Source organism: Pseudomonas sp. PB103 (assembly GCF_009764635.1).
In the GTDB taxonomy this organism is placed as follows: Bacteria; Pseudomonadota; Gammaproteobacteria; order Pseudomonadales; family Pseudomonadaceae; genus Aquipseudomonas.
Window position 1 is genome coordinate 1 of the sequence record NZ_RWIL01000171.1, and the last position, 93,476, is coordinate 93,476.

At 61.5% G+C, this 93,476-nt stretch carries 51 protein-coding genes and 1 pseudogene; 23 read left to right on the forward strand and 29 right to left on the reverse strand.

The genetic code is table 11. From position 1 onward, the window contains the following. Nucleotides 1-203 (reverse strand): annotated as a pseudogene (locus tag EJA70_RS30960) (hypothetical protein); the annotation flags it as partial. Continuing rightward, entirely contained in the window at nt 196-684 is a 489-nt protein-coding gene (locus tag EJA70_RS29350) for an Lrp/AsnC family transcriptional regulator (protein ID WP_158836018.1), read from the reverse strand. The gene EJA70_RS29350 and the pseudogene EJA70_RS30960, both read right to left, overlap by 8 nt. A 125-nt stretch (nt 685-809) precedes the next feature. Here EJA70_RS29350 and EJA70_RS29355 point away from each other — a divergent pair, with 125 nt between their 5' ends. Then, nucleotides 810-2,270 carry an L-lactate permease gene (locus EJA70_RS29355; RefSeq protein ID WP_158836020.1) on the forward strand — a complete coding sequence of 487 codons (1,461 nt, stop codon included), beginning with the start codon at nt 810-812 and terminating at the stop codon, nt 2,268-2,270. A 15-nt stretch (nt 2,271-2,285) separates the two neighbouring features. Here EJA70_RS29355 and EJA70_RS29360 read toward each other — a convergent pair whose 3' ends face one another. Further along, complete coding sequence (locus tag EJA70_RS29360; RefSeq protein ID WP_158836022.1) at nt 2,286-3,065, reverse strand: helix-turn-helix transcriptional regulator; 780 nt, start codon at nt 3,063-3,065, stop codon at nt 2,286-2,288. Between the two features lie 97 nt (nt 3,066-3,162). On the opposite strand from EJA70_RS29360, the gene EJA70_RS29365 reads away from it, so the two are divergent. Next, nucleotides 3,163-4,617 carry an MFS transporter gene (locus tag EJA70_RS29365; RefSeq protein ID WP_158836024.1) on the forward strand — a complete coding sequence of 485 codons (1,455 nt, stop codon included), beginning with the start codon at nt 3,163-3,165 and terminating at the stop codon, nt 4,615-4,617. A gap of 165 nt (nt 4,618-4,782) precedes the next feature. Next, nucleotides 4,783-5,532, forward strand: a complete 750-nt coding sequence (locus EJA70_RS29370) for a helix-turn-helix transcriptional regulator (RefSeq protein WP_158836026.1) — start codon at nt 4,783-4,785, stop codon at nt 5,530-5,532. A 142-nt stretch (nt 5,533-5,674) separates the two neighbouring features. Here the strand turns inward: EJA70_RS29370 and EJA70_RS29375 are convergent, their stop codons facing one another. From EJA70_RS29375 to EJA70_RS29395, 5 genes are all read right to left on the reverse strand, one after another. Then, nucleotides 5,675-7,633, reverse strand: coding sequence for a MacB family efflux pump subunit (locus EJA70_RS29375; RefSeq protein ID WP_158836028.1), 1,959 nt, complete (start codon nt 7,631-7,633; stop codon nt 5,675-5,677). A gap of 2 nt (nt 7,634-7,635) precedes the next feature. Continuing rightward, nucleotides 7,636-8,784 carry a macrolide transporter subunit MacA gene (gene macA, locus EJA70_RS29380; RefSeq protein WP_158836030.1) on the reverse strand — a complete coding sequence of 383 codons (1,149 nt, stop codon included), beginning with the start codon at nt 8,782-8,784 and terminating at the stop codon, nt 7,636-7,638. 66 nt (nt 8,785-8,850) lie between these two features. After that, entirely contained in the window at nt 8,851-26,694 is a 17,844-nt protein-coding gene (locus EJA70_RS29385) for a non-ribosomal peptide synthase/polyketide synthase (RefSeq protein ID WP_158836032.1), read from the reverse strand. Continuing rightward, nucleotides 26,691-39,701, reverse strand: a complete 13,011-nt coding sequence (locus tag EJA70_RS29390) for a non-ribosomal peptide synthetase (RefSeq protein WP_158836034.1) — start codon at nt 39,699-39,701, stop codon at nt 26,691-26,693. Before EJA70_RS29390 ends, EJA70_RS29385 begins: the two co-directional genes overlap by 4 nt. A 266-nt stretch (nt 39,702-39,967) precedes the next feature. Continuing rightward, nucleotides 39,968-46,378, reverse strand: a complete 6,411-nt coding sequence (locus EJA70_RS29395) for a non-ribosomal peptide synthetase (protein WP_158836036.1) — start codon at nt 46,376-46,378, stop codon at nt 39,968-39,970. A gap of 486 nt (nt 46,379-46,864) precedes the next feature. Between EJA70_RS29395 and EJA70_RS29400 the strand changes: the two genes are divergently transcribed. The 6 genes from EJA70_RS29400 (at nt 46,865) to EJA70_RS29425 (ending at nt 51,189) form a co-directional block, all read left to right on the forward strand. Continuing rightward, complete coding sequence (locus EJA70_RS29400) at nt 46,865-47,659, forward strand: helix-turn-helix transcriptional regulator (protein ID WP_158836038.1); 795 nt, start codon at nt 46,865-46,867, stop codon at nt 47,657-47,659. A 186-nt stretch (nt 47,660-47,845) separates the two neighbouring features. Then, on the forward strand, nt 47,846-49,240 hold the full coding sequence (locus EJA70_RS29405) for an efflux transporter outer membrane subunit (protein ID WP_158836040.1): 1,395 nt from the start codon (nt 47,846-47,848) through the stop codon (nt 49,238-49,240). Between the two features lie 156 nt (nt 49,241-49,396). After that, the gene (locus EJA70_RS29410; RefSeq protein WP_008079652.1) at nt 49,397-50,002 is read left to right on the forward strand and encodes an SCO family protein; all 606 of its coding nucleotides are present in this window, start codon (nt 49,397-49,399) and stop codon (nt 50,000-50,002) included. Next, nucleotides 50,002-50,481: a copper chaperone PCu(A)C gene (locus EJA70_RS29415; RefSeq protein ID WP_158836042.1), complete on the forward strand. Its 480-nt coding sequence runs from the start codon at nt 50,002-50,004 to the stop codon at nt 50,479-50,481. Before EJA70_RS29410 ends, EJA70_RS29415 begins: the two co-directional genes overlap by 1 nt. Nucleotides 50,482-50,620: 139 nt before the next feature. Then, nucleotides 50,621-50,995: a hypothetical protein gene (locus EJA70_RS29420; protein ID WP_158836044.1), complete on the forward strand. Its 375-nt coding sequence runs from the start codon at nt 50,621-50,623 to the stop codon at nt 50,993-50,995. Then, entirely contained in the window at nt 50,992-51,189 is a 198-nt protein-coding gene (locus tag EJA70_RS29425; RefSeq protein WP_158836046.1) for a helix-turn-helix transcriptional regulator, read from the forward strand. The genes EJA70_RS29420 and EJA70_RS29425 overlap by 4 nt, the downstream gene beginning before the upstream one ends. Before the next feature lie 202 nt (nt 51,190-51,391). On the opposite strand, the gene EJA70_RS29430 is transcribed toward EJA70_RS29425, so the two are convergent. Then, nucleotides 51,392-52,408: an ABC transporter substrate-binding protein gene (locus tag EJA70_RS29430; protein WP_158836048.1), complete on the reverse strand. Its 1,017-nt coding sequence runs from the start codon at nt 52,406-52,408 to the stop codon at nt 51,392-51,394. Nucleotides 52,409-52,914: 506 nt separating this feature from the next. On the opposite strand from EJA70_RS29430, the gene EJA70_RS29435 reads away from it, so the two are divergent. Continuing rightward, nucleotides 52,915-55,125 carry an LTA synthase family protein gene (locus EJA70_RS29435; RefSeq protein WP_158836050.1) on the forward strand — a complete coding sequence of 737 codons (2,211 nt, stop codon included), beginning with the start codon at nt 52,915-52,917 and terminating at the stop codon, nt 55,123-55,125. Nucleotides 55,126-55,174: 49 nt separating this feature from the next. Here EJA70_RS29435 and EJA70_RS29440 read toward each other — a convergent pair whose 3' ends face one another. After that, complete coding sequence (locus tag EJA70_RS29440) at nt 55,175-55,546, reverse strand: hypothetical protein (protein WP_158836052.1); 372 nt, start codon at nt 55,544-55,546, stop codon at nt 55,175-55,177. Nucleotides 55,547-55,828: 282 nt separating this feature from the next. On the opposite strand from EJA70_RS29440, the gene katG reads away from it, so the two are divergent. Continuing rightward, entirely contained in the window at nt 55,829-58,102 is a 2,274-nt protein-coding gene (katG, locus tag EJA70_RS29445; RefSeq protein WP_158836054.1) for a catalase/peroxidase HPI, read from the forward strand. Nucleotides 58,103-58,339: 237 nt separating this feature from the next. Here katG and pepN read toward each other — a convergent pair whose 3' ends face one another. From pepN to EJA70_RS29485, 8 genes are all read right to left on the reverse strand, one after another. Further along, entirely contained in the window at nt 58,340-60,997 is a 2,658-nt protein-coding gene (gene pepN / locus EJA70_RS29450) for an aminopeptidase N (RefSeq protein WP_158836056.1), read from the reverse strand. A 10-nt stretch (nt 60,998-61,007) separates the two neighbouring features. Beyond that, a complete protein-coding gene (locus EJA70_RS29455; protein WP_158836058.1) occupies nt 61,008-61,838 on the reverse strand; it encodes a DUF2797 domain-containing protein in 831 nt (276 codons plus the stop codon). Continuing rightward, the gene (locus tag EJA70_RS29460; RefSeq protein WP_008079610.1) at nt 61,835-62,095 is read right to left on the reverse strand and encodes a YeaC family protein; all 261 of its coding nucleotides are present in this window, start codon (nt 62,093-62,095) and stop codon (nt 61,835-61,837) included. Before EJA70_RS29460 ends, EJA70_RS29455 begins: the two co-directional genes overlap by 4 nt. A gap of 107 nt (nt 62,096-62,202) precedes the next feature. Then, entirely contained in the window at nt 62,203-63,126 is a 924-nt protein-coding gene (locus EJA70_RS29465) for a lipopolysaccharide assembly protein LapB (RefSeq protein WP_158836060.1), read from the reverse strand. After that, a complete protein-coding gene (locus EJA70_RS29470) occupies nt 63,126-63,611 on the reverse strand; it encodes a hypothetical protein (protein WP_008079608.1) in 486 nt (161 codons plus the stop codon). Before EJA70_RS29470 ends, EJA70_RS29465 begins: the two co-directional genes overlap by 1 nt. Next, nucleotides 63,611-64,960 (reverse strand): ATP-binding protein, encoded by a 1,350-nt coding sequence (locus tag EJA70_RS29475; protein ID WP_158836062.1) that lies wholly within the window; start codon nt 64,958-64,960, stop codon nt 63,611-63,613. The genes EJA70_RS29470 and EJA70_RS29475 overlap by 1 nt, the downstream gene beginning before the upstream one ends. A gap of 57 nt (nt 64,961-65,017) precedes the next feature. After that, entirely contained in the window at nt 65,018-65,992 is a 975-nt protein-coding gene (locus tag EJA70_RS29480; protein ID WP_371924631.1) for a metallophosphoesterase, read from the reverse strand. Then, nucleotides 65,989-66,879: an NAD(+) kinase gene (locus EJA70_RS29485; protein ID WP_008079605.1), complete on the reverse strand. Its 891-nt coding sequence runs from the start codon at nt 66,877-66,879 to the stop codon at nt 65,989-65,991. Before EJA70_RS29485 ends, EJA70_RS29480 begins: the two co-directional genes overlap by 4 nt. A gap of 115 nt (nt 66,880-66,994) precedes the next feature. Here EJA70_RS29485 and EJA70_RS29490 point away from each other — a divergent pair, with 115 nt between their 5' ends. After that, a complete protein-coding gene (locus tag EJA70_RS29490) occupies nt 66,995-67,945 on the forward strand; it encodes a DUF1853 family protein (RefSeq protein WP_158836066.1) in 951 nt (316 codons plus the stop codon). Nucleotides 67,946-68,049: 104 nt separating this feature from the next. Here the strand turns inward: EJA70_RS29490 and EJA70_RS29495 are convergent, their stop codons facing one another. Together EJA70_RS29495 and EJA70_RS29500 are read right to left on the reverse strand one after the other, a co-directional pair. After that, a complete protein-coding gene (locus EJA70_RS29495; RefSeq protein WP_158836068.1) occupies nt 68,050-69,333 on the reverse strand; it encodes an arsenic transporter in 1,284 nt (427 codons plus the stop codon). A 191-nt stretch (nt 69,334-69,524) separates the two neighbouring features. After that, entirely contained in the window at nt 69,525-70,082 is a 558-nt protein-coding gene (locus EJA70_RS29500; protein ID WP_158836070.1) for an NADPH-dependent FMN reductase, read from the reverse strand. A 184-nt stretch (nt 70,083-70,266) separates the two neighbouring features. Here EJA70_RS29500 and EJA70_RS29505 point away from each other — a divergent pair, with 184 nt between their 5' ends. After that, nucleotides 70,267-70,497 carry a hypothetical protein gene (locus tag EJA70_RS29505; RefSeq protein ID WP_008079601.1) on the forward strand — a complete coding sequence of 77 codons (231 nt, stop codon included), beginning with the start codon at nt 70,267-70,269 and terminating at the stop codon, nt 70,495-70,497. A gap of 85 nt (nt 70,498-70,582) precedes the next feature. Continuing rightward, entirely contained in the window at nt 70,583-71,476 is an 894-nt protein-coding gene (locus EJA70_RS29510; RefSeq protein WP_158836072.1) for a LysR family transcriptional regulator, read from the forward strand. Here EJA70_RS29510 and EJA70_RS29515 read toward each other — a convergent pair. The 5 genes from EJA70_RS29515 to EJA70_RS29535 form a co-directional block, all read right to left on the reverse strand. Continuing rightward, nucleotides 71,442-72,056: a GNAT family N-acetyltransferase gene (locus EJA70_RS29515; RefSeq protein ID WP_008079598.1), complete on the reverse strand. Its 615-nt coding sequence runs from the start codon at nt 72,054-72,056 to the stop codon at nt 71,442-71,444. The genes EJA70_RS29510 and EJA70_RS29515 overlap by 35 nt on opposite strands. A gap of 14 nt (nt 72,057-72,070) precedes the next feature. Then, the gene (locus EJA70_RS29520; RefSeq protein ID WP_158836074.1) at nt 72,071-74,326 is read right to left on the reverse strand and encodes an Orn/Lys/Arg decarboxylase N-terminal domain-containing protein; all 2,256 of its coding nucleotides are present in this window, start codon (nt 74,324-74,326) and stop codon (nt 72,071-72,073) included. A 188-nt stretch (nt 74,327-74,514) separates the two neighbouring features. Next, on the reverse strand, nt 74,515-75,273 hold the full coding sequence (dnaQ, locus tag EJA70_RS29525) for a DNA polymerase III subunit epsilon (protein WP_008088528.1): 759 nt from the start codon (nt 75,271-75,273) through the stop codon (nt 74,515-74,517). Between the two features lie 201 nt (nt 75,274-75,474). After that, nucleotides 75,475-75,936, reverse strand: a complete 462-nt coding sequence (rnhA, locus tag EJA70_RS29530) for a ribonuclease HI (protein WP_123532078.1) — start codon at nt 75,934-75,936, stop codon at nt 75,475-75,477. 91 nt (nt 75,937-76,027) lie between these two features. Next, a complete protein-coding gene (locus EJA70_RS29535) occupies nt 76,028-76,786 on the reverse strand; it encodes a class I SAM-dependent methyltransferase (RefSeq protein WP_008088524.1) in 759 nt (252 codons plus the stop codon). Nucleotides 76,787-76,852: 66 nt separating this feature from the next. Between EJA70_RS29535 and gloB the strand changes: the two genes are divergently transcribed. From gloB to fabI, 8 genes are all read left to right on the forward strand, one after another. Continuing rightward, nucleotides 76,853-77,620, forward strand: coding sequence for a hydroxyacylglutathione hydrolase (gene gloB / locus EJA70_RS29540; RefSeq protein WP_158836076.1), 768 nt, complete (start codon nt 76,853-76,855; stop codon nt 77,618-77,620). A 99-nt stretch (nt 77,621-77,719) separates the two neighbouring features. Beyond that, entirely contained in the window at nt 77,720-79,183 is a 1,464-nt protein-coding gene (locus tag EJA70_RS29545; protein WP_158836078.1) for a LysM peptidoglycan-binding domain-containing protein, read from the forward strand. A 337-nt stretch (nt 79,184-79,520) separates the two neighbouring features. Next, nucleotides 79,521-81,353 carry an extracellular solute-binding protein gene (locus EJA70_RS29550; RefSeq protein ID WP_158836080.1) on the forward strand — a complete coding sequence of 611 codons (1,833 nt, stop codon included), beginning with the start codon at nt 79,521-79,523 and terminating at the stop codon, nt 81,351-81,353. Continuing rightward, on the forward strand, nt 81,350-83,191 hold the full coding sequence (locus EJA70_RS29555; protein WP_158836082.1) for an extracellular solute-binding protein: 1,842 nt from the start codon (nt 81,350-81,352) through the stop codon (nt 83,189-83,191). The genes EJA70_RS29550 and EJA70_RS29555 overlap by 4 nt, the downstream gene beginning before the upstream one ends. Nucleotides 83,192-83,195: 4 nt before the next feature. Then, nucleotides 83,196-84,269 (forward strand): microcin C ABC transporter permease YejB, encoded by a 1,074-nt coding sequence (locus EJA70_RS29560; protein ID WP_008088514.1) that lies wholly within the window; start codon nt 83,196-83,198, stop codon nt 84,267-84,269. Between the two features lies 1 nt (nt 84,270). Next, the gene (locus EJA70_RS29565; protein ID WP_008088512.1) at nt 84,271-85,290 is read left to right on the forward strand and encodes an ABC transporter permease; all 1,020 of its coding nucleotides are present in this window, start codon (nt 84,271-84,273) and stop codon (nt 85,288-85,290) included. 1 nt (nt 85,291) lies between these two features. Next, complete coding sequence (locus EJA70_RS29570; RefSeq protein ID WP_158836084.1) at nt 85,292-86,902, forward strand: ABC transporter ATP-binding protein; 1,611 nt, start codon at nt 85,292-85,294, stop codon at nt 86,900-86,902. A 19-nt stretch (nt 86,903-86,921) separates the two neighbouring features. Then, entirely contained in the window at nt 86,922-87,716 is a 795-nt protein-coding gene (gene fabI, locus EJA70_RS29575; RefSeq protein ID WP_007910591.1) for an enoyl-ACP reductase FabI, read from the forward strand. A 244-nt stretch (nt 87,717-87,960) separates the two neighbouring features. On the opposite strand, the gene EJA70_RS29580 is transcribed toward fabI, so the two are convergent. From EJA70_RS29580 to EJA70_RS29595, 4 genes are all read right to left on the reverse strand, one after another. Then, on the reverse strand, nt 87,961-88,926 hold the full coding sequence (locus EJA70_RS29580; RefSeq protein WP_158836086.1) for a diguanylate cyclase: 966 nt from the start codon (nt 88,924-88,926) through the stop codon (nt 87,961-87,963). A 62-nt stretch (nt 88,927-88,988) separates the two neighbouring features. Continuing rightward, on the reverse strand, nt 88,989-89,567 hold the full coding sequence (locus tag EJA70_RS29585; RefSeq protein ID WP_158836088.1) for a hypothetical protein: 579 nt from the start codon (nt 89,565-89,567) through the stop codon (nt 88,989-88,991). A 1-nt stretch (nt 89,568) separates the two neighbouring features. Beyond that, entirely contained in the window at nt 89,569-91,731 is a 2,163-nt protein-coding gene (locus tag EJA70_RS29590) for a xanthine dehydrogenase family protein molybdopterin-binding subunit (RefSeq protein ID WP_158836090.1), read from the reverse strand. Nucleotides 91,732-91,750: 19 nt separating this feature from the next. Then, a complete protein-coding gene (locus EJA70_RS29595; RefSeq protein WP_003224136.1) occupies nt 91,751-92,206 on the reverse strand; it encodes a (2Fe-2S)-binding protein in 456 nt (151 codons plus the stop codon). 262 nt (nt 92,207-92,468) lie between these two features. Here EJA70_RS29595 and EJA70_RS29600 point away from each other — a divergent pair, with 262 nt between their 5' ends. Next, on the forward strand, nt 92,469-93,299 hold the full coding sequence (locus EJA70_RS29600) for an alpha/beta fold hydrolase (protein ID WP_158836092.1): 831 nt from the start codon (nt 92,469-92,471) through the stop codon (nt 93,297-93,299). Nucleotides 93,300-93,476 lie beyond the last annotated feature (177 nt).

A 93,476-nucleotide genomic window follows, 5' to 3' on the forward strand; every position in this document is an offset into this window, starting at 1 on the left:
TCGACCAGCAGCACGATGGCGTCGTCTTTGTTCAGGCGGTTGTAGGTTGGAGTGGTCATGGTCTGCGTCCCTTTTCGATGTTGGAAGTTGTTGTTGCGTTCAAGTTGGGTACAGATTACTGACGCATCGAAGGGGGATAAATCGGCTGAAAAGCGTTTCACCGTCAACTTAAAGGCGACAATTAACAGCAGACCACTAGTCAACCATACTCGGCACCTCCAGCCCGACCTTGACCCGGTCCAGCGCCACAATGGTCTTGAACCAGGTCACATTGGCGTTTTCGGCAAACAGCTTGCGTGCCAACAGCTGGTATTCCTGCATGCTGGCCACCGTCAACACGAGGACGAAATCCACTTCGCCAGTGACGTAGTAGCACTGCTGGACTTCGGGGACGGCAAAGTGCGCCTTCATGGCTTCCAGTGCTTCAAGGCTGGTGCGTTCGGCCATCACTTCGACAATGATGGTGATCGGCCGCCCTACCGCCGTCGGGTCGACGATGGCGACGTTGCCGGTGATCACGCCAGCCTCTTCCATCCGTTTGATACGGCGCTGAACAGCGGCGGTGCTGAGATTCACTTGCTCGGCCATCAACCGAAGCGGCGTGGTGTTGTCGCGCTGGACAAGATCGAGGATGGCCCGATCGAACTTGTCCAGCGAGGCGGCGGCTGCGAGGTTTTTGGCCATGATCGATCCGTGAGAAATTTTCTCGAAAACTAGCAGAAAACCGCGACCCTTTATCTAGCCGTGAGAAATATTATCGAGTTCGCCGCCTGCCTTCGCAGTGCGAACTCACACAGGATTTCATTGGCATGGTCGCTCTGTTTCATCTTTCTCCGGTTTTTCTGGTCACCGCCATGCTCGTCGTGCTGCGCCGCCCGCCCGTACACGCGGCGATTGCCGGCACCTTGCTGGTGGTGGTGCTGTGGCTCGCCGGCGTCGCCGATGCGTGGCACCTGACGAGCATGATCGCTGCGGCTGAGGACACTGCCGTGCTGTTTACCAGCACCGCTTTCGTGATCGTACCGGGGTTGGCGTTCGTGATTGTCATCGAGCGGCTGGGGGTCAATCTGGCGCTGAGCCGCTGGGTCAGTTCGCTGGGGCTGGGACGCGGCGATCAACTGGTGTTCATCGTCCTCGGACTGGCGCCGTTACTGGAAGCCATGACCGGCTTCGGCGTGTCGTTGATCGCCACGGTGCCCTTGCTGTTGAGCCTGTTCGAACGCCGGGTGGCGCTGCGCATTGCCCTGACCGGCATGGCCATCATGCCGTGGGGAACGCTGGGCCTGGCCTCGGTGATCGGCGCCTCGCTGGCGCACCTCGACGCGCGAGCGCTGGCGGCGGCGTCAGCGCTGACCAGTGCACCGGTGTTTCTCGTCCTCAGTGCGCTGGCGTTGTTCCTGGCCGGCGTGCGTGAGGCGCGGGAATGGCGCGCGCTGGGTCTGTTCTGGTTGTTGTTTGTCGGCGTGCTCTACGCGGCGAGTCGCTGGCTGGGGCCGGAAGTTGCCGGTGTAGCGGCGGGACTGGTTACCGCCAGCGCCGTTCTGGCCAGTGGCTTGTGGCGTCTGCATCGCCGCCACAACGACCACGGTTCAGTGCACTGGCCACGTCAGGCCTGGCCGTACCTGGCGCTGATTGTCAGCATTGTTGCTTTGAAAACCTTGTGGGCGCTCACCGCCTGGCAGGATCTGTGGATCGTTCACGGTACTCAAGTCACCTGGAAACCACTGGCCTCGCCGGGTGTTGCCTTGCTGTTGGTGCTGCTCGGGCTGGTCATTCATGGGCGAAATACACCGCGCTCAGCGAATCCCGATGTCAGCCTGCCGGCCGCACTGGCGGCGCGGGCGAAGCGACCGTTGCTGACGATATTTTTCTTTCTGGCGATGTCGCAGATGATGGTCAAGGCCGGATTTCTCGCCGGTCTGATGCAACTGCTCGCCGGCCTCTCACCGACGATGGCGACCTCACTGGTGAGCCTGCTGGGCGCCTTGTCCGGCTACATGACCGGATCAAATGTCGGCGGCAACGCGATCTTCATGCCGGCCATCGCGATGCTGCCCGAGGCCTCGCGCCTGTTGCTGGCGGCGGCGCAAAACAGCGCGGCAGGCCATGCCGCTTTGGGTTCGTTGTCGATCGTCATGCTGATACTGGGACTCGCCAAGACCCAGGCCACGGAAGAAGGCGAACTGGTCAGGTTTGGCTTCGCGCTGGTGTGCCTCAACACAGCGCTGGTGGCGTTGGCCGCAGGCTTTTCGAGTCTCTGGATACGCTAGGCCAGCACGTGCCCATCACTGTCTGGCGTACACCACCAGACGCAAATGCCGGTCAGCATCGATGGTCAACGTGGTGTGTTCGAACGGCTCGACGATGCCGTCAATCAGCAATTGGCGTACACCGTTGCACGGCGCTTGTACGTCATGCTGACGCCACCAGAGACTGAAATCCGGCGAGGCTTTTTGCAGCTCGTCGACCAGTGCCTGAATGTCGGCCTCCTGCGAGGCGCGCGCATAGTCGCGCTGGAAACTGGCGAGCATTTGCGGTGCCTGTTGGTCCCAACGGGCGAAGCGTTCGCGCAGGGTCGGATCGGTAAACAGCATCCACAGCAGATTGCGCCGCGCCGGGGCCTGCCGGTCGAAACCGAACAGATCCTCTGCCGCAGCGTTGAACGCCAGCACATCCCAGCGCAGGTTGAGCACGTATGCGGCGTGCGGCAGGTCGTGCATCAAGCGCAATACCAGCGGTGGCACCACGCACCAGGTCTTGCCCGGTTCTGCCGGCGGGCGGTCGTGCGCCAGCAAAAACAGATGCCGCCGCTCGGGGGCATCCAGTTTCAGCACCCGCGCCAGGTTATCCAGAAAGGCGGCCGACACGCCGATGTCGCGCCCCTGTTCCAGCCAGGTGTACCAGGTCAGTCCGACCCCGGCGAGCGCCGCGACTTCCTCACGGCGCAGCCCGGGTGTGCGCCGCCGCCCTCCACTGGGCAGGCCGACGTCGGCCGGTGACAGCCGTTCACGCCGCGCGCGCAAGAAGGCCGCCAGATCGTTGCGAGTTCGTTCCATGGTTCGCATCGTTTACCTCATTACTTTCAGTAACAGCATAAAGGGTTAAATTGTAAGTGCGTAAGAACGCTTTGAGAATGCGCGCTCACTGACTCGGATACTCAAGATGAGCGCACCTTTATCCTCTTCCGCCGTGCCCGTCCGCACGGCTGCCAGCGCTCCATGGCTGGGCCTTTGCGTCCTGTTGATCGCAGCTTTCGTGACGATCTTCGATCTGTTTGTGGTCAACGTCGCCATCCCCGACATGCAGTCAGGGCTGGGTGCAAGTTTCTCGCAAATCGGCTTTATCGTGGCCGGCTATGAATTGGCCTTTGGCGTATTGCTGATTACCGGCGGACGCCTGGGTGATCTGTACGGACGACGTCGTCTATTCGTGATCGGCATGGCTGGTTTCACCTTGGCGTCGGCATTATGCGGGATGGCGCCCGACGCCGGTTTTCTGATTGGCGCGCGGGTGCTGCAAGGCTTGGCGGCGGCGTTGTTGTTTCCGCAAGTCTATGCGTCGATTCGCGTGAGTTTCGAGGGCGACGACAGCCGTCGCGCCTTTGGCCTGCTCGGCATGACACTGGGCCTGGCCGCCATCGCCGGTCAGGTGCTCGGTGGGTGGCTGGTGCAGGCCGATCTGTTCGGGCTGGGCTGGCGCGCGGTGTTTTTGATCAACGTTCCCGTCGGCCTGTGCGCGATCGCAGCGGCGCGGCACATCCCGGAAACCCGCGCACCTCAGCGTCCGACGCTGGACTGGACGGGCGTGGCACTGGTCAGTGCCGGGCTGGCCTTGCTGCTGGTGCCCTTGATCGAGGGGCCGGGGCAAGGCTGGCCGGCCTGGAGCACGTTGTCATTGCTGGCGGCGCTGGCCCTGCTGCTGGGCTTCTATCGCCAACAGCAACGGCGACGTGTCACGTGTGAGATGCCCCTGGTGGACATGCGTTTGCTTGGCCAACCACGGTTTGCCTTGGGCACGTTATTGGTGCTGCTGGTCTACTCCACGTCCAGTTCGTTCTTCTTGTGTTTTGCCTTGTTGATGCAGACCGGGCTGGGGCTCGAGCCCTTCCTGGCCGGCAGCATTTTCGCACCTTGCAGCGTAGGTTTTGTGCTGGCGTCACTGACCGCGCCTCGGCTGGTGGCTCGCTGGGGAACACGCGCGATCTTCGCCGGGGCGCTGGTGTACAGCGCGTCGATCGGACTGCTGATCACGCAAGTCCAACTGGCCGGCGCAGACTTGCAGCCCACGCGCCTGATTCTCGTGCTGATCGTGGTCGGCGCGGGCCAGGGGCTGATCATGACGCCACTGCTCAACCTGGTACTGGGTTTCATCGATGAGGCCCGGGCGGGCATGGCGTCGGGAATTATTTCCACCGTCCAGCAAATCGGCGCGGCGCTGGGCGTCGCCGTGGTCGGCATGCTGTTCAGCGCGACGCTTGCCAACGGCGCTGAAACCTCGACGCAAGCCGGCCAGTACGCATCGGCCTTCGTCAACGCGATGATTTACAACCTTGGGGCGGCCGTGCTGGTCTGCGTGCTGTTGCTGCTGTTGGCGAAAACGCAACGGCCCTTGACCTGATCAAAAACGGTGCGCGGTTATGAGCTAATAACGCCTTCATTAAACGGTCGTCGAAACGTTGTACTAGGATAGGATCGTCTTCTGGAAACGTTTTTACCGGCCATGGAGCTTCACGCCGGTATTCCAGGGACGCGAGTACCCCATTGCAACTCATGGACGAACAATATGAACTCACACCTGTTCCCGCATATCGGCAAGGTCATCGCCAGCACTGGCAGCCGGCATTTTCCGCGCATGCTGCATGACCTGATCCTCACCCAACTGGCCGTCGATGCCACCCATATTCGGCAGATGCGTGTCGAGCCGGTGGGCCGTGCCACCCGCCGTAATGAACCCGAACCGTTGAAAGACGCCGCGTTGCTCGCCGAAACGCTGTTTTCCGAGCACAGCTCAGCGGTGGCCCATGACCTGCCGCCCGCTGATCCGTCGACGGCCACCGATGCCTCGCAACTGCATCTGACCCGGCGCAAGGACGGCTACCGCTACGTGATTTCGGTGTACCGCAACGGTCAGTCGCAACGTTTTTCCGCGCAGGAGCGCAGCCGCCTGCATGATATTTCGCCGCTGCTGCTGCCGATGGTGGAAAAACACATCAGTGCCCTGCAACCGGACGATGCTGACTGCGAACGCCCGGCCGAGGCCACCGAAGGCTCGGGCATCGAGACCCTGCGCCTGCGCTTCAATGAGCGTTTGCAGCAATTGGGGTTGAGCCTGTCGAACCGTGAAAGCGAAGTGTGCATCGGCCTGCTCACCGGGCGCACGGCACCGGAGCTGGCCGAACAGTTGCAGCTCAAGGTCAACACCGTGGAAAGCTACCTCAAGCGCGCCGCGATCAAGCTCGGCATCAGCGGGCGACATTCATTGATGCGCTGGATGTATTCGCCACTGGACACCTCAACCTCCACCGCCGCCTGATCTGTAGGAGCTGCCGCAGGCTGCGATCTTGATCGTTCCCACGCTCGGCGTGGGAATGCCTCTAGGGACGCTCTGCGTCCAGTGACGCGGAGCGTCCCGCGCTGCATTCCCACGCCGAGCGTAGGAACGATCAATGGTTTCATCAATCGCGTGCCAACGCTTCGATCGGGTCGAGGCGTGAGGCATTGCGGGCCGGGACGAAGCCGAAGACGATGCCGATCAGCGTCGAGCAGATCACCGCCGTGAGCACCGAGGTCAGCGAGAAGACCATCTCCCATTCCTTGATAAACAGCGAAAACAAATGCCCGATGGCATACGACAGCGAAATCCCGATTGCTCCGCCCAACAGACAGACCATCACCGCCTCCACCAGAAACTGCTGACGAATATCCGACTGCCGCGCGCCCACCGCCATGCGAATGCCGATCTCCCGCGTGCGCTCAGTCACCGAGACCAGCATGATGTTCATCACGCCAATCCCCCCCACCACCAGCGAAATCACCGCGATCAACGACAGCAGCAGCGCCAGCGAGCGGCTGGTTTTCTGCACCGTCTGCAACACACTGTCGAGGTTGTTGGTAAAGAAATCCTTGCTGCCATGACGTTGCAGCAACAGCTGCGTGACGTGCTCTTCCACCACTTTGCTCGGCTGACCTTCCTTCATGCGCACGCTGATGCTGTCCAGATAACGCTGGCCCAACACCCGTCCGGCTGCCGTTTCGTAAGGTACCCAGACGTTGAGGGTCTTGCCCGAGGCAAACAGGCTTTTATCCTGTGCGGCGACGCCGATCACCGTGCACGGCAGGTTACCGATCAGGATCACCTGGCCCAACGGATCGACATCCTGCCCGAACAAACGCTGACGGGTGTTGTGATCAATGACCACCACCTGTGCCTGGCGCCGCGCATCGCTTTCGCTGAACGCGATGCCCGCCGCCATCTTGATGCCGCGCACTTTGAAGTACTGATCGCTGACGCCGTTGACCTGCGCATCCAGATCGATATTGCGATAACGCAGCAACAGGCTGCGGCCGATCATCGGCGTGGCGCTGTCGACGTAATACAGCTGATTCAGCGCCGTGACATCCGCCGGGGTCAGGGTTTCGATGGCCGCCGCACGTTTGTCGCCGTAACTGCTGCCGGGATAGACATCGATGGTGTTGCTGCCGATGGCCGCGATGTCCTTGAGCACGTAGTTCTTGGCGCCCTCGCCGACCGCCGAAATCGACACCACCGAGGTGATGCCGATGACGATCCCGAGCATGGTCAGCAAGGTGCGCATGCGGTGCGAGATCAATGCGACCCAGGCCATGCTGAACGCTTCCTTGAACAGGCCGAGGCTGGCCACCAGACGCCGCGAAGCGGTGGCTCTCGGCGCCACTGGCTCATCGCTGAGCAGGTGCGTGGTGTCGCGTTCGTTGGCGCGGTCGCTGAGGATTTCACCGTCGCTGACTTCGATGATGCGTTCGGCGTTGGCCGCGACTTTCGGGTCGTGGGTCACCAGAATCACCGTGTGCCCGGCGGCGTGCAGCTCCAGCAGAATGCGCATCACCTCTTTGCCGCTGGCCGTGTCGAGCGCGCCGGTCGGTTCATCGGCGAGGATCACTTCGCCGCCGTTCATCAACGCCCGGGCGATACTCACCCGCTGCTGTTGGCCGCCAGACAACTGGCTCGGCCGATGCGTCAGGTGACCTTCGAGGCCCAGTCGCGCCAACAGCTCTCTGGCGCGGGCATGGCGTTGCAGCTGGGGGGTACCGGCATAAATCGCCGGCATCTCGACGTTGTGCATCGCACTCAGATGCGGCAGCAAATGGTAGCGCTGGAAGATGAAGCCGAAGTAGTCGCGGCGCAGTTCGGCCAGCGCCTGATTGTCCAGATCACGGGTTTCCTGGCCGTTGATTTTGTAGCTGCCGGCGGTGGCGTAATCGAGGCAACCGAGGATGTTCATCAGCGTTGATTTACCGGAACCCGAGGCGCCGATGATCGCGACCATTTCCCCGGCATGGATCGTCAGGTTGATGTTTTTCAACGCAAGAAATTCGCGATCGCCAGCGGTGAAACTGCGGGTGATGCCGGTCAGCTGTAACAGTGGCTCGGTCATGCTCAGGCCCCCGCCACATTGGTCAGCGGATCACCGATGACCACGCGATCACCTTCAGCCAGACCATCATTGATCTGCACTTTGACGTTGTTGTTGATCCCGGTCTGCACATTGCGCGACTGCGCGTGGCCCTTGGCGTCGAGCACGCGCACCGGAAAGCTGCCGTCGGCATTGCGCGGGCCGAGCGCCGCCACCGGTACGGTCAGCACAGCCTTGGCGGTGTCGAGCACAATGCGCACCTGCGCGGTCATCGAAATGCGCAGGCGATGGTCGGGGTTGGGCACTTCAAACAAAGCGTTGTAGAACACCGCGCTGCTTTGCTTCGGCGTGCCGGCGGGCGGGGTTTCGAGAAAGTTCTGCGGCGCCGGATCGGTGCCGCGCAGTTTCGCGTAGTAGCGTTTGTCCTCGCCAAGAATGGTGAAATACACCTCTTGCCCGGGCGCAATGTGAATCACATCGGCCTCGGACACTTGTGCCTTGACCGTCATGGTGTCCAGGTCTGCCAGTTTCAACAGGACCGGCGCCAGTTGGCTGGCGATCACCGTCTGGCCTTCCTGAGTGACCACGCCGACCACGTCGCCATCGATCGGCGCGACAATCCGCGTGTACGCCAGGTTGACCTTGGCAGTGTCAATCTGGATGTGCGCACTTTTGATTTGCGCATCCAGCGACATCAGATTGGCCTGCTGCACCTGATAATTGGATTCCGCAGTTTCGAAATCCTGGCGCGAGATCGACGCATCCTCCTGCAAGTTCTGATAGCGCTCGTAAATCGCCTTGGTCTGTTTCAGTTGGGCCTGCGTGGCGCGCTTTTGCGCTTGCAGGTTTTCCTCATCGACCTGAGCCTGGCGCAAGGTGTTCTGCAGCACCAGCGGATCGATTTCCGCCAGCCACTGGCCTTTTTTCACCTTGTCGCCGACCTTGACCTTCAGCGATTTCAACTGGCCGGAGACCTGCGCACCAACATCAACCTGCTTGATCCCTTCGAGCACGCCGGTGGCCAGCACCGCGTTCTCGATGTCATCGCGTTCGACCGTCGCGGTCAGATACTGCGGCGCCTCCGCCGGTGCCTGCACCGTGTAGAACACCAACCCCGCCGCCACCGCCAAGGCCAAACCCATACCGACTTTGCGCCACTTCGACTTTTCCATAAATGCCCACAAGTCCGTTCAGGATCGAGCCCGGCGCAACGCCGGGCTCTGCTAGATAAACAACAATCAGGACAATATTTCGCCCGCCGGCACTTTCCGGCCGTCATGCCACCACGCCGCGAAACTGAAGACGTTGGGCGCCTTGAGAATCGTGAAATGGTTGCCCGGCCCGTACCAGACCGCCAGGTCCGCGACCTGCCGTTGCCAGCCTTCGACCATCGCCGCTTGCTCGCGCTGATTGCCCCACGCATCCAGCGTCGGGTCATCGACCAGCGCCAGCCGCACGGGGCCGGTGTAGGCCAGTTGCGGTTGATAGACCGTGCGCAGTGCCGTGGCAAAAGTGCGGACCGGGCCGTGCATCGCCTGCTCCGATGAGCGCGCCGACAACACGCCGGCGCGGACCATGCCTTGGTGCAACAGGCGCATTTGCACAGTCTCGTCAGCCTCGGCAAAGGCTTGCGGATCGATGCCCAAAGACTTGCCGCTGGACAGCTGCAAGGTCTCGATCAACCGCTCCAGCGCGGCGGTCGTCGTATACGGTTTGCCCGCCGTGCCGTTACCACCGGGGGCTTCGCTGTCGATCAGGGTCAAGGACGCCACTTCACGCCCGGCAGCCTGCAATTGCACGGCCATGGCATGCACGACCCAGCCGCCGAACGAATGGCCGATCAGGTGCACCGGGCCTTGCGGATACAGCTGTTCGACGGCTTGCAGATAACACTTCGCCGCCGCTTCGACCTGACTGTGCGGTACGCCGCTGCCATCGAGCCCGCGCGGTTGCAGACCAAAAATCGGCCATTCCGGGCCAAGTGCTTCGGTCAGGTGAATAAACCCGGTGACGCTGTCGCCCGCCCCCGGCACGCAAAAGATCGGCGCATGCCCGACGTGGCCGCTCTGGATGGTCAACAACGGCTGGTAGGCCTGTGGCTGCGGGACCTGCGCCGTGGCCATGGCCAGACTCAAGGCCTGGCCGAGCGCCTGGATATCCGGGGTTTTCATCATGCTGCGGTGGTCACCCGGCACATCGATGCAACGCAGCAATCCAGTGGCGACCTTGGTCTGCCAACCACGGGTCGGACTCGGCTGTGCCTGCCCCGGCATCAGTGCCTGAGCGCGGAACAAATGCACCGGCTGACTGGCCGGGCTGACCCGGTAGTGCGCCAGCGCCAGGCCATGAGCGGCCTCGCGATCAAAGTAACTCCAGGCGTCCGCTGCGCTCAGTGCAGCCAATTCCGGGTCAGGTAATTGCTGTTCGCAGCAGCGCAGGAACAGTTCGTCGAAGCCGATGAGTTCGACTTCAGCCTCAAGCCTTTCGACATCAGCCAACGCCTGCAGCCCTTGTTCACCAAGCATTTGCGAACGCGCCCGACAATGTTCGAGCAATTGACGCTTGTCGCGATGCTCGCCGCTCCAGCGGGTTTTATCCTGACTGGCCGGGTGCGGTGCATAAGTATCGAGCAGGCCGACAAACGCCACGGCCTCATCGAGACCGAGCAATTGCTGCGCGACTTCATAGGCCAGCAAGCCACCAAACGACCACCCGGCCAGACGGTAAGGGCCGTGCGGCTGCACCGAACGGATGATCCCGACCATCCGCGCAGCCATGCATTCAAGGGTGCGCAGTTGCGGTTGCCCCAGAGGCACACCCGGCAAACCGTAAATCGGAAACTGACCGTCGATGTGCGAGCCCAATGCCGGGAAATACACATCCCGGCCGCTGAATTCATGGATCAGGAACAGCGCATGACCGCCCTCGCCCGGCCGCACCACGACCAGCCCTTCCGGCTGTTCAGGTATACCGCTGCGCTGACTGATCAGCGCTGCCAGTGATTCGATACTCGGCCGCTGGAACAGCTCCGCCAGCGTCACCTGTTGCCCCGCCCGCTGCAGCAAATTGACCAGACGAATCGCCAGCAATGAATGCCCGCCCAATTCGAAGAAGTTGTCGTGGCGTCCGACCTGCTCGACATTCAGCACCTCACTCCAGACCCGCGCCAGTAAGGTTTCGACCTCGCCTTGAGGCGCTTCGTAGTGCCGGCTGAGCACGGCGTCGAAGCCCGGTGCCGGCAGCGCCTGGCGGTCGATCTTGCCGTTGGGACTCAACGGCAAGACGTCGAGCGCAACAAACGCGCCCGGTACCATGTATTCGGGCAACTGCTCGAGGACGAACGCCCGCAGCGTGTCGATCGCCGGCACAGCACTGCGATCAACCGCAGTGAAATAGGCGACCAGACGCTCGTCGCGCATCAGCACCACCACCTCGCGCACATCCGGGTGCTGGATCAATCGCGCTTCGATTTCACCGAGTTCCAGGCGCAAGCCGTGCAGCTTGACCTGGAAGTCGTTACGCCCGAGGAATTCGAGGTTACCGTCCGCGCGGTAACGCACCAGATCGCCGGTGCGGTACAAGCGATCACCAGCCACGAACGGGCTGTCGATAAAGCGCTCGGCCTGCATCTGCGGCAGTCCCCTGTAACCGCGCGCCACGCCGACACCGCCGATGTGCAACTGGCCAATAACGCCGAGCGGCACAGCCTGGTCGTGCGCATCGAGCACATACAGCCGGGTGTTACAGATAGCCTTGCCGATTGGCAATTCAGATAACGGCACCGGCATGTGCGGTTCCAGCGTCCACGCCGTGCTGTCGACCGTGGCTTCGGTCGGGCCATACACGTTATGCAGGCGCACCCACGGCAGGTGCTGGCGCACAGCAGCGGCCAGCGCCGCCGTGAGTTCACCGCCGCCACAGAACACATCGGTGAGGCTGGTGCACTCACTGACCTCCTGCAGCTCAAGAAACTGCTGCAACAACGCCGGCACAAACTTGACCACCGTAATGCGTTGCTGACGAATGACTTGCGCCAGATACGCCGGTTCCCGGTGACCGCCCGGCCGTGCCAATACCAGACGCACACCCGCCGTCAGCGGCCAGAAGAACTCCCACACCGACCCGTCGAAACTGAAGGGCGCTTTCTGCAACAGCGCGCCGTCAGTGGTCGGCGGGCAGATCTGCGACCCCCAATGCACCAGATTGCACAGGCCACGATGCTCGAGCATCACGCCTTTCGGCGTACCGGTCGAACCCGAGGTGTAGATCATGTAGGCCAGATTCGAAGCACTCAGGCCGGGCACCTGCGGATTGCTGTCTGACTGGTCGTGCCAGCTGCATTGATCAAAGTCGATCAGCAGCGCATCGGTCGCGGCGAACAGCGCCCGGGTCGTCGTGTGTACCAACACCGCCGTCGGCGCGCAGTCCCTGAGCATGTAGTCGAGGCGCTCCGCCGGATAAGCCGGATCCAGCGGCACATAAGCGCCACCGGCCTTGAGAATGCCGAGCAGCCCCACCACCAGATCGAGTCCACGCTCGACGCACAGCGCCACCCGCGCATCCGGCCCCACACCCTGCTCGCGCAGATGATGCGCAAGACGGTTGGCGCGGGCATTCAGTTCGCGATACGTCAGGCTGTGTTCGCCGATCTGCACGGCAATGGCATCCGGCTTACGCTGCACCTGCGCTTCGAACAGGCTCTGAATCGGCTGCTCGACCGGGCAATCAAGCGCCGTCGCATTGAATTCGCCGAGCAGGCGTTGCTGCTCATCCGCCGCAAGCAGCTCGACTTGCGCCAACACAGCCTGGTCATCGCTGACCAGCGCCGCCAGCAAGCGCTGGAAGTAACCGACAAAACGCCGCACCGTCGACTCATCGAACAACGCCGTGGCGTAGCGCAGCGCGCCGCGAACGCCTTGCGGAGTTTCACCCAGACTCAACGACAGGTCGAACTTCACAAAGTGATTGTCCCCGGCGACGCCTTCCAGCGTCAGGCCGCCCAGTGCCAAAGCGGGCGCAACGCTGCTGTCCCAGCTCAGCAGCGTCTGGAACAACGGTGTGTGGGCAAGGCTGCGCAGCGGCCGGGTGATTTCCACCACGTGTTCGAACGGCAGATCCTGATGCGCCTGCGCCGCCAGCGTCTGCGCCTTGACCCGCGTCAGCAGCGCTGCCCCCGTCAGATCGCCTGAGGTATCGATACGCAACGCCAGGGTGTTGACGAACATGCCGATCAGCCCCTCGATCTCGGCGCGGGTACGGTTGGCCACCGGCGAGCCGACCACCACATCGGACTGTCCGGACAAGCGAGCCAGCAACATCGCCCAGGCACTCATGATGACCATGTACGGCGTCACGGCGTGGCGCTGACACAGCGCCTTGAGACCGGCGCTGGTCTGCTCGTCCAGCACGATTTCGACACTGCCGCCGTGGTGATCCTGTTGTGCCGGACGCGGACGGTCAGTCGGCAGGCTCAGCAACGCCGGCGCTCCGGCCAGCGTCTGCTGCCAGTAATCGCTTTGACGCTGCAGCACCTCACCGTTCAGCCAGCGCCGTTGCCACACCGCATAGTCGGCGTATTGCAGGGTCAGCGGCGGCAGCGGATCCTCCTCGCCATGGCTGAACGCCTGATACAGCGCCATCAATTCGCGGGTCAGCACGCCCATCGACCAGCCGTCGGAGATGATGTGATGCATGGTCAGCAACAGCACATGGTGATCATCGGCCAGCCGCACCAGACGTCCACGAATCAATGGGTCGTCCTGCAAATTGAAGGGCCCGCGTGCTTCCGTATCGAGCAACGTACGCAAGGCCTCGGCGGTCTGCGGGTGTTGGCGCCAATCTTGCTCGATCAGCGGCAGGCCACTGTCGACCGGAGCAATCAGCACCTGTGCCTCGTCGTTGAATTGCGCGAAACGGCTGCGCAGGGATTCGTGGCGCGCAACGATTCGCGCCAATGCCCGTTGCAGGGCCACGGCGTCGAGTCGACCACGCAGGTGCAAGCCCAAAGGAATGTTGTAGGCGGTGTTGCCGCCGTCCATCTGCGCGAGGAACCACAAGCGTTGCTGGGCGAACGACAGCGGCAGCGCCTGATCTCGCGGTGCCGGCAGAATCTCGGGCAAGGTGCTGCGTTCGGCCTGACCCAGGACCTGGGCAACCGCCGCCAGTTCCGGGTTGGCAAACAGATCGGCCAGCGCCAGCTCCACGCCCAACTGCTGACGCACCTGGGACAGCATGCGCATCGCCAGCAACGAGTGGCCGCCGAGTTCGAAGAAGTTGTCATGACGGCCGACCTGTTCGACCTGTAACACCTCGGCCCAGACCTGTGCGAGGCTGATTTCCAGTGCATTGGAAGGTGCCTCGTAAACCCGACTGAGCAGTGCCTCCTGTGTCGGTGCCGGCAGTGCCTTGCGGTCGACCTTGCCGTTATTGTTCAGCGGCAATACCTCGAGTTGCACCCACGCCGTCGGCACCATGTATTCCGGCAGTCGTGCGTGCAATTGCGCGTGCAGTTCGGCGCTGTCCAAGACGCCATCGTGCGCCGTGTAGTAAGCCACCAGACGCGTGGCGTCCTGACCGTCGCGGCGCGCCAGCACTACCGCTTCCTTGATCCCCGGGCAGTTCAGCAGGCGGTTTTCGATTTCCCCCAGTTCGATGCGGAAGCCACGGATCTTCACCTGATCGTCGTTGCGGCCGATGCAGTCGAGTTGCCCCGGCGCCAGCCAGCGCGCGAGGTCGCCGGTGCGGTAGAGCAGCGCACCCGGTGTTTCGCTGAACGGATCGCAGAGGAATTTCTCGGCGGTCAGATCCGGTCGATTCAGGTAACCCAGCGCCACGCCCTGCCCGCCGATGTACAGCTCGCCGGTCACGCCCATCGGCACCGGTTGCTGATACGCGTCGAGCACGTACACCTGCGTGTTGCCGATGGGGCCGCCAATCGGCACGCTCTCGGCATTTTCAGCCACCGCCTTCACTTCGAACGTCGTTGCGTAGGTGGTGGTTTCGGTCGGGCCGTAGCAATGCACGATGCGCAATGCCGGGGCCTCGGCCAGCAGGCGCCGGAACGCCGCCGGATCGCCACGCTCACCGCCGCACAACAGAATCCGCAGGCCCTTGAGCGCCTGCGGAATCAGTTGCACGTACTGGTTGAACAGCGCGGTGGTGACAAACAGGATCGTCGCACCGCTGGCACTCAGTTCACGGCCGAAGGCATTCGGATCAAGCAGGGTTTGATGGTCGATGATCACCACGCGACCGCCGTTGAGCAGTGGCCCCCAGATGTCCATGGTGCTCGCATCGAACGCCGGGTTCGAGGCGAACACCACACGATCCTGCGCAGTGAAATCGGCGTAACCGTTGTTGAGCACCAACCGACCGATGCCCCGATGCGGCACCATCACCCCTTTCGGCGTGCCGGTGGAACCGGAGGTGTACATGATGTACGCCAGCGCTTCGGAGGACTGCACAAGATTCGGATTGTGCGTCGGCTGGCCGTTGAGGGTCAGCGTGTCGAGATCGATGCGCGGCGCAGCGTAGGCAATGATTTCACTGCTCAAGGTCAGCAGCGCCACTGCCTGACAGTCCTCGACCATGAACGCCTGGCGTTCGCTCGGCGCATTGATGTCCAGCGGCACGTACGCCGCCGCACACTTGGCAATGGCCAGTTGCGCGACCAGCAGCTCCAGCGAGCGCGGCAGCAGGATCGCCACGTGGTCGCCCGGTTGCACGCCGTGAGCGATCAGGTGATGGGCCAGTCGGTTAGCCCGGGCATTCAGCTCAAAGTAGCTCAGCGAATGCGCACCATGCACCGCCGCTACAGCCTTGGGATGCGCCGCAGCCTGCTGCTGGAAAACCCCGTGCACGGTCAGTGTTTGCGGGTAATCGCGCGCCGTGGCGTTGAAGTCGTACAGCAAGCGCTTGCGCTCATCCGCTGCCAGCCACGGCACCTGTTCCAACACCGTTTGATCACTGCTGATCATCGCTTCAAGCAAGCGCTGCAAGTACCCGATGTACCGCTCGACCGTCGACGCATCGAACAGCGCCGTGGCGTAGTTCAGCGAGCCGCGAATCACCCCGTTGACCTCGCCCAGTGTCAGCGTCAAATCAAACTTGGCGACATCGCCCGGTCCGGCGACGCCCTCCAGCGTCAGCTCGCCGAGCGCCAGTTGCGGGCCGACGCTGCTGTCCCAGTTCAGCGTGGTCTGGAACAGCGGGCTGTGCGCCAGACTGCGCAGCGGTCGGGCGATTTCCACCACTTGTTCGAACGGCAGATCCTGATGCGCCTGGGCCTCCAGTGTCCGCGCCTTGACCTGCGCCAACAGCGCTTCGACACTCACCGCGCCCGAGGTGTCGATGCGCAAGGCCAGCGTGTTGACGAACATGCCGATCAAGCCTTCGAGTTCCGCGCGGCTGCGGTTGGCCACCGGCGCACCGATCAGCACATCGGTTTGCCCGGACAGGCGACTCATCAGCGATGCCCAGGCGCTCATCACGGTCATGAACAGGGTCACGCCGTGACGTTGGCTCAAGGCCTTGAGCCCTGCACTCAGGCGCGGGTCCAGCAGCACTTCGAGGTTGGCGCCGGTGTAATCCTGTTGCGCCGGTCGCGGGCGATCGGTGGGTAGCGTCAACAAGGCCGGCGCGCCATCGAGGGTCTGCTGCCAGTAATGGCTTTGCCGTTGCAAAACTTCACCGCTGAGCCAACCCCGTTGCCACACAGCGTAGTCGCCGTATTGCAGGGTCAAGGCTGGCAGCGGATCAGGCTGACACTGGCTGAACGCTTGATACAACGCCATCAACTCAGCGGTCAGTACGCCCATCGACCAGCCGTCGGCGACGATGTGATGCACGGTCAACAGCAGCACATGATGCTCGTCGGCCAGGCGCACCAACCGTCCGCGAATCAACGAATCGTCCTGCAGATCAAAGGCTGTCGAGGCTTCTTGCGCCATCAATGCCTGCAAGGTGAGTTCGGCTTGCAAGTCTTGACGCAGGTCTTCCACGCGCAAGAGCAAACCGCTGTCGACCGGGGCAATCGACACCTGCGCAGTGTCGTCGATGCGGACAAAACGGCTGCGCAGGGTTTCGTGACGAGCCACGATCCGTGCCAGCGCCCTTTGCAGGGCATCGACGTCGAGGTGCCCGCGCAGGCGCAACCCGACCGGAATGTTGTACGCCGAGTTGCCGCCGGCCATCTGCGCCAGGAACCACAGGCGTTGTTGGGCGAAGGACATCGGCAGGGGTTGATCACGCGATACCGGCACCATTTGCGCAAACGTGCTGCGCCCGGCGCGATTCAATACTGCGGCGACTGCGCTCAATTGCCCGTCGGCAAACAGATCACTCAACGCCAGTTCGACGCCGAGGCGCTGACGGACCCACGAGACCATGCGCATCGCCAGCAGCGAATGGCCGCCGAGTTCGAAGAAGTGATCGTCACGACCAACCCGCTCGACTTGCAGCACTTCGGCCCAGATCTGCGCCAGTGCGGTTTCCAGCTCGCCTTGCGGCGCCACGTATTCGCGGGTCGGCAACGCGGCCAGATCCGGTTTCGGCAAGGCCCTGCGGTCGACCTTGCCATTGGCGGTCAACGGCAAAGCCTCAAGCCGGACAAACGCCGCCGGCACCATGTAGTCCGGCAACTGCGCCAGCAGATGCTCGCGCAACTCGCTCGCTGCGAGTGGACCGGCCCCCGCCTGTTCGGTGAAATACGCCACCAGTCGCGGCTGGCCGGGTTGATCCTCGCGGGCCAGCAGCACCGCTTCGTTGATCCCGGGGAGCTGATTGAGACGGGTCTCGATTTCGCCCAATTCAATGCGCATGCCACGGATTTTCACCTGGTCGTCGTTACGTCCCAAGTAGTCGAGCGAGCCGTCTTCGCGCCAGCGGGCAAGGTCACCGGTGCGGTACATGCGCGCATTCGGCGTGCGGCTGAACGGGTCGTGCAGGAAACGTTCGGCGGTCAGATCAGCACGGTTCAGATAACCCCGAGCGACTCCGCCGCCACCGACGTACAACTCGCCCATCACGCCCATTGGCACCGGGCGTTGCTGCTCGTCGAGCAAATAAACCGCTGCGTTCGCCACCGGTTTGCCGATGTGCAACGCCGCGCCCACTTCGACATGCCCGGAAGTGGCGACCACGGTGGCTTCAGTCGGGCCGTAGTTGTTGATCACAGCGAAGCGCTGCTGACGGCTGAACTGACGCAAGCGATCGCCACCGATCAGCAAGGTGCGTAAGGTCGGATGATCAAGGTTCTGGCTGAACGCGTATTCGGCGACCGGTGTCGGCAAAAAGCTCACGTCCAGCGGTTGCGCGCGCCACCAGTCGAGCAGTCCATCGATGTCTTCAGCGCCGTCATGGGTCGGTGCCAGGTGCAAAGTCGCGCCCGCGCACAGGGCCGGCCAGACTTCCCACGCCATCGCATCGAAACCAAAGCCAGCAAGACTTGAGGTGTGGTTGCCGGCGCGTAAATCGAACGTTTCACAATGCCAGTCGACCAGGTTGGACAGTGTCTGATGCTCGACCATGACCCCTTTGGGCAGGCCGGTGGAACCCGAGGTGTAGATCACATACGCCAGGTGCTTGACCGTCAAATCTGCTACCGAAGGGTTGTGCTGCGCCTGCGCCGGCCATGCGCACAGGTCGACATCAATCACTGGCACGCTCAGCAGCGGCAATTTCTCGTGCAGATCGCTTTGAGTGAGCACTGCGACTGGCGCGCTGTCGCTCAATAAATAACTGATCCGCTCGGCGGGATGCGCCGGATCGATCGGCACATAGCCGGCGCCGGCCTTGAGAATAGCGACCAGCCCGACCAGTGTGTCCAGACCCCGACGGGCGACGATGGCCACGCGGTCGTCGGCTTTCACCCCGTTGGCAATCAAGTGATGCGCCAACGCATTGGCTTGGCGATTGAGTTGCAAGTACGTCAGTGGCTGCCCGGCCAACACCGCTGCCACAGCCTGCGGACGCTCGGCGACCTGCGATTCGAAGCGCTGGGCAATCGTCAGCCCACGCGGGTAGTCGGCTTCGGTCGCATTGAAATCCATCAGCAACTGTTCACGTTCTGCTGCCGGCAAGATCGACAACCGATCGAAGCCCACGTGCGGCGTGTGCTCCAGCGCATCAAGCAGTACGCTTAACGCTCCCTGCATGTACCCGCAGATGCGCTGCGGATCAATGCCGGCCCCGGCCAATACCTTCAGGCGGAAGTCTTCGCCGAGATCGTCAACGCTGAGGGTCAGGCGATAGTTGCTGTGCTCTTCGGCATCGAGCAATTGCATGCCGTGCCACGCCGCTTGCACCTCGGCAGATATCGGCCCGACCGGGGCGCTATGACGATAATTGAGCAATGTGCTGAACAGCGGCGTGCCCGCCGGCATGGCGCTGCACTGTTGCACCTGCGCCAGTTGCGCATGTTCATGGGCGAGCAACTGACTCAGGCGTTCGTGGGTCGCCAGTGCGGCGCCTTTGACGCTATGAGTGTTCAGCTCGATGCACAGCGGCAAGGTATTGATGAACACGCCGAGCGCGCGCTCCGAGCCTTCACCGCCCTGCAATCGACCGAGCAACACCGTGCCAAACACCACGGCATCGCGCCCGGACAATTGCCCCAGCACCTGCGCCCAGGCGAGGTGCATCAGGCTGGCCGCGCTGACACCCAGGCGTCGCGCCTGTTGCCGCACGCTGTGGCTCAGTGAATATGGCAACGCCAACTGCGCCTCTTGCGCTGGCGCGTCGTCGACCCGTTGCTGACCATACGGCAAAGTCGGTTCATCAACAGCGCCGAGCATCTCGCTGAAAAAGCTTTGGTGCTCTTGTTCGCTCAGCCCGGAGCGGGTGTGCGCCACGTAATTGCGGTACGGCACCGGCTCGCTCAATTGCTCGGCATTGCCCAGCAGAAACGCCTGCATCTCGTGCTGCAACACTTCGAGCGCGACGTGATCCATCACCAGGTGATGGAACAGCAGCAATGCCACCACACGTTGACGGGCTGCATCGCGGCTGTAGACCACGCGCATCAGCGGTGCTTCGGCAACCGGCATTCTGTAGTTATCGACGGTAAATCGCGCATGCAGCTGACTCAGTGCATCGCCCGCTTCGGCGTCCAGTTGCAATGCCTCGCAGCTCAGCGAAGCCTGACGCCAGACCACTTGCACCGGCTCATCCAGCCCTTCCCAGAACAGCGAAGTACGCAGAATGTCGTGGCGCTCGATCACCCGTTGCAGGGCGTTGGTGAAGGTCTGCAAACGCTGTTCATCGGCGAAGGCAAACTGCGCCTGCAACACGTACGGATCGCCCTGCGCGGCCGACAGATGATGGAACAGGATGCCGGTCTGCAACGGCGCCAGCGGGTAGATGTCCTGCACATTGCGCGCGCCGCCGGGGACACTCGCGACGATGCGGTCGATCGTCGCTTGATCCAGCGCCACCAGCGGCAGCAGGTCGGGCGTGATGTGCGTGCAATCGGCCGGAATCAGGTTTGCCGGCACCGCCGCTTCAGGCGCCCCACCCACTGCCGCCGCCAGTGCGGCCAGCGTCGGTTGGCCGAACAGCACGCGGATATCCGCCGACAGCCCGGCGCGGCGCATGCGCGCAACCAGATTGACCGCCAGCAACGAATGGCCGCCCAGTTCGAAGAAATGATCAAAGCGCCCTACCCGCTCGACCTTGAGCAACTCGGCCCAGATCCCGGCAATCACGGTCTCGACTTCACCGACCGGGGCTTCGTACGCGCGGGTTTGCAGCGCCGATGGGTCAGGGGCCGGCAAGGCCTGGCGATCCAGTTTGCCGTTGGGGCTCAGTGGCAAGGCCGGTATATGCACAAACACCGCAGGCACCATGTAATCCGGCAAATGCTTGAGCAGTTGGCTGCGCAACTGTTCGATGTCCAGCGGCTCGCCGCTGTAATACGCGACCAGACGCTGATCGCCCGGCACATCTTCACGGGCCAGCACCGCCGCTTCGCGCACGCCGTCGATGTGCGCCAGATGCGCCTGGATCTCGCCCAGTTCGATGCGCAAACCACGGATCTTGACCTGATCGTCATTGCGCCCCAGGTACTCGATGTTGCCATCGGCCCGATACCGTGCGACGTCGCCGGTGCGGTACAAACGCGCGCCTGGCTGATCGCTGAACGGATCGTCGAAGAAGCGTTCGGCCGTCAGCTCAGGTCGATTCAGATAGCCCCGCGCCACCTGCACACCGCCCAGATACATCTCGCCGACCACACCGAATGGCACCGGTTGCTGATGAGCGTCGAGGACATACACGCGGGTGTTGCACAGCGGTTTGCCAATCGGCGGCGTGCTTTCCAGAACCGGCGAATCAGGCTCCAGCGTCCACACCGTGCTGTCGACAGTGGCTTCGGTCGGGCCATAAACGTTGTGCAGGCGCACCTGCGGCAGACGTTCACGCACGCTGCGCACCAACGCGGCAGTCAGCTCACCGCCACCACAGAACACATCGCTAAGGCTGCGGCACTCAACGACTTCTTCCACTTCAAGGAATTGCTGCAACAGCGCCGGTACGAACTGGATGACATTGACCTGTTGCTGACGAATCAGCTGCACCAGCGCCGCGGGATCACGGTGATCGTCCGGGCCGGCGAGAACCAGGCGCATGCCGCAGGTCAGCGGCCAGAACAGCTCCCACACCGAGGCGTCGAAGCTGAACGGGGTTTTCTGCAATAGTGCCGCGCCGGTCGTCAACGGACACAGGCTGGCGCTCCAGTGCAGCAAATTAGCCAGGTTGCGGTGCTCGACCATCACGCCTTTCGGCGTGCCGGTGGAGCCGGAGGTATAAATCACATAAGCCAGGTTCGCGGCACTCAGGTCCGGCACCTGCGGATTGCTCGACGCAAGGTCTTGCCAGGAGCAATGGTCGAAATCGACCAGTCCGCCGGCCCACCCACCGATCAGCGCGCGCGTCGGCGCATGTACCAGCACCGCTACGGGCGCGCTGTCCTCGAGCATGTAAGCCAGACGTTCGGCAGGATAACCCGGGTCCAGCGGCACATAAGCACCGCCAGCCTTGAGAATCGCCAGCAGACCGACCAGCAACTGCGGCCCGCGCTCGACGCAGATCGCCACCCGCGAATCGCGATCGACACCGCACCGGCGCAAGTGATGAGCGAGTCGGTTGGCGCGCCGGTTCAACTCGGCGTAACTCAAATGCAGCTCACCGGCCACCACGGCATCAGCCTCGGGCGTGCGCAACACCTGCGCCTCGAAACGACCGTGAACGGTCTGCTCAAGATCGTGTTTGACGGTGGTGTCGTTCAGATCAACCAGCAGATGCTGACGCTCGTCGTCAGCCAACAACGCGACCTGATCCAGTACCGCTTGATCGTTGCTGACCATCGCCTGCAACAGTCGCTGGAAGTAGCCGACATAACGCTCAATGGTCGATTCGTCGAACAGAGCAATCGCGTACTCCAGCACACCACGAATCCCGCCCGGCGCGTCTGCCAGCGTCAGCGACAGATCGAATTTGGCGAAGTGGCTCGGTTCGGCGACGCTTTCCAGGGTCAGATCGCCGAGACTCAGACTGGCGCCATGGCCGCTGTCCCAACTGAACATCACCTGAAACAACGGACTGTGCGCCATGCTGCGCGCAGGCTTGGTGATTTCCACCACTTGTTCGAACGGCAGGTCCTGATGCGCCTGCGCTTGCAGTGTCCGCGCCTTTACCTGCGCCAGCAGCGCCTCGCTGCTCAACTCGCCCGACGTATCAATACGCAGCGCCAGGGTGTTGACGAACATGCCGATCAGACCTTCGATCTCGGCGCGGGTGCGGTTGGCCACGGGCGAACCGATGACCACTTCGGCTTGCCCCGACAAACGACTCAACAGACTCGCCCAGGCACTGAGCATGAGCATGTACATCGTCACGCCGTGACGCTGAGCCAAAGCCTTGAGTCCCGCACTCAGGCGTTCGTCGAGCACCACGTCGACGGTGCTGCCGGCGTAATCCTGCTGCGCCGGGCGCACGCGGTCGGTCGGCAGCGTCAACAGTGCCGGCGCGCCAGCCAGGGTCTGGTGCCAGTATTCGCTCTGACGCTGCAACACCTCACCACTGAGCCAGCGCCGCTGCCACACCGCGTAATCGGTGTATTGCAGCGTCAGCGGCGGCAGTGGATCCGGCTGGCCATGGCTGAAGGCCTGATACAACGCCATCAGTTCACGGGTCAAAACCCCCATCGACCAGCCATCGGAGATGATGTGGTGCAGGGTCAGCAACAGCACGTGATGATCGTCGGCCAGCCGCACCAAGCGCCCGCGAATCAGCGCATCGTCCTGCAAATCAAACGGCCCCGAGGCTTCGCCCTGAATCAGCGCCTGCAAGGTTTCGTCGGGTTGCGGATGTTGGCGCAAATCTTCGACGCGCAGCAGCAAGCCACTGTCGAGCGGAGCAATCAGTACTTGCGCCTCATCATTGAACTGGGCAAAACGGCTGCGCAGGGTTTCATGCCGCGCGACGATGCGCGCCAAGGCTTGTTGCAGCGCAGGCTCATTCAGTTGGCCGCGCAGACGCAGGCCGATGGGAATGTTGTACGCGGTGTTGGCGCCTTCCATTTGCGCCAGAAACCACAAGCGTTGCTGAGCGAACGACAGCGGCAACGCACCGTCACGGGCCACCGCGACAATCTCCGGTTGCGTGCTGCGCCCGGCCTGCGCCACGGCCTCGGCGACCGCCGCCAGTTCGGCGTTGGCAAACAAATCACCCAGCGCCAGTTCGACGCCTAGGCGCTGGCGAACCTGGGACACCATGCGCATGGCCAACAGTGAATGGCCGCCAAGTTCGAAGAAGTGATCCTGACGACCTACTCGCTCGACTTGCAGCACCTGCGCCCAGATCTGCGCCAAGGCGCTTTCCAGCTCGTTGTGCGGCGCCTCGTATTCGCGGGTGAACAGCGCCGCACGCTCGGGTTTCGGCAGGGCCTTGCGATCGACCTTGCCATTGGCGGTCAACGGCAATGCATCGAGTCGGACGAAAGCCACCGGCACCATGTACTCCGGCAACTGCGTCAACAGGTGCGCACGCAACTCGGCCACGGCCAGCGGTTCGACTTGGCTCTGCTCGGTGAAATAGGCCACCAGGCGTGGTTGCCCGGGTTGATCTTCTCGGGCCAGCAACACGGCTTCCTGAATGCCGGGCAATTGATTGAGGCGGGTTTCGATTTCGCCGAGTTCGATGCGCACGCCACGGATTTTCACCTGATCGTCGTTACGCCCCAAGTAGTCAATTGTGCCGTCGGCGCGCCAGCGTGCGAGGTCGCCGGTGCGGTACATACGCGCATTCGGCGAGGGGCTGAACGGGTCATGCAGGAAGCGTTCGGCGCTCAGCTCGGCGCGGTTCAAATAGCCGCGCGCGACCCCGGCGCCGCCAACGTATAACTCGCCCATGACGCCAATCGGCACCGGACGCTGTTGTTCATCGAGCAGGTACACCGTGGCGTTGGCCACCGGTTTGCCGATGTGCAAGGCGTCGCCCGCCTCGATTCGCCCAGAGGTAGCGACCACGGTGGCTTCGGTCGGGCCGTAGTTGTTGATCACATCAAATTGCTGATTGCGGCTGAACTGGCGCAAGCGGTCGCCACCGATCAGCAGCGTACGCAGCGTCGGGTGTTCGAGGTTTTGGCTGAAGGCATATTCGGCCACCGGCGTCGGCAGAAAGCTCACATCCAGTGGTTGCGCGCGCCACCAGTCGAGCAGCGCATCGATGTCCTCGCTGCCCTCGTGAGTCGGTGCCAGGTGCAGGGTCGCGCCGGCGCACAACGCCGGCCAGACTTCCCAGGCCATGGCGTCGAAACCGAAGCCGGCAAGGCTTGAGGTGTGGCGACCAGCGCACAGATCAAACGCGCTGCAATGCCAATCGACCAGATTCGACAAGGTGCGGTGTTCGACCATCACGCCTTTGGGCAGGCCGGTGGAACCGGAGGTGTAGATCACGTAGGCCAGATTCGCAGTGGTCAGGCCCGGCACGTGCGGATCAGAGGTTTCGCTGATCGGCCAGCTCAGTGGATCGAGATCGATCACCGGCACTTCCAGCGCCGGCAAACGCTCGCGCAGAGCGTTCTGGGTGAGCACGGCGACGGGCGCGCTGTCGCTGAGCAAGTAATGCAGACGCTCGGCCGGGTGCGCCGGGTCGACCGGCACATAACCGGCGCCCGCCTTGAGTATCGCCACCATCCCGACCAGCGTATCGAGGCCTCGGCGGGCGACGATGGCGACGCGATCGTCGGGCTTCACCCCCAGTGCAATCAGGTGATGGGCCAAGGCGTTGGCCTGCCGGTTGAGCTCGGCATAGCTCAATTGCTCAGCTAAAAACTGTGCTGCCACAGCTTCTGGCCGCTGCGCCACTTGCGCTTCGAAACGTTGAGCGATGGTCAGCGTTGCCGGGTAGTCGGCGTGAGTGGTATTGAACGCCAACAGCACCTGCTGGCGCTCCGCCGCCGGCAGAATCGGCAATTGGTTGATCGCAGTATCGGGCGCCTGCTCCAGTGCCAACACCACACTTTCCAGGGCGCAGTGCAGGTAATCGCAGATGCGCTGGGGGTCGACCTCGGTGGTGGCCAGCAATGTCAGGCTGAACGCGTCGCCGAAATCATCGATACTCAGGGTCAGCGGATAGTTGGTACGTTCTTCGGAACTGATGGTGCTGATGCCTTGCCACGCGGCGAGAGTTTCAGCACTGGCCGTCGCCGCCGTGTGGCTGTGACGGTAATTGAGCAAGGCACTGAACAACGGCGTCGGCGCGACCACGCCGCTGCAACGCTGGGCCAGTGCCAGCGGCGCGTGTTCGTGACGCATCAGCGTGGTCAGGTGTTTGTGGGTCGCCTCCACCGCCGCACGCACGCCTTGCGCATCGACATCGACCCGCAGCGGCAAGGTGTTGATGAAGATCCCCAGCGCCCGTTCGGTGGCTTCGGCGCCCTGCATGCGCCCCATTAGCACCGTGCCGAAGACCACGCTTTCTTTGCTGGTGAGCGCCGCCAATACCTGCGCCCAGCCCAGATGAAACAGGCTCGCCGCGCTCACGCCGAGCTGCCGCGCCTGCGCGCGCAGACGCTGGCCGAGCAGCGGGTCGATCGGCAGGCTCAGCTCGGCGATGCCGAGGCCGTCACCCTGCACATCCTGCAAACCGTACGGCAGCGTCGGCTCGGCAATGTCAGCAAGCATCTCGCGGAAAAACGCCTCGTGCTCGGCCTCACTGATGCCCAGCCGCGCTTGCGCGACGTAATTGCGAAACGGCACCGGGCGCCCGAGCGATTGATCCTGGCCGGTAAGGCAGGCGAGCAGTTCGTGACGCACCACGTCGAGCGCCGAGTGATCCAGCGCCATGTGATGGAACAACAACGTCGCGACCACGCGCTGGCCGTCCTCATCCCACGCGTAGGCCAGTCGCATCATCGGTGCGTGTTTGACGTCGAGACGGAAATGCCGCGCATCGAAGCGCTCGTGCAATTGCTGCAGTACAGCGCTTTCGCTGTCGTCCACCGCGACTTCTTCCACCGGCAACTGCGCTTGACGCCAGACCACTTGCAGCGGCACGTCCAGCCCCTCCCAATGCACCGCCGTGCGCAGGATGTCGTGGCGATCGATGACCTTTTGCAACGCCTGGGCAAAATCCTGCAAGCGCTCACGGCTGCTGAACGCGAAGTACGATTGCATGACGTACGGATCGCCCTGCTCATTGCTGGCGTGGTGATAGAGAATGCCTTCCTGCAACGGCGCCAGGGGATAGATGTCCTGCACGTTGGCGGCGCCGCCCGGTACCTCGGCAATCAAGCGGTCGAGGGTTGGCTGATCGACTTCAGCCAGGGTCACCATCGCTGGGGTGATGTGCGTAGTGCCGGGAAGAATGCCGTTGGCCGGAACCTCGATCTGGCCGACGCGGGTGGCTGAATATTGGCCGGCCTTGATCAGCTCGATCAACGCCGGTTTGTGCTCACGCAGCGCGGCCAGCAGCGCCGGATCGCTCAACGCCTGGTTGTTGCCATTGACGCGCAATTGCTCGTCGGTCACCGCCAACTGAATGTCTTTTGCCTTCAGGGTTGCCAACAGTTCGAGCACATTCACAGGACGATCTCCATTCTTTCGGTAATTGCGGCGTAACCGGCCAGGGTCGGTTGTTCAAACAACGCCCTGACGTCGGCTTCCATGCCTTCCTGACGCAACCGGCCGATCAGACTGACCGCCATCAGCGAGTGACCGCCCAGCTCAAAAAAGTGATCGTGACGCCCTACCCGCTCGACGTTGAGCAGTTCGGCCCAGAGCCGTGCAAGGGTGATTTCGACGTCACCGACCGGGGCTTCGTATTCGCGGGTTTTCAGCGCTTGCCGGTCTGGCGCCGGTAGCGCCTTGCGGTCGAGCTTGCCATTGGGGCTCAGCGGCAAAGCGTCGAGATGCACGAACACGGCAGGCACCATGTAGTCCGGCAAATTTTCCAGCAGATGGGCGCGCAGTACGTCTATTTCCAGCCGCTCACCGGTGTAATAGGCAACCAGACGTTTATCGCCAGGCATGTCTTCTCGGGCGATCACCACGGCTTCCTGCACACCTTCGATCTGGGCAAGACGTGCCTGAATTTCGCCCAGTTCAATGCGCAGACCGCGAATCTTCACCTGATCATCGTTACGGCCCAGGTATTCGATATTGCCGTCAGGCCGATATCGCGCGACGTCGCCGGTGCGATACATCCGCCCGTTCGGATGGAAAGGATCATCGAGGAAACGTTCGGCACTCAACTCACTCCGGTTCAGATAACCGCGCGCCACCTGCACGCCAGCGATGTACAGCTCGCCGATCACGCCTTGCGGCACCGGTTGCTGTTGCGCATCGAGGATGTACAGGCGGGTGTTGGCGATCGGTTTACCGATCGGCGTGTTGTCCGGGGTCTGCTCGATTGGTCCGGCGCAGTTCCACGCGGTGACATCGACGGCGGCTTCAGTCGGGCCGTAGAGGTTATGCAACTCGCTGCCCGTTAACTGGAGTTTGAAACGTCGCACCAGACTGCCCGGCAACGCTTCACCGCTGCACATCACCCGACGCACGCCGTCGCAGCGCGCGGTGTCGCTGTTGGCGAGGAACACGTCGAGCATCGACGGCACAAAGTGCAGCGTGGTGATGTGTTCACGTTCGATCACTTCGCTCAGATATTGCGGATCCTTGTGCCCGTCTGGCCGTGCCATGACCAGTCGCGCGCCGGTCATCAACGGCCAGAAGAACTCCCACACCGACACGTCGAAGCTGAACGGAGTTTTCTGCAACACCGAATCGGCAGCCGTCAGGCGATAAGCGTCCTGCATCCACAACAAGCGGTTGACCACACCGGCATGCTCATTGACCACGCCTTTCGGTTGGCCGGTGGAGCCGGAGGTGTAGATCACGTAGGCAGTGTGTTGTGGGGTCAGCGCCGGAATTTGCGGATTGTCGGCGGACAGTGATTGCCAGGTATTCTGGTCGAGATCGACCGCCTTGATATCCCCCAGCAACTCGCGGGTCGCCGCGTGTACCAACACCACGGCCGGCGCGCTGTCTTCGAGCATGTAGGCGAGGCGCTCCGGCGGATAGGCCGGATCCAGCGGCACATAACCGGCACCGGCCTTGTTGATCGCCAGCAAGCCAACAACCATTTCCAGGCTGCGTTCGACGCAGATTGCCACCCGTGAATCCACTTGCACGCCGAGGCTGATCAAGTGCCGGGCCAAGCGGTTGGCGCGCTCGTTCAACTGCGCGTAGCTCAATGTCTGATCGTCGGCGACGACGGCCACAGCCTGTGGCGTGCGTCGCACCTGCGCTTCGAACAAGCCGTGCAGCGTCTGCTGCAAGTCGTAATCGACGGCGGTGTCGTTGCGGCCGAACAGCATCGCCTGCCGCTCCTCGTCCGCCAACACCGTCAGGCGATTCAACGGTTGCTGCGGAGTGTGCTGCAACGCTTCAACCAGCGCGAACAGCGCGTTCTCCATGTACTGGCCAATACGTGCCGCACCGATGCGCGACGGGGTCATCACTGTCAGTTGGAAGCCGCTGCCCAGATCATCGACGTTGAGGGTCAACGGGTAATTGGTGCGTTCCTCGCCGGCGAGGGATTCGATGCCCTGCCAGGCCTCACGCTGGGTATTTTGCTGAGCTTCGCTGTCGCTATGACGGTAATTGAGCATCGCGCTGAACAGCGGCGACGGCGCCGCGACACCGCTGCAACGCTGGGCCAACGCCAGCGAGGCATGTTCGTGGGCCAACAGCGCACTGAGCCGCGCGTGCGTCGCCTTGACCCCGGCGCGCACGTTGCTTTCGTCAATGTCCACGCGCAATGGCAAGGTGTTGATGAACATGCCCAGCCCACGATCCGCGCCCGCCCCACCCTGCATGCGGCCGAGCAACACCGTGCCGAAGACCACGCGCTCCTGAGCGGACGTTGCCGCCAGCACCCGCGCCCAGGCGAGATGGAACAGGCTGGCGACACTGACGCCAAGCAACCGCGCCTGACTGCGCAAACGCTGCGCCAGCACGGCGGGCAGCGGCTGGCAGACTTCCTCGATGTCATTGCCGTCGCCGTGCACGTCCTGCAAACCGAACGGCAGCGTCGGTTCGTCGATGTCGCCGAGCATCTCGCGGAAGAACACTTCGTGCTCTTGTTCACTGACACCAAGACGGGTCTGCGCGACATAATTGCGGTATGGCACTGCGGGCGCCGGCAATCGCTCATCGCCGCGCAAAATCGCCTGCATTTCTTCGCTGACCACCGCCAGCGCGGTGTGGTCCATGGCGATGTGATGGAACAACAGCATGGCAACCACGCGCTGATTGTCCGGATCGAGGGCATACACCAGACGCAGCAGCGGTGCCTGATCAAGCTCCAGACGCCAGTGGCGCGCATCGAAGCGCGCACGCAACTGATCGATGGCTTCACCCTGCGCGGGCGCCAGTGCCACGGCTTGTACCGGCAGCTCGGCATGGCGCCAGACCACTTGCACCGGCGCCGCGAGCCCTTGCCAGACAATCGACGTACGCAGGATGTCGTGGCGCGTCATGACCTGACGCAGCGCCGCCGCGAACCCTTGAAAACGCTCAAGGCTGTCGAAGGCCAGACATGATTGCAGCAGATACGGATCACCCTGCGCGGCGCTGAGGTGGTGATACAGAATCCCTTCCTGCAACGGCGCCAGCGGATAAATATCCTGCACATTGGCCGCACCACCCGGCACCGTGGCGACAATGCGTTCGACACTGGCCTGATCCAGTTGCACCAGCGGCAGCATGTCCGCAGTGATGTGCGTGCAATCGGCCGGAATCAGATTGTCCGGCACACTGACTTCGCGACCGCTGCCCACCGCCGCAGCCAGCGCAGCCAACGTCGGCTGGCTGAACAGCACACGCACGTCGGTGCTCAGATCGACCTGGCGCATGCGCTCGATCAGCGTCACCGCCAGCAAGGAGTGCCCGCCCAGTTCGAAAAAGTTGTCGTGACGACCGACCTGCTCGACCTTGAGGACGTCCGCCCAGATCTGCGCCAGCGCGATTTCCACCGAACCTTGCGGCGCGGCATATTCGCGGCTCAACCACGCCGTTTGATCCGGCTGCGGCAACGCCTTGCGGTCGAGCTTGCCATTGGCGGTCAGAGGGAGTGAGTGCAGGCGCACGTAAGCGGCAGGCACCAGCGCTTGCGGCAACTGCGCTTGCAGATGATTGCGCAGATCCTCGATGTCGACGCTCCGGCGTTCGGTAAACCACGCCAGCAACTGGCCGTCGCGCACCAGCACCACGCAATCCTGCACGGCTTCGTGAGCGCTCAACGCCGCTTCGATTTCGCCCAGCTCGATGCGCACGCCGCGCAGTTTGACTTGATCATCGTTGCGCCCCAAGTATTCGACGGTGCCATCCGCGAGCCAGCGTGCGAGGTCGCCGGTGCGGTACATGCGCGCCTGCGGTTCGTCGCTGAACGGGTCGTCGAGGAAGCGCTCGGCAGTCAGCTCGGGACGATGCAGATAACCGCGCGCCACACCGGCACCGCCGACATACAACTCGCCCGCAACGCCAACCGGTACCGGGCGCTGCTGATCGTCGAGCAGGTAAATTTTCGCGTTGGCCATCGGCCGACCGATGTGCAGCACCTGCCCGGTTTCTACCGCACCAGAAGTCGCGACCACCGTGGCTTCGGTCGGGCCGTAGTTATTGATCACCGCGAAGGTCTGTTCACGCGGGAACTGCCGCAGCTTGTCGCCACCGATCAACAGCGTGCGCAAGGTCGGGTGGCCGAGCTCGCGACTGAACGCATACTCGGCAACCGGCGTCGGCAGGAAACTCACCTGCAACGGCTGCGTACGCCACCATCGCAGCAACTCGTCGAGGTGCTCGTTGCTCACCGTTTGCGGCGGCAGGTGCAGGGTCGCGCCCACGCACAACGCCGGCCAGACCTCCCACGCCATGGCATCGAAACCGAAGCCGGCGACGCTCGACGTGTGGCTGCCGGCGCGCAGGTCGAAGGCCTCGCAGTGCCAGTGCACGAGGTTTTCCAGCGTCGCGTGTTCGACCATCACGCCCTTCGGCTGCCCGGTGGAGCCGGAGGTGTAAATCACGTAGGCCAGATGCGCCGGGGTCAGCGTCGGCACTTGCGGATTGCTCACGGACAGCTGTTGCCAGGTCGGATTGTCCAGATCAATCAGCGGCACTGCGCCGAGCAAATCAGCGGTCGAAGCCTGTGCCAGCACCACCATCGGCGCGCTGTCCTGCAACAGATAGGCGATGCGTTCCGCCGGGTACGCCGGATCGACCGGCACATAACCGGCGCCGGCCTTGAGGATCGCCAGCAACGCGACGAGCATGTCCGGGCTGCGGCGCAGGCACACGGCGATGCGGTCATCGGGCTGCACGCCGAGGCCGAGCAAGTGATGGGCCAGGCGATTGGCGCGCTGATTGAGCTCAGCGTAGGTCAGTTGCTGACCGCCCTGAACCACTGCCAGTGCCTCCGGCTGCTGCTCGGCCTGAACCTCGATCAAACGGTGAATCGTCGTGCTACGCGGATAGGCCGCGGAGTGCGGGTTGAAGCCGAGCAGCAAGTGCTCGTATTCCGCCACCGGAAGCACTGGCAAACGGTTGAGCGGACGTTGCGGCGTCTCTTCCAGTGCCGTCACCAGATGCTCGAGCGCGGTGTGCATGTAACTGCAGATCCGCTGCGCGCCGATCTCTGCGACCGCGAGCACATTGAGGGCAAAGGCTTCGCCCAGATCATCGACCGACAGGGTCAGCGGATAATTACTGCGCTCCTCGCCACCGAGCATGCGCACGCCTTGCCAGATACCTTGGTCATCACGCGGCTGTTGTGCGGCGGCGCTGTGCCGGTAATTGAGCAAGGCGCTGAACAGCGGTGCGGAGCCGGCGATGGCCGTGCAACGCTGGGCCAGCGCCAACGAAGCGTGCTCATGACCGAGCAGCGCCGTCAGCCGTGCATGGGTGGTTTTCACCCCGGCGCGCACGCCTTCAGCGAGATCGACGCGCAGCGGCAAGGTGTTGATGAACACCCCCAACGTGCGGTCGGCGCCCTCGCCGCCCTGCATCCGCCCCATCAACACCGTGCCAAAGACCACGTCGCGGCGCCCGCAGACCACGCCCAGCACCTGCGCCCAGGCCATGTGCATCAGGCTCGCCGGGCTGACGCCCAATCGCCTGGCCTGTTCCCGCAGACGCAGATTGAGCGCGGCATCGACCGGCTGCAGCGCTTCTTCGATGCCACGCCCGTCGCCCTGAACATCCTGCAGACCGAAGGGCAAGCTCGGCTCATCGATATCGCCGAGCATCTCGCGGAAGAACGCCTCGTGCTCCTGCTCATCGGCGCCCAAGCGTGCCTGCGCCACATAGTTGCGGTAAGGCATCGGCGGCGTCAGCGTGTCGAGTTGATCGAACATCAGCGCATGCATTTCCCGGCCAATCACCTCCATCGCGGTGTGGTCGAGAATCGAGTGATGGAACAGCACGATGGCGACGATTCGCTGTTGCAACGGATCTTCGGCGTAGACCATGCGGATCAGCGGCGCCAGCGTCAGATCGAGGCGGTAATGCCGCGCGTCGAAACGTGCGTGCAACTGTTCGAGAATGTCGCCATCCCGAACATCCAGCGACACCTGCTGCACAACCATCCGGGCCTCGCGCCAGACCACTTGCTGCGGGCTGGGCAAGCCTTCCCAGACCACGCTGGTACGCAGAATGTCGTGGCGGACGATGACCAGCTGCAAGTGTTCGGCGAAGGTCTGCAAACGTTGGAGGCTGTCGAAGGCCAGACGTGATTGCAGCAGGTACGGATCGCCCTGCTCGGCACTCAGGTGGTGATAAAGAATGCCTTCCTGCAGCGGTGCCAGCGGATAGATGTCCTGCACATTGGCAGCGCCGCCGGGCACCGTCGCGACGATGCGCTCGATGCTGGCCTGATCCAGCGTGGTCAGGGTGAGCATGTCGGGCGTGATGCGGGTGCAAGCGGCCGGAATCAGATTGGCCGGCACCTCGATTTCCCGTCCACTGCCCAAGGCCCGTGCCAGCGCAGCCAGGTTCGGCTGATTGAACAGCACGCGCACATCGGCGCTCAAACCGGCCTGACGCATGCGCTCGATCAGGCTAACCGCCAACAGCGAATGGCCGCCCAGTTCGAAGAAATTGTCGTGGCGGCCGATCTGCTCGATGTTCAGTACGTCGGCCCAGATCTGCGCGAGTGCCACTTCGACGGGGCCTTGCGGCGCTTCATATTCACGGCTGAGCCACGCGTCCTGATCCGGCTCGGGCAAGGCCTTGCGGTCGAGTTTGCCGTGGGCGGTCAGCGGCAGGCTGTCCAGGCGCACGTAAGCCGCGGGCACTAAAGTGTCAGGCAGTCGCGCTTGCAGATGCTGGTGCAAGGCGCTGATCTCGACCGACTCGATTTCAGTGAACCAGGCGAGCAATCGTCCGTCGCGCACCAGCACCACGCACTCGCGAACCGCATCGTGGGCACTCAGCACCGCCTCGATTTCACCCAGTTCAATCCGTACACCGCGCAGTTTCACCTGATCGTCATTGCGTCCCAGGTATTCGATGTTGCCATCGTCCAGCCAGCGCGCGAGGTCGCCAGTGCGGTACATCCGCGCGTGCGGTTCGTCGCTGAACGGATCGTCGAGGAACTGCGCAGCGGTCAGTTCCGGACGATTAAGATAGCCGCGCGCTACCCCGGCGCCACCGACATACAACTCGCCTTGCACACCGGTTGGCACGGGCTGTTGCTGACGGTCCAGCAAATAGACTTTGGCATTGGCAATCGGCCGGCCAATGTGCAGAACCCGCCCGGGCTCGATGCGCCCGGAAGTCGCGACCACCGTGGCTTCGGTCGGGCCGTAGTTGTTGATTACATCGAAGGTCTGATCACGCGGAAACTGGCGCAACTTGTCGCCACCGATCAGTAGCGTGCGCAGGGTCGGATGACCCAGCCCGCGACTGAACGCGTATTCGGCCACCGGGGTCGGCAGAAAGCTCACTTGCAACGGCTGCGCGCGCCACCATTCGAGCAATTCATCGAGGTGTGCGTTGCCGATCGACGCCGGCGGCAGATGCACCGTCGCGCCGACGCACAGCGCCGGCCAGACCTCCCACGCCATGGCATCGAAGCCGCAACCGGCGACGCTGGCAGTGTGGCTGTCGGCATACAGGTCGAAGGCTTCGGCGTGCCAGTGCACGAGGTTTTCCAGGGTACGGTGCTCGACCATCACGCCTTTCGGTTGCCCGGTAGAACCCGAGGTGTAGATCACGTAGGCCAGATTCGCCGGGGTCAGCCCCGGCTGTTGCGGATTATCGTCAGGCAGGTGGCGCCAGTCGCTGGCGTGCAGATCAATCACCGGGACGGCGCCGAGCAGGTCGCGCGTCGAGGCCTGCGCCAGCACCGCGATCGGGTCGCTGTCCTGCAACAGGTAGGCGATGCGTTCAGCCGGGTAATCGGGGTCAATCGGCACATAACCGGCGCCGGCCTTGAGAATCGCCAGCAGCGCAACGAGCATGTCCGGGCCGCGACGCAGGCACAGCGCAACACGGTCATCGAGCTGCACGCCGAGGCCGATCAGGTGATGGGCGAGGCGATTGGCGCGCTGATTCAGTTCGCGGTAGCTGAACTGTTGCCCGCCCTGCACCACCGCCAGCGCCTCGGGATGCGCCAGGACTTGCGCCTCGAAGAGACGCGGCACTGTTTGTGCGGGCGGGTATTCACGACCGCTGATGTTGAAGCCGACCAGCACCCGTTGCCGTTCGCTTGGCGACACGATCGTCAGTTGCTGCAACGGCGCCGTCGGCGTGTACTCAAGTGCCGTGACCAGACTGTGCAACGCGGTTTGCAAGTAATCGCAGACCCGCGCCCCGTCCACCTGCGGCACCGCTTGCACGCTCAAACGGAAACCCTCGCCGAGGTCGTCGACACTGACCACCAGCGGATAATTGCTGCGCTCGCGCGAGCTGAGAATCTGCACGCCTTGCCACGTTACCGCGGCCGATTCCGGCGCACTGTGGCGGTAGTTGAGCAAGGTGCTGAACAACGTCTGCGAACCGCCGACACCGCTGCAACGCTGGGCCAGCGCCAATGACGCCTGCTCATGGCCGAGCAACTGCGCCAGACGCGCATGCGTGGCACGCACGGCGCTTTCTACCGAATCCGCACCGACGCTCACGCGCAACGGCAAAGTGTTGATGAACATGCCCAGCGCGCGATCAGCGCCCTCTCCGCCCTGCATGCGCCCCAGTAATACGGTGCCGAACACTACGTCTTGCTGGCCAGACACCTGCGCCAACACCTGAGCCCAGGCCTGATGCACCAGGCTGGCAACGCTGATCCCCAATCGCCGCGCCTGCTCGCGCAGACGTTGGCCGAGGCCGGCATCGAGGTCTGATTGGCTGTCGAGGATGTCGCTGCCATCGCCGTGTACATCCTGCAAACCGAACGCCACGGTCGGTTCGTCAATGTCGGCAAGCATTTCGCGGAAGAACGTCTCATGCGCCTGATCATCGGCGCCGAGCCGCGCCTGCGCGACAAACTGGCGGTATTGCACTGGCGGCGGCAAGTCGCTGCTGCGGCCGAGCATGACGTCGATCATTTCCGCGATCAGCACTTCCAGGGCCGTATGATCGAGGACGATGTGGTGCAGCAGAAGCATGCCGATCCAGCGTTTGTGCGGCTGATCTTCGGTGTAAGCGAAACGCATCAGCGGCGCGCGATTGAGGTCCAGTCGATAGTGGCGTGGATCGAAACGCGCCTGCATCTGCTCCAGCACATCGCCGTCGAGTTCATCGGCATCGACGCGTTCCAGCGCCAGTGGCGCCTCACGGCAGACCACTTGCACCGCCTCATCAAGCCCCTCCCAGAAAATGCCAGTGCGCAAAATGTCATGGCGTTTGATCACGCTGTTCAACGCACGGACGAAGGTTTTGATCTGGGCCAGGCCGTCGAAGGCAAATTGCGCCTGCAGCACGTACGGATCACCGGCGCTGGTCGCCAGATGGTGATAAAGAATCCCCGCCTGCAACGGCGCCAGGGCATAGATGTCCTGCACATTGGCGACACCGCCCGGCACGCTGGCAACCACGCGGTCGATCGCGACCTGGTCGAGATGAGCCAGCGGCAACATGGCCGGGGTAATGCGCGTGCAACCCGGTTCGATCAGGTTGTCCGGGACAACGATGGCACGTTCGCTGCTCAAGGTCGCCGCCAGCGCTGCCACGCTCGGCTGACCAAACAGTACGCGCACGTCACAATGCAAATCCTGCTGGCGCATACGCTCGATCAGCTTCACGGCCAGCAATGAATGACCACCGAGTTCGAAGAAGTTGTCATGGCGGCCGACCTGCTCGACACCGAGCAACGTCTGCCAGAGCCCGGCGATCAGGTTTTCCACGGCGCCAACCGGCGCTTCGAAACCACGACGGGCGAAGTCATCGCTGTCCGGTTGCGGCAGGGCTTTGCGGTCGAGCTTGCCATTGGCGGTCAGCGGCAAAGCGTCCAGACGCACGAAGGCGCTTGGCACCATGTACTCAGCCAGCGACACCAGCAGTTGATCGCGCAATTGCACGACATCCGGCGCCGCACCTGCGTCGGCCAGCCAATAAGCGACCAGTCGCTGATCGCCGGGGCTGTCCTCACGGGCAATCACCACGGCTTCGCGCACGCCTGCGCAGGCAGACAGGCGCGCTTCGATTTCGCCCAGTTCAATGCGGAAACCGCGAATTTTCACCTGATCGTCGTTGCGCCCCAGGTATTCGAGGCTGCCGTCAGCGGCCCAGCGCGCCAGGTCGCCGGTTTTGTACAAGCGCGCCTCGGCGTTTTCGCCGAACGGATCATTGATGAAGCGCTCGGCGGTCAGCGCTTCGCGATTCAGATAACCGCGCGCCACGCCGGCCCCGCCGACATACAACTCGCCAATCACGCCGACCGGCACCGGTTCGCGCAGCGCATCGAGGACATACAGTTGCAGGTCGGGAATGCGCACGCCAATCGGGCTGACGCCGAGCAACTGCGCGTCGGCGGCTTGCAGCGGCCGATAGGTCACGTGCACCGTGGTTTCGGTGATGCCGTACATGTTCACCAGCCGCGTTCCGGCATTGCCGACCCGCGCGTACCACGGTTTGAGCAGGCCCGGTTCCAGCGCTTCACCACCGAAAATCACTTCCCGCAAGGAGTGCTGCAACGTGCTGCGACCCTGCGCGGCGATCAGTTGGCGGAACGCACTCGGCGTCTGGTTGAGCACGGTCACGCCGGTTTCGCAGAGCAATGCGTAGCAGTCGTCGGGTGCGCGGCTGACGGCTTGCGGGATCAGTAGCAATTGCCCGCCGAACGCCAGCGCGCCCCAGATTTCCCACACCGAAAAGTCGAAGGCGAAGGAATGGAACAGCGCCCAGGTGTCCTGTTGATTGAACTGAAACCAGTCATGGGTGGCAGAAAACAGCCGCGCCACGTTACCGTGCTCGACCATCACACCTTTGGGCAAACCGGTGGAGCCCGAGGTGTAGATCACGTAAGCCAGATGCGCCGGGGTCAGTTCGGGGATCTGCAGATTGCTGTCGAGTTCGGCCTTGAGCTGGCCGCTGTCGAGGTCGATCTGCGGCACGTCGAGATCGGCGACGCACTCGCGCGTCGCGGCTTGCAGGAGCACTGCTGCCGGGGCACTGTCCTGCAAGGTGAAATGAATACGCTCCAGTGGATAGGCCGGGTCGATCGGCACGTAACCGGCGCCAGCCTTGAGTATGCCGAGCAGGCCGATGATCATTTGCGGGCCGCGTTCGACGCAGATGGCCACGCGGTCGTCAGGGCGAATGTTCCGCGCCAGCAAATGGTGGGCGACCTGATTGGCGCGGCGGTTGAGTTCGCCGTAGCTGAGCGTCTGCCCGTCGAAAATCAGCGCCGTGGCGTCAGGTCGGGCCTGCGCGTGGGCTTCGAATTGCTGGTGGATCAGCAGCTTTTCGGGGAACTGCGTTAGCGGGGAATTGATGCCGCGCAGCAGTTGTTCGCGTTCGCTGGCAGGGAGGATTTTCAGCGCTTGCAGTGCCACATCGGCGCTGGATTGCAGGGCCGCCGTCAGACTTTCCAGCGCCGTGTTCAGGTACGCGGCCATGCGCTCGGCACCCAGTGCCGCATCCGCCAGCGCGGTGATGCGCAAATCCACACCAAGGTCATCGATATTGATCGTCAGCGGATAGTTGGTGCGCTCGCGGGCACCCAACACCTGCACACCGGGGGCGATATCGACCACGTCAGCGACTTCTTCGACGCTGCTGTGCCGGTAGTTGAGGATCGCACTGAACAATGGCGTCGGTACCGCGACGGCGCTGCAACGTTGGGCCAAAGCCAGCGAAGCTTGCTCGTGGGCCAGTAAAGCAGTCAGGCGCCGATGAGTCGCCAGCACGCCAGCGCGCACGCTTTGCTCACCGACATCAACGCGCAGCGGCAAGGTGTTGATGAACATCCCCAGTGCCTGCTCGCCGCCCTCGCCCGCGTCCATCCGCCCCAGCAGCACGGTGCCGAACACTACCGCCGTGCGCCCGGACAATTGCCCCAGCACGCGGGCCAGGGCCAGATGCGTCAGGCTCGCGACACTCACGCCGAGCTGCCGCGCCTGCTCGCGCAACTGCCGGCTCAAGCGACTGTCGAGCAGCAACGCGGCTTCCTCGATGGCGTGGCCGTCACCCTGCACATCCTGCAAACCACACGGCAGCGTCGGCTCGTCGATGTCGGCGAGCATCTCGCGGAAAAACGCCTCTTGCGCCTGCTCATTGCCGGCACTGCGCGCCATCGCCAGGTGATCGCGGTACGGCACGGCCGCAGGCACTTGCGCAGTCTGCCCGAGCAGAAATGCCTGGATTTCCCGGCGCATTACATCCAGCGCAACGTGGTCCATGATCATGTGATGAAACAGCAACAACGCGACTACGCGGCCCTGAGCGGGATCCTGCGCGTAGACCATGCGCAGCAGCGGTGCTTGCTGCATATCGAGGCGAAAGTGCTGCGGGTCGTGACGCTCCAGCAACTGCGTGAGCACATCGCGGTCGCCGTCGACGCTGATTGCCTCACACACCAGCGGCGCCTCGCGCCAGACCACTTGCACCGCTTCGTCGAGGTATTCCCAAACAAACGAGGTGCGCAGAATATCGTGACGCTTGACCACCCAGCGCAGCGCGTCGGCGAAGGCGTCCAGCCGTTGCTGACTGTCGAACACGAAGCGCGCCTGAGAGATGTAGGGATCGCCGGCAACCGCCGAGAGATGGTGATAAAGCATGCCCTCCTGCAACGCGGACAGCGGATAAATGTCCTGCACGTTGGCCGCACCACCCGGCACTGTGGCGACGATGCGGTCGAGGGCATCCTGCGCCAGGTTCACCAGTGGCAGCATGTCCGGGGTAATGCGAAAGGCCGGGCTCAGCCAGTCACCGCCGTGTTCGGCGACCAGTTCCAGCAATTGCGCCTTGTGCGCCGCGAGGCTGTCCCACAACACGTCATCCAGCGCGTCGTCGCTGCCCAGAATGACCAGGTCTTCATCTTCCTGTTGAAGGCGGATCGCATGGGTGGAAATAACAGCCATCAGTTCGCTGAAATGCATGAGGTAACCTGCTGTAAATACGAAAAAAAAGGAGCGCGCAGCAGCGAGTCCGTGCACGCGGCGCGCAGCCTGGAAAAACTAAAACATCGGGGCGTGGGTGTCTGACATGGGAAGCGGGGACAAGCCGCCCTGCCCATTAGCCGTAGCGCCTCGCTAACCCCTGTAGGAGCTGCCGCAGGCTGCGATCTGTTGATCTTGCTTTTAAAAACAACATCAAAAGATCGCAGCCTTCGGCAGCTCCTACAGGGAGGGTTCAGACTGCGAGGTCAGAGGCGGCGTTTGCGGTCGAGGTTGGGGATGGTGGTCTGGGCGATTTCGACCTGCCTGGCCTGCCGCGAGGTCTGGGCCGCCAGCGCGGCCAGTGTCGGCTGGCTGAACAGCGTCCGCGCATCGACATGCAGCCCGGCCAGACGCATGCGCGCGACCAGACTCACCGCCAGCAACGAATGCCCGCCCAGTTCGAAGAAATTGTCGTCGCGCCCCACCTGCTCGACCTTGAGCACCTGCGCCCAGATCTGCGCCAAAGCTGTTTCAACGTCGCCTTCGGGTGCCGCATAAGGCCGGCTGAGCAGTGCCTCCGCCCCCGGTTCCGGCAAGGCCTTGCGATCAATTTTGTCGTTGGGTGTCAACGGCAGCGCCGCCAGCAGCACGTAAGCGCCGGGCACCATGAACTCCGGCAACCGCGCCAACACATGCGCGCGCAACGCTTCAAGTGTCGGTGCAGCCGACTCGGCACGCACGCTGTAATAAGCCACCAGTCGCTCATCGCGCACCAGCACCACCGCCTCACGAATGGCCGGATGCTCCAGCAGACGCGCTTCAATCTCGCCCAGCTCAAGGCGAACCCCGCGCAACTTGACCTGAAAATCATTGCGCCCGAGAAACTCGAGATTGCCATCAGCGCCGTAACGCACCAGATCCCCGGTGCGATACAAACGATCTCCGACCACGAATGGGCTGTCGATAAAGCGTTCGGCCTGCAGTTGCGGCAGCCCCAGATAGCCTCGCGCCACGCCCACTCCGCCAATGTGCAAATGCCCGCTGACGCCAAGCGGCACCGGTTGATCGCAGGCATCAAGGACATACAGCCGCGTGTTGCTCAGGGCCTTGCCGATCGGCACCAGTGTTGGCGGCAGCGGCTCGCCGGGTTCCAGGGTCCAGCCGCTGCTGTCGACCGTGGTTTCGGTCGGCCCGTAGACGTTGTGCAGGCGCACCCACGGCAGGCGTTCACGCACTTGCCGGGCCAGCGCAACGGTCAACTCGCCGCCACCGTTGAGTACGTCGGTGAGGCTGGTGCACTGGCTGACGTCGTCCTGGTCGATGAACTGCTGCAACAGCGCCGGGACGAACTTGACCACGGTAATGTTCTGCTCGCGAATCACTTGCGTCACATACGCCGAATCGCGATTACCATCGGCGCGCGCAAGGATCAAGCGCATGCCCGAGCACAGCGGCCAGAAGATCTCCCACACCGAACTGTCGAAACTGTACGGGGCCTTTTGCAGCAACGCGCCGTGTTCGGTGGGCGGCGCCAGTTGCGAGCCCCAGTGCACCATGTTGCAGGCGCTGCGGTGCTCGATCATCACGCCTTTGGGTGTGCCGGTGGAGCCGGAGGTGTAGATCATGTAGGCCAGATTGGTCGCGCCGAGACCCGGCACCTGCGGATTGTCGTGCGGCTGGTCCTGCCAGGCGCCGAGGTCGAGATCGATCAGCGGCACGCCGGGTTCGCCGAGCAGATCGCGCGTCGCGGCATGCACCAGCAGCGCGACCGGCGCACTGTCCTGCAGCATGTAGTTCAGCCGTTGCAGCGGGTAATCCGGATCGAGCGGCACATACGCACCGCCAGCCTTGAGAATGCCCAGCAGACCGACCACCAGTTCCGGCCCGCGCTCGACGCAAATCGCTACCCGCGAATCAGGCTGAACGCCCAACCCGCGCAGGTGATGGGCCAAGCGGTTGGATTGCTCGTTCAGTTCGCGATAGGTCAGGCACTTCTCGGCGAATTGCACCGCAATGGCATCCGGCTTGCGCAGAACCTGTTGTTCGAACAGCGCCTGCAGCGGCTGGTCCATCGGGCAATCGACTGCCGTATCGTTGAACTCGAACAGCAGCTGTTGCAGCTCCTGTTGCGGCAGCAACGGCAGACTGTTCAACGGCCGTTGCGGGGTAGTTTCCAACGCCTCGACCAAACCGTTCAAAGCGGCCTGCACGTAAGCGCAAATCCGCTGCGCGCCAATGCTCGACAAGGTTCTGCTGGTCAGCCTCAGGCCGGTGCCGAAGTCATCGACACTCAAGGTAAACGGGTAGTTTGTGCGTTCCTCGTTGGCCAACGTCTCGATGCCCTCCCAGGTTTGCCGGGAGGTGTCTTGCTCGACATCATCGCTGTGCCGGTAGTTGAGCAAGGCGCTGAACAGCGGCGCGGGTGCGGCGACGCCACTGCAACGCTGGGCCAGCGCCAACGAGGCATGTTCATGGCCGAGCAAAGCGCTCAGCCGTGCATGGGTGGATTTCACCGCGTTGCGTGCGCCTTCGCCGACATCGACCCGCAGCGGCAAGGTGTTGATAAACACCCCCAGCGCACGGTCGGCCCCCGCGCCACCCTGCATGCGGCCCATCAGCACCGTGCCGAACACCACACTTTGCTGGCCGGACGTCGCCGCCAGCACCTGCGCCCAAGCGAGGTGGATCAGGCTGGCAACGCTCACGCCGGCCACACGTGCCTGTTGTTGCAGGCGCGGGTAAAGATCGCTCGCCAGGGTTTGCTCGGCTTCTTCGATGTTGCTGCCGTCGCCCTGGACGTTCTGCAAAGCGAACGGCAAGGTCGGTTCGTCGATGTCGCCGAGCATCTGCCGAAAGAACTGCTCATGCTCCTGCTCGCTGACGCCGAATCGCGTTTGCGCCACATAGTTGCGGTACGGCACCGGTGCTGCCAGCGGTTCGCCGTGCCCGGACAGGCTGGCGTGAATTTCTTCGCGCATCGCCTCCAGTGCGACGTGATCCATTGCCAAGTGGTGGAACAGCAAACTGCCGACCACGCGGTTATTCGCGGGATCGCGGGCAAACATCAGGCGCAGCAGTGGAGCCTGACTCACATCGAGGCGATAGCGCCGCGCGTCAAAACGCTCGTGCAATTGATCGATGATCGCGCCGTGAGCAGGATCCAGTTCGACCTCCTGCACCGGCAGAAGCGCCTCGCGCCACACCACTTGCACCGGTGATGTCAGCCCTTCCCAGACCACTGCCGTGCGCAGGATGTCGTGGCGCGCCATGACCTGACGCAACGCAGCGGCGAAGGCCTCGACCCGCTCAATGCTGTCGAACGCCAGCAGTGATTGCAGCAGATACGGATCGCCCTGCGCGGCGGTGATGTGGTGATAGAGAATGCCTTCCTGCAACGGCGCCAACGGGTAGATGTCCTGCACATTGGCGGCACCGCCTGGCACGGTTGCGACGATACGCTCGATCATCGCCTGATCCAGTTGCACCAATGGCAACAGGTCCGGCGTGATGTGCGTGCAATCGGCGGCGATACGGTTGGCCGGCACCGCGACTTCGCGGCCGCTGCCCTCCGCCGCGGCCAACGCGGCCAGTGTCGGTTGGTTGAACAGCACCCGAACATCGCTGCTCATGCCGATCTGACGCATGCGTTCGATCAGGCCGACGGCCAGCAACGAGTGGCCGCCCAGCTCAAAGAAATGATCGTGACGCCCTACCCGCTCGACCTGCAGGACTTCGGCCCAGATCTGCGCCAGGGCAATTTCGACGTCACCTTGTGGCGCCTCGTTCTCGCGACGGATCAACGCTTCCGGCCCCGGAGGCGGCAGGGCCTGGCGGTCAAGCTTGCCGTTGGCCGTCAGGGGCAGACTCGCCAGACGAACGTAAGCGGCCGGCAACATGGCGGCTGGCAAGCGCGAGGTCAGGTGCGCATGCAGTTGCAGGATGTCCAGCGATTCACGTTCGGTGAACCACGCCAACAGCTGGCCGTCACGCACCAACACCACGGCTTCCTGAACCGCGTCATGGCTGGCGAGTGCCGCCTCGATTTCACCCAACTCGACACGCACCCCACGGACTTTCACTTGGTCATCGTTGCGACCGACGTACTCAAGGTTGCCGTCGGCGCGCCAACGAGCGAGATCGCCGGTGCGGTACATGCGCGCGCCTGGCAGTGCGCTGAACGGGTCGTCGAGGAAGCGTTCGGCCGTCAACTGCGGACGGTTCAGATAACCCCGGGCAACCCCGGCGCCACCGACATACAGCTCGCCGATGATGCCGATCGGCAGCGGGCGCTGTTGATCATCGAGCAAATAAGCCGTGGCATTACTCACCGGTTTGCCGATGTGCAACGTCTGCCCTGGGAGGATTAAACCTGAGGTGGCAACCACCGTGGCTTCGGTCGGGCCATAGTTGTTGATCACCGCAAAACCCTGCGCGCGGTTGAACTGGCGCAGGCGATCACCGCCGATCAGCAAGGTGCGCAAGGTCGGATGATCGAGTTGTTTGCTGAAGGCGTATTCGGCGACCGGCGTGGGCAAGAAGCTGACGTCCAGCGGCTGCGCCCGCCACCACGCCAGCAGCGCATCGATGTCTTCGCTGCCGTCGGATGCCGGTGAAAAATGCACCGTTGCGCCGGCACACAGCGCCGGCCAGACCTCCCACGCCATCGCGTCGAAACCGAACCCGGCCAGGCTCGACGTGTGCTGCCCCGGGCCGAGACCGAAAGCCGCGCAGTGCCAGTCGACCAGATTGCACAAGGTGTGGTGTTCGACCATCACACCCTTGGGCAACCCGGTTGAGCCGGAGGTGTAAATCACATAAGCGAGGTTATTCGTGGTCAACCCCGGCACCTCAGGATTGGTGACGCTGTCGAGTGACCACTCGCGCCGATCAAGCTCAATCACTGGCAGCGCTGTGGCGGGCAAACGCGCGCGCACATCGCTTTGCGTCAGCAGCGCCACCGGAGCGCTGTCACTGAGCAGATAACTCAGGCGCTCGGGTGGATGCGCCGGGTCGATCGGCACATAAGCGGCGCCAGCCTTGAGAATCGCCAGCAGCCCGACCAGGGTTTCCAGGCCTCTGCGGGCGACAATCGCCACCCGCCTATCGGGCCGTACGCCGAGGCCCAGCAGATGATGGGCCAGCGCATTGGCTTGCCGGTTCAGCTCGGCGTAACTCAGCGACCGCCCCTGATAAGTCGCGACCACGGCGTCCGGCTGTTCGGCCACGCGCGACTCGAAACGTTGATGAATTGTCCGGTTTTGCGGATAGCTGACTCGGGTGTCATTCCACTCATTCAACCGGGCGAGTTCTGCCGGGCTGTTCAGGTTGAAATCAGCGACGATCCGCTCAGGAGACTCCAGGCCTTGCTCCAGGATCAGCAACAAGTGCTCGGTGAACGACGCGATCTCATCAGCCGTGAAATAGCCTGGCGAATACACCAGATGCAGCCAGACCTTGTCGTTGTACCGGTTGCTGCGCAGGTGAATGGCCAGTGGTGTCGCTTCGTGCTGGTTGGAGACCTTGACGGAGTGTCCCAACGCCTCACCATAACGATATTGATGGTCGTCCTGCTCGTAGGACAGCGACAGCTCGAACAGTTGCGAACGGTCTTCACGCAATAGGCCCAACGCACGGTTCATCTCGCTCAGCGGGTAGCGTTGATGGCGGAAATCCTGCTTGAGGCCATCGCCGATTGCCTTGATCAATTCGCCAAAGGGCAGCGCTCGGCCAAAGCCCATGCGCATTGCGCTGACCTGGGTGAACAGGCCCAGCGTGCTTTTGAAACGGGCGCCGGAGCGATTGAGAATCGGCAAGCCGACCACCCACTCGTCGCGTTGCGCGGTGCGACTGAAATACACGTGCAGCGCCGCCAGCAACACATGAAACGCCGAGCCGCGCAACTGCCGCGCCGTGTCTTTCATGCGCTCGTGCAACGGGGTCGGAAACGCCTCGACATGGATGCGACCGGGCGCCGCTTCAGGGTCAAGGGGTTCGTGATGACGGGGGGTCAACAAGGGCTCGGGGACGCTGCGGTATTTGTCCAGCCAGTAGCGTTGATCAAGCTCATAGCGCGGTGACTGCTGGTAACGCGCGTCATCCTCGATGAAGCCGACATAGGACGGTGCTGCCCCCCCTGATTGCTCGCCGCGGCATAACGCGCTGTAGATTTCGCCCACCGACTTGAACAGCAGGCCGAACCCCCAGCCATCAATAATCAGATGGTGCGCCTGTGCCGCCAGCCAGTGACAATTGTGATCGAGGCGAATCAGACAGAAGCGGAACAACGCCTGCCCGTTCAACGTGTAAGGCTGGGCCATCTGCTGTTCGACCAACGCCTGTGCCGCCGACTGTGGATGGCGCTGGTCGCTGAAATCATGCAACGGCATAGCCACCGGCAGCGCCCGCGCAAATCCCTGCAACGGCAACCCATCGTCACTGACATCGCAGAGCAGAATCGTGCGCAAGGCATCGTTGGCTGCAACCAGTTGCTCAAGCGCCGAATGCAGCAACAACGGATCCAGCGGCCCGCTCAGTTCGACATAACCGCCAATGTTATACAGCGGCGAATCTCCGCGACTCAGTTGGTCCAGCCAGATATCCCGTTGGGCGGCAGTCAGCGGGAATGTCTCGACAGGCACGGACAGATCGTCCGCCACGTTGGCAGAAGTAGGCTGCATAAGATCCTTCTCATGTGATTTTGCCGGTATTCAAGCATCGGCCCTGACGCCGACATGACACCTGAAACCCGGACATCACTGCGCGCTTGGGCGTCCATCGACCTGATTGGCCTGACTGGCGCAGGTATTGTCGAAAAATTCGGAGAGGAAATACTGAAAAGCTTGTAGGAAAAGAGCCACACACCAGCGCTGCCATTTGCCCGCGCATTGTTGAGCCGCGATCACGCCGCACCCGGTTTTACGGGCTCGGACGTGACCGAGCAGTCACTTCCCGCCTGTCGGCAGCCCCAGACCCCGTCAGAACCCCGGCGCCAATCTTCAGAGATAGTGGCACTTTGTGTCCCTGTTTTCCCCTACAGACGTAGGACAAAGCCATGGGCTTAAATCCCGCCTCAGATCATGTTCAAGGAGAAATGACTGCGTGGGCGGCTTTTGCATAGACGGCGGACGATTCAGCGACGGCTCTGAACCAGGGATGACAAGGATATGAATCTGACCGGCAGTATTCGCAACATGGAAAACCCGCATTTTTACTGGCAACTGGGCGAACTGATTGCCAGCACCGGCAACGATCACTTCGCCACGAACATGTTCCAGTTGGTCGACACGCTGGTGCCAGTCAATCGGGTCGATCTAAGCGAGTGGACGCTGGACGAGCGACAGGCCAGCGTCCTCGAGATCAAGGCACTGGGCAGCGCCGGATTGCCGCAGACCTTGCCGCCGCCGGATCCGCTGGAGCGCCCGGACGATCATCCACTGCTGGAAAAGATGATCGAAATGAACGACTCGCTGTTGATTCAATTGAGAGCTTCGCTGCAATCGCAACACCCCTCGCACAGTGCTCATCAATGCAATCTGGTCTCGCGCACTTCCAATCGGCGCTGCGTCATTTCGTTTTACCGTCCGCGCACCCAGCGAGTGTTTTCCCTCCCGGAACTGTCGTTTCTCAAGAGTCTCTCCGACACCCTGCTGCCGCTGATCGAACGCCATGCGCAGATCAGTCGGCAAACCCTCGCCAGGCAACCGCACCAGCCTTTGGCCGAACTGGATCAGGCGCCGCTGGCGCAGGTGTTTGACGAACGTCTCGGGGTGAACGGGATTGTTCTGTCAGCGCGCGAGAAAGAGGTGTGCCTGGGCTTATTGACCGGCGGCACCGTGCCGCAGATGGCGGAAAAACTGCGGGTCAAGAACAGCTCGATCGAGACTTACCTCAAACGCGCCGCGGCGAAACTGGGAGTCAGCGGCCGGCATGGGCTGGCGAAATGGATGGCCGGGGCCTGAGCCGGTTCAAAATCCCCCACTGACTTAAACCCCCTGTAGGAGCTGCGCACGCTGCGATCTTTTGATTCTGCTTTTTTTAAAAACAAGATCAACAGATCGCAGCGTGCCGCAGCTCCTACAGGGAGGGTGTCTGGCTTATGGGTTGTTCACTACAAGCATCTGCTCTTTCTTGAACGAGGCTGTTCGATGTCGACGTTGCGATTTTCTCTGCTGTCCATGGCCATGCTGATGGCCGGCTGCTCCCTGATTCCTGACTACCAGCGGCCCGCAGCCCCCATTGCCGCGCAATACCCGACGCCGACGTTGGCCTCGGCCAGCACTGAAGACTGGCGCACGCTGTTCAACGAACCGGCGCTGCAACAACTCATCGCAAGCGCCTTGGTCAACAACCGCGACCTGCGCGTCGCGGCGCTCAATGTCGAAGCGTTCCAGGCGCAATACCGCATTCAACGGGCCGACCTGTACCCGGCGGTGTCGGCCAATGCCAGCGAATCACGCCAGCGCATGCCGCCGAGCGTGACCCAAGGCAAAGCGCTGATCAATTCGACCTACGCGGTCAACCTTGGCATCAGTGCCTACGAGCTGGACTTCTTCGGGCGGGTGCGCAGCCTCAGCGAACAGGCACTGCAAACCTGGCTGGCGACCGAGCAGGCGCGGCGCAGTGCGCAGTTGAGTCTGGTGGCGAACGTTGCCAACGCTTACCTGACCTGGCGCGCCGACCAGGAACTGCTGGAGCTGACCCGCGACACCCTCGCCGCCGACGAGCAGAGCCTGCACCTGACCACGCGCAACCGCGAGGCCGGCAAATCTTCGGCACTGGAACAGGCTCAGGCGCAAACCAGCGTCGACAGTTCACGGGCCAACCTGGCGCGTTATCAGCGCCAGGTCGCGCAGGACCTGAACAGCCTGACCTTGCTGGTCGGTACGCCGGTGTCGGCGTCCTTGCCCGGGCAACCACTGGCCAGCGATCTGGTCGAGCAACTGCCCGCTGGCTTACCCTCGGACTTGCTGCAGCGACGCCCGGACATTCTCCAGGCCGAATACAAACTCAAAGCCGCCAACGCCAATATCGGCGCGGCGCGGGCGGCGTTTTTCCCCAGTGTCAGCCTGACGGCGAACGCTGGCACTTCGAGCCGCGACCTCTCCGGGCTGTTTGCGGGCGGTTCTGGCGCCTGGACTTTTCAGCCACAAATCAGCCTGCCGATCTTCAACGCCGGCAGCCTGCGCGCAAGCCTCGATTATTCAAAATTGCAGAAAGACGTCGCTGTCGCCGAATACGAAAAATCGATTCAAACGGCATTTCAGGAAGTCGCCGACGGGCTCGCGGCGCGTGCCACCTATCAGCAGCAATTGCAGGCGCAACGCGATCTGGTTGCGGCCACGCAAACCTATTACAACCTCGCGCAGAACCGTTACAAGAACGGCGTCGACAGCAGCCTGACGTTCCTCGATGCGCAGCGTTCGCTGTTCAGTTCGCAACAGGGGCTGATCACCGACCGCCTCGCGCAACTGGTGGCCGAGGTCAACCTGTACACCGCGCTGGGCGGCGGCTGGCGGGGCGATGAATCGCGCGTGCAGTGAGCCTACGTCACTTTTTCTTACACCTTTTGTCGCCCTATCCCACACCGCATGGCGATCCGCAGCCGTCGTCTGGTCTCAGTTTGGTATCATGCGCCGCTTTTACGGTTAACCCCCCGCCAGTCCTGTCGACTGACGGGCTGCAAAAGGCGGTATTAGATGACGGCTTTGTTGACTCGCCGCAAGGTGCTTGCGGGAATGGGCGTACTCGGGCTCGGCCTGCTCGCCGGCTGCGACACCCGCGGCCAACTGTCGTACAAGTACGGCAAGGATCTGAGTAACAAGATCATGGGGCGCACCTTCAAACTGAAGAACACCGATGGCGAAACCATGACGCTGTCGAGCTTTCGCGGCATGATGCCGATGGTGTTCTTCGGGTTCACCCAGTGCCCGGCAGTCTGCCCGACCACCCTCGCCCGCGCGGCAAAAATCAAGAAGCTGATGGGCGCCGATGGCGACCGCTTGCAGGTGATTTTCATCAGCCTCGATCCCGAGCGCGACACGCCGGAAATCCTCGATGCCTACATGAAAGCCTTCGATCCGACTTTCGTTGCGCTGTACGGCACGCTTGAGGAAACCGCGGCCACCGCCAAGGAATTCGACGTGTTCTACGAGAAAGTCCCGGCCGGCGACACCTACACCATCTCGCACACCGCCACCAGTTACGTTTACGACTCCAACGGCGGTCTGCGCCTGGGTCTGTCCACTTCGCTTTCGGCAGAACAATGCACGGAAGATTTGCTTACTGTTATGGAGGTTTGCTGATGCACCCTGTTCTGAACCACATCAAACGCGCCGCGCTGACCCTGTCGCTGATGGGCCTGGCGTTCCAGGCGTCGGCCCAGACCAAAGTCGACGACGCCTGGGTTCGCGCCACCGTGCCGACCCAGACCGCCAGCGGCGCGTTCATGACCCTCACCGCCGACAGCGACAGCAAACTGCTCAGCGTCGCCACGCCGGTGGCCAAAGACGTGCAGATTCACGAAATGACCATGAAGAATGACGTCATGAGCATGGGCCCGGTGGAGTCCGTCGAACTGCCGGCTGGCAAAGCCGTAAAGCTCGATCCGAACGGCTACCACGTCATGCTGATGGGCCTGAGCGCGCAGTTGAAAGAAGGCGAAAGCGTGCCGCTGACCCTGACCGTCGAGAACGCCAAGGGCGAGAAAGAAACCATCGACGTCAAAGCGCCGGTGCGCGCGCTGACCAACATGGAAGGTCACGATCACAGCAAAATGCACTGATCTGACTGACTGAAACACCTGCGGGGCGGCCTGATTAACGATCATGCCGCCCCGTTTTTTTGCGCTGATGGAAAGCGTGCTTTACATCGGGAAATTCTTCGGCGAGGATGTAAAGGGTCTTTTACATAGGAAGTAAAGCATGAACCGCTATTACCTCGAACTGGGCGCCGCATTGGTTCTCTACGTGCTGGTGTTGAGCCTTTCCCTGATCGCCAGCCAATCCCTGCTGGACGCCAACATTTTTCTGCGATCCATGGTGGCCCTTACCCCGATCATTCCGGCAGGCCTGATGTGCTGGGCCATCGTGCGCAACATGCGCCGCATGGATGAAATGCATCTGCGCATCCAGTTCGAAGCCCTCGGTTTTGCCTTCGCCGCCTCGGCACTGCTGACCTTCAGTTACGGGTTTCTGGAGAACGTCGGTGCGCCGCACATTCCGTGGACGTGCGTGTGGCCGGTGATGGGTCTGATGTGGATTCTTGGTTTGCAGATTGCGCGACGCCGCTACCAATGAAAAACCGTCTGAAGGAACTGCGCGCTGAGCGTAAGTGGTCACAGGTCGATCTGGCGGAACGCCTGAACGTGTCGCGCCAGACCATCAATGCGATCGAAAACGAACGCTACGACCCAAGCTTGCCGCTGGCATTCCAGATTGCCCGGGCATTTGAAATGCCCATAGAAGAAATCTTCGACGACCGAGAGAGTTAACACCGTCCCCTGTGGCGAGGGGATTTATCCCCGCTGGGTCGCGCAGCGGCCCCTCTTTTGATTCAGAAAAAGAGGAGCCTGCTGCGCAGGCCATCGGGGATAAATCCCCTCACCACAGGTTATCTTATTCCGGAAACCTCCATCACCGGGCTGCTTGTTACAGTGATTACTGGGCGGCGCACTGCTCGATGTATTGCGTGTATCAGCTCCCCGCCCCCTCATGCGCCTCTTCAAAGAAGTAATCCTTCCAGCTCCCTGCCTTGTTTTTCAGCACGCCCAGCTCCTGCAATTTCTCCGCGTAGATGAATGTGCGTTGCGGCACCACGGTGAAATCGATTTCCGGATCCTTGACGATTTGTTCGACCAGCGCCAGCGGCAACTTCGACTGTTCGACGCGGATGTAGGCCTGAGCGGCAGCGGGCTTGTCAGCCTTGATGATTTTCTCGGCTTCAGCCAGTGCGGCGTAGAACGCCTTGTAGGTCTTCGGGTTTTCGTCGTGGAATTTTTCCGTGGTGTAAAGCACGTTGAACGTGGCCTGACCGCCAAGGATGTCGTAGGAACTCAGCACCTTGTGCACGTTGGGGTTCTGCAGCGCCTGGTACTGGAACGGCGGGCTGGAGAAGTGCGAGTTGATTTCCGAACCGCCGGCTATCAATGCCGCCGTGGCGTCGGGGTGCGGCAGGCTGACCGAGATGTCGTCGAATTTCTTGTACTGGGCGTCGCCGAATTCCTTGGCGGTTTCAATCTGCAAGGTGCGCGACTGGAAGCCCACGCCGGCCGCCGGCACGGCGATCCGGTCCTTGTCGCTGAAGTCCTTGAGTGTCTTGATGTTCGGGTTGTTGGTGAGCAAATAGTTGGGCATCGAACCGAGCGCGGCGATGGCTTTGACGTTCTGTTTGCCTTTGGTGCGGTCCCACACGGTGAGCATCGGCGGCACGCCTGCCGAGACCACATCGAGCGAGCCGGTCAGCAGCGCTTCGTTCATCGCGGTGGCGCCAGAGATGCTGTTCCAGTCGACCTTGATGTCGAGGCCCTGTTCTTTACCGTGCTTTTCGATCAGTTGCTGATCACGCACCACATCAAGAATCAGGTAACCGATGCCGAATTGCTGGGCGATGCTGATCTTGCCTTCGGCCTGGGCGCCGGTGCTGAACAGCGCGCTGGCTGCCAGGGATGTGGCCAACAGAGTCAGCGCGGAACGTTTGAAAGGTGTGGCCATGACAACCTCGCAGCAGGGGGTAGTGTGCTGAAAGGCCTGACTTTATCGCTATAAAAAATAGAAATTAAATACCTTTATCGCATATCGATAGCACGGGGACGTTCAGCGAGCCGAAAACGTCGCGCTGCCTCGACGAAGGGCATGACGGTCAGGCTGTACAGCGTCAGGTAACGTTCGCAGTCAGCCTCACCGCCCCCCTGTAGGAGCTGACGAGTGCAACGAGGCTGCGATCTTTTGATCCTGACTGTTAAAAAACAAGATCAAAAGATCGCAGCGTGCCGCAGCTACAGGAGATTTGGGTACGGGTTAAACAGCCTGAAACAATAAAACCATCGACAGCAATATCGCCAATTGCCGGGGCGGACGAGAGCCACTCGGGGCTGCAAGCCATCAGGCACCTGCCAAAACCAGATCACCCAGCTGTTTTAAAAGACGATCAGACCGCTCACCCTTGGTATCATCGCGCACACTTTTATGACGTTTTAATGGCTGGAAGGTCTTTTTTTGTGAGCGCTCTTTTTAACCGGTTACGGCGGCCGTCTGCCCGCCTCTTTTCGCTGACTCTCCTGGTACTGATCGTGCCGGTGTGCCTGCGCGCGGCGCTGGGTTGGTCGACGCCGTTGGGCTATTTGTCAGACTTGGCCATCGGCAGCCTGTTGATTGTGTTGCTGCATCGCCGGGCGTGGTGGCTGGCGCTACCGGTCTTGCTGTTCTGGGGCCTGCTGGCGGTGGCGACCGCCGAACTGGTCAGCGCGGTCGGGCGTCTGCCGACGCCTTCCGACATTCATTATCTGATCGATCCGCAATTCGTCGAAAACTCCACCGGCGGCGGCCTCGCCCATCCGGCGCTGGGCCTCACGCTGCTGCTGGCCCTGCTGTTCTGGCTGCTGACGCAAGTCACCGCGCGCGGTACACCGAATCCAGCCCTGCCGCGTGCGCTCTGGAGCGCGCCGCTGGTGTTGTTCGCCGCTCATTGGGGCGTGCAGAACCTCTGGCCGAGCGAGGCTGATCCTTGGCGCGCCTACAACCTGCCGCATCAACTGATGGCCAGCGAAGTCGCGGATCTGCAGATCCGCGCCGAGGAATGGCTGGACGGCGATGTCGAAGAACCTGCGCCGGCCATGACCGGGCTGACCGATGTCGACCTCAACGGCCAGAAACTGCTGGCGGCGCCGGCTCAGGCGCGCAACGTGTTGATCATTGCGCTGGAAGGCATTCCCGGCGCCTACATCCGCGCCAACCGCGTAGCCATCGGCAGCCACTATCAGGAAGACCTGATGCCCAACCTCAGCCGCTGGGCCGAGCGCGGCATGAACACCCCCGATTACGTGCTGCACACGCACCAGACCATTCGCGGTCTGTACGCGATGCTTTGCGGCGATTACGACAAGCTCAATAACGGCACGCCAAAAGGCGTGGAAATGCTCACCCTCAACGAACGCAATCAAGCGTGCCTGCCGGCGCAATTGCGTGAACACGGTTTCAGTACTCACTACCTGCAAGGTGCCGGGCTGCGCTTCATGGCCAAAGACAAGATCATGCCGCACATCGGTTTCGATGTGACCCACGGTCTTGAATGGTTCACCAACAGCAACTATCTGGAATTCCCCTGGGGCAAGGACGACAAGGCCTTCTTCGAGGGTGCGCTGGACTATGTCGGCCAACTGAAAAAACAGAAGAAACCGTGGATGCTGACGCTGCTGACCGTGGGCACGCACCAGCCCTACTCCGCACCGGAAGACTATCTGGAGCGTTATGAAACGCCCAAGCAAGCCGCCGTCGGCTACCTCGACGACGCGCTGGAGCAGTTCCTCAGCGGTCTCGAACGTCAAGGCGTGTTGAAAGACACGCTGGTGGTGATTACTTCGGATGAATCCCATGGCATCGATGGCGTTCGCCTCGCCTCCTCCTGGGGTTTCAACCTGACGCTGGCGCCCGAGCACGAACAACTGCCACGGCTGAACAAAGGCGTGTATGGCCACGTCGACTTGAGCACGTCAATTCTCGACTATTTCGACCTGCCAGTGCCTTCCGCCCTCAGTGGCCGTTCGTTGTTCCGTGACTACGATACCGGGCGCGAGATCATGTCGTTCACCAACGGTAAACTGCGCTATCACAACGGTCAGGGGATCTTCGCCGAATGCGACATGCCGCGCCGTTGCCGCTATTACGAAAGCGCCGGTTTCATCGCTGAAAGCGCTACGTACAAGGGCAACTATAGCGGTCACCCGGCCCGCCAGATCGCCGCCCGCGCCAACGCACTGGACCTGTCGCTGCTGCGCACCCCGCTCAACCACCGCTATCAGTTCGGCAGCACCAACGTCATCCCGCTGCAGGCGCAGATCAACAATGACTGGGCCGACAACCTGATCGGTGCGCAGTATCTGGAAATGCCCAAGGGCTCGCACACCCGCGTGCGCCTGACCGTGCGCTCGGTTGATCCGCAGCAGACCGCGTACATTCAACTCAAGGCCAAGGAGTTTGAACAGGACGTGCAGATTGGTTTGCCATCGGAGATGGTGGCAACCCCCGAGCAACCACTTCAAATGAACTTCAGCTTCGACAACCCGCAAGAGCGCAAGGCGTTTTCCTTTCACTTGTTGGGTTATGGCCTCGGTGCCGTCGAAGTGACGGACTTCAGTGTGGTCACTGAATTGCCAGGTCAGGAAGACCTTTTTGAAGAAGTGCCAGAAGACGAAACAGCCCAATCAAGTTGAGCAATCAATAAAATGCAGGGCATTAAAGCGCCCTGCATGTTGCTGACTGTTACCTGCGAATTTTAAATACGCCCGTTACTTTCCTGCCATCTACCAGGTCAAAATTGATCTCCCCTTCTACACCATTGCGATTATCGAAATAGCTAAAGGTAAAATCCCCTGACTTGACCTTATATTCATCGCCCTTGATATACACACCCCATGAAAACGGCGATGGATAATGCTTCACAGTATGGGGTCCATCCCCATGGAGAAATGGAGGGATACTGAACATCGCTTGATTATCGGACTCATCATAGCCCTCTACTAACGCATCCGGGTTCGAGGTATAAAAGTAGACAGCCTTACTTACCAGAAACGGAGCATTGTTAACTGAGGCAGTAAAAGTACCAATCCCGGGTGCTCGTTCATTACCAGCCATAAAGTTCTTCCTTTTTAAAGTCTGATTGCAACATTGACGAAATGTTTATTGCAACGCCAATCTAAGTAATCCAACCCCAAACCCCAACTGTCATTTATTACAGTCTTTTAGATACATTCGAAATAACAAAACATTTATTAATTACCAATACCGTATTTATGAAAGAACCTGCCTATCGGCTCCCAATAGTCGGCCTATTAGCTGACTTGCCCAGTCGGGTCTAGCCTTACAAGTCCGAAGTCGGCACGAGCCGGCCGTAGCAGACCTGATAAGGACCCGAACATGGCAAACGAATCGAAATGCCCGTTCAACCACGCCGCCGGTGGTGGTACGACGAACCGTGACTGGTGGCCGAATCAACTCAACCTGAAAATCCTGAGTCAGCACTCGCCCAAGTCCGATCCGTTGGGCAAGGACTTCGACTACGCCAAAGCCTTCAAGAGCCTCGATTTCCAGGCACTCAAACAAGACCTCACCGCGCTGATGACCGACTCCCAGGACTGGTGGCCGGCGGACTTCGGCCACTACGGCCCGCTCTTCGTGCGCATGGCCTGGCACAGCGCCGGTACCTATCGAACCGCGGATGGCCGTGGTGGCGCCGGTTCCGGCCAGCAACGTTTTGCCCCGCTCAACAGCTGGCCGGACAACGTCAGCCTCGACAAGGCCCGACGCTTGCTGTGGCCGATCAAACAGAAATATGGCCGCAATATTTCCTGGGCTGATCTGATTGTGCTCACCGGTAACGTCGCGCTGGAATCGATGGGTTTCAAGACGTTCGGCTATTCCGGGGGCCGTGCCGATGTCTGGGAACCGGACGAAGATGTCTACTGGGGCTCGGAACACGAATGGCTGGGCGGCGACAGTCGCTATGGCAAAGACAAGGCGCCCATGCAGGAGCCCGGTGACGGCACGCTGGTCGCCGAGCCGGACTTGCACGGCAAAGAGGAAAGCCGCACCGATCAGGGCGAACGCAATCTGGAGAACCCGCTCGCCGCCGTGCAGATGGGTTTGATCTATGTGAACCCGGAAGGCCCTGAGGGCAATCCCGATCCCGTCGCATCCGCCCACGATATCCGCGAAACCTTCGGCCGCATGGCCATGAACGACGAAGAAACCGTGGCGTTGATCGCCGGCGGTCACGCCTTCGGTAAAACCCATGGCGCCGGTCCTGCCGACAATGTCGGGCCGGAACCGGAAGCGGCTGGATTGGAAGAACAAGGCCTCGGTTGGCGCAACGCTTTCGGCACCGGCAAAGGCGCCGACACCATCACCAGCGGCCTCGAAGTGACCTGGACGACCACGCCGACCAAGTGGAGCAACAACTATCTGGAAAACCTGTTCGGCTTCGAGTGGGAGCTGAGTAAAAGCCCCGCCGGTGCGCATCAGTGGATCCCGAAAAACGGCGCCGGTGCCGGCACGGTTCCACATGCCCACGACCCGAGCAAAAAACTCTCGCCGACCATGCTGACGTCTGACCTGGCGCTGCGTTTCGATCCGGCCTACGAGCAGATCTCCCGGCGCTTTCTCGCCAATCCTGAGCAACTGGCCGACGCCTTCGCCCGCGCCTGGTACAAACTGATCCACCGCGACATGGGCCCGCTGTCGCGCTACCTCGGCCCGGAACTGCCGAGCGAAGAACTGCTTTGGCAGGATCCGATTCCAGACGTCACGCACCCGCTGATCGACAATGGCGACGCCGCAGCTCTGAAAAGCAAAATCCTGGAGTCGGGCCTATCGGTTTCGCAACTGGTCTCGACGGCTTGGGCGGCACTCTCGACGTTCCGTGGTTCGGACAAACGCGGTGGCGCCAACGGGGGTCGTCTGCGTCTGGCACCGCAAAAGTTCTGGCAGGCCAACCAGCCTGAGCAACTGGATAAAGTGCTGAGTACACTTGAGGGGATTCAAAACCAGTTCAATGGCGGCGCAGCCGGCAAGCAAGTCTCGCTGGCGGATTTGATCGTGCTCGCAGGCAACGCGGGCATCGAACAAGCGGCGAAAAACGCCGGTCATTCAGTCAGCGTGCCGTTCCATCCGGGGCGTACCGATGCCACGCAGGAGCAAACCGACGTCGAGTCGTTCGGTTTCCTTGAACCGATTGCCGATGGTTTCCGCAACTACAGCAAAGGCAAATACACGGTGTCGGCGGAGGCACTGTTGATCGACAAGGCGCAACTGCTCACCCTCACCGCGCCGGAAATGACTGTGCTGCTAGGTGGTTTGCGGGTGTTGAACACCAACGTCGGGCAAAGCCGCCATGGCGTGTTCACCTCGCAGACGGAAGCGCTGACCAACGACTTCTTCACTAACCTGCTGGACATGGGGGTGGAGTGGAAACCGACTTCGCGGGATGCGGATGAATTTGAAGGGCGTGACCGCAAAACCGGTAGCGTGAAATGGACGGCGACGCGGGTGGATCTGGTGTTTGGTTCCAATGCGCAATTGCGGGCATTGGCCGAGGTGTATGCCAGTTCGGATGCGAAGGAGCAGTTCGTCAAAGACTTCGTCGCTGCCTGGACGAAAGTCACCAACCTTGATCGTTTCGACCTGAGAACCTGAAACCTGAAACATGTAGGAGCTGCGGCACGCTGCGATCTTTTGATCTTTAACATCAAGATCAAAAGATCGCAGCCTCGTTTCACTCGTCAGCTCCTACAGAACGCGATGAGTTGGTAACGCAAAAACCTGTGGGAGCTGGCTTGCCAGCGATGACGGCAGCAGATTCAACATCAATGTTGACTGATACACCGCTATCGCTGGCAAGCCAGCTCCCACAGGGATTGTTTTTAGATCGGGTTACGCCAAGCTCTTGCTCACCACTTCGTACACATCACTCGACAACTGCCCCGACGCCCGAATCCGCTCCAGCTCAGCTTTCATCAACGCCTGACGGGCGCTGTCGTATTTGCGCCAGCGCGTCAGTGGCGCCAGTTGGCGCGAAGCGATTTGCGGGTTGAAGCCGTTCAGCTCGATCACCAGATCCGCCAGGAAGCGATAACCCGAACCATCGGCCGCATGGAAGTTGATCAGGTTCTGCCCGGCAAACGCACCGACCAGCGCACGCACCTTGTTCGGGTTCTTGATGTTGAACGCCGGGTGCTGCATCAGCGCTTTCACACGCTCCAGACCGCCCGGCAAAGTGCTGCCGGCCTGCACGCTGAACCACTGATCCATGACCAGCGGGTTGTCCTTGAAGTGCTCGGCAAAACTGGCCAGCGCCAATGCTTTCTGCTCTTCGAATGGCGAATTGACCAACACCGCCAACGCGGTCAAACGCTCGGTCATGTTGTCAGCCGCTTCGAATTGCTCCAGCGCCGCCGCCAACACTTCTGGCTTGCCGCTGAGCATCAGATAAGACAGCGCAATGTTCTGCAGCGCGCGACGGGCAAAATGCTCGGCCTCGGCCACGTACGGGGTTTGCTTCGACAGGTCGCGGTTGGCCTGATAACGCAGCCACAGCGCCTCGAACAACCCTTCCGACAATTGCTTGCGCGCGAACTCACGGGCGATATGGATTGCCTCGACATCCGCCACTTCGCTGATTTCCGTGAGGTACGCCTCACCCGGCAGCGAAAGCATCTCGGCAACCATCGCCTGATCCAGCGATTCGTCCGACAGCACGGTGCGCAGTGCCGACACCAGACGCGGATCGAGCTTCAGGCTCTCGCCCTTCTGTTGCTGAGCGATCAGCTCTTGCAGCACCTGTACCGACAATTGCTGGCCAGCATCCCAGCGGTTGAAACCGTCGCTGTCGTGCTGCATCAGGAACATCAATTGATCACGGTTGTACGGGAAGCTCAGTTTCACCGGCGCCGAGAAGCCGCGCAGCAGCGATGGCAGCGGCTGTTCAGCGATGTCGACGAAGGTGAAGGTCTGCTCGGCTTCGGTCACCGAAATCACGCGGGTGGTGCCTTGCGCCGATGCTTCGCCGCTCAGACGCAGGGCAATTTCGTTGCCTTGGCTGTCCAGCAGGCCCAACTCGACCGGAATCACGAACGGCAGTTTTTCAACTTTATCCGGGGTTTCCGGGCAGCTCTGGCGGAAGGTCAGGCTGTAGGTTTTCGCCGCAGCGTCGTAAGACTCGCTCACCGCCAGACGCGGCGTGCCGGCCTGGCTGTACCAGCGCTTGAACTGGGTCAGGTCGACACCGTTGGCATCTTCCATCGCTTTGATGAAATCGTCGCAGGTCACGGCCTGGCCGTCATGGCGATCGAAGTACAGATCGCTGCCCTTACGGAAGCCTTCGGCGCCGAGCAAGGTGTGGATCATGCCGACCACTTCCGAGCCCTTTTCGTACACGGTCAGGGTGTAGAAGTTGGAAATCTCGATGAAGCTGTCCGGGCGCACGGCGTGAGCCATCGGGCCGGCATCTTCGGCGAACTGGTGGGTACGCAGGTAAGCCACATCCTGAATGCGCTTGACCGTGGCCGAGTTCATGTCGGCGGAGAAGCCGGAATCACGGAACACCGTGAAACCTTCCTTCAGCGACAGCTGGAACCAGTCGCGGCAGGTCACGCGGTTGCCCGACCAGTTGTGGAAGTATTCGTGGGCAACGATCGCCTCGACGCGCTGGTGGGCAGCGTCGGTGGCGGTTTCGGCGCGAGCGAGCACGGCGCTGGAGTTGAAGATGTTGAGGCCCTTGTTCTCCATAGCGCCCATGTTGAAGTCGTTGACGGCGACGATCATGAAGATGTCCAGATCGTACTCGCGACCGTAAACCTCTTCGTCCCAGCGCATCGACTTCTTCAGGCTGTTCATCGCGTGCTGACACTTGTCGATGTTTTCCGGCTCGACGTAGATGCGCAGCGCGACGTTGCGCTCAGTCATGGTGGTGAAGGTGTCTTCGACGCACCACAAATCACCGGCCACCAGCGCGAACAGGTACGCCGGTTTCATGAACGGGTCTTCCCACGTCGCCCAGTGCCGGCCGTCTTCGCCCGGGCCCGAGGCAATCGGGTTGCCGTTGGAGAGCAGCACCGGATAGCTGTGCTGTTCGGCGACCACGGTGGTGGTGAACTTGCTCATCACGTCCGGGCGGTCGAGGTAATAGGTGATCTTGCGGAAGCCTTCGGCCTCGCACTGGGTGCAGAACATCGTGCCGGATTTGTACAGGCCTTCCAGCGCAGTGTTGGTTTCCGGGTGGATCTTGACGCTGGTGTCGACCGTGAAGGTTTCGGTGGTCGGCTGCAGGGTCAGGTGGTTTTCGGACAATTGATAGTCAGCGGCGCCAAGCTCCTGATCGGCCAGGGTCACCGAAAGCAGTTCCAGCTGCTGGCCGTCGAGCACCAGCGGCGGCAGGCCCGGGCCACGCGCCGGGTTGCGGCGCATGACCAACTGCGCGTGCACCAGGCTGTGATCCTCGAACAACTCGAAGGTCAGGTGTGTTTCGTCGATCAGGTACTCGGGCGCCTGATAGTCCTTCAGGTAAATCATCTTCGGTTGTTCGGTGCGCATGCTGGAGTCCTTATTGATGCACGGCGAGTTGATAAGCCGTGTACTTGCGAATGTTGATGACGCCGGTGTCGAAGATCAGGTACTGGCCTTTGATCCCCATCAACGTGCCTTCGGCAATCGGGTTCTTGTCCAGGTTGAAGCTGACGATTTTGGCCGGGTATTGCTCGATCGGATAGCGGATTTCCAGCGGTTGCACGTCGGGAATCGTCTGAATTGCCTGTAGGCCGAATCGCTGTTGCAAACCCAGCAAGCCTTCGGCGCAGCTGTCGAACAGTTGATCGCGCACCTGCGCCAGATCCACCGCAACGGCATCGCCCTTGAGCAAAGCACGCCAGTTGGTTTTATCCGCGACCTGGCTGCGAAACAGGTCTTCGACGAAGCCCGACTGCTGCCGCGTCGAAACGCGCATGATCGGCAAAGCCTGACACGCGCCCTGATCGATCCAGCGGGTCGGCAGTTGCGTTGCACGGGTGATGCCAACCTTGATGCCCGACGAATTGGACAGGTAAACCACATGATCGGTCATGCAGAACTGCTCGCCCCACGATGGATCGCGGCAGGTGCCGGCGTCATAGTGGCAACGCTCCGGGCTCATGATGCACAGGTCGCACTGCGCCAGTTTGGTCATGCACGGGTAGCAATAGCCCTGACTGAAACTGGTTTTGGTCTTACGCCCACAATGGGTGCAGTGGATCGCCCCCAGGTATTCCAGACGCACCGTCGTGCCGATCATGGGGTTGACCGGCACCTCGACGTCATCCAGACGAAACGCGTATTGCACGTTCGGCCCGTCGAGGCGCGCCGACATTTTGCTGATTGCACCGCGGCCAATCTCGATCAATGGATAGCGTCCGACTTGAACAGGATGTTCGGCACTTCGATCGACTTCGACGCACACTCTTGCGGGCCCATGTAACCGGTGCGCTGGTCTTCAGGCAGGTTCTGGATTTCCCAGGCGATCATCGCCTGCAACGACAGCTCGCGCTGCTCGGCGGTGAGCTTGCCACCGTCGGACCACTTACCGATTTCCACGGCCAGTTTCAGGCTCTCGTAGATGTCCGGGGTGATGTTTTTGATCATTTCGGCAAAAGACGACATGTTTGAACACTCTCCAATGAATGTCGCTAGTTTAACGGCGCTGAAGCGGCAAGACACTGCCGGGCATCAGGTCAGCGAGCGGAGCGCCGGGCGCAAGGCCCGGCGTCCTAGAACTCCCTTGAAAGTTTTACCTGGGTCAGTTCTTTCTCCAGCGCACGGCGGAAAATCTGCGGTGCGGTGAAGGTATACAGCGCGAAGGCCAGCCACACCCAGTCAATCACCTCGGCAGCCCCGGGGTAGCCTTGGGCGGTGACGGTGATCACGGTAACGCGATAAACCACAAACATCGCCAGCAACAGAATGATCGCGCCAGTCGCACTGCGCTCGGTCATCCAGCTGTTGAACCGCCACCAGAAACCCATGAACACATTGCTGCGCGCCTTGACGGCGGTCAGCAGGCTCAGCGCCGCGACATTGCTGGCGTTTTCCTGCAGGGCCCAGATCGCGTGTTCGCGCGCACCGTTGATATCGCCCTGGCGCAGCAGCAAACGACCAAGCACCACCACGGCCCCGGCATGCCCGGGATCAGCCTGCAGCGCCTGGCGGGCAAAACTTTCCGCCTGCTGCCAATGACCACAGGCCTGATGATATTCAGCCATCGCCACCAGGTTGGCCGGATCGTCAGGTTGCAGCTCAAGCGCTTTTTCCAGCAGTGGCTGACTCTGCGCCAGGCGTCCGGTCAGTTGAAACAGATCAGCGAGGCTGCGGTAGTAGCGCGGCTCCGTCGGCTCCATGTCGAGCAGTTGCAGCAAGTGCTGTTCGGCGGTCTTGAATTGCCGCGAGGCCATGTCGATGTGCGCGGCGGCGTAATGCGCCAACGGCAAGGCCGGGTCCATCGCCAACGCCATCGAGGCTTCGTGCCGCCCGGCATGCAGACGACGCATGTTGAGCAGACACAGCGCCAGCAAGGCGTGGGCTTCGGCACATTCCGGGTCATCGGCCAGCAGTTGTCGCAGACTGTCGATGGCGCCGTCATTGTGGCCGGACTGCAAACGCTGATAGGCCACTTGCAACAGATAGGAGGTATTCATCAGCTCACCACCAGGTACCAAAGGGTCGCCGGCACCAGCGTGACCACGATCCCTTTGAGCAGGAAGGCGCCGGCGAGCGCGACCAGCGGCGCGAAGCGATTGAGCACGCCGCCATAATATTGGTACAGCTCGATGGTCGAGTTCTGCAGGGTGTACAGCACGTAACCGACGCTGAGTTTCCACACCACCAGCACCAGCAAGGCGTACTGGATTTGTGCCTGAGTGCTCAGGTAGCCGTTGTTCAGCAAGCTGATCAAGGCCAGACCGATGAGCACGCTGCCCACGGCACCGACACCGACCCAGATCCACTCACGCTTGCGCGTCGGGCTGCCCACCGCCACCGAGTTGAGCACGAACCACGGTAAACCCAGCCACAGTCCGCCCATCATCAGCGCCAGCAACGGCCAGAACGGCGACACGGCAAACCGCGCCAGGCCGCCCGGACGCGGCTCGTCTTCAATGCGGTAAATATTCTGGGTACCCATCAGCGTCCCTTGCCATGTTTGTCGAGGAAGGCCAGCACTTCATCGTACTGATTGCCTTCATTGGCATAGCGCGCGTAGTTGCGCGCAGTGGTCAGCCATTCCAGCGTCGTCGCGCGGACTTCCTTCAAGGCCTGCTTGAAGTGGCGGTCGCAGATCGGCTGCTCGGCGCCTTCGCTGATCGATGCTTCAATGGCTTGATCGGCAGCGGTTTCCACCAGCTCACTGAGGTCGGCACCGGAGAAGCCCGAAGTGTGTTTGGCGAGGAACGCGAAATCGATATCCGCCGCCACCGGACGGCCCTTGACCATCAGTTGCAGCATGTTTTCGCGGGCGGCACGGTCCGGTGGCGGCACGAACAGCACGCGGTCGAAGCGGCCGGGACGGCGGAACGCCGAATCCACCGACCACGGCACGTTGGTCGCGGCGAGGATCAGTACGCCGTGATTGTCATGGGTGAAACCGTCCATTTCCGAAAGGAACTGGCTGACCAGTTTCGACGACGTCGACTCACGGGTATTCGAGCGTTTGCCGCCCAATGCCTCGACCTCATCGAAGAACATCACCGCCGGAGCCTGCGCACGTGCCTGCTCGAACAAGGCGTGCAGCTTGCGCTCGGATTCGCCGATGTACATGTCCAGCACATCGGAAATCGCCACATTGAAGAACTTCGCCTTGCACTCGCCGGCCGTCGCTCGCGCCAGCAGAGTCTTGCCGCAACCCGGTGGCCCGTAGAGCAGCACACCGCCACCGACGCGCTTGCGAAAGCGCTCGAACAGCCCGGGTTTCTGATACGGCAGGATGATCTTTTTATGGATGGTCTTCTTCAGATCATCCAGACCGCCGATGTCGTTGAAAGTCACGGTCTCGCTGTCGGGCACCAGCAGGCGGCGCACTTCCGTCTGGTCGGTGTCATCGTTGGAGATCACGCGCAACTTCGGGCGACCTTCGCCGGCGGCGAAATCCACCACCGACACGTTCAAGCGACGCCACAACGCCATGTCTTCCAGCGCCGGGTTGGCACTGATGGCCGCGCGGTATTCGACCAGCGCTTCCTTGAGGCGGTCAAGGTCGGCCAGTGCCCGTGCGCGCAGCAGTTGCAGCGAGGCGCCCTCACCGTCCGCCAGGCTCAGGGCTTTATCCGCCTGGCCGGCAGCCAGGTACAACTGGGCGGCGATAGGCTTCAGTGCCTCGGCGTCCGGCAGTTGGTGCAGGTCGGCGGGCACCAGCTTGAGGCCGCGCTCGTGGTCACCGCGCTCAAGGCAGGCCTTGAGCACCAGCGTGAGCAGCGCGACGTTTCCCGGCGAGGCGCGCAAGGCGGCCTCGAGTTGATCCAGCGTCGTGTCATCCATGGTGAATCCTTGTGACAGCCAGTTGCGAATTGAAATAGCAGAACGAGCAGGCCGCGATCATTGCAGCACCTCCGGCCGCTCGACATCGACCCAGACAAATTTATGCGGATCCAGGCGGGTTTCCTGATCCAGACGGTAGGCGACGAGTTTGCCGTAGAGCACCGCGCTGTAATCCAGGCAGGCGAGGTTCGGGCGGATCGGCGCCGGTTTGCCGCTGCGCCAGTAGTGGCCGACGAACAGCAAAGGCTCGTCGACGCCGTAGCGCAGCAGGGAATTCTTTTCGGTGGAAGTCAGCGGCGTCTGCGCCACTGGCTCCGGCAAGGCATCGGGCTGAAAGACGATGTCGCCGTAGGTTTTCGGATCGTCTTCCCAGAACTTGGTGCGGAAGAACGAACGCACCAGACCGTCGCCGCTGGTCATGGTCAGACCATCGGGCAGACGCATGTCGGTGCCGCGCAGCAGGCGATCGAACACCGTGCAGGCAAAGCTATCCGGCACGGCCGAAGCCTGGAGGAAGTGTTCGTCGATGCAGCCATTGGGGAACAGCGCGCGCAACGGCTCGATCAGGCCGGCATCCCAACAGGCGTGGACAACGCGGAATCGTCCGGCGTCGACAAACAGCGGCAGCTCGTAGAACCATCGCTGGAAATCGTGCCAGTCACCGGGGTGGCCTTCGAACTGGGTCAGGGTTTCGTGCAGCAGACGCGCATGGCGTGGCGTGTGCTCGCGGACGAACTGCTTGCCACTGCCCGGCAGCGCCGGGGTGCTCCAGCCGAGGGCGTTGAATTCGTGGTTGCCCATGATGCACAAGGCCTGACCGGCCTCGACCATGTCGTGGACGATGTGCAGTGCCTCGCGAATCCGCGGGCCACGGTCGATGATGTCGCCGACGAACACGGCCATGCGCGATGGATGCCGCCAGACCCCGCCCTGCTTGTGATAACCGAGTCGGTCAAGCAAGTGTTCGAGGGTCAGGGCGCATCCGTGCACGTCACCAATCAGGTCATAACTGCGCGCGGGATCGAGCATCAGTCGCCTCCACCACCCAACTTGCTGCCCCAGCCGAGCTTGGTGCGGCAGACTTCGTAGTAGTTGTGGTCGAGTGGGTGAATCAGCCGCAGCTTCTGCGCTTTTTTGCTGACGGTGATGGTGTCGCCCGGCGCGCAGGTGAAGTGGTTCTGGCCGTCGCAGGACACCTGCGGGTAGATCTGCATATCTTTGGACACGACGATTTTCAGCTCACTGTTGCCATCGACCACAATCGGCCGTCCCGACAAGGTATGGGGGTACATCGGCACAATCACAATAGCGTCGAGCTTGGGATGCATGATCGGCCCGCCGGCAGACAGCGCGTAGGCGGTGGAACCGGTCGGAGTCGCGACGATCAGGCCGTCGGCCTTCTGGCTGCAGACGAACTGGCCGTCGATGTACAGCTCGAACTCGATCATCCGCGTCGATTTGCCCGGGTGCAGCACCACATCGTTGAGCGCATCGCCCTGACCGATGGCCTCACCATGGCGGCGGACTTCGGCTTGCAGCAGGAAGCGGTTTTCCACCAGATAGTGGCCGTCGAGCACTTCAGCGACTTTGACTTCCAGCTCGTCTGGGCGAATGTCGGTCAGAAACCCCAGGCTACCCCGGTTGATCCCGAGCACCGGAATATTGTGCCGCGCCAGCGCCCGCGCGGCGCCAAGCAGGCTGCCGTCACCGCCGACGACGATGACCATGTCGCAGACTTCGCCGAGCATCTTGCGTGACGAGGTTTGCAGGCCGTGGCCGGGCAGGACTTCAGCGATGGTGTCTTCGAGAATCACATGCAGGTGACGATCGAGCAGAAACCGTTTCAGTCGGCGGACGGTATCCAGCACCTGGGAACTGCCCAGGCGACCGATGATGCCGATATTACGAAATTGCTCCATGGGACCTCTGCGGACAATCGAAAACGCGAAAAGCACGATTATGGGCGAAAGCCTGCGATAGACAAAATCCTTTCAGCCTCAGGGGTGCGCGCGTGTTTAAGGCTATGCTCGCAAGATGATCCTATTTCCCGACTTGCTGCATCTGCCCCACCAATTACGCCATCCGGAAGTGCGTGATCTGGCGTGGGTGATCCTCGCCCCGCCGATGCTCGCGGCCACACCATGGCCGCAACGCCATCCGCTGGCCGGCAGCGACTGGGTGGCTGATCCCGAGCGGCTGGAGCACTGGTTGCGTCAGCTCGACCGCGACAGTTATGGCTTGCTGCACTGGTTGTCGCAGGCACGCACGCGGCGGCTGGGCTTGTATTACGAGCGTTTGTGGCAATTTGCCGTTCAGCAGGCGCCGGGGATCGAGTTGATTGCTGCCAACCTGCCGATCCGGCGCGAGGGGCATACCCTCGGCGAACTGGACATGCTGCTGCGCGACCGCGACGGCGTGCATCACCTGGAACTGGCGATCAAGCTCTACCTCGGCCCGCAAAACGGCAACGGGCACGATCCGGCGCAATGGCTGGGGCCGGGTTGTCATGATCGGCTGGATCGCAAACTGGCGCACCTGGCCGAGCATCAACTGCCGATTTCCGCGCGCCCGGAAAGCCGTGAAGTGCTGGCGGCACTGGACATCGAAGTGTTCAGCGCGCAGCTGTGGCTGGGCGGTTATCTGCTGTATCCGTGGCCTGGCCAGGCCGAGTCACCGGTCGGCGCGCATCCACAGCATTTGCGCGGCAGTTGGTTGCATCAGAAGGATTGGTCGGCGTTCGTTGCGCAGCGCCCGGCTGGACGCTGGCAACCCCTGCCCCGCCATGCCTGGCTGGCGCCGGCGCGTTATCCAGCGGACCAGACCTGGACTGCGGAGCATTTGCGAATGTGGCTGGAGGATCTTGAGCCGCTGGCGCCGGCGCAACTGATGGTGCGCCTGATTGAAAATGCGCGCGGGGAATGGGAAGAGGCGGAGCGCTTGTTTCTGGTCTCGGACCTTTGGCCGAACGTTCCCGGCCAGGCCTGAGTTTTTGGGGCGTTTGTACCGGCCTCATCGCGAGCAGGCTCACTCCTACAGGGGAACGCATTCCAATGTAGGAGTGAGCCTGCTCGCGATGGGGCCGACTCGGTCTACAGGGAAAGCCGCACAGCCAAAGCCGCCAACGTCACCAACAACACCGGCACCGTCAACACAATCCCGACCCTGAAGTAATACCCCCAGCCAATGTGAATGCCCTTGCGCTCCAGCACATGCAGCCACAACAACGTCGCCAGACTGCCAATCGGCGTAATCTTCGGCCCCAGGTCGCTGCCGATCACGTTGGCGTAGATCATCGCCTCCTTGATCACCCCGCTCGCCTGACTCGCATCAATCGACAGCAAACCGATCAGCACCGTCGGCAAGTTGTTCATGATCGACGACAGCAACGCGGTCAGCACCCCGGTGCCCATTGCCGCGCCCCACACACCCTGACCTGCGAAAACATCCAGCCAACCGGCCAGATACCCGGTCAGCCCGGCATTGCGCAGGCCATAGACCACCAGGTACATGCCCAGCGAGAAAATCACGATCTGCCACGGCGCCTCTTTCATCACTTTGCGCGTGGAAATCTTGTGACCACGCGCGGCAATGCCCAGCAGCAGCGCGGCGCACACGGCAGAAATCGCGCTGATTGGAATGCCCAACGGCTCCAGCGCGAAACAGCCGATCAACAGAATCGCCAGAACCGCCCAGCCGGCATAGAACGTGGCCTTGTCGTGGATCGCGGTTTCAGGATGTTCGAGTTGCTCGGGGTCGTACGCCTTGGGAATATCGCGACGGAAAAACCACAGCAACATGCCCAGCGTTGCCGCCACGCTGACGAAGTTCACCGGCACCATCACCGCCGCGTAGCGGTTGAAGCCGATGTGAAAGAAATCTGCGGAAACAATGTTGACCAGATTGGACACCACCAGCGGCAGGCTCGCGGTGTCGGCAATGAACCCGGCGCCCATGACGAACGCCAACGTCGCCGCAGGGGAAAAGCGCAGCGCCAGCAGCATCGAAATCACGATTGGCGTAAGGATCAGCGCCGCACCGTCATTGGCGAACAACGCCGACACCAGCGCACCGAGCAGCACCATGAAGGCAAACAGCTTGCGCCCGCTGCCACGCCCCCATCGCGCCACATGCAACGCGGCCCAGTTGAAAAACCCGGCTTCGTCGAGCAGCAGACTGATGATGATCAGCGCGACGAAGGTGCCGGTGGCATTCCAGATGATCTGCCACACCAGCGGGATGTCGCTAAGGTGCACGACGCCGAAGATCAACGCCAGCACGGCGCCAAGCGTTGCGCTCCAGCCGACGCCGAGGCCTTTGGGTTGCCAGATGACAAGGGTAATGGTCAGCAGGAAAATCAGTGACGCAGCCAGCATCCGCAATAACCTTGTTCAATAGAAAATTTTGAGAAACGGCAGGATACCTGTGGTGAGGGGATTTATCCCCGATGGGTTGCGAAGCAGCCCCCTGCGCCATTCAGTCAAACCGTGCTCGCAGGTTTTGCGACTGCTGCGCAGCCGATCGGGGATAAATCCCCTCACCACAAGGAATTCACCAATGTGCTGGATTATTTTTTGTGTTGCTCGACGAATTGTCCGTAAGCATTGATAAAGCTTTGCAGGAAAGGTTTCACCGTCTCGCTCAACTTGCCTGATTCATCAAACGCCGAGCCCGCGCCGCCCAGATAGGCCTCCGGCTGCTGCATGCACGGCACATTGAGGAACACGAACGACTGGCGCAGATGCTGATTTGCCCCGAAACCCCCAATGGCACCGGGCGATACACTGATCACCGCCCCCGGCTTGCCACTCCAGACTGCCTTGCCATAGGGCCGCGAGCCAACGTCGATCGCGTTCTTCAACGGCGCCGGCACCGAACGGTTGTACTCAGGCGTCACAAACAGCACCGCGTCGGATGGACCCACTTTTTGCCGGAAAGTACTGTAGGCTGCCGGCGGTGAATCGCCGTCGATGTCTTCGTTATACAGCGGCAGATCGCCAATCTCGACGATCTCCAGCTTGAGGTTGGCCGGTGCCAGCTCCGCCAGTGCCAGGGCGACCTTGCGATTGATCGACGCTTTGCGCAGGCTACCGACTACTACGGCGACGTTGTAGACATTGCTCATGGAAGACTCTCGACTGTCCGTGGGAAGGAGCCTGTAGTTATAGATGATTAGATGACGATTCCACCAGCCGACCCGGGAAATTCCCGTGTGGCGATTATTTTTTTCCTGTAGGAAAACTTACCGCGCTTGATGACGGTCTACCAAGCCGCAAATCAAGCGTTTTATCTCCAGAGGTTCTAAGCAGATGGCAGCAGTACTCGTCGGTCAGTTCCATGCAAGAGATGCGGAAGGCCGCGTTTATTCCGTGCATGAATTCCAGGAATCCACCCCGTCGGTCGACGGTCTCACTGGCTCGGAGCCGATTTACAAACTGGCCATTGGCGATCGCATCAAAAAGATCGATGACCAGACGTTCGAACTGGTTCAGTCGGGCATCACCCTGATCCGCGAACCTGAGCCAACCGTCGCTTCATAACTGGCCGTTATGAGCAGAAGTCATATGCGCAGACTTGGGTTAGGATTCAGCCACTGACCCCACCTGCTGAACATGGACTTCACGCATGCGTTTACGTCATATCGAAGTGATTCAGGCGCTCTTGCAGACCGGTCACCTGGGCACTGCCGCCGAATGGCTGCAGTTGCCAGTGACCGAGGTTGAAGAGCGTTTGCGCGAAGCCGAGAGTCAGCTGGGGTTCATGCTGTTCGCCAGCGTTCGCGGACGTCTGCAATCGACGCCCGAAGCGCGGGCGTTGCAGGTCGAGATCGCCCACGTGTATGAGGCGCTGGAGCCCGTCCAGCGTCTGGCCAGCAGCCTCAAGCAATACCTCGCCCCGCCCTTGCGCATCATCGGCACCCCGCCGCTCACCCAACAACTGTTACCGCAAAGCCTGGCCGCCCTGCGCCGACGCCTGCCCGATGCACCGTGCAGCCTGCTGAGCGCGCCCACCCGCGACATCGTTCGCAGCCTGCTGCTGCGCGAAAGTGATCTGGGCCTGAGCCTGCACGATCCCGAGCATCCCGATATCGATTGCCAGCCGCTGGCCCAAGGCAAGCTGCAACTGCTCGCGCCCCACGGCTGGCTGCAACCGAAACGGAAATACATTTCCCTGCAGGATCTCGCCGGTCAGGCCATGGTCGGCCTCGAAGGCCAAGACCCGTTGAACCCGGCGCTGGAAAACAAACTCCAGGCGCTGCGCCCGTCGCCGAGCATCCAGACCCGCGTGCAAACCCATCAAATGATGCGCAGCATGGTCGAGGCCGGCGAAGGCCTGGCCATCGTCGACCCGTTCACCGCACTGGGCGCGCGTGCGGCCGGACTCGACGTGTGCCCGCTATCGCCGGCCGTGCCGATCAGCCTCTATGCCCTGACCTTCAAGCACGCCGCGCCGTCATCAGCGATTCAGACGTTGCTGGCGATCATCACGGAACAAGCCGAGGCGATGCTGTCGAGCTGAGCGAATTTTCCAACGGGTTATCAAACAGGCGATACCAGAACAACGCCACCTCGGCGGTGTTCGGGTCGATGCCGCGATAGCGCAACTGGTCGACCCCGCCAATCACATAACCGCAGCGCTCATATAACCGACAGGCTCCGAGATTGTTGTTCTGGGTTTCGAGCATGATCCCCGGCAGCTTCTTCTTGCGGCTCCAGAACTGCGCGACATCGAGCAATGCCTTGGCCACGCCGTGACGGCGGGCCGGCGCATGCACCGCCAGTTCGTCGATGTGGGCAAAGCCGTTCCAATTGGTACTGATCACCAGATGGCCGACCGGCTCGTCATCCAGATAGGCCATGAAAATGGCGCTGTCGGTGGCGTTGTGGAAGCTGCTGAATTCTTCGGGATCAATGCCGTAGCACTTGCGGTACGGCACGATCGACGTGACCCGCCATTGCTCGACCGGCATGCCGATCACCGCCTCACCGTAGGCGCCGACCTCGAAACTGAAGTCGCTGCCCCAGATATACGGCGCAAAACCTTCGTCGGCGACCCGCACCGACAACCCTGGGTATTTCGGATTCATGACCGGTTGCATACTGGGAAAAGTCCTCATTCCTTGACGCAATCGACGGTGTAGTGCCGTCCATTGCCTTCGTCTTCGTGCTGCAATCCATGCACATCCGCGACAAAACCGGGGAAGCTGCTATCGAACGTGCGAGCAAATTTCAGGTAATCGATGATCGAGCGGGTCGCCTCGGTAAAGCGTTCACCGGGCATGATCAAGGGGATGCCCGGCGGGTACGGTACCAGCATCACGGCGGCGATCCGCCCTTCCAGTTCATCGATCGGCACCGCTTCGACTTCGCCACGCACCAAGTGGTCGTAGGCGTGGGCCGGCTTCATGGCGATCTCGGGCAGCACGGTGTACATGCGCTTGAGGTGTTTGGCCGTGGCATTGCTGCGGTAGCAGGCGTGCAACTGATCACAGAGGTCGCGCAGGCCCATGCCGCGATAGCGCGCAGTGTCTTCCTGCGGCACGCACGGCAGGCAAGTGTCGAGACGGACGTTGGCGTCGTAACTGCGCTTGAACTCCAGCAGCTCGGTGAGCAACGTGCTCCACTTGCCTTTGGTGATGCCCATGGAGAACAACACCAGAAATGAATACAGGCCGGTCTTTTCGACCACCAGTCCGCGCTCCCAGAGGAATTTGCTGACCACCGCCGCCGGAATGCCCTTCTCGCTCAGCGCGCCACCGGCATTCAGCCCCGGCATCACCAGCGTGACCTTGATCGGGTCGAGCAACACGTAGTCGTCGCTGACCTCGCCGAAACCGTGCCAGTCGGCCTCCGGTTTCAACAGCCAGTCTTGAGTCTGTACACGATCAATGCCTTCAACACCCGGCGGCTGCCAGATCGAGAACCACCAGTCATCGGCGGCAATGTGCTGCCGCAGATTGGCCAGCGCACGACGGAAGCTCAGCGCTTCGTCAAAGGTTTCCTGCAACAGCGAACGCCCGGCCGGTACTTCCATCATGGCCGAGGCCACGTCCAGCGAGGCGATGATGCTGTACTGCGGCGACGTCGAAATGTGCATCATGAACGCTTCGTTGAAGCGGTCACGATCCAGCTGTCGCGCCCCGCCATCCTGCACGTGAATCATTGAGGCCTGGCTGAACGCCGCGAGCAGTTTGTGCGTGGAATGGGTGGTGAACACCAGCGGACTGTCTTCGCTGCGCGAGGTGGCCATGCCGTAGCGCCCGGCGAAAAACTCATGAAACGCCGCGTAGGCGTACCAGGCCTCATCGAAATGCAGCACTTCGACGCTGTTGCCGAGGCTTTGCTTGATCAGTTCGGCGTTGTAGCAGAGGCCGTCATAAGTCGAGTTGGTGACCACCGCGAGCTTGACCTTCGGCGCACGGCCCTTGGTCAACGGGCTGGCGTCGATCTTGGCCTGGATCGATTCACGACTGAATTCGCTCAGCGGAATCGGGCCGATGATCCCCAGTTCATTGCGCTCCGGGCACAGGTACAACGGGATCGCGCCGGTCATGATGATCGCGTGCAGCACTGACTTGTGGCAGTTGCGATCGACCAGCACCAGATCGTCGCGCGCGACCATCGAGTGCCAGACGATCTTGTTGGCGGTCGAGGTGCCATTGATCACGAAAAAGGTGTGATCGGCGCCGAAATTACGCGCCGCACGCGCCTCAGCTTCGGCGAGTGGCCCGGTGTGATCGAGCAATGAACCGAGTTCCGGCACCGAGACCGACAAGTCCGAACGCAGGGTGTTCTCACCGAAGAACTGATGGAACGCCTGCCCCACCGGACTCTTGTGATAAGCCACGCCGCCGCCATGGCCCGGTGTATGCCAGGAATAATTGGAGTCGGCGGTGTGCTGCACCAGCGCTTTGAAAAACGGCGGCAGCAAGCCATCCAGGTACTTGCGCGCCGCTCGCGCGACCTGCCGGGCGAGGAATGGCACGGTGTCTTCGAACAGGTAGAGAATGCCGCGCAATTGATTGAGTTCGGCCATGGCATCGGCCGGGGCGTTTTCCAGGGTGACCTGCTCGCCCAAGGCAAAGATCGGCAGATCCGGGGCACGCACCCGCGCCAGGCCGATCAGTTCGGCCATGTTCTGCAAGAGATGGAAGTTGGTGCTGGCGTCCTCGGCGGCAATCAGCATGCACGCGAGGCCATGATGGGTCGACGCGACCAACCGCCCTTCGGCGTAGTCGGTGGCCGAGACGATACTGAAACCTTCCTGCTCCAACTCCCGGGCGATGCCACGGATACGGTCACCGGCGACCGTGTCGGTCTTGATGTCGCGGTGGACGATCAGCACCGGAAACTTCAAATCTTTGTACATGGGGCTCAGTGTCCTGAGGCGGCAGGTTTGCGGCTGCCAATGCACTCAGGGTAGAGGGTTGCAGCGATTGTGGCGAGGGTGGCCAGTTGTCAGTATTTCCAGAAACAAAAAGATCGCAGCCTCCGGCAGCTCCTACATTGGAATGTGATCCCCTGTAGGAGCTGCCGCAGGCTGCGATCTTTTGATCTTCAGGCTTGGGCGTCGGCTTCGGCGATCTGCGTCCATAACGCTGGGCCACCGGCAGACTTGGCAATAATCTCCAACCGCACCAGATGCGCCGCCAATTCATCTTCAGTCGCGCGAATGATCCGCGCCGGCTGACGATCCGCCGGCAGGCGGCGAATCTCGGTCGCCGAGTTGTCCGCGCCCTCGCCCGAGCCATTACCGTCCGAGGCGTTGCCGGCCAGCGACAGGCTGGTCTGGCCACCGGTCATGGTCAGGTAAACGTCGGCGAGAATTTCCGAGTCGAGCAAGGCGCCGTGCAGTTCACGGCCGGAGTTGTCGACGCCATAACGTTTGCACAACGCATCGAGGCTGTTGCGCTGCCCCGGGTGACGTTCCCGGGCCATCATCAGGGTGTCGAGGATCGAGCAGTGCTGGGTGATGTCAGCACGATCCTTCTGGCCCATCAGCGCGAATTCGTTGTTGATGAAGCCAACGTCGAACGCCGCGTTATGGATGATCAGCTGCGCGCCTTTGATGAACTCGAAGAACTCGTCGGCGACTTCGTTGAAGCGCGGCTTGCCGACCAGGAACTCGTTGGTGATGCCGTGGACGCCGATGGCGCCTTCATCACTTTCACGATCCGGTTGCAGGTAAACGTGAAAGTGCCGGCCCGTCAGGCGCCGACCGATCAGTTCAACACAGCCGATTTCAATGATCCGGTGACCATCGGTCACCGGCATGCCGGTGGTTTCGGTATCGAGTACAACGGATCTGGTGGCCATCAGTGCTCAGCTCTCAACGGGTCAATCGTGCAAAAACGCGGATGTTAACACGCTCACGGTTCGCATCGCGCGCCGGCTTGAATGACACCCCACCAACCTGTAGGAGCTGCCGCAGGCTGCGATCTTTTGATGTTGGTTTTTAAAATCAAGATCAAAGGATCGCAGCCTGCGGCAGCTCCTACAGGGGGTATGTATTGGGAATCAGGTCTGTTTGTAACCGCGCACTTCATCAACGCCACGGTTGGCCAGTTGGTCCGCCCGTTCGTTGCCGTGATGGCCGATGTGGCCGCGCACCCATTTCCAGGTGACCTTGTGGCGGTTGACCTGCTCATCCAGCTCTTTCCACAGATCAGCGTTCTTCACCGGCTCCTTCGCCGCGGTTTTCCAGCCGCGCTTCTTCCAGTTGGCCATCCACTCGTTGATGCCCTTCATCACGTATTGCGAGTCGGTCACCAGCAGCACTTCACACGGACGCTTGAGCGCTTCAAGGCCGCGAATCGCGCCGAGCAGTTCCATGCGGTTATTGGTGGTGTTGGCTTCGCCGCCCCACAGTTCCTTTTCGACACCCTTGCACACCAGCAAGGCGCCCCAGCCACCCGGGCCGGGGTTGCCCTTGCAGGCGCCGTCGGTGAACAGTTCTACGCTATCGACGCTTTCGCTCATGCCACTCTATCCAGAAAAAATGCGTGTCTTGCCGATCACGGATCGACAATGACCTGGACCGGGACAAACCCGGTCACAAATAAAAGAAGGTTTACGGTTCGATACGGCGGCGATTGACCTTGGCCATCGGCAGCGGAATCAGCTTGCCCATCGGTTCGCGACGTTCCTGACGCAATGGCCGCAGCCCTACGACGATCTTGCGCGCGACCAATAAATAGAAGCCGCCGCCCGACAGTTGCCAGTCACCCGCCTTGCGTTCCCAGCCGGCCAGGCGGGCCTGCCACTTGGGTGACGCGAGCGGCGGACGATAGCACCCGAAGCGGCGTTTCTCCAGCGCAAAGCCCAGCAGGTTGAGCCAGTCGGCGACCCGCGACGGCGAGATGCAGCGCGCCTTTCGCAGGGCGTCGTGGGCGAAAACATGCCGCAGCCCCCAGGTGCTCCAGGGGTTGATGCCGATGATCAGCAAATGCCCGCCGGGGCGCACGCTGCTCGCTGCCTCACGCAGCAAACCGTGCGGCGACAGGCAAAAATCCAGACCGTGCTGCATCACCACCACATCGGCCGCGTGCTCGCTCAATGGCCAGGCTTGCTCTTCGCAGACAATTTCGACGCCGGGCAACGGCGCACCGAGGCGCACATTGCGCTGCACCTGCGGGGCCGACGGCGGGGTTTCGGCGGACGGGCCGTAATGCACCAGATAACCGCCGAAGAACCGACCGAGCTCGTCTTCGAGCATGCGCCGCTCTTCATCGAGCAGAAACTGCCCGAGCGGGCCGGACAGCCATTCACGGGCTGCACCGATCAGGGCCAGCCAGTCAGGATCAGCCTGTGCGAACGCTTTATCACTCATCGCATTCTCCAAAGCGCCAGGAACTACTAAGATGCGCCAATGTTTTCCGCTTGGCGAATTCCGACGATGATACAGATCAGTGCCCTGCCCGCGTTCACCGACAACTACATCTGGTTGTTACAGGATCACCGCACCCAGCGCTGCGCGGTGGTCGATCCCGGCGATGCCGCGCCTGTGCTGGCGTGGCTCGACGCCCATCCGGGCTGGGTGTTGAGCGATATCCTGATCACCCACCATCACCATGATCATGTCGGCGGCGTCGAACGCCTGAAAGCGGCGAGCGGCGCCAAAGTCTACGGGCCTGCCAGCGAAAGCATCCCGGCGCGCGACGTGGCGTTGAAGGATAACGACAGCGTCAGCGTGCTCGGCTGGGACTTCGCGGTCTATGCGGTGCCCGGTCACACCTTGGGACACATTGCCTATTACCACCACGGCCTGCTGTTTTGCGGCGATACGCTGTTCGCCGCCGGTTGCGGCCGGCTGTTCGAAGGCACCCCTGAGCAGATGCACCACTCGCTCGGCCGTCTTGCTGCGCTACCCGAAGATACGCTGGTCTACTGCACACACGAATACACCCTGAGCAATCTGAAGTTTGCCGCCGCCGTCGAGCCGGGCAACCCGGACATTGCCGCCCGTCTGGAAAAAGTCAGCCAGCAACGGCAAAACGGCGTGATGACCCTGCCCTCGACTCTGGCCCTGGAAAAGCTCACCAACCCGTTTTTGCGTACCTCTGAAACATTAGTTAAACAAAAAGTGGACGAACGGGAAGGCGCTCAAAACCGGGCGCCGAGCGAGGTTTTTGCGGCTCTGCGGGCATGGAAAGATAAGTTCTAAGTGACTCACGGCTTGGTACAAAATTTCTGAATGGTTGACCGCAGGGGGTGCGCTTTCTAGAATCGCCCGACATTTTTGCCCGGAACTTACTTCCAGCCAATGTCGTCATCCATACGTAAGTCCGTCAATTCAGACGCATTGACCCGCCTGGCGCAAGCCATCGCGGTGGCTGTGTCCGCCACGCTGGCGGGCTGTTCCAGCCATGCTCCGCAGACTGAAGCGACCCATACGCCCAACATTGCTGCGCGAGCCAAGCAGAAGCCGATCTGGCTGACCGAGAAGCCCAGCCCACAGGTTCCCCAGGACATCTGGGAACGCATGCGCCAGGGTTTCCAGTTGCAGGAAGGCCTTGGCGTGAACCCGCGCATCGAGCAACAGCGCCTGTGGTTCGCCAGTAACCCCTCTTTCCTTGAGAACGCCGGCGAACGCGGCAGTCTCTATATCCATTACATCGTTGAACGCCTCGAAGAACGCAACATGCCGCTGGAACTGGCTCTGCTGCCAGTGATTGAAAGCGCCTACAACCCGATGGCCTACTCGCGGGCCGATGCATCGGGGCTGTGGCAGTTCATTCCGTCCACCGGGCGTTACTTCAACCTGCGCCAGACCCGCTTCTACGACGGCCGCCGCGACATTACCGCGTCGACCACTGCGGCCATGGACTACCTGACCCGTCTGCACGACATGTTCAACGGTGACTGGCTGCTGGCCCTGGCGGCATACAACGCCGGCGAAGGCACGGTCAGCCGTGCCATCGAACGCAACGAGAAGCTCGGCCTGCCGACCGACTACTGGAACCTGCCACTGCCGGCGGAAACCCAGGCGTACGTGCCGAAGCTGCTGGCGCTGTCGCAAGTGGTGCTGGCGCCGGAAGCTTACGGGGTCAACCTCAACCCGATCGCCAACGAACCGTACTTCCAGGTCGTCGAAATCAACCAGCGCATGGACCTGTCCAAAGTCGCCGCGGTTGCCAACATCGACGAAGACGAACTGTTCCAGCTCAACCCGGCGTTCAAGCAGCGCACCACCATCGACGGCCCTCAGCATTTGCTGGTGCCAACATCGAAAGCGCAATTGTTGACCGCCAGCCTGCAGACCATGCGTCCTGATGAGCTGATCAGCAAACGTTCGCTGAAACCAGTGTTCGAAGGTGCCGATCCGTCGGAAGTGGCCAAGCTCAAGCGCGCCTATCGCGTCAAGCGTGGCGACAACCTCGGCTCCATCGCCAAGGCCAACAAGGTCGAAGTGAAGGATCTGCAGCGCTGGAACAAGCTCAGCGGCAAGAACCTCAAGGTTGGCCAGACCCTGGTCATGCAGGACACCACCAAGCGCAGCCCGGCACGCAAGTCCGGTCGGGTCAACACGGTGGTTGCCGCCAACAGCAAGACCAAAGGCAAGGACGACAGCGCGCAGCAGACCCAGTACAAGGTCAAGCGCGGCGACACGCTGTACGTGGTCGCCAAGCGTTTCAACGTTGAGATGCAACATCTCAAGCGCTGGAATCCGGGTGCGGGTAAAGCGTTGAAGCCGGGGCAGATGCTCACGGTTTATCAGCCGCACTGATGGAAGAGCCCCTGTGTTTACAGGGGCTTTTTTTTGGATCACGTTTTTGGGGTGTGCTTTAGATCCATCCCCCTCACCCCAGCCCTCTCCCCCAAGGGGGGCGAGGGGGAAAGGGAGCCGATCGGGGTCTTTTCAGAACCTGAGTTCGGCTCGGTATTGCACGTCGGTGCAACTCTCCCAAACACCGCAGTCAGTCCCCTCTCCCTCCGGGAGAGGGTTAGGGTGAGGGGCTCTTCGCGCAAACGATTAACCCCGCATTAACCCGCATCTTTTTCCTGTCCAGACAAGCTGTTACTGTACGGCCCACAAAGCCCAAGCCGCCTGGATCAGATCTGACTTGAAGCGTCCCCTCCTCCTGCTCCTGATCAGCCTGGCCTTGAGCTCAACCGCAAGCGCGACGATTACCGAAAGTCACGGTTATGCGCAATTCGGCACGCTCAAGTACCCGGCCAGATTTACCCACTTCGACTGGGTCAACCCGCAAGCGCCCAAGGGCGGTACGTTGCGGGTGATGGCGTTTGGCACCTTCGATACGGTCAACCCGTACACCTTCAAAGGCACCAGCCCGGTGACCACGCCGAATTTCCTCCAGTACGGCATCAACGAGCTGAACGAGCCGCTGATGGTCGGCACCGGCCAGTATTCGCCCTCCGGTGACGAACCCGCGTCCAGCTACGGTTTGATCGCGCAATCGGTGGAGTACAGCGAAGATCGCAGCTGGGTGGTGTTCAATCTGCGCCCCGAGGCGCATTTTCACGACGGCACGCCGATCACTGCTTATGACGTGGCGTTCTCCTATCGAACGCTGCTCAAGGACGGTCATCCGCTGTACCGCACCGCCCTGCAGGAAGTGTTGCGCGTCGACATCCTCAACAAACAGCGCATTCGATTCGTGCTGAAGCGTTCGGGCAACCCGCTGCTGATCCTGCGTCTGGGTGAATTGCCGGTACTGCCGCAGCATTACTGGAAAGGCCGCGACTTCAAAGCCACCACGTTCGAACCACCACTGGGCAGCGGCCCCTATCGCATCACCTCGGTGACGCCGGGCCGACAGTTGATCTTCGAACGGGTCAAGGATTATTGGGGCAAGGACTTGGCGGTCAATCGCGGCAAGTACAACTTCGATCGCATGGAAGTCGAGTTCTACCGTGACAGCGATGTCGCCTTCGAAGCGTTCAAGGCCGGCGAGTTCGACATCTACATCGAGCACCAGGCGAAGAACTGGGCCAACGGCTACAACTTCCCGGCGATTCGCCGTGGCGACGTGATCAAAGCGCAGATCCCGCATCAGATCCCGACCCAGAGTCAGGGCCTGTTCATGAACACCCGCCGCGCGACATTCTCGGACGTGAAAACCCGCGAAGCGCTCGGCCTGATGTTCGACTTCGAGTGGACCAATCGCGCCCTGTTCAGCGACGCCTACAAACGCACCACCAGTTACTACCCGAACAGCGAATTCAGCGCCAGCGGCCTGCCGGTCGGCCATGAATGGCTGATGCTCAAGCCGTACAAGGAGCAACTGCCGGCCAAGCTGTTCACCGAGCCGTTCACCCTGCCGAAAACCGACGGTCGCGGCATTCCCCGGGAAACCATGCGCAAGGCATTGGCATTGCTCGCCGAGGCCGGCTGGAAGCTCAACGGTCAGCGCCTGCAAAACGCTGCCGGCCAACCGTTGCGGTTCGAGCTGCTGCTGGTCAATCCGAACCTGGAACGCCTCTACCAGCCCTACATCGAGAACCTCAACAGCATCGGCATCGACGCGCGCCTGCGCACCGTGGATCGGGCGCAGTACAAACAACGCCTCGATCAATTTGATTTCGACATGATCTCGATGACGCTCAACCAGACCCTCAGCCCGGGCCTTGAGCAGTGGCAGTACTTTCACTCCAGCCAGGTCGGGGTCAAGGGCAGCAAGAATTACGCGGGCATCGCCAACCCGGTGGTCGATCACCTGCTCGAACAGTTGCTTGCCGCGCGCACTCGCGACGAGCAGGTCGCCGCCGGCAAGGCGCTCGACCGCGTGCTGCTCTGGCAGCATTACAGCATTCCCAACTGGTACCTCAATTATCACCGTCTGGCCTACCGCAACCGGTTGGCCTTCGTCACCACGCCGCCCTACACCCTGGGCCTGAGCGCATGGTGGCTGAAGTCTTCGGAGAAAGATCGATGAAACCCATCCGCGCCCTGCTCGTGCAGGCCAGCGGCTTGCTGTTCGCCGGGCTGGCCTTTGCCGCTCCGCAACACGCCGTGACCCTGTACAACGAGCCGCCGAAATACCCGACCGATTTCAAACATTTCGATTACGTGAACCCCGATGCGCCCAAGGGTGGCGTCTTCCGTCAGGCCGGTTTTGGTGGCTTCGACAGCCTCAACCCGTTTATCAGCAAAGGCGTGCCCGCCGATGACATCGGGCAGATCTACGACACGCTGACCAAGCACAGCCTCGATGAGCCCTTTACCGAATACGGCTTGATCGCCGGCAAAATCGAAAAAGCCCCGGACAACAGCTGGGTGCGTTTCTACCTGCGCCCCGAAGCGCGCTTCCACGACGGTCATCCGGTGCGCGCTGACGATGTGGTGTTCAGCTTCAACACGCTGACCAAGGAAGGCTCGCCGATGTTTCGCGGCTACTACAACGACGTCGCCGAAGTCATCGCCGAAGACCCGCTCAAAGTGCTGTTCAAGTTCAAGCACAGCAACAACCGCGAACTGCCGCTGATCCTCGGCCAATTGCCGGTGTTGCCAAAACACTGGTGGGCCGATCGTGATTTCACCAAGGGCAATCTGGAAATCCCCCTCGGCAGCGGCCCGTACAAGGTCGCCGAAGTGAAGGCTGGTCGCTCGATACGTTACGAGCGGGTCAAGGATTACTGGGGCAAAGACCTGCCGGTCAATCGCGGTTTCTACAACTTCGACACGATGACCAGCGATTACTACCGCGACAACACCGTTGCCGTCGAAGCGTTGAAGGCCGGGCAGTTCGATTACTGGCTGGAGATGACCGCGAAAAACTGGGCCAACGCTTACAACATCCCGGCGGTCACCGAGGGGCGTCTGATCAAGGAACAGATCGCCAACAGCAACCCGACCGGCATGCAGGGTTTTGTCTTCAATCTGCGCCGCCCGCTGTTTCAGGATGTGCGCGTGCGTCAGGCGCTCGGCCTGCTGTTCGATTTCGAATGGACCAACAAGCAACTGTTCAACGGTGCCTACTTCCGCACCCGCAGCTATTTCGAGAACTCGGAAATGGCCGCCACCGGCCTGCCCGACGCCGATCAGCGGGCGATCCTCGAGCCGTTCCGCAGCAAGCTGCCGGCGCAGGTATTCAGCGAAGCGTTCGAGAACCCGAAGACCGACGCCAGCGGCATGATCCGCACCCAGCAACGCGAGGCCTATCAGCTGCTGCAAGAGGCCGGCTGGAAGATCGTCGACGACAAAATGGTCGATGCCACCGGCAAACCGGTGGTCATCGAGTTTCTCCTCGCGCAGACCGAATTCGAACGCGTCTTGCTGCCGTTCAAACGCAACCTCAGCGACCTCGGTATTGATCTGGTGATCCGTCGTGTCGACGTTTCGCAGTACATCAACCGCGTGCGTTCGCGGGACTTCGACATGATGGTCGGCAGCTTCCCGCAGTCCAACTCGCCGGGCAACGAGCAGCGCGAATACTGGATGAGCGCCGCCGCCGACAAGGCCAGCAGCCGCAACACCATGGGCCTGAAGGATCCGATCGTCGATCAACTGGTCGAGAACCTGATCAATGCCGACTCGCGCAAAAGCCTGGTGGCCCACGCCCGTGCGCTGGATCGTGTGCTGCAATGGGGCTATTACGTAGTTCCCAACTGGCACATCAAGACCTGGCGCGTGGCTTACTGGAATCACATCGGTCACCCGAAGGTCTCACCCAAATACGACATCGGCATCAACACCTGGTGGGTCAAGCCTGACGCGAAACCGGCGATAGAAGTCGAAACCAAACTGCAAGCCGACCCTGTGGGCACGGAGTAATCAGATGCTGGCGTATATTTTTCGGCGACTGCTGCTGATCATCCCGACGCTGTTCGGCATCTTGCTGATCAACTTCGTGATCATCCAGGCCGCGCCCGGCGGCCCGGTGGAACAGATGATCGCCAAGCTCGAAGGCTTCGAGGGCGCCACCAGCCGCATCGCTGGCGGCGGCGCCGAAGTGTCGGTGGCCGGTTCGTCCTATCGCGGCGCGCAAGGGCTTGACCCGGCGCTGATCAAGGAAATCGAGCACATGTACGGGTTCGACAAATCGGCCCCTGAACGTCTGTGGATCATGGTCAAGAACTACGCGAAGCTGGATTTCGGCGACAGCTTTTTCCGCGACGCCAAGGTCATCGACCTGATCAAGGAAAAGATGCCGGTGTCGATCTCGCTGGGGCTGTGGAGCACGTTGATCATGTATCTGGTGTCGATCCCGCTGGGGATCGCCAAGGCCACGCGACACGGCAGTCACTTCGATGTGTGGACCAGTTCGGCGATCATCGTCGGCTACGCGATCCCGGCGTTCCTTTTTGCGATTCTGCTGATCGTGGTGTTTGCCGGCGGCAGTTATCTCGATTGGTTTCCGTTACGCGGGCTGACCTCGAACAACTTCGATGAACTGAGTTTCGGCGGCAAGATCCTCGATTACTTCTGGCACCTCGCGTTGCCAGTGACGGCGCTGGTGATCGGCAACTTCGCGACCATGACCCTGCTGACCAAGAACAGCTTTCTCGATGAGATCAACAAACAGTACGTGGTCACCGCCAAAGCCAAAGGCCTGACCCGCCATCGCGTGCTCTACGGCCACGTGTTCCGCAATGCGATGTTGCTGGTGATTGCCGGATTCCCCTCGGCGTTTATCGGCATCTTTTTCACCGGCTCGCTGCTGGTGGAAGTGATCTTCTCCCTCGACGGTCTCGGCCTGATGAGTTTCGAAGCGGCGATCAACCGCGATTACCCGGTGGTGTTCGGCACCTTGTTCATCTTCACCCTGCTCGGGCTGGTGGTGAAACTGATCGGCGACCTCACCTACACCCTGGTCGATCCGCGCATCGACTTCGAAAGCCGGGAGCATTGAGATGAACCTGTCCCCTCTCAACCGCCGCCGCTTCGAACTGTTCAAGGCCAACAAGCGCGGCTGGTGGTCGCTGTGGCTGTTTCTGGTGCTGTTCGGGCTGAGCCTCGGCGCCGAGCTGATCGCCAACGACAAGCCGCTGGTGGTGCATTACGACAACAATTGGTACTTCCCGGCGATCAAGCGCTACCCGGAAACCACCTTCGGTGGCGAATTCCCGCTGGAAGCCAACTACAAGAGCCCGTACATCCGCGAACTGCTCAAGGCCAAGGATGCGTGGGTGTTGTGGGCGCCGATTCCCTACAACTACCAAAGCATCAACTACGACCTGAAAGTTCCGGCGCCGGCGCCACCGTCGGCGGACAACCTGCTCGGCACTGACGATCAGGGCCGCGACGTGCTGGCGCGGGTGATTTACGGCTTCCGCATTTCCGTGCTGTTCGCGCTGACCTTGACCGTATTGAGTTCGATCATCGGCGTGATTGCCGGCGCATTGCAGGGTTTCTATGGCGGCTGGGTCGATCTGGCCGGGCAGCGTTTCCTGGAGATCTGGTCGGGGCTGCCGGTGTTGTACCTGCTGATAATTCTGGCCAGTTTCGTCCAGCCGAATTTCTGGTGGCTGCTGGGGATCATGCTGCTGTTCTCGTGGATGAGCCTGGTCGACGTGGTGCGCGCCGAGTTCCTCCGGGGTCGCAACCTCGAATACGTGCGCGCCGCGCGGGCGCTGGGCATGCAGAACGGTGCGATCATGTTCCGCCACATCCTGCCCAACGCGATGGTCTCGACCATGACCTTCATGCCGTTCATCCTCACCGGCGCCATCGGCACCCTGACCGCTTTGGACTTCCTCGGTTTCGGTTTGCCGGCCGGCAGTCCGTCGCTGGGTGAACTGGTCGCGCAGGGCAAATCCAACCTGCAAGCGCCGTGGCTAGGCATGAGTGCCTTCGCCGTGCTGGCATTGATGTTGAGTTTGCTGGTGTTTATCGGCGAGTCCGCTCGCGATGCCTTCGACCCGAGGAAGTGAAATGAATCAGGACAATCTGATCGAAGTGCGCGACCTCGCCGTCGAATTCGGTTTCGGCGAACGCGTACACCGGGTCGTTGAAGGCGTGAGTTTCGACATCAAGCGTGGCGAAACCCTCGCGTTGGTTGGCGAATCCGGCTCGGGCAAATCGGTGACCGCGCACTCGATCCTGCGCTTGTTGCCCTACCCGATGGCCCGTCATCCGGCCGGCAGCATCAATTACGCCGGGCAAAACCTGCTGGGCCTGAGCGAAAAGACCATCCGGCATATTCGCGGCAATCGCATCGCGATGATTTTTCAGGAGCCGATGACCTCGCTGAATCCCCTGCATTCGATCGAGAAGCAGATCAACGAAGTGCTCGGCATCCACAAGGGCCTGACCGGTAAAGTCGCGACCAAGCGCACGCTGGAGCTGTTGGATATGGTCGGCATCCCCGAGCCGCACAAGCGCCTCAAGGCCCTGCCCCACGAATTGTCCGGCGGCCAGCGCCAGCGCGTGATGATCGCCATGGCCCTGGCCAACGAGCCGGAACTGCTGATTGCCGACGAACCGACCACGGCGCTGGACGTGACCGTTCAGCTGAAAATCCTCGATTTGCTCAAGGAATTGCAGGCCCGATTGGGCATGTCGCTGCTACTGATCAGTCACGATTTGAACCTGGTGCGAAGAATTGCGCATCGTGTATGTGTCATGCAGCGCGGTTGCATCGTCGAACAGGCATCGTGCGCAGAGCTGTTCCGTTCGCCGCAGCATCCGTACACTCGGGAATTGCTCGGCGCGGAGCCCAGCGGAGGCCCGGCGAGCAATAAAATCGGCGCGCCGCTGGTTGAAGTCGAGGACCTGAAAGTCTGGTTCCCGATCAAGAAAGGCCTGCTCAAACGCACGGTGGATCACGTCAAGGCAGTGGACGGCATCAATTTCAGCCTGCCTCAGGGTCAGACTCTGGGGATTGTCGGCGAAAGCGGTTCCGGCAAATCCACGCTGGGTCTGGCGATTTTGCGGCTGATCGGCAGCAAAGGCGCGATCCGTTTTGAAGGCAAGCAGCTAGACTGCCTGACGCAGAACGAGGTTCGCCCGTTGCGTCGGGAGATGCAGGTGGTGTTTCAGGACCCGTTTGGCAGCCTGAGCCCGCGCATGTGTGTCAGTGACATCGTTGGCGAAGGCCTGCGGATTCACAAGATAGGCACCGCAACCGAACAGGAAGCGGCGATTATTGCGGCATTGAAGGAGGTAGGTCTGGATCCGGAAACCCGGCACCGCTACCCCCACGAATTTTCCGGTGGGCAACGGCAGCGAATCGCCATTGCCCGGGCCTTGGTGCTGAAACCGGCGCTGATCCTGCTGGACGAGCCGACTTCGGCGCTCGACCGGACGGTGCAGCGGCAAGTGGTGGAGCTGTTGCGTTCACTGCAAGCCAAGTACAACCTGACGTATTTGTTTATCAGCCATGACCTGGCTGTCGTCAAAGCGCTGAGCCACCAGTTGATGGTGGTCAAGCATGGCCAAGTGGTCGAACAGGGAGACGCGCAAAGTATTTTTGCCGCCCCCCAACATCCGTATACACAGCAGTTGCTGGAAGCCGCTTTTTTGGCACCAGCCACTGCGCAATAACCTGAAAGAGGAGCAACACATGGGTTTTCTCGCCGGTAAGCGCGTACTGATCGTCGGTGTCGCCAGCAAGCTGTCCATCGCATCCGGCATCGCTGCCGCCATGCATCGCGAGGGCGCTGAGCTTGCCTTCACTTATCAGAACGACAAACTGAAAGGTCGTGTTGAAGAATTCGCCCAAGGCTGGGGTTCGAGCCCTGAGCTGTGCTTCCCGTGCGACGTGGCCAGCGATGAAGAAATCGCCAAGGTCTTCGAAGCACTGAGCAAGAAGTGGGACGGTCTGGACTGCATCGTCCACTCCGTTGGTTTCGCCCCGGGCGACCAACTGGACGGCGACTTCACCGAAGCCACCACCCGTGACGGTTTCCGCATCGCGCACGACATCAGCGCCTACAGCTTCGTGGCCCTGGCCAAAGCCGGCCGCGAAATGATGAAAGGCCGCAACGGCAGCCTGCTGACCCTGTCGTACCTGGGCGCCGAGCGCACCATGCCGAACTACAACGTGATGGGCATGGCCAAGGCTTCGCTGGAAGCTGGCGTACGTTACCTGGCCGGTTCCCTGGGCCCGGACGGCACCCGCGTCAACTGCGTATCGGCTGGCCCGATCCGTACCCTGGCAGCCTCGGGCATCAAGAACTTCCGCAAGATGCTGGCCGCCAACGAAGCGCAAACCCCGCTGCGTCGCAACGTCACCATCGACGAAGTCGGCAATGCCGGCGCCTTCCTGTGCTCCGACCTGGCGTCGGGCATCAGCGGCGAAATCATGTACGTCGACGGCGGTTTCAACACCACCGCCATGGGCAACATCGAAGAGTGATCTTCGCTTAGCCGATAAAAAAACCCGCCTCTTCAGGCGGGTTTTTTTATGCCCCAAATTCTCGCAACAGTGAGCCTGCTCGCGATGGCGGTGGGTCAGCCGATGACGATGTTGAATGTGCGGACGCCATCGCTGGCAAGCCAGCTCCCACAGGTTTCTCGGGTGTTCACAAAATCCCGGTTCACTGCAGATCCCTGTGGGAGCTGCGGTGCGACGATTCGACTTGCCAGCGATGGGGCCCGAATCAACAGCGCTTCAGGGCCTGTTTGTGCGCATACATCGCGCCATCCGCGTCGGCGAGCAGGCGATCCACGGTTTCGTGGCGTTTGCCGTCGTATTCAATCTGCCCAACACTGAAGCGAATCGCATAACCCCGGTGCAACGTCGCATTACGCTCTTCAAGGATCTCCTTGAGCCGCGCCATGATCGCGTTGGTTTCGATATGGCTCGACCCCGTCAGCAGCGCGACAAATTCATCGCCGCCCAAGCGCCCGACCACATCACTCTCGCGAAAGGCAATGCGCAACACATCGGCAAAGGTCTTCAGCGCACTGTCGCCCTCGGCATGCCCATACAGATCATTGAACTGCTTGAAATCATTCAGGTCAAAAAACAGCAACGTCGCCGGCCGCTCCAGCCGGGCGCACGCGTCCAGCGCATGCTGGGCCAGTTGTTTGAAGCCACGACGATTGGACAGCAGCGTCAGCTCGTCCATGCTCGCCATCTGCACGGCGGTCAGCTCTTGCTCGGCCATTTCCGCGAGATCACGCAACAGCGCGCGTTCTTCGTCGTCGAGTTCACGGGGCTTGGTGTCGATCAGGCACAAGGTGCCCATTTTATTGCCATTGGGCACGGTCAGCGGGTAGCCGGCGTAAAAGCGAATATTCGGTTCGCCCGTGACCAGCGGATTGTCGTGGAAACGCACGTCCTCGCGGGCATCGGGCACCAGCAACAATTCGTTTTGCAGAATCGCGTGGCCGCAGAACGACACATCCCTCGACGTTTCGGTGGCGTCCAGGCCCACGCAGGACTTGAACCATTGCCGATCCTTGTCCACCAGCGTCACCAGCGCGATCGGCACATTGAACAGGCGTTTGGCCAAGCGCGTCAGCCGATCAAAACGCTCCTCGGGCGCCGAATCAAGCAGATCGAGCCCGTGCAACACCTGAATCCGCGCAGCTTCATTGGCAGGTTTTCCTGGAACCAGCATTCGTACACTCCATTGTCATCAATGCACTTGAGCGTAGCGCAAATCAGCGAGGCTTCACCCCGTCAGATCCCCGCCACCGGACACGGCCCGCCAGCATCGGCCCAGAGCTTGAATTGCGCGACGAAAATATCGTGCGGCACCGGCACCGGCGCGCGACCTGCCCCAGGATTCCAGCCCCAGAGCACCAATTTATCCTCACTGACGTGTTTGATCAGCGCGGCGAAGTCGCGATCGCCATTGCTCGAACGGTCCTTGATCATCGCGCAAAGCTTGTCTGGCGGCAGGCCAATCCAGGCCATTTTGTGCGACGCCGGCGGCAGGCTCCAATGCGGCGCACCCGGCGGTGCGTGCGGGCCGTAACTGGCCGGCGGATTGTTTTCTGCGTGACAGGTTGCACAGGGCAAACCGGCCGCCCCCTTGCCGTCCATGCCGCGCACCACGTTCATGGCGTGGGGGATGCCAGCGTCGAACTGCAATGGCGAATCACCAGGAATGTGGCAATTCTGGCAACGCGGGCTCTGGAAGACTTTCTGCACCGTGTTGAAGGCTTTCAAGGCCTCCTGATCCTCCGCGAACAAGTCCGACGCATAACCGCCGAGCCCCAGCAGAATCAACGTCCCCAACAACAGATGTCGTTTCATCTCACACCCCCGACAGTTGCAGTGGCAGTTCACGCAGGCGTTGCCCGGTCAGGGCGAACACCGCGTTGGCCACCGCCGGTGCGGTCGGCGGCACACCGGCCTCACCGATGCCGCCGGGTTTGTCGCTGCTGGGCACAATGTGCACTTCGACCAGCGGCATCTCGTTGAGCCGCAGCACCTGATAATCGTGATAGTTGGACTGCAACACCGCACCGTCCTTGAGCGTCAGTTTGCTGTGCAGCGCCATGCCCAGGCCGAAGGTGATGCACGACTCCATCTGCGCGGCGATGCTCTGCGGGTTCACCGCAATCCCGCAGTCCACCGCGCAAACCACGCGGTGCACACGGATCGCCAGATTGTCCTGCGACACCTCGGCGACTTGCGCGACGTAGCTGCCGAATGATTCGTGTACGGCGACGCCGAGCGCATGACCGTCCGGCAGTGGCGCTTTCCAGTCAGCCTTCTCTACCGCCAGATTGAGTACGCCCAAATGCCGAGGATGATCCTTGAGCAAGGTGCGTCGGTACTCGACCGGATCCTTACCGGCCGCCGTGGCCATTTCATCGATCAGCGACTCCATGACGAAACCGGTGTGGCTATGGCCCACCGAGCGCAGCCACAGCACATTGATGCCGGTCTGCGGCGAATGCAGATCGACCTGATGATTGGCCAGGCCTTTGACATAAGGGCTATCGGCAACGCCTTCGACCGAGGTCGGGTCGATGCCGTTCTTGACCATCGTCGCCTCCATCAGCGTGCCGGTCATGATCGACTGCCCGACCAGCACGTGTTGCCAGCTCGAGGGCAAACCATCAGCGCCCAAGCCGATTTTCGCCTGATGCAGGAACATCGAACGGTAATAACCGCCACGAATATCGTCCTCGCGCGACCACACGGTTTTCACCGGCATCGCCGCGGCTTTCGCCACTTGCACCGCTTCGGCGACGAAATCCGAGGTAGGGTTGGCCCGGCGGCCAAAACCGCCGCCGAGGAATTCAGTGTGGATTTCCACCTGCTCCGGCTTCAGCCCGGTGATCTTGCCGGCGACCATTTGATCGAGGGTCTGAAACTGCGTGCCGGTCCAGATTTCGCATTTTTCAGCGCTGATCTTTACCGTGCAGTTGAGCGGCTCCATCGGCGCGTGGGCCAGATACGGCACGCTGTATTCGACATCAATCTTCTTCGCCGCTTTGCCAAAACCGCCCTTGGCATCTCCGGCCTGACTGGCTGACGTGCCTTGTGTCGTGGCCAGTTTGCGGAAACTTTCCAGCAGCTTTTCACTGCTCAGATCGGCGTGCGGGCCTAGATCCCAATCGATCTTCAGCGCATCCCGCCCCAGCTTCGCCGCCCAATAATGATCGGCAATCACCGCGACACCGGTCGGCACCTGCAGCACTTTGTGTACGCCGGGTATCGCCAACGCCTCGGCGCCTTCGAAGGATTTGACGCTGGCGCCAAACACCGGGGCGCGCGCGACCATCGCCGTCATCAGTCCTTCGAACTGCACATCCATGCCGAACTTGGCGCGGCCGGTGATTTTCTCTGGAGTGTCGAGGCGCTTGGTCGGTTTGCCAATGACTTTCCAGTCTTTGGCCTCCTTGAAAGTGATCGACTTCGGATCCGGCACGGGGAGTTGCCCGGCGGCGTCCGCCAGCTCGCCGTACGTCGCACGTTTATCGCCAGCAATCACCACGCCTGACTCGGTGCGAATCGCCGAGGGCGCCACTTCAAAACGCTTCGCTGCTGCTTCGACCAACATCTGCCGCGCCGTCGCGCCCGCCAGCCGGTAGCGATCAAACTCCATCCAGGTCGACGTCGACCCGCCGGTAATCTGCATGCCGCCAAACCCCGGCATGCCGTAATCCGCCGCCGATGCGGGGGAATGCTCGACGCGGATTTTCGACCAGTCAGCGTCCAGTTCCTCGGCAATCAACATGGTCAGGCCGGTCCAGATGCCCTGGCCCATCTCCGAATGCCCGAGCAGCACGGTGACGCTGTTGTCCGCCGCGATGCGCAAGAACGCATTCGGCGCAAAGACCTTGCCTTCGTTCTCGGCTGCATAGGCAAACTTGTGCCCGCCAGGAACGACAAACGCCACCACCAGGCCGCCGCCCAACACGGCGCTGCCTTTGAGAAAACCCCGACGCGATACAGGACTGTTCATCGTCTATCTCCCCACAAAATCAGCCGATTTCCGAAGCACGCTTTACTGCCGCGCGGATTCGGGGATAGGTGCCGCAGCGGCAGATGTTGCCGGACAGCGCCTGATCGATATCGCTGTCGGTGGGTTTGGGGATTTTCGCCAGCAGCGCGGCAGCAGACATGATCTGCCCCGACTGGCAGTAACCGCACTGCACCACGTCGAGTTCGGCCCAGGCTTGCTGCACCGGGTGCGAACCGTCGGTGGACAGGCCTTCGATGGTGAGGATTTTCTGCCCGTGGGCCACGGCGGTCGCGGGCGTAATGCAGGCGCGCAGCGGCGCCCCGTCAACGTGCACGGTGCAGGCTCCGCACTGGGCCATGCCACAGCCAAATTTGGTGCCGGTCAGGTGCGCGACATCGCGCAGAACCCAGAGCAACGGCATGTCCGCGGGGACATCGAGCTCCTGATCCTTGCCATTGATATTCAAGGTCAGCATCGGGGGATTTCCTCAGACTCACGGTGTTCTGAAGGGGCGCCGCTGTGGCCATCAATGCCTACGCGCGCCTCGGCTTATCCCTTTCAGCAAAGCCTAATTTGCGCTTGAAGCCAGACGTTGCGACCACCGGTCATGCAGATGTCGACTTTAATCCTACAGTTGATAACGGCTCGCACCCGAGCCATCAGAAGGCACGTCATCAGCGAAACCGGTCCGCGCCCACCGCGCGGGTTATCCATCACATTGGTCTGGAGTAGCGAACATGGGATTTGTCACCACCAAAGACGGCGTCGAAATCTTCTACAAGGATTGGGGCCCGAAAGACGCGCCGGTGATCCACTTCCACCACGGCTGGCCGCTGAGCTCGGACGATTGGGATGCGCAGATGCTGTTTTTTCTCGGCAAAGGCTTTCGGGTGGTTGCCCATGATCGCCGTGGGCACGGGCGTTCGAGCCAGGTCTGGGATGGCCACGATATGGATCATTACGCCGACGATACGCTGGCAGTGGTTAATCATTTGGGCGTGAAGAACGTGGTGCACGTCGGCCACTCGACCGGTGGTGGTGAGGTGATTCATTACATCGCCCGGCATGGTCAGGACAACGTCGCCAAGGGCGTGTTGATCAGTGCGGTGCCGCCGCTGATGGTGCAGACCGAGAGCAATCCGGGTGGGCTGCCGAAATCGGTGTTCGATGAGTTTCAGGCGAATTTGGCGGCGAATCGCGCGCAGTTTTATCGGGATATTCCGACGGGGCCTTTCTATGGCTACAACCGGCCGGGCGCCACGCCTTCGGAGGGGATCATTGCCAACTGGTGGCGTCAGGGCATGATCGGCGGCGCAAAAGCCCATTACGACGGGATCGTCGCGTTTTCGCAGACGGATTTTACTGAGGATCTGAAGAAGGTCACCGTGCCGGTTTTGGTGATGCATGGTGAGGATGATCAGATTGTGCCGTATGCGAACTCGGGGCCGTTGTCGGCGAAGTTGCTGCCCAATGGCACGCTGAAGTCGTATCCGGGGTTTCCGCACGGGATGCCGACGACAGAGGCCGAAACAATCAACGCGGATCTTTTAGCCTTTATTCGCGGCTGAGTTGAGCGGCAGCCATACACTCCCCCTGTGGGAGCTGGCTTGCCAGCAAGGGCGGCGGCACATTCAACATCCTTGTTGCCTGACCTACCGCTATCGCTGGCAAGCCAGCTCCCACAGTGTTTTGTGCCAACCCGCAATTCTGTGATCCACACCAATCCCTTGTAGCAGCCAGCCTGC

Coding starts and splice junctions, on each gene's coding strand:
- EJA70_RS29470 (WP_008079608.1), bottom strand. CDS start 63,611: ATGGGTACCCAGAATATTTACCGCATTGAAGACGAGCCGCGTCCGGGC.
- EJA70_RS29505 (WP_008079601.1), top strand. CDS start 70,267: ATGGCAGCAGTACTCGTCGGTCAGTTCCATGCAAGAGATGCGGAAGGC.
- EJA70_RS29400 (WP_158836038.1), top strand. CDS start 46,865: ATGAATCTGACCGGCAGTATTCGCAACATGGAAAACCCGCATTTTTAC.
- EJA70_RS29475 (WP_158836062.1), bottom strand. CDS start 64,960: ATGGATGACACGACGCTGGATCAACTCGAGGCCGCCTTGCGCGCCTCG.
- EJA70_RS29410 (WP_008079652.1), top strand. CDS start 49,397: ATGACGGCTTTGTTGACTCGCCGCAAGGTGCTTGCGGGAATGGGCGTA.
- rnhA (WP_123532078.1), bottom strand. CDS start 75,936: ATGAGCGAAAGCGTCGATAGCGTAGAACTGTTCACCGACGGCGCCTGC.
- EJA70_RS29395 (WP_158836036.1), bottom strand. CDS start 46,378: ATGCAGCCTACTTCTGCCAACGTGGCGGACGATCTGTCCGTGCCTGTC.
- EJA70_RS29590 (WP_158836090.1), bottom strand. CDS start 91,731: ATGAACAGTCCTGTATCGCGTCGGGGTTTTCTCAAAGGCAGCGCCGTG.
- EJA70_RS29405 (WP_158836040.1), top strand. CDS start 47,846: ATGTCGACGTTGCGATTTTCTCTGCTGTCCATGGCCATGCTGATGGCC.
- dnaQ (WP_008088528.1), bottom strand. CDS start 75,273: ATGGCCACCAGATCCGTTGTACTCGATACCGAAACCACCGGCATGCCG.
- EJA70_RS29370 (WP_158836026.1), top strand. CDS start 4,783: ATGAACTCACACCTGTTCCCGCATATCGGCAAGGTCATCGCCAGCACT.
- EJA70_RS29390 (WP_158836034.1), bottom strand. CDS start 39,701: ATGCATTTCAGCGAACTGATGGCTGTTATTTCCACCCATGCGATCCGC.
- EJA70_RS29545 (WP_158836078.1), top strand. CDS start 77,720: ATGTCGTCATCCATACGTAAGTCCGTCAATTCAGACGCATTGACCCGC.
- EJA70_RS29360 (WP_158836022.1), bottom strand. CDS start 3,065: ATGCGAACCATGGAACGAACTCGCAACGATCTGGCGGCCTTCTTGCGC.
- EJA70_RS29430 (WP_158836048.1), bottom strand. CDS start 52,408: ATGGCCACACCTTTCAAACGTTCCGCGCTGACTCTGTTGGCCACATCC.
- EJA70_RS29510 (WP_158836072.1), top strand. CDS start 70,583: ATGCGTTTACGTCATATCGAAGTGATTCAGGCGCTCTTGCAGACCGGT.
- katG (WP_158836054.1), top strand. CDS start 55,829: ATGGCAAACGAATCGAAATGCCCGTTCAACCACGCCGCCGGTGGTGGT.
- EJA70_RS29565 (WP_008088512.1), top strand. CDS start 84,271: ATGAACCTGTCCCCTCTCAACCGCCGCCGCTTCGAACTGTTCAAGGCC.
- EJA70_RS29585 (WP_158836088.1), bottom strand. CDS start 89,567: ATGAAACGACATCTGTTGTTGGGGACGTTGATTCTGCTGGGGCTCGGC.
- EJA70_RS29465 (WP_158836060.1), bottom strand. CDS start 63,126: ATGAATACCTCCTATCTGTTGCAAGTGGCCTATCAGCGTTTGCAGTCC.
- EJA70_RS29500 (WP_158836070.1), bottom strand. CDS start 70,082: ATGAGCAATGTCTACAACGTCGCCGTAGTAGTCGGTAGCCTGCGCAAA.
- EJA70_RS29420 (WP_158836044.1), top strand. CDS start 50,621: ATGAACCGCTATTACCTCGAACTGGGCGCCGCATTGGTTCTCTACGTG.
- EJA70_RS29495 (WP_158836068.1), bottom strand. CDS start 69,333: ATGCTGGCTGCGTCACTGATTTTCCTGCTGACCATTACCCTTGTCATC.
- EJA70_RS29375 (WP_158836028.1), bottom strand. CDS start 7,633: ATGACCGAGCCACTGTTACAGCTGACCGGCATCACCCGCAGTTTCACC.
- EJA70_RS29535 (WP_008088524.1), bottom strand. CDS start 76,786: ATGAGTGATAAAGCGTTCGCACAGGCTGATCCTGACTGGCTGGCCCTG.
- EJA70_RS29520 (WP_158836074.1), bottom strand. CDS start 74,326: ATGTACAAAGATTTGAAGTTTCCGGTGCTGATCGTCCACCGCGACATC.
- EJA70_RS29555 (WP_158836082.1), top strand. CDS start 81,350: ATGAAACCCATCCGCGCCCTGCTCGTGCAGGCCAGCGGCTTGCTGTTC.
- EJA70_RS29365 (WP_158836024.1), top strand. CDS start 3,163: ATGAGCGCACCTTTATCCTCTTCCGCCGTGCCCGTCCGCACGGCTGCC.
- gloB (WP_158836076.1), top strand. CDS start 76,853: ATGATACAGATCAGTGCCCTGCCCGCGTTCACCGACAACTACATCTGG.
- pepN (WP_158836056.1), bottom strand. CDS start 60,997: ATGCGCACCGAACAACCGAAGATGATTTACCTGAAGGACTATCAGGCG.
- EJA70_RS29560 (WP_008088514.1), top strand. CDS start 83,196: ATGCTGGCGTATATTTTTCGGCGACTGCTGCTGATCATCCCGACGCTG.
- EJA70_RS29460 (WP_008079610.1), bottom strand. CDS start 62,095: ATGTCGTCTTTTGCCGAAATGATCAAAAACATCACCCCGGACATCTAC.
- EJA70_RS29350 (WP_158836018.1), bottom strand. CDS start 684: ATGGCCAAAAACCTCGCAGCCGCCGCCTCGCTGGACAAGTTCGATCGG.
- EJA70_RS29415 (WP_158836042.1), top strand. CDS start 50,002: ATGCACCCTGTTCTGAACCACATCAAACGCGCCGCGCTGACCCTGTCG.
- EJA70_RS29580 (WP_158836086.1), bottom strand. CDS start 88,926: ATGCTGGTTCCAGGAAAACCTGCCAATGAAGCTGCGCGGATTCAGGTG.
- EJA70_RS29485 (WP_008079605.1), bottom strand. CDS start 66,879: ATGGAGCAATTTCGTAATATCGGCATCATCGGTCGCCTGGGCAGTTCC.
- EJA70_RS29515 (WP_008079598.1), bottom strand. CDS start 72,056: ATGCAACCGGTCATGAATCCGAAATACCCAGGGTTGTCGGTGCGGGTC.
- EJA70_RS29490 (WP_158836066.1), top strand. CDS start 66,995: ATGATCCTATTTCCCGACTTGCTGCATCTGCCCCACCAATTACGCCAT.
- fabI (WP_007910591.1), top strand. CDS start 86,922: ATGGGTTTTCTCGCCGGTAAGCGCGTACTGATCGTCGGTGTCGCCAGC.
- EJA70_RS29440 (WP_158836052.1), bottom strand. CDS start 55,546: ATGGCTGGTAATGAACGAGCACCCGGGATTGGTACTTTTACTGCCTCA.
- EJA70_RS29600 (WP_158836092.1), top strand. CDS start 92,469: ATGGGATTTGTCACCACCAAAGACGGCGTCGAAATCTTCTACAAGGAT.
- EJA70_RS29570 (WP_158836084.1), top strand. CDS start 85,292: ATGAATCAGGACAATCTGATCGAAGTGCGCGACCTCGCCGTCGAATTC.
- EJA70_RS29595 (WP_003224136.1), bottom strand. CDS start 92,206: ATGCTGACCTTGAATATCAATGGCAAGGATCAGGAGCTCGATGTCCCC.
- EJA70_RS29425 (WP_158836046.1), top strand. CDS start 50,992: ATGAAAAACCGTCTGAAGGAACTGCGCGCTGAGCGTAAGTGGTCACAG.
- EJA70_RS29355 (WP_158836020.1), top strand. CDS start 810: ATGGTCGCTCTGTTTCATCTTTCTCCGGTTTTTCTGGTCACCGCCATG.
- macA (WP_158836030.1), bottom strand. CDS start 8,784: ATGGAAAAGTCGAAGTGGCGCAAAGTCGGTATGGGTTTGGCCTTGGCG.